A 113,754-nucleotide genomic window follows, 5' to 3' on the forward strand; every position below is an offset into this window, starting at 1 on the left:
CACGTTGTTTGTTTCGTTCAGTTTTCAAAGAACTTGTTCGCCGCTTCAGAAGCGACTTCATCATATTAACATCTTCATTTTTCGATGTCAACTATGTTTTTTAATTTCTTTTTTGTCGTTTTCTGCGTTTCCGCATCAGCGACGTTTATTAATATATCATGTGAAAAAATGAAATGCAACACCTTTTGAAAACTTTTTTGAAACCAACTACATTTCTTTTTTAATATCCTATACTTAAACGAAACATCTCTTTCATTTCTAAGTAATTCCTACATATATTCTATAGAAAGTCACTCTGCCAAAAAGTGTTTCTTTCTATAGAAACGTTTTATTCATATACCATATCATACAAGGAGGAATATACATGGACTACACCGACTTATTAATAAAACTAGGTCTCTCGGCCATTTTAGGATTCGCCATCGGTTTAGAGCGCGAATTAAAACGTAAACCACTCGGTTTAAAAACGTGTTTAGTTATTTCTATAGTTAGTTGCCTCCTGACGATTGTTTCTATTAAAGCAGCTTACAACTTACCACATACCGATCATATGAATATGGATCCACTTCGACTTGCCGCTCAAATTGTATCAGGAATCGGTTTTTTAGGTGCCGGTGTAATTTTACGAAGAGGAAACGATAGTATTGCGGGATTAACGACCGCCGCTATGATTTGGGGTGCTTCTGGCATTGGCATTGCCGTTGGAGCCGGCTTCTATATCGAGGCTATTTTCGGAATGTGTTTCCTTATGATTAGTGTAGAACTTATACCCTTAACGATGAAATTCGTCGGTCCTAGATCATTTCGCCAACGTGATATCGCAGTGAAACTTGTTGTACGAAATATGGACAATATCCCGACCGTAATTGAAGAAATAAAAGAAATGGATATAAAAGTTAAGAACATGAAGCTCAAAACATTGGAAAATGGTTCGCACTATTTACATTTGAAATTGTCTATCGATCAAAAAAGACATACTGCCGATGTTTACTATGCTCTCCAACATCTTGAAAGTGTTCAACAAACTGAAGTTGAAAGTATGTATTAATTATGAAACGAACTCTCTTTTTAATTAGAGAGTTTTTCTTTTTTCTATAATGGTAACAATGAATGTAGTCCTGAAACGTAAGGAGGAATAGGAACTTGAAATCCCGCTCGAATTTAGTAGATACATTTCGTGATTCCATTATTTTTCGTTTAATTTGTTTTATTATTGTACTTACTGCCTTCTCCGGCTTTCTTATACATATATTAGAGCCATCTCACTTCACCACATGGTTCGACGGGGTTTGGTGGTCCATCGTTACCATTTTCACCGTTGGATACGGCGATTTCGCCCCCCATACAACGATAGGAAAACTTATTGGTATGTGCATTATTTTATTAGGAACTGGATTTTGTTCTTATTATATGGTTCTATTCGCTACCGACATGATTAATAAACAATATATGAGAATTAAAGGAGAAGAAGCTGCTACCTCTAATGGTCATATGATTATCGTTGGCTGGAATGAGCGTGCAAAACATGTTGTAAAACAAATGCACATATTACAACCGAGCCTTGATATCGTTTTAATTGATGAAACACTTTCTTTACTTCCAAAGCCATTTCATCATTTAGAATTTATAAAAGGTTGTCCGCATCACGATCAAACTTTATTAAAAGCTAACATTACAACAGCTCACACTATATTAATAACATCAGATAAAGAGAAGAACGAAAGCTTAGCAGATACACAGTCCATTTTAAATATTTTAACTGCAAAAGGACTTAATCCAAACATTCACTGCATCGCTGAACTTCTTACTTCTGAACAAATCCAAAATGCAACGAGAGCTGGCGTATCAGAAATTATAGAAGGAAATAAATTAACGAGCTATGTATTTACCGCTTCTCTTTTATTCCCTTCCATTTCAGGTGTACTATTCTCACTTTACGATGAAATCTCCGATAACAAATTACAACTGATGGAGATTTCCCCGTCCTGCACCGGACAATCCTTTGCAAATTGTAGCTATACTCTTTTAAAGCAAAACATTCTCTTACTGGGTGTAAAGCGCGACGAACAATATATGATCAATCCAGTTCATTCTTTCATTCTCATCGAAAGCGACATACTCATCGTTATTCACCATTAAAAAAATGATTTTCTAGTTCTTGTACCAGTACTTTACCAATACTGATATATTTTCTTTTCACGTCTCCATCGGGATCTTTTGGCTCAGCAAATTGATCAACTCCACTCGTTCCAGCTGTTAAAGAATTAACATTATCATCTAGTTCGTCTTGATATACGTGCGAAAGAATATACGGCGTTTCAAGACGGACTATTACCTCAGGCACATCTAGTTCTCCATCCACCGCTGTAAATGGTATTCGTAAAAATTGATAGCCATCTTCTTCGTCGATTTTATAATCAAAACATCCTTTATCATAATCCCAATTACCACCAATACTATATCCAAGTGGTTTCATAACCTCTTCTAACTTATATAACGCATATGTACGTCCTTCTAAATTTGATTGAATCGGAATCAAGCCCATCCCTCCTAGACTTTTCCTTTAGCATACCCATTCTAGTTTGAATATACCGATGTACTTTTTCGTAAAACAACAAAAAGCGACCGGAGACCCGATCGCTTTTTATTATTTCAAACGCTCTTCTAATTCTGCTTTTAACTCTTCAAATCCTGGTTTTCCAAGTAGAGCAAACATATTTTTCTTGTACGCTTCTACTCCTGGTTGGTCAAATGGATTTACGCCTAATAGGTAGCCGCTCATCGCACATGCTTTTTCGAAGAAGTATACAAGGTAACCGAATGTGTACTCGTTTAGTTCTGGAATGTTTACGATTAAGTTCGGTACTCCGCCATCGCTATGTGCAAGTAATGTACCTTCGTATGCTTTTGTGTTTACGAAGTCTATCGTTTCACCAGCAAGGTAGTTTAATCCATCTAAATCGTTGTCGTCTAATTCGATTTTTAGTTCGTGTGTAGATTTACCTACTTTAAGAACTGTTTCGAATAGGTCACGACGACCTTCTTGAATGTATTGACCTAATGAGTGCAAGTCAGTTGAGAAGTTTGCTGAAGATGGGAAAATACCTTTTTGATCTTTTCCTTCACTTTCACCAAATAACTGTTTCCACCACTCAGAGAAGTAGTGAAGTGCTGGCTCATAGTTAACAAGCATTTCAATTGTTTTTCCTTTATTGTATAGGGCATTACGAACTACTGCGTATTGGTAAGCTGGGTTTTCTTCAAGTTCTGATTTCGCGAAATCATTATGACCAGCAGCTGCACCGTTCATCATCTCTTCAATGTTTAGGCCACTTACTGCGATTGGCAATAAACCTACTGGTGTTAATACAGAGAAACGACCGCCAACATCATCCGGAATAACGAACGTTTCGTAGCCTTCATTATCCGATAATGTTTTTAAAGCACCGCGCGCTTTATCTGTAGTCGCATAAATACGTTTGCGAGATTCTTCTTTTCCATACTTTTCTTCTAATAATTTACGGAAAATACGGAATGCGATTGCAGGTTCTGTTGTTGTACCTGATTTGGAAATAACGTTAATAGAAAAGTCTTTCCCTTCTAGTACGTCCATTAAATCTTTCATATAAGTGGAGCTAATGTTTTGTCCAACAAATAGCACTTGTGGAGTTTTACGTTGTTCTTTAGAAAGCGTGTTATAGAAAGAATGGTTTAACATTTCGATTGCTGCGCGTGCTCCTAGGTAAGAACCACCAATACCTACAACAAGTAAAATGTCAGAGTCGTTTTTAATTTTTTCTGCGCATTTTTGAATGCGAGCAAATTCTTCTTTATCATATTGAAGCGGAAGCTCTACCCACCCAAGGAAATCGTTCCCAGCTCCAGTTTTTTCGTGGATTGCATGATGTGTTACTTTTACTGCATCACGTAAATAAGTTAGTTCATTTTCACCGATGAAGGATAATGCTTTAGAATAGTCGAACGTTACATGTGTACTCATCTTTTTCCCTCCAATTATGTATATGTATTTCTGTATTCACTTTAGCGAAACTAAAGTTGTAAATCAAGCGATTCAATAATTGTAAACGTAACCATTATTTATTTTTTAGAAAAAGTTCATTTTTTGCATAAAAATCCGAATTTTTCAGTATAGATGTATATACATCGTTTTTCGTACATTTTTTATGTATAAAAACAACAAAACTATACCATTCTATAAAGGAGTTAAATTTTCTTATTAACTCCTTGCTTGCTCACGCTTCACATTAAGGGGGGACTTTTCATGAGTACCTTGCAACGTATCGCATTAGTCTTCACTGTAATCGGCGCTGTTAACTGGGGACTGATCGGGTTCTTCCAGTTTGACTTAGTAGCGGCTATTTTCGGTGGACAGAACTCAGCTCTTGCACGTATCATTTACGGCATCGTTGGTATTTCTGGGCTTATCAATCTCGGCTTACTATTTAAACCATCCGAGAATCTTGGTACTCACCCAGAAACACATGAAATTCAATAGTCAGTATGTCTTTTTCGCCTCCGACATACGAATATGATTGCATGCAATCATATTTGCAAATATATATATATCATAAGTCACAGTAAAAGAGGAACGCTCATATGCGTTCCTCTTTTACTTTATTACCTCCGACTCTTCAATCCATTCTGCTAGCTTTTCTCGCAGCGTATTAAATCCGTTCTCAGATGGATTCGGTATAAGAATTCGTCCTTGCTTTCTTTTCGCCGCTTTTAACGATAAACTCATTTTTCTGTGTTCTTCATCAATTGAAAGTACTTTTACTTCTACTGTATCCCCGACCTTTAAAAAGTCGTGAATGTCTTTTACATACCCATTTGTGATTTCAGATATATGCACAAGTCCTTGTGTTTCTGCATCCAAAGCTACAAATGCACCGTAATCTTGAATTCCAGTTACTTTCCCTGTTACAACCACTCCCGTTGTATATTGTTCTGACATGTGAAACACTCCCATACGTTTACCATTTTCTCTACAATTGTAAATAGCAAAGCAGATGTATTTGTTGTTAAATATCCGATTAGTGAGTAAGTATCCTAAGTAAAACACCGAGGATACTCCCACCTTATATTAGTAAATTATACCACTTTGATAGAACTCATTCAAAATTCACGAAAAAATTTCCTGTAATACGTATAATTCTCCAATATTAGGATAGAATACTAACACATGGCTTTCTAGTATTCCCCCCCTTTTATGGACAAAACGTATTGTGTTTTGTCCTTTTTTTATTCTCTATGAACCGTTCCATTCTCTTCATTGCTTCCATAAGTTGCTCAAGCGATGTTGCATATGAACAACGAATAAATCCTTCACCACTCCCGCCAAACACATTTCCAGGAACAACAGCTACTTTTTCTTCTAATAATAATTGTTCTGCAAATTCTGCTGAAGATAGTCCGGTTGAAGCTATAGAAGGGAAGACATAAAATGCCCCGCCTGGCACATGACATGTTAAGCCCATTTCATTGAAAGATGTCGCCATAAAGTTACGACGTTTTTTATAGCTATCTCTCATTCGAATTACTTCATCATTTCTCCCGCGTAATGCTTCAACTGCTGCAAATTGAGACATCGTCGGTGCACACATCATTGAATACTGGTGGATTTTGAGCATTAATTCTGAAAATTGCACAGGGGCTGCAATCATCCCAAGACGCCATCCCGTCATCGCAAATCCTTTTGAAAACCCTGAAATTAAAATTGTATGGTCACGCATATTTTTAATACTCGCGAAACTCGTATATGCTTCGTCGTATACGAGCTCTGCATAAATTTCATCCGATAACACGATTAAATTATACTTCTCAACAATAACTGCTAGCTTTTCTAATTCGGATTTATTTAACATTGCGCCTGTTGGGTTATTGGGAGAACAAAGTAATATTGCCTTTGTTTTCGTTGTAATAACTGCTTCAATTTGATTTGGCTGTACTTTAAATTCATCTTCTAATGAAGTCGCTACTGGAACTGGGACCCCGCCCGCTAACGTAACAAGTGGTGCATACGAAACAAAACTTGGTTCAATAATAAGTATTTCATCATCAGGGTTTACAATAGCACGCATCGCTACATCTAGCGCTTGACTCGCTCCAACTGTAACAATGATTTCATCATTCGGATCATAAGATACTGCAAATTGTTTTTTTAGATACTTTGCTATTTCTTGACGGAGCTCCAATAATCCTGCATTTGCTGTATATGACGTATATCCTTGTTCTAAAGAACGAATACATGCTTGCCTTACATTCCAAGGTGTAACAAAGTCCGGCTCTCCCACTCCAAGTGAAATAACACCTTTCATACTTGCCGCTAAATCAAAAAACTTTCGTATACCGGACGGTTGTAAAGATTCTGCTACTCTAGATAGGTCAAATTGCTTCACGGTGTCACCACAATTCTCTTATCATCATCTGTCTTTTCATAAATAATCCCCTCATGTTTATACTTCTTCAAAATAAAATGAGTTGTCGTTGAAACGACAGATTCAATTGTTGCTAATTTCTCAGAAACAAACATCGCTACTTCTCCCATCGTCTTTCCTTCTAATGTAATAGAAAGGTCATATGTCCCAGACATTAAATAAACGGATTTCACTTCTGAATAGCGATAAATTTGTTCAGCTACTGCATCAAAACCGACACCACGCTTCGGTGTAACTTTCACATCAATCATCGCCGTTAAACCAGTATGTTCTTTCACTTTTGTCCAATCGATATGTGTTACATAGTCCACGATAATCTTTTCACTTTCTAATTTCGTAACCATTTTTTTCGCTTCTTCTACTTCTATATTTAACAACTTCGCTAATGTATCTACAGATAAACGACTATTCTTTTCAAGACAAGCTAATAATTCCAATTCTTTCTCTGTCACCATATAAATCATCCTTCCTTTTAGTTTCTGTCTAAATTATACAAATACTCTTTCCAGTTTGAAAAGAAGATTTTTTTTGAGAATTATGTCAAAATAAAGTGAAACTTTAATCAGCGGAATGCTTTATCCCGCTGATTATTAACCCGCACCAATCGGGCCTTTACGGGCAGCACGGACTCCCACCTAATCTCTTTGTTTCAGCCGTTTTGGGAGGTGGGAGTCTTACTGCCCGCAAATAGCGGGGTAAAGTGAAACTTGAATCAGTGGGAGCTTCATACCCGCTGATTATTGATTATTAGCACACACCAATCCAGGTAAAGAGGAAAGGGGATGGAACCGTGAAACCAAAAGTATATATTGCCGAACCAGTTCCAACATTTGTAGAAAACTATTTATCAGAACACTGTGATTTTGAAAAATGGGATCAAAACGAGAAAGTACCTCGTGATGTTCTATTAAAAAAAATAAAAGATAAAGATGGGTTATTAAATTTCGGATCTACTATAAATGAAGAGTTATTGCAGGCTGCTCCTAATTTAAAAGTAGTAAGTAACATTTCTGTTGGCCATGATAACTTTGATTTAAAAGCGATGGAAAAACAAAATGTTATCGGAACGAATACTCCATATGTGTTAGATGATACAGTAGCCGATCTCGTTTTCGCTCTTATGTTATCTGCTGGTCGCCGTGTTTGCGAACTCAATTCCTATGTAAAAAATGGTGAATGGAACGCTGAAATCGGAAAAGAACACTTCGGACTAGATGTACATCATAGTACGATCGGTATTATCGGAATGGGACGAATTGGAGAAGCTGTCGCAAAGCGAGCGAAATTCGGCTTTGATATGAATGTCCTTTACTATAACCGTCGCCGTAAAGAAAAAGCTGAGCAAAAATTTGATGCTACATATTGTGATTTACAAACTCTAATCAAACAATCTGATTTTATTATTCTCCTTACTCCATTAACAGATGAAACGTATCATCTTATCGGTGAAAAGGAATTTTCACTAATGAAAGAAACAGCAATTTTCATTAATGCTTCTCGCGGGAAAACAGTAGATGAAACTGCATTAATTCATGCGTTAACAGAAAAGAAAATATTTGCAGCCGGCATCGACACATTTACACAAGAGCCGATTCAAAAAGAGAATCCGCTCTTATCATTACAAAACGTTGTAACTTTACCGCACATCGGATCTGCAACATTAAAAACTCGGCAGCAAATGGCAATGACAGCTGCTGAAAATTTAGTAGCAGGATTACAAGGAAAAACACCACCTAATATTGTGCGTGGGTAATTATAAATACGCAAAAGGCAAGATGACGATGTCATCTTGCCTTTTTTTGTTAACATATTTTGTTTCTTGCCTGGAGATGATATGAACAAAAATCAATGGAGTGACAAAAAATGAACCATGAATGCAAATGCCCTTACTTCACTTTTTCCACTCGCGGGACTACTATTCATTACGAATTGTATGAACACAATACTAAAAAAGAGCGACCTACTTTCGTACTCGTTCACGGCTTCCTCTCTTCCTCATTTAGCTATCGACGACTCATTCCTTTACTAACAAAGGAAGGTACAGTAATTGCCCTTGATTTACCACCATTCGGAAAAAGTGATAAATCTCATCTCTTTAAATATTCTTATCACAATTTAGCAGCTATTATTATCGATTTAATCGAACATTTATCTCTCTCGAATATTGTATTAGTTGGTCATTCTATGGGCGGACAAATTTCACTCTTTGTAAACCGACTACGCCCTGAATTAATTTCAAAAACGATTTTACTATGTAGCTCTAGTTATTTAGCACGCGCAAACTTCCCTTTACTGTACTCCTCTTATTTACCGTTCTTCCACTTATACGTGAAGAACTGGATTATTCGAAGGGGCATCGTTCATAATTTAATGAATGTCGTTCATGACCATTCATTAATTGACAATGAAATGATGGAAGGCTATGCTGCTCCTTTTTATGATGATCGTATATTCCCTGCTTTAACTCGAATGATAAGAGACCGTGAAGGTGACTTATCTTCAACTGAATTACAAAAAATCGAAACCCCAGTATTACTCATTTGGGGTGAAAAGGATCGCGTCGTCCCTGTACATGTAGGACACCGTCTCCATAAAGACCTACCTAATTCAACTTTCATTTCTTATGAAAATACAGGCCACTTACTCCCTGAAGAAAAGCCCGATCATGTTTATGAAGAAATTATTGCGTTTGCGACGCAATAAAGTGAAGCTTTAATCCGTGGGAGGTTCTATTCCCACGGGTTATTAGCCTTCACCAATCGGGTTTTTACGGGCAGTTTGATTTCTCGCCTAACCCCTTTGCTTCAACCGAATTTTGAGGCGGGAGTCTTACTGCCCCGTTAAAACGGGATAAAGTGAAGCTTTAATCAATCCGAATGAAAATAAACAAAAAGGCTGTCGTAAATTCCGACAGCCTATAATGAACAACTTCCGCCTTCTTTTAGTACGAGTAACTCTACTGCTAATTTTTCGCATTTTTCAAGTGCAGGTACTTCTTCAAAAGACATAAAGTATATATGTTGAATCTTCTTTGCGATGTATTTCGGATCATCAAACACACTTACGACGTTTACAACATCGCTCGCTTCTGTTTCATAAAACTCCGGTCCCATTTGAAACGGATCCCAATTTTTCACAACCTCAATCATTTTGTCATATGCACCCATCTATTTCCCGCCTTTTCACTTTTTAATGCTTTTCTTTATCGTATCACATCAGCTATTCTATAAGAAGAGTGAGAATTTTCATAACTTAACAGTTTGACAGAAGAAAGGAGCAAACATATGCAACTATTTCATAAAACGGTAAATCGTCGCGGAACACATAGTACAAAATGGGATACATATAAAAATGAAGAGCTCATCCACGCTTGGATTGCCGATATGGATTTTGAAGTACCAAAACCAATTCAAACTGCATTACAAAAACGCATAGAACATCCTATTTTCGGCTATACACTTCCTCCTGAAAATATTGGGGATATCATTTGTAATTGGACGAAAAGCCAATACAATTGGGAAATACAAAAAGAATGGATTGTATTTAGCGCAGGTATCGTTCCAGCTCTTAGTACGAGCATACAAGCTATAACGAAAGAAGGAGAAGCCGTACTCGTACAACCTCCTATTTATCCACCATTTTTTGAAATGGTCAAAACAAATAATAGACAATTATGTGAGAGTCCCTTGTTTAAACAAAATGGCATATATAAGATAGACTTCGAGCATCTAGAAACTCAATTTAAACAAGGTGTAAAACTAATGCTTCTTTGCAGCCCTCACAATCCTATCGGACGCGTTTGGACGAAAGAGGAGCTAACAAAACTCGGTACGCTATGCACGCAATATAATGTAACCGTTGTCGCGGATGAAATTCACGCCGATATTATTTATAAAGGCCATACTCATACACCGTTTGCTTCTTTATCTGAAGAATTAGCAGCCCGCACTATTACTTGTATGGCTCCGAGCAAAACATTTAATATCGCTGGATTACAAGCATCGATCATTATTATTCCGAATGAAAATCTCCGTAATGCCTTTATGTCTATCCAATATAGACAAGGATTCCACGGATTAAATACATTTGCTTATACAGCAATGCAAAGTGCCTATACAGAATGTAATGATTGGCTAAATGAAATTCGATTGTACGCTGAAGATAATGCTCAATTTGCTTGTGAGTATATTCAAAATCACATACCAGCTCTTTCTGTAATTAAACCAGAAGGTAGTTTTTTACTGTGGATTGATTGTTCCCACTTGGATCTTTCTCAAGATGAACGAACAGCATTACTTGAAGAGAAAGGTAAAATCATCGTTGAGCCTGGTGAGAAATACGGAACAGGTGGAGAAGCCCATATCCGAATTAACATTGGCTGTCCTAGATCTGTTTTAGAAGAAATTTTAAACAGACTACACCATACATTCTCATAACAAAAAAGGAGGCTATCCCAAAATGATTTTGGGATAGCCTCCTTTTTTCGGTAAATCGATATAATTCTACTTACTATCATGTGGTTTTACAACAAAATCTATCATTCACGGTAGCTTCTATTTCTTCTTCATATCCGACGCTTTTTTTACGATAACACCGCAAGCAATTCGGCCACCAGATTTACCAGTTGGTTGCGTCATACCATCATCAGCGTTTTCTGTAATAATAATAGACGCTCCATCTTTTCTATGAATCGTCGTTTTTCCTTCTTCAAGCGTTATATGCGGAGCATCGATTTCTGCTTTAATCTTTCCCGAACCGTCTGCCACTACGTTCGGTAAATCACCATTTTCCGCACCTTTCGGATTCAAGAGCCCATGTTTTTTATTATCTGGATTAAAATGATTCCCAGATGATTCGAAACTTGGCGCTTTACATTCTCCGATTTCATGTACATGTATCCCGTGTGGTCCTGGTGTAAAACCTTCCGCTTTAATCGTAATTTTCACTCCACTTGTTTGCTGAGCTACTTTTGCAGTCCCAACTTCATCACCTGAAGCATTATGTAATTTCACATCAATTTCTTTCGGCTTCCCTTGGTCACAACCCGCCATTAGAAATAGTAAACAACAACTGAAAAAAAGCTGTCTTTTCATTCAATTCCCTCCAAAATACTTTCTGCCCTTAGATTGTCCGAGCATAGAGGGAAACATGCAAAAATGAATTACTGTTTCTTTTCAGCTAAAAGCTTTTCTTCTACTTTCTGTAATCGCTCTGCTTCTCGTTTTGATACACGAATAAACATACGCCACGTAGCAACCGCACCGATGATAAATAGAACGCAAACAATACCTGGAATAATATACTCCGTTTTATCTTCAGGAAAATATAAAGGCATCATATAAAACACTCCTTATCAGGAAATTTATGAAAAGAATTAACATCAGAATTTTCTGTTATATCATTTTAAATTATAGTTGAAGCCTGTCATATTCTCAAGGACATTCAAAAATCAACTGTTTTCTTTGACTCCTTCTTCTACTTTCCTTACTATAAACTTGAGGTGAAAAATATGAGAGAAACATTTGAAATTGGTGAAATCGTTACTGGTATTTATAAAACTGGAAAATACATCGGCGAAATTACAAATAGCCGTCCTGGCAGTTACGTTGTAAAAGTATTAGCTGTTTTAAAACATCCAGTGCAAGGTGATTTACATAATGTAAAACAAGCTGACGTACCATTCTTCCATGAAAGACGTGCTTTAGCTTTTCGTGAACAGACGAACATTCCAGAGCAAATGGTGAAGAAATATGAAGGAGAAATTCCAGATTATACAGAGTCACTAAAATTAGCATTAGAAACTCAAATTAATTCATTTTCTGAAGATGATTCACCTTTTGCGGGGCGTAGTCTAAAAACACTTCAGCAATTGAAGCAAGATTACAAACTTTAAAAAACAAAACGACCAAATTACATATTTTGCAATTTGGTCGTTACTGTGTACTCACTTTCTTTAACACTTTCGAAAAATCAACAAGTTCCCCTAATGTTGGAGGTGCTGGTTTGACTAAATACTCTTTATCTTTTTCTACTAATTTAAAAATATTATATGTCGTCATCGCATCATCAAGCGCACAATGATGCTTTCCTGTTCCTGCTTTTCCATACGCCTCAATTGCTTTCCACAGCCCTGTTTGATTTCTCTCTCCAAAAAACTTCTTATACTCAAGCGATAAATCACGACACTGTCCAAAGAATGGAAATTCTACTCCCGCCATTTCGCAGTTATGCTTTAAGACTTTCATATCCATATTTCCCCACGTTACAATTGTCGGTTTACACCTCTTTTCATATTCTGCAAGTTTCTCAACAAGTTCATGAAAAGAAATTCCTTTGTCCACTACTTCCTGTTTAATTCCTAAAAATTTTTTACATCGATCCGTTAAAGATGGAAATGTTTTCGGTCTAATATGCGCTGAATACGTATCTTCCACCTTACAGCCAACAACTGAAACGAGTCCGACCTCAATAATTTCTGGGAAAAAACCTTTTGGCTTTTTTCTATGCTGGGGCATCGTAAACTCAAAGTCTAAAAACAAAAATCGTTGTTCATCCATACGATCCCTTCCTTATCATCTTTGTCATTCCTTTCTATTTGACACTCCTACACGAACAAGCTCGGATGCTGATTCGATTTTAAATATTCAGATTGGATGTATCTTATATATATGTCAAATGCCCACAAATATTTTTAAAAATAAGAAAAAATGACCTATGCAGAAAATATGACAAAATAAACCCTTTCATTTACATCCGCCATTTTTCTACTTTATAATGACTTTATGTGTGTTTCATCTAGTTAATTTTTTGACACACTAAGAAAAGTGAACGAAAGGAGATGAGAGTTTTGCACGAAACAACGCAAGAGCTCGCAAACTGGCAGTATTATTTTGCTATCGCAGTCTTTTTAATTACATATGCCATTATTATTTCTGAAAAAATTAACCGCGCTGTCATCGCACTTCTTGGTGCGGCATTCATGGTAATTGCAGGGGTCGTTGACTTACACAATGCCTTTACGAAACATATTGAATGGGGAACAATTACATTGCTCATCGGTATGATGATACTGGTAAACATTACAAGTAAGTCAGGTGTCTTCCAATACGTTGCCATTAAAGCCGCAAAAGGAGCACAAGGAAATCCAATTAAAATTTTAATTTCACTTTCCTTACTTACCGCGCTTGGCTCCGCATTTTTAGATAACGTTACAACAGTACTTCTTGTTGTTCCAGTTACTTTATCTATTACGCGCATCTTGCAAGTAAATCCTGTTCCATATTTACTTTCTGAAATTATTTTTTCAAATATCGGAGGAACAGCAACATTAATTGGTGATCCGCCAAATATTATGATTGGTTCTGCAAATAAGCATTTAGATTTCAATGCTTTCTTATTCAACTTAGCACCTATCGTAATCATCATTATTGCTGTTACAGCAACAATTCTTTACTTCATGTACCGTAAGCAATTAATTGCTGATTCTGTGCAAATTAAAAAATTAATGAGCTTAGATGAAAAACAATACATTAAAGACCCAGTATTAATGAAGAAATCTTTAACAGTACTTGGCCTTACTATTTTAGGTTTCATGACTCATTCCATTTTCCATATTGATGCAGCTATCATCGCCTTAACTGGCGCTACTGTACTTATGCTAATCGGTGTGAAAGAGCATGAAATTGAAGAGGTATTCGCAAGTGTAGAGTGGGTAACAATCTTCTTCTTCGCGGGACTATTCGTACTCGTTGGAGGACTTATTGATATCGGGCTTATCAAAATGTTAGCTCAAAAAGTAATTGGAATAACAGGCGGAGATATTTCTCAGGCATCTATCCTTGTTCTATGGGTATCTGGTATCGCCTCTGCAACAATCGATAACATTCCATTCGTTGCAACAATGATTCCACTTATTAACGATATGGCAGTTGGGCTAGGTTTATCACCTTCTGACGCACAAATCGACGTACTATGGTGGGCATTAGCATTAGGTGCTTGCTTAGGTGGAAACGGAACATTAATCGGGGCTTCTGCTAACGTAATCGTAGCCGGAATCGCAAGTCGTGAAGGACATAAATTCAGCTACATGGAATTCCTTAAAGTCGGCTTCCCAATTATGATCGTTTCATTAATCATTTCTCACATTTACATTTACTTACGCTATCTTATGTAGTAGAAAAAAGCGCCCTGCTGAGCAGGGCGCTTTTTTCAGCATATCCGAATTATTATGAAACCAAATATATCGACCGCAGGGCAACTTTGATACGCCTACTCGTTATACCTCACCGGCTCATTCCGAATAATGAACAAATGAATCGGCAAGAAAACCGAAAATGTGATTGTATGAATGATCGTAAATAGTATGGAATTCGTTCCGTATCTATCCAAAATAGCGTAGATAAGATAAATAGACAGTACAAGTGATACAGCTGTTGCTAATATATATAGAATTGGTACGAAATTAAAGATGAAGCATCCAACATATATGCCAAATACTTTCCACCCTGCTTCTTCTTTCAAGAAATCTGGTAATTTATCTTTCGCTAAATCACCCCATATCTTACTATTTATAAACGGAATAAAAGCAAGAACACCATCAGTTGCACCATCATTTTTCGCCATCGTATAAAGTGCAAAAGCCGTTAACAAATACGAAATAATTGCCCAAATTATTATAACAAGAATAAACGCAAAACTAAGAGCAAAGAAACCTGCTAGTACGCCTTGATCTTCCATCTTATCCTCTCCTCTCTCTTCTCAACATATTTCATTACATTGCAAGTTATGTTTTAAAATTCACCCAAACTCTTTGTATAATAAGAGAAGAAAGATAATAAGAGAGGAGCCCATAACTATGCATCCATTTGTAAAGGCATTACAAGAGCATTTTACAGCTCATCAAAATCCCGAAAAAGCAGAACCGATGGCACGTTATATGAAAAATCACTTCCCGTTTCTCGGCATTCAAACTCCTGAGAGAAGACAATTGTTGAAAGACGTCATTCAAATACATACTCTCCCAGATAAAAAGGACTTCCAAATTATCATACGTGAGCTTTGGGACTTACCAGAACGTGAATTTCAAGCTGCCGCACTCGATATCATGCAAAAATATAAAAAGCACATAAACGAAACTCATATCCCATTTCTAGAAGAACTTATTGTCACAAAATCTTGGTGGGACTCTGTTGATAGCATCGTCCCTACATTTTTAGGTGCCATCTTTTTAAACCATCCAGAATTAATTTCCGCATATATTCCAAAATGGATTGCATCAGAAAACATATGGTTACAGCGTGCCGCTATTTTATTCCAGCTAAAATATAAACAAAAAATGGATGAAGAACTCCTTTTCTGGATTATCGGACAACTACATTCCTCAAAAGAATTTTTCATTCAAAAAGCAATCGGCTGGGTCCTTCGCGAATATGCAAAAACAAAGCCAGATGTAGTTTGGAAATACGTTCAAACTAACGAGCTTGCTCCATTAAGTAAACGCGAAGCAATTAAGCACATTAAACAAAATTACGGAATAAATAATGAAAAAATAGGCGAGACTCTATCATAGATAGGCACGTCCCTCTATTGTGATTTAAAAAAGAACGTGTTAGAATATGTTCATTATTATTAATATAAGTAGCGATGACGGACTTATAAGTACTTGCACAAAAAGCGATTCAGGGATAGTGAAAGCCTGAAACCGCAAGGAAACGGCAGTCTCGAGCAATACGTGATGAAAGTGGATGTGTGAAATGCACATCAACTAGGGTGGAACCGCGGGTATATACAAGCTCGTCCCTAGGCATGATTGCCTAGAGACGAGCTTTTTTGTATTTAAAAATTTAAAGCGCAAGCGGCTCGCTCAGAATGTGAGGGGGATGGAGCTTCTGACATAGAGGCGCTTTTTGCCTCGGCGGAAGAAGCGAAGCCACCGAACATTTTAGCCGCTGGAGCTGGATATACCTTAAAGCGGAGGTGACTTGCTCAGAACAGGAGGGCATTGGAGCTCCTGACGAAGAGGCGCTTTTTGCCTCACAGGAAGGCGCGAAATGACCGACTGTTCTAGTCACCGGAGCTGGATAATTTTAAAAGCGCAAGCGGCTCGCTCAGAATGTGAGGAGGATGGAGCTTCTGACATAGAGACGATTTTTGCCTCGGCGGAAGAAGCGAAGCCACCGAACATTTTAGCCGCTGGAGCTAGCGGAGATGCCCCGTTTCCAAAGTACCCATCACGTCATCGCAAATACGTTAACTTTCAAAAGGAGGATTTTATTATGTATTCAATGGAACAAGTTGTAAACTTAGCAAAACATCGCGGTTTTGTTTTCCCTGGTTCTGAAATTTACGGTGGTCTTGCAAACACATGGGATTACGGTCCACTTGGAATCGAATTAAAAAATAACGTTAAAAAAGCTTGGTGGAAAAAATTTATTCAAGAATCTCCACACAACGTTGGTTTAGATGCTGCTATTTTAATGAACCCAAAAACTTGGATCGCTTCTGGTCACGTTGGTAACTTTAATGATCCAATGATCGACTGTAAAAAATGTAAAGCTCGTCACCGTGCTGACAAGTTAATTGAAGATGCATTAGACGTAAAAGGCATCGAAATGGTCGTTGACGGTCTTACTTTCGACCAAATGGCTGACTTAATGAAAGAACATGAAGTAAAATGTCCTGATTGCGGTAGCCAAGAATTCACGGAAATCCGTCAGTTCAACTTAATGTTCAAAACATTCCAAGGTGTTACAGAGTCTAGCACAAACGAAATCTTCCTTCGTCCTGAAACAGCACAAGGTATTTTCGTAAACTTTAAAAACGTACAACGCTCTATGCGTAAGAAACTTCCATTTGGTATCGGCCAAATCGGTAAAAGTTTCCGTAACGAAATCACACCTGGTAACTTCACATTCCGTACACGTGAATTCGAACAAATGGAACTTGAATTCTTCTGTAAGCCTGGTGAAGATTTAGAGTGGTTCGCATTCTGGCGTGAAACTTGTAAAAACTGGTTACTTTCACTTGGTATGACTGAAGAAAGCATGCGTCTTCGTGACCACGGTGAAGACGAATTATCTCACTACAGTAACGCAACAACTGATATTGAATTCAGATTCCCATTCGGTTGGGGCGAACTATGGGGCGTTGCATCTCGTACAGACTTCGATTTAAAACGTCACATGGAACACTCTAACGAAGACTTTAACTACATCGATCCACAAACGAATGAGCGTTACGTGCCATACTGCATCGAGCCATCTCTAGGTGCAGACCGTGTAACATTAGCATTCTTATGTGATGCATATGAAGAAGAGCAATTAGAAAACGATTCTCGTACAGTTCTTCGTTTCCACCCTGCTTTAGCACCATATAAAGCAGCAATCTTACCATTATCTAAAAAGCTATCTGAAGGTGCTACTGAAGTATTCGCAGAACTAGCTAAAGACTTCATGGTAGACTTTGATGAAACTGGTTCTATCGGTAAACGTTACCGTCGTCAAGACGAAATCGGTACACCATTCTGTATCACATACGACTTCGACTCTGTTGAAGACAAAGCTGTTACAGTACGTGACCGTGACACTATGGAACAAGTTCGTATGCCAATTAGCGAACTAAAAGGTTTCTTAGAGAAAAAAATCCAGTTCTAATTATAAAGTGAAACTTTAATCAGTGGGGGTTTTGTTCATCCCCCACTGATTATTAGTTGAACCAATCGGGCATTTACGGGCAGTTAATCTCCAACCTGAATTTTGAGGTGGGCGTTTTACTGCCCGTTAATGCGGGATAAAAAAGAGGCAGCTCATAAGAGCCGCCTCTTTTCTATTTTTCACGTTTTTCTTTAATTGCTACTGTACATCTTGATATGCATAGTAAATCATCATTTTCATCAATGATGCGAATATCCCAAACCATTGTCGATTGTCCTCTATGTATCGGTGTTCCGATTGCTGTTACAATTCCATCTTGCTTTGAGCGAATATGATTTGCATTAATTTCTAATCCGAAACAAATACATTTCTCTTGATCAATTAAATTGTATGAACCAACACTTGCCACAGTTTCTGCTAATGCAACAGATGCACCGCCATGTAAAAATCCAAACGGCTGATGCGTACGTTCATCAACAGGCATTGTAGCAACTACTTTATCCTCTGTCATTTCTAATAGCTCTATTCCAAGCGAATCCATTAAAGTTTTTGACATATCGTTTTCCACCTCTCTCACTTTAAATCAAATGTATATTTTTACCTATTTACTTTCAAACTACCTATAACACTTATATAAGGAGGTTTCACCTAAATGAAACAGAAATTTTGTATACTATTGCTTATGTTCTCCTTCCTGACTATTGTACCAAATTGTGCAATAGCAGCCAAAGCATCCAACCTGACAATCAATGTTAAGACTGTAACGCAAAAAGGTAAGAAACCTTATATAGAATATCAAATTAATAGGCCTTCCTTTTACAACTTTTCTAATTCGAAATTTCAAAATAAGCTAAATTCCTATTACAAAAACTCTACTGCTACATTTAAAAGTAAATTAGAAAAAGAGGCGAAGAAATATTATAAAGAAACAGAAGGATCTAGCACACCTTTTCATCCCTACGTTGCAAATGTTGACTATAAAGTAGCTTTAAACAAACCACCTTTCCTAAGTCTATATGTGAATTACTATCAATATACAGGCGGAGCGCACGGACTTTATACGTGGAAGGCAAATACATTTGATTTAAACGAAAAAAAATTATTACACTTAGACGATTTATTTCAGCAAGAGGATAAATATAAAGAAATAATTCGCACAGAGATTGTAAGACAAATTAAACAAAATGAAAGCATTTATTTTCCTGATGCAGCCGAAAAGGTAACGAGCACTAAAAAGTTTCACTACTTTTTAGAACCGGATAATCTTGTAATTTATTTCCCTTTATATGAAATTGCTCCTTATTCAAGCGGAATTCCGCAATTTCGTATTCCATACACATTGCTTAGAGACTATTTAAAGCCTTCTTATCAAAATATTTTGATTGACAACAAGTAAATATTTTCGCTACGATAATGTTAACCTAACTACAACTGGAGGTTAACATTATGAAGAAGCTTCATGTTTTAGATTTAGCATTAGCTGCCATGTTCGTCGCTCTTATGGCTATTGGTGCAAATATTGTATCGTGGGCACCATTCCTACAAATAGCGGGCGTTCCATTATCTATGCAACCATTTTTCGCAATTTTAGCAGGTCTTCTTCTTGGGAGTAGACTTGGGGCATTATCAATGACTGTTTACATGCTTGTTGGAGTAGCGGGTGCGCCAATCTTCGCTAACTTCAAAGCTGGATTCGGGGCACTTTTAGATCCTACTGGTGGTTTTATTATCGCATTTATTATCGTTGCTTACGTATCAGGAAAACTAGTAGAACAAAAAGAACGCCCAACATTCAGCACCTTTGCAATTGCTTCTTTCGTCGGAATCATTTTAACTTATATTATCGGTACTACTTATATGTACGGGGCAGTCAATATTTTCATGGGTGGTAATATGAGTTATAAAGCTGCCTGGATGATTATGATGTGGTTTGCAGTAAAAGATATTGCGTTTACAATTATCGGCGCTATTATCGCACCTCGTATATACTATGCTGTACGTCGTTCGGCTTATCAGCATTCTCATTCGACAATTTCATAATAAACAAGGAGCTGCTCCTATAGGAACAGCTCCTTGTTTATTATATTAAGACTCTTGCTTCATTTGCTCGTCTAAAATTTTCTTCATCATTACTAACATATCATCACGTAATTCTGGGTATTGCAATGCCATTTCAATTGTTGTTTGAACGAATCCTAACTTTTCACCTACGTCGTAGCGTTTTCCTTCGAAGTCGTAAGCAAATACACGTTGAATTTCATTTAAGCTTTGAATTGCATCCGTTAACTGAATTTCGCCACCCGCTCCAACTTGTTGCTGTTCCAAGAACATAAAGATTTCAGGAGTTAAAATGTAACGTCCCATAATCGCTAAGTTTGAAGGCGCAGTACCTTGCGTTGGTTTTTCAACGAAATTACGAACTTGATAACGACGTCCCTCTTGCTCTAACGGATCAATAATTCCATAGCGATGTGTTTCTGCTTCAGGAACAGTTTGTACACCAATAACAGAAGAAAGTGTTTTGTCATACTCGTCCATTAATTGACGTAAACATGGTTTTTCAGCTTGAACGATATCATCGCCTAATAATACTGCAAACGGCTCATCACCAATGAATTTACGCGCGCACCAAACAGCATGTCCTAATCCTTTTGGTTCTTTTTGACGAATGTAATGGATATCTACCATTTTAGAAGAAGCTTGTACTTTTTCAAGTAACTCATACTTTTTCTTCTCTAATAAGTTTTGCTCTAATTCAAATGCGTTATCAAAATGATCTTCGATAGAGCGCTTTCCTTTACCAGTAACGATAATAATATCTTCGATGCCTGATTTTACTGCTTCTTCTACGATGTATTGAATTGTTGGTTTATCTACAATTGGAAGCATTTCTTTTGGCATTGCTTTCGTTGCTGGTAAAAAGCGTGTTCCTAATCCCGCTGCCGGGATAATTGCTTTTCTCACTTTTTTCATGACAAATACCCTCGCTTTTCATTCTAATTCTCTTAGTAAAGTGCAAATTTATAACACTCGCTCGTAATAATCCTCTACATCAAACAAAACTACAAGAAAAGAGGAGGCCGTTCTCCGTTCTCCCCTTTTCCTATCAGTAGCACTCTATTCTATTATAAACGATTCATAATATCTTCTTTAATAGTAAGTAACTTTTGTTCACTATTTTGTAACGAATCATCTTGTACACCAAAATAGAATTTAATTTTCGGCTCTGTCCCAGATGGACGTAAGCAGAACCAAGAACCATCTTTTAATTGATATTTTAACACATTTGATTTCGGTAAGTGAATCTCTTCCTTATTTCCATCTTGTAACGTTGTAATGATGCTTTCCTTATAATCCTCAACTGCAACGACTGTTAAACCAGCTACTTCTTTCGGAGGATTCCCGCGGAATGTTGCCATCATCTTTTGAATCTGTTCGGCACCATCTTTTCCTTTTAACGTTAACGATACAAGATCCTCACGGAAGAACCCATACTTCTTAAATACTTCTAACAGACCATCATATAGCGTTTTACCTTGTGATTTGTAGTACGCAGCTACTTCACATGCAAATAGGACTGATTGCACCGCATCTTTATCACGGCAGAATGGACGGATTAAATAACCATAGCTTTCCTCATAACCAAATTGGAATTCATATTGTCCACTTTCTTCATACTGTCTAATTTTTTCACCGATAAATTTAAATCCAGTTAACGTATCAACTGTATCTAAACCGTATGCTTTTGCGATTGTACGGCCAATTTCAGACGTTACGATTGTTTTTAAAACAACACCGTTTTCTGGAAGCGTTCCGTTTTCCTTCTTTTGTGATAATAAGTAATCAAGCATTAACGCACCTGTTTGGTTACCAGTTAACACTTGGAACTCACCATCATGATTGCGAACTGCTACACCTAGACGGTCTGCATCAGGATCTGTTGCGATTAACACATCAGCGCCTACTTTTTCACCGTCGCGAATTGCATACTCAAACGCTGCATGCTCTTCTGGATTTGGTGATTTTACGGTAGAGAAGTTTGGATCTGGTAACTCTTGCTCTTTTACAACTGTTACATCTGTAAATCCAACTTCTTCTAAACCACGGCGTACCGAAATATTTGACGTTCCATGTAATGGCGTAAAGACGATTTTTAAATCTTTTCCTACTTCTTTCACCATCTCTTTATTAATAATGACATTGTTCAATTCTGCCGCATATGCATCATCTACTTCTTGTCCAATTATATGTAATAAACCGTCAGCTTTTAATTGCTCAACATCAGCAACTTCAACTGTTAATTCATTTTCTACTGCATTTACGTAGCTAATTAACTCATCAGCTTCTTTTGGAGGCAACTGCCCACCATCTTCACCATATACTTTATAACCGTTATATTCGGGCGGATTATGGCTTGCCGTAAGAACGATTCCACTTACTGTATGTAAATGACGAACTGCGAAAGAAAGCACTGGTGTTGGACGTAAGCTTTCAAATACATATGTTGTAATACCTTGCGCACCAAGTGTAGCAGCTACTTCCATTGCGAATTCAGGTGATTTATGACGAGAATCATACGCGACAACAACACCGCGTTTTTTCGCTTCTTCACCTGATTTTTCAATAAACCTAGCCAATCCTTTTGTTGCTTTACGAACTGTATATACATTTAAACGGTTCGTACCAGCACCAAGTTCACCACGCATACCACCTGTGCCGAACTCTAGATTTTTATAAAAGCTATCCTCGATTTTCTTCTCATCTTGCTTCATGTTTTCTAGCTGTTCTTTTAATTCTGTGTCTAATTCTGCATATGAAAGCCAGCGACTAAATTCTTGTTTCCAATTCATACTTCCATCTCCTCTCGCCTGTCGTACCTTCATTATATGAAAAAAACAACCTGCATCTCAATATTTTTTAAAATCTAGCAGAATTTTACTATAAATATTTGTATACACTATGGTTAAATACTCCACCAAAGGGAATGAAGATTATGCAAGAATGGGGCTTGTCAGAAGAGCTCAAAATAAAAACAAAGCAGATGATTGAAATTGCTGAAAAAGAATTATCAAACATGAAGCATGCAATCGATAAAGAAGATGAATGTATTTTATGTAAAATGGAAGATATTCATCATATGTTAACAAATGTACAGACGTTAGCAGCTACATATTATATTCAAGCATATTTATCACCTTATACGGAAAGTTCACATTTCATCACTACAGCTGTCCAACATTTAAGCGCTCGAAAACACGGTGCTCTTATTATCGTGGAACGAAGTGACGCTCTTGATTCTTTCATTCAAACTGGAACGACATTAAACGCACACTTAACCGCTCCACTACTTGAATCAATTTTTTATCCAGGGAACCCTCTTCATGACGGAGCCGTTCTCATTAAAAATAATCATATTGTCTCAGCAGCTAATATTCTTCCATTAACAAAAAGTACAGAAATCAATCCTGAGCTAGGAACACGTCACAGGGCTGCGATTGGCTTATCAGAGAAAAACGATTCACTTATATTAGTTGTCTCTGAGGAAACAGGGCGTACTTCATTCGCTTTAAATGGGACGTTATATACGATTTCTTTATAGGATACCTATAAAATAAAAAAAGCTGTTCCGGAAAGGTTCAGTATGTAATGACCTTTCCAGACAGTTTTTTTGCATTCTTTATTCTTCTCCGAAACGCTCAACAAGTGTTGCAAGTGTACGCACCATTGCACCTGTTGCTCCAGATGGTCCTAAATCATGTGCACCTGTTGTTTCAGATGTTCCAGCGATGTCTAAGTGTACCCATGGTGTTTCTTCTGCAAATTCACCAAGGAATGTCCCAGCCATAACCGCATGTCCTTCACGGCCTGGTGAGTTATTTAAATCAGCAAATTTACTGTTTTTGACACGCTCTTTATCACGTTCAAAAATCGGCAATTGCCAAATTGGCTCATCCGTTTCCATCGAAGCCTCTAACACTTGTTCAAACAATTCTTCATTATTTGTCATTGCGCCTGTTGTATGATTTCCAAGTGCAACAATTACACCGCCTGTTAATGTTGCAACATCAACTAAGTAATTTGCACCAAGTTTCTTCGCATACGTAATACCGTCAGCTAACGCTAGGCGACCTTCTGCATCTGTATTTAATACTTCAATTGTTTTTCCGCTCATAGATGTAATAACATCATCTGGCTTAAATGCTGTACCACTTACAACGTTGTCAGTTGATGGAATAACAGCAATTACATTTTGCTCAGGGCGAAGTTCACCGATGATCTCCATCGCGCCAAGAACAGCTGCAGCGCCGCCCATATCACCTTTCATACCAACCATGCCTTCACGTGGTTTTAAAGAATAACCGCCAGTATCATATGTAATCCCTTTTCCAACAAATCCAATTACATCTTTCCACTCTTCTTTTCCTTTATAAATAAGAGCGATCATTTTTGGCGGTTCAGTAGATCCTTGGTTTACTGCAAGTAATGCACCCATACCAAGCTCTTCCATCTCTTCTTTCTCAAGAACCTTATAATCCATATCGTATTTTTCCGCTAATTCAACTGCATACTCAGCAAGCTTTGTCGCTGTTAATACGTTTGGCGGCATATTTACAAGCGTACGAGCTGAATTCGTTGCACGTCCATGTACGTATCCTACCGTTAATGCTGCTTCAATTTCTTGTGCATCTTCTGCTGTAATAGCAATCAGTTTTTCTAACTCTACTCTTTCTTTTTCATCCGTTTTATATGTTTGTAATCCGTATGTACCAAGGCAATATACTTCCGTTGCAATATGAGCTATATCAATCGCATCTAATTTCTCTGTTACGAAAGAATCAAGTAAGATTGCTGCGTCTTTTACTTTTGCTGATTGTAACGATTTAAAAGCTTTACTAAGAGCTGCACGTAACGTTTCTGTTGTATATGACTCTTTCTTACCTAAACCAACAAAATAATAACGTTTAACATTTGTTTTTCCTAAGCTATGTACTTTTGAAATGGCTTTCTTCTTAGTTGAAAGTTCTTTTTCTTCTAATAAAACTTGTAACTGTCCTTCAAACGCTTTATCCAGTTCTTGTACAAAGCTACTCGTTTTATCTTCTTCAAATAAGGCAACAATTACCGCTTCATGACTTGCTAATTCTTTTTGTACTTGAAACATGTTCAGACCCCCTAAATTTCTCTACGTCCATTATAACTTTATTTTCGATAAAATGCGACAATTCTAAATTCTGTTATTTTATATAAAGATGCTATCTCCTATGGTGAAATAAGACAAGAAAAAAGTCTAGCGTTATTGCCACTAGACTATCTTTGTTTTAAATATTGTCCACGAAACACTTGCATCGTTTCGTCTTGATTTAACATCGTTAACTCTTCTTCCGAAAACTTACCATTTCCTATTTTCACTATATACACATTTACTTTTTTCTTACCCCATTGGCTATAAACATCTTTCACCGTATCATAATATAAATCGAGACGATTTCCTTTTATAGCACCGCCCTTATCAGCTACAACACCATATCCGTAACCTGGCACGAATAGAATTGTCCCAAGCGGGAATACGCGCAAGTCAGCAGCGATTGTGGAATATAAATCCCTTTTTGCTTTAACACCTGAATATGTAATGCCATACTCTGGATGCCCCGGCCTCTTTCCAGTTGACTCTATACCTGATGTATAACCAGTTGCAGTCATTTCTATAACACGATATTTAGACCAGTCATTTGCCTGTTCTAAAGCATTTATCACTTCTTTACTCGGAGCAACTTTTTTCTCGATTTCTGCTGCATGTACTTCTTTTACACTTGTTCCTTCATATGATTTTATAATCTCTAATAAAGAAACTCCTGTGAAAGCCTGCCATGTTACGCATAATGCGAATGCAAGTAAACAAGTCATCATAATGCGAATACAATATCGTTTTAACATTTTTATATTCCACACTCCTTCATCGTTAATCATTCCCTATACGATGAAGGAATATGCAAAAAAATAATCTCCAAATTGATTGGAGATTAAAACATTTGATAGCCACTTTTCCGAAGTTTCTTAATTATGATTCCTGCTAAAGCAGCACCTACTAATCCAGTAGATAGAATAAACACATCTGCGTGTCCTAAATGCGATACACTCGTCCCAAATGAAGAAAATGTTTCTTTTGGCTTTGAAAAATAGTCCCATACACTCGCTTTATTAATAATAAGCATACAAATAATCGGATACACAATAACCATTACCCACGTAGCTCGCAAAATCATGTTGAGTAAAAATCCAATTCCAAAAAATAAAATAAAGAACAACATCATTGAAATAAGTAGTACTGGTATACTCACTTCTTCTCCCTCTCCTTCGCATACGCCGTAAACACATGATAAGCCGTATAACCAAATTGCTCTCCTGGATTTAATGTTTTGTCCATTTCAAAATGCGACTCTGCTCTTCCTTCTAATAAATGTTTGATGAGTACAGAAGTATTTTGATCATCTGCAATATTTTCTGGATGTAAAAAAGCTACTTCCGACAATTCTTTCTCCTGTACGATAATGTCTTCTCCCTCTGGCTCTAGAAGAAAAATAATCATATTATCACTAATTTCATTATGAATAACACCTGAGCGAATACCAATAATCCCCTTTACATGAGCAACAATGCCTGTCTCTTCCAAAATTTCACGTTTCACAGCTTCATCAACAGTCTCGCCTTCATTAACAAAACCAGCAGGTAAAGACCATTGCCCTTTCAATCCACCGTATTTTTTCTTAACGAATAGCCATCTCCCATCTTTTGTAGCTACTAAGCCACTGACAGCTAACCAAACTTTCCCTCGCTTCCCCATAATATAACCTCCTCCACCAAACGGACAGAATATTCTTTCTTTTTTTATATATTATACTATATTTTCAATACGAAAAAAGCAGAAACAGCTCATAGCCGTTTCTGCTTTTTCTACTATATATTAAAAGAACTTCAATTTACCTTTTTTAAGAACTAATAAAGGTCCGCCTAGTAAGAATAAGTAACGATTGTCGATTACTTTCTTCATGAATGAAGCTTTCCAACCTGTTAACTTTTTACCCATAACAACGCCCATTGCATCGTCATGACCTAATGAACATACAGATCCTTTATTATCAAATGCGAACTTTTTCATTTCACCTTTGCCGCGAACTAACACAGTTAAATTGTGTGCAATGTTATAACCTTCTTGAATTGCAATCTGTGCTGTTGGTGGGTATGGACGGTTAATCTCCTCATTGATGATTAACGCTGCGTCACCAACCATGAATACATCTTCATGACCCGGAGCGTGCATGTACTCATCCACTTTAATACGTCCGCGCATTGCTTCAAATCCAGACTCTTCCACAATACCGTTACCACGAACACCTGCAGCCCAAACTACAGTTTCAGATTTAAGAAGTTCAGCATCATCACCGTTTGCAACGATAATACCTTCTTCAGTTGCTTCCTTAATTGCTGTACCGATGCGGAATTCTACACCTTTTTTCTCAAGTTGTTTTACAGCGTACTCTACTAATGCTGGATCGAAACCAGGAAGTGCTGTTGGAGCAGCTTCTACACAGATGATACGTGCTTTTTCACGTGGAACATCGTACTCTTTGCAAAGTTCAGGAATACGGTTTGCAAGCTCACCTACGTACTCGATACCAGTAAATCCAGCACCACCAACAACGATTGTTACTAACTCATCACGTTTTTCAGTCGCATATTGAGCGAACTTTTCTTCCATATGCTCACGAATTTGACGAGTTGCATTAATGTTAGTGATTGAGAATGCATGCTCTTTTAATCCTTTAATTCCGAACGTTTCTGATTCGAAACCAAGACCGATTACTAAGTAATCATACTCTAATTCACCATCTTTTAAGATAATACGTTTTTCAGCAGCTTTAATCTCTACTACTGTATCTTGTACAAAGTTCACTTTATTTGTATCGATAACGTCTTGAATATCTAGACAGATTTTATCATCTTGTAATGTACCAGCTGCACTCTCATGTAACCAAGTTGCTTGGTAGTGATAGCTATTGTTGTTTACTAACGTAATTTCAGCTTCACTTACAGATAATGTTTTTTGCAGACGAACAGTCGTAATCATCCCGCCATAACCTGCACCTAAAACTACGATTTTTGGAGTCTTCACTAAATCACAACCCTTTTCTTTATATAATAGTAATAAAAAATAATACCAAGTACTAAAAACTCTATTTGTCAAGAATGTGGAATTTATCACATTCTATATCATAACAAAACGCAGTCAAAAAATCGTACGAAATTTGTCATAGAAATTTAACATAATACTTCCCTATATTAGTCGGTTTCATTCCATAATTCAAGCACCTAGAGAATTATCGATATTTTAAAATAACATAGCGTTTTCAAGGGTTTTTCAACCTTTTTTTCATGTATTTTCCTTTCGCTATATTTTATACGATTCTAAAACATCTATGCGCAAACTTACTTATTATTCAGTCGTTTTCAGAAGTATTATTAACTGAAATATGCTATCATTTATTTGAAAGTGTCATCATTTGCAGGGTTTTCATGTACATATGAACAATATATGAAATCAATATTAAAATTCCATCATCTATAGGGGGAATGAAAATGACAGAAAATCAAAAAGTTTACGACATAACGATTATTGGTGGTGGCCCAACAGGACTATTCACCGCATTTTATGGCGGAATGAGACAAGCAAGTGTAAAAATTATTGAAAGCTTACCTCAACTTGGAGGGCAATTATCCGCATTATATCCTGAAAAATATATTTATGATGTAGCTGGATTCCCGAAAGTACGCGCACAAGAGTTAGTTGATAACTTAAAAGAGCAAATGAAAAAGTTCGATCCAACTGTTTGCCTAGAAGAAGCTGTTGATACGCTTGAAAAACAAGCTGACGGTATATTTAAACTTGTTACAAATAAACAAACTCACTACTCTAAATCTGTCATTATTACTGCTGGCAATGGCGCTTTCCAACCACGCCGCTTAGAATTAGAAGGCACAGCAAAATACGAAAAGAAAAACTTACATTATTTCGTTGATGATATGAATAAATTTGCTGGAAAACGCGTCGTTGTATTCGGCGGTGGTGACTCAGCAGTAGACTGGACAATGATGTTAGAACCGATTGCGGACAAAGTTACAATTGCTCATCGCCGCGATAAATTCCGTGCACATGAACATAGCGTAGAAAGCTTAATGAATTCCCGTGCAGAAGTAAGCACACCTTACGTTCCAGTTGAACTTATCGGTGATGATACGATTGAACAAGTTGTTCTTCAGCACGTAAAAACAGAAGAAAAAATTATCATCGATGTTGATGACGTAATCGTAAACTACGGCTTCGTTTCTTCACTTGGTCCAATTAAAAATTGGGGCTTAGATATTCAAAAGAACAGCATCCTCGTGAACTCAAAAATGGAAACAAATATTCCTGGCATTTACGCTGCTGGTGACATTTGTACATATGAAGGAAAAGTAAAACTCATTGCTTGTGGCTTTGGTGAAGCACCGACAGCAGTAAACAATGCAAAAGCTTACTTCGATCCAAACGCAAAACTTCAACCAATGCATAGCTCAAGTATGTTTTAATATAGAAATGAAAAGAACTCCTTTTACATGAAAGGAGTTCTTTTCATACTCTCTTCTTTTCCTAACTAAAATACATTCCAATTTGATAAAAAACACTACTTCCTTCCAAAATATGTTACAATAAAAACAGAACGTACGTTTCATTCAATAAAGGGAGGTTTTATTAATGAAAGAACCTATTATCGTAAAAAAAGGAGCTTTCCAAGCAATCGGTGTTTCTATTACAACTACAAACGAAAAAGAAGCATCGACTGAAGGAAGGATTCCAATGCTTTGGAATCGCTACTTCCAAGAACAAATCATGCATCAAATTCCAAATCAACAAACAAAAGAAACATTCGCTTTCTACTCAAACTACGAATCGGATGAAACTGGTACATATCAATTTACTATCGGCATGCCTGTTTCTTCATTAGAAGACGTTCCTGAAAATATGACAACTTTAACAATACCTGCCGCAACGTATGCGGTATTTACAACGAGAAAAGGTCCTGTGTCTGAAGTCGTTTGTGAAACTTGGGAATATATTTGGCAATGGTCGAAAGAAAACAAACGTGCTTTTACAGCAGATTTTGAGCTTTATGACGAAAGTGCAGTAGATCCAAATAACGTACAAGTGGATATTTATATTGCTTTAGCTTAAGAAAAGATGCCCTTTGGCATCTTTTTTTGTCGTGAAATAGCCACTGTGCAAATTCATTATTATTGTCTACAATGAGAAAGTGCAGTATAGAAATATTAGAAACTGTATAAAGTGAAACTATAATCAGTGGGGGTGTTCATCCCCCGTTGATTATTAGCCTTCACCAATCGGGTAGCAGGGCTCCCACCTAACTTCTTTGCTCCAGCCGAATTTTGAGGTGGGAGTTTTACTGCCCGCAAATAGCGGGATAAAAAGATTGTTAATAGGTTTTTTAGTTTAAAATCGGTACATAGAAAGGAAGCACTATGGAGGAACTACAACAAAATAAATCTGCTTTAGAAGGAAGCGGAAAACCGTTATTAAAAAATACGAACTTCCTTTTTCTTTGGGCAGCTACTCTCTTTTCAAGTTTTGCTTTAGCCTTTTTTACTTTTTCACAAACATGGTACATAGCAAAAACATTAAACCTTGAGGCTTCACTCGGTATTGTTTTCGTGGCTCTTAGTGTTCCAAGGCTCATCTTTATGATTATCGGCGGAGCATTAGCTGATAAATTCCCGAAAAAAAATATTATGTTTTACTCTAATATTATTCGCGCTATTCTTGTCGCAACTATTCTCACCTGGTTCATCGTCGGTGATGTAACACTATATACATTTGCTTTGTTCGCTTTGTTCTTCGGACTCGCTGACGCTTTCTTCTGGTCAGCAGATGGATCTATTCTGCCTGAACTTGTAGAAAAAAGCCGTTTAACACAAGCAAACTCACTTACTCAAATGACAAACCAAGGATCGGTCATCTTGGGCCCTGTACTTGGCGGTATTCTCATTAAATTTACGAACTATGAAACGATTTTTTCAATTACAATCCTGCTACTCATTATCGCCGCAATACTCGTTCAAAAAATACAATTTACAGTACCCGAAAAAAATGAAACAGATAAAGGCATGTTTACTTCTATTAAAGAGGGGATTTTATATGTAAAAGAATCACCATTTCTTTCAACTTTCCTCATATGTAGCGCCTTTTTAAACTTATTTTTAATCGGCCCAATGCAAGTGGGCTTCCCGCTCTTCGTCAAAAACGTCCTGCACGGTGATTCACTTCAGTTTAGTTACTTAGAAGCGTCTGTTGGCGGCGGGATGGCGATAGGAGCTGTCATTGTCGGATTAAAAAACATTAACCGCAGACGTGGTCTATTTTGTATTATCATGATGCTACTGTCTGGTATATTCTTCCTAGCCATTAACTTTAGCACCGTACTTTGGCAAGCGTTATTAGCTGGAATGTTTTACGGTATTACAATTGCGATGGCTATCGTTCCACTTATGGCAATGATTCAATCAACAGTAAAAGAAGAGATGATGGGACGCGTTATGAGCTTACTCATGCTTTCATCGATGGGATTCATTCCGCTCTCTTACGCATTTACATCGCTTGCACTTGGAATCGGCATTCCAATTGTAACGGTTATGAAAAGCGGTGCAATCGCTGTTATCGTCTTTGTACTATTTGTAGCAATTCGTGTTCCAGTTGTAAGAAAGTTCGATTAGCTACTTAGAGTCATGTATTATACGCATGACTCTTTTTTAAATGGATCGAATAACGGTATTCCCTTACTTCTCCTTAATGCCGCTCCCCACTCTAATCCAATTTCTAAAAATAAATCTCGCATCGTACTATACAACAGTGCTCCAACATCTTTACGAATTTCTCCGTACTTATACGCTCTCACAACACTTTTTACCCTCCAAATTAAATTTCCACGCGCTTCTTCATCAGCTAATATTCCCTCTAATAAAGCACCTTGTTCTAGTAATCCGCTCTTTTTATAAGCAAGTTCAACCTTACTCCAAAATATATTAATCTTCTTCGGATTACTCGTCATCGGCACCAGCGCGTATATAAAAGGCTTCGGTATATCGTGACGACAATACGTTTCATCAAGCTCATACGTTACTTTTCTTTTCTCTTTTATTGGTGGAATGTTTTTAGAAAAAATTGTTTCCCCCTCATTTTTTTGCTCATTTCCACTACAGCCGTCTGCACAATCACCACTTTCACATGCGGACATTTTCATACGGTCATCCATGCGGTCAATCGCAGATTTAAGAAATACATATAAGTTTGCACTATATCCGCCGCGCTTATATCTTTCTTTTGTCGCAACACGCTTTATAATTCCAAGCTCCTCTATCTTCGCAATCGAGCGACGTACCGTCCGAATACTCTTTCCAATATTCGTCGCAATTGTCTCCATTAACGGACAAGCAACACCAACTGTTTCGTTCTTCTCATTAACCGCATATTTTCCTAAAAAATGAATAACTAAAGAATCAGTCTTATTTAGTTGAAACTGATAACATTTAAAAACTTGTTTTTGATATGCATTAAACTCCTCTTTACTTCGAAATTCACTATATGGTTTCATTAAGTTATATAAGCTTCCCATTTTTATCACCTCATCTATAGGTAAAGGGCAGGAAGAGAAATTGGCGTGATATTTAATATTTTTTATTGGAGATGAAAATATGATTGTAATTAGCGCTTGTTTAGGCGGCATTGCTTGTCGGTATGACGGCAACGATAATCTCGTTTCAAAAATAGAAGAGTTATTACAAAGGGAAGACACCATCCTCGTTTGTCCCGAAGTATTGGGCGGTTTACCGACACCTCGTCCTTCGGCTGAAATTATCGGCGGTAATGGTGATGACGTTTTAGATGGAAAAGCAAAAGTGATGACGAAAGAAGGCCAAGATGTCACGGAGGCTTTCGTGCGTGGTGCTTATAAAGCATTAGAACAAATAAAAGATTTAAACCCAGAATATATAATTTTAAAAGAACGCAGTCCATCTTGTGGTAGTTCCACTATTTACACAGGGGAATTTAACGGCAATAAACAAACTGGTTACGGGGTAACAACAGCTTTATTTAAAAGAAATGGATTTAAAGTAATTTCAGAAAAAGATTTTGAGAATAAGAAAAGGAATTGACTACGTTCGTCAATTCCTTTTCTTAACTACTTATTTCACACCTAATTTTTCTTTCACTTTCGCAGGAAGCTCGTCCTTTTTCACTTCTTCCCAAGCAGTTACACCTTTTTTATCTGAGTGGAATACACGTAAGAATGCTTCTTTACGAAGATTTTTCGCAGCGGTAAATTCTAATTCTTTCTCTTTACCTTCTTTATCAAAACCAGTTAGTTTATATTGGTAATCTTTATATGGCGCACCATCATTAGATTTACCATTGTACTCTTTTCCATCAACTGTAATTTGAACGTAATACTCATCTTTCCCCATACGGTTTAAATCACAGCCAACTAAAAGGCTTGCAAATACAACTAAAATACTAAAAAGTGCAATATATCTTTTCATTTCCTTCACCTCATGTGTTTTTCTTATATTGTTATCTTAAAGCCTAAGCTTGAAAGAAGAAATTCAAAAACATGACATGAACATTACATTTTTGTAAGATAATAAATTAAAACTTTAATCAGTGTTTTTTCATTGAAAACGTTATTGGTACTCATCTAGCCTAGTCATGACAATCTATTAACGCCAATAACGTCTTCCACGCCAATTTTTCCACTTGTCACGAATCTTATCACGTAATTTCCTTATACCGCTTATTACACCCTCTATTACGCACTCTATTATGATATCTATTACAAGGTAACTTACAAATCTAATTATAGGTTTAATCATATATCTCCCTACGAATTCAAAAATATCGTCAATCTTGCGTCCCCTCCCGTAATTAATTTACTATCGCTGTAATCCATCTTCTACTACCTGCGCAACAGTTCCATTTGGTTCGAAGATTACGCGTAATGTTCCTTCGCCGCCATACCCGGTATAGCCGTATACTGAATACGATTTATATTTCTCAATCATACGTGGCTGTCCAATCGCAGCTTTCACCTGATTTGCGGGCATACCTTTTTTGATTTTCAAATAGTGATTATAGTCTACTTCGGCCGAATCGTTATTTACATCTTTATACCACGGTACGCGGTCGTTTTTTTCTTCATATTCCTTTACAGGCTCTTCACTGCGTTTCGTAGATACCTGATTCTCTTTATCCGCATCCCTTATAGCAGTACGTTCAATATTCACAACATAGCCATACGTATTTAATTCAACCATAATTTCATATGTACCATCCGTATCCTTTTCAGTATAAAATACACGTTTTTCCTTGTTATTGTAGTGTTTTATATTCTCACCACCGTAGTCAATCTCGTTAAGAATATCCGTATATGTCATGCCTTCCTCAATCTTTTCGGCTTCGTCACGAGAAATATAACGCTTCTGTGACGATGTAGCGTCCTCATATTTAATGCTGTCACGTTTGCTCGTAGTCATAGGCGTTTCCTTCTGTTCTTTTAATACTTCCGCTTCCGATTTCACTTGTTGCTTTGCTCCCGCTTTTGTTAACACGTCTGTATCGTTAGAACAAGCTACAAATATTGAAGCCGTAACCAACGTCATCCCTAATAACAGTACTTTCTTAAATGACTTCATTGTAATTCCTCCGGCAGTTTTTAATTTCTAGTAATTAGCGTATTTTAATTACTATGGAACTAGTCAGTTCTATACAATTTGATATGTCCTTCCCCTTCATGCATCCTCTTTAACCTTCTTCTTGCATATATTCACTATCTTTGTCCTGCTCTTTTTCTTTTTAAAGGCAAAAGAAAAGACCTTCTAACGATTTGATTTCATCGCTAAGAAGGTCTTTATATGCAACCTACCCATTCAATTTCCATTTAGCATAACGGAATGAAAAAACTTAGCAATCTTCCGGCTTACCAGCATTCGACGCTGTACGGAAAGATGATCCACATCCACATGATGCAATCGCATTTGGATTGTCGATTGTGAATCCGCCGCCAAGCATAGATTGTTTATAGTCAACTTTCACTCCCTTTACAATCGGAGCACTTTCTTTATCGATAACAAATTCAACACCGAAAAACTCAAGAACTGTGTCGTCTTCCTTTGGTTCTACTTCAAATCCTAAGCCGTAAGAAAGACCACTACATCCGCCGCCATGTACAGCAAGGCGCACGTATTTCTCTCCATCTTCAGCATCTTTTAACATATCTTTAATTTGAAAAGCTGCTTGTTCTGTTACTTCAATCATGAAATACACCATCCTTTCTGTTCTCATTCTATTATACATCTTTACGCTTCTATCTTGTACTCATACACTCCGCGGCAAATTATTTCCGCAGGTCCTTTCATTAATACATTTCCTTCTTCTGTCCATGCGATCATTAAGTCGCCGCCTGCTAAGTGAACTGTAATTTCTTTATCGTGTTCCATTTTTCCATTTAAAATTGCCGCAACGACAGCTGCGCATGCTCCTGTCCCGCAAGCTTGTGTTACACCAGATCCACGTTCCCAAACGCGGAAATTCATCTCTTCATCATTCAAAATCTCGATGAATTCAACATTCACTCGCTCTGGGAACATTTCATGTGTCTCAAGAACCGGTCCTAACGTTGTAAGAGGCGCTTTTTCTACATCATCAACAAAAATAACTGCATGCGGATTCCCCATTGAAACAGCTGTAAATGCATAACGGTGATTATTGTATAAGAAGTTTTCACGAATAAATGGCGTTTCTCCTTCACCAAGCATCGGTATCTCTTCACGTGTTAAACGAGGTGCCCCCATGTCAATTTTCGCTAATGTAACTTTGTCATCTTCTACCGTTACTTCTGCCGTAACAATACCAGCTAACGTTTCAATTGTGAAAACTTTACCTTCTACTAGTTTATGCTCATACGCATATTTCGCTACGCAGCGTAAACCATTTCCACAGCTCTTTCCCTCTGAACCATCGTTATTAAACATGCGCATTTTTACTGGTGCCACGTCAGAAGGACAAATTAAAATCATTCCATCTGCACCAATACCAGTATTAATATTTGAAACCTTTTCGGCTACAAGAGCTAAATCTTCTTCTCTAATTTGTTCCTCAAACATATTTACATATATATAACTATTTCCAAGACCATGCATTTTTGTAAAAGAAAATTGGCTCATTTTTATTCACTCCAAAAATAATTTATTATTTCAAGTATAAAATGCATGCTTTTAGAACACAATATGAATGTCCCCCCTTTCTCATATTTGACAGTATTTTGGCAATAAGCCGTTCTTACACAAATCGCGTAAGAAAAAAGCCCTTCTAAAAGGGCCTTTTTTTTCGAAATAAACACTCCTAATAAATGAAAAAAGAAAAACGTTGCCTGTTTGCAACGCTTTAAAACATTGGATTTTCATCCATATAATCATATACATTATTTACAAGTTCTTCTACTGTTGCACCTTGTACAACTTCACCATTTACAAGTGCAAATGGACCTTCAAAACAGATGCCACAATATCCTAAACAACCATATTCCATTACGTCTAAATTAGGATCTTTTTCTAATTTTTCTAAAGCTGCTTGCGAACCGCTTGCAAGGTTACCTACACAAAATTCGATTAATGGTTTAATCAAAACTCTCCCCCCTGTATCTCTAAACAAATTACCATTTACTTTAGCTGGTATGTGCATACCTAATTTGCGAAACGGATAAGTAACCCTCTCTACTTGTTACCATTTCACTTTATTTATAAGAAGAAAACTAAGCTGTTTCTTGTTGTTTTCGTTATATATTCTAAACTATTTAGTTACTTCACTATTTCACTTCCAATAGATAGTCTTCTTTATATAACATACTACTCATAATGAAATAGTAAATAATAACTAAAAAATAAAAACAGTTTACTTTACTTTTCTTCTTATTGTACAACAGAGTATTCATTCATGCATTGTTATTTGTTCACAAATTCGATATAATTTGATTGTGTAAAGTCAAAATATTTTATTAATATAAAGTTGTATGATTAGGGGATATTTCAACAGAAAAGGGGTAATCCATCATGAAACACCTCGTACTACTAGGTGGTGGCTACGGTGGAATGAGAATTCTGCAGCGGCTACTTCCAAGCAACCAACTTCCAGATGATGTACAAGTGACATTAATCGACAAAGTACCATATCATTGCTTTAAAACTGAATATTATGCATTAGTTGCGGGTACAATTTCAGAAACGCATATTCGTATACCGTTTCCTGAGCACCCACGTCTCAATATTCAATACGGCTCAGTAACAAATATTGACCTCGAAACGAAAGCCGTTCATCTCGATGGCGGTGAAACGATTCAATATGATGATTTAATTATCGGACTTGGCTGTGAAGATAAATATCATAACGTTCCTGGGGCGAAGGAATATACACATAGCCTACAGTCAATTGAACAAACACGTAAGACATATGAACAATTAAATAGCTTAGAACCAAATGCAACAGTAGCTGTCGTTGGGGCTGGTTTAAGCGGCGTTGAAGTGGCAAGTGAACTTCGTGAGAGCCGTTCAGATTTAAAAATCTATTTATTTGATAGAAAAGATAGAATTTTATTCCCATATCCAGAGAAATTAAGTAGATACGTAGAAGAATGGTTTGTAAAACATAAAGTTACCATTATACGAAACTCTAACATTACAAAAGTGGAACCAAACATTGTATACAACCATGATGAACCACTTGAATGTGATGCAATCGTATGGACAGCTGGTATTCAAGCAAATGAAGTTGTTCGAAACCTTCCAGTTGAACAAGATGGTAGCGGACGGGTTGTTTTAACGAAATATCACAATATTCCGAACAACGAGCACGTTTATGTCGTAGGAGATTGTGCAGCACTTCCACACGCACCATCTGCTCAACTTGCTGAAGGTCAAGGAGAACAAATTGTCCAAATATTATTAAAACGTTGGAATAATGAACCACTTCCTGATGAACTGCCTGTTATTAAATTAAAAGGTGTTCTCGGTTCTCTCGGCAAAAAACACGGATTTGGTTTACTAGCAAACCAACCATTAATGGGACGTGTACCGAGATTATTAAAATCCGGTCTTCTTTGGATGTACAAATATCATAACGGTTAATACTTTAAAGACTGTCTACTATGTAGGCAGGCTTTTTCTATTCATTTTTTAAAAAATAACTTTCGCAATATAGATTCACAAAATTTTTCTATTTTAATATTAAAAACTATTGATTAAAAGTGTATGCTATATGTAATAGTTATTTTATTTAGGACCGAATGCGTTCGGTCTTATTTTTTATGCCATAAATACTACACATAATAGGAGGCATTTCATTTCACTTATGAACTTAACAAAACTAAATAATCGAATAGAAGTGAAAAAGAAAGAATTAATTCACCTCGTTGAAAAATATGGATTTGCTCACGATAAAGTCATTTCTCTTAGTCAAGACTTAGATCGTTTACTAAACTTATTAACAAAGCTAAATACTTCCGTCTCAAGACGTTCTAATCCTACAAACAAAGAAAAGAGATGTTCCTTCTAAATAGATTTTTTCTATTTTTCTCTCTTTTTGATACGATATAACTAGAATCAGAAAGGAGCAATTTATGTTTATATTAAAAGACATCATATATAAAGATATTCTACACATTCCTTATTTACAGATTCAAAAAGAAAAAATAACTTGTATTATTGGTGAAAGTGGTAGTGGTAAAAGCACATTACTGCGTATGCTAAACGATTTACAATCGCCAACATCTGGCACAATTGAATATAACGGAAAATCTATTTTAGATTATCCTCCCGTTCAATTACGCCGTGAAGTTGTCATGCTCGGACAAACTCCGCCTATTTTTGATGGAACAATTAAAGATAATTTATTAATGGGACTTCGATTTTCTGAAAAGCCATTTCCAAATGACGATGCCTTGCGGAACGCATTAACGACTGTTAGCCTAGATAAAAAATTAGAAGATAACGCCTCTTCTTTATCAGGTGGCGAAAAACAAAGACTTGCTTTCGCTCGCATTATACTAATGGATCCGCCCGTCTATTTATTAGATGAACCAACTTCGGCACTAGATGGTGATACAGAACGCCGCGTTATGAAACAATTCACTATACTTGCAAGAGAAAAGAAAAAAACAGTTATCTTCATTACACACTCACAGCAACTTCCGGAAGAAATTGCAGACGATATCATTGAAATTAGTAAAACAAACGGTGCAACTAGAAAGGAAGTGCTATCAATTGAAGGGCGTTATTGAACTACAAATTTGGCAACTTGCAGCTGCATATATTTTCATCCTTATTTTAATCGGGCTTGTGAAATTAAAAGGAATACCGCGTGAAAAACAAATTACAATTGCTACATTACGTATGACGATTCAGCTTGTACTAGTCGCATATGTTCTTACATACATATTTGAAAATAGTAATCCGTTTTATACAATAGCTCTCATTACTTCTATTACTACATTTGCGATTTTCAACATTTATAAACGAATAAACCTTCCTATGTCAAAAGAATTAAAAAGAGTTGCTGCCATTTCCATGATTGCTGGATCAATTGGCCCTCTTCTACTATTTATCTTTGTCATTATCGGGCACGATCCTTGGTATGCTCCGCAGTATATCGTTCCTATTGCCGGTATGCTAATCGGTAATGCTATGACAGGTATTTGCCTCGGGGCAAACACCTTTTTAAACAGTATGAAATCACAAAGAGACCATATTGAAGGTGCACTTATGCTTGGGGCAACTCCAAAACAAGTAGCCGCCCCGCTTATACGAGATGCTTTCGATTCTGCTATTTTACCAACAATTAATTCTATGGTCGGAATGGGGATTATAAGTCTTCCCGGCATGATGACAGGACAAATTTTATCCGGTGTATCACCATTTACAGCTATTCAATATCAAATCGCCATTATACTCGGTATTTCCGGAAGCACTGCCTTTGCTGTTATTATCTTCTTACAGCTTGGATATAAAACATTCTTTAATAAGCGGTGTCAGTTGAAAGAGGTTGAAGTACAATCATAAAAAAGACGCTCTGCAAGTTACTTACAGAGCGTCTTTTTTCTTTGCTAACCTTACGCCTTCTTAACGAACTGTGATTTTAACTTCATAGCTCCGAAACCGTCGATTTTGCAATCAATATCGTGATCTCCCTCAACTAGACGGATACTCTTTACTTTCGTACCAATCTTTACAACTGAAGAAGTTCCTTTTACTTTTAAATCTTTAATTACAGTAACAGCATCGCCATCTTGAAGAACGTTTCCGTTCGCATCTTTTACAACTTTTGTACCGTCATTACTTTCAGCTTCTGCTTCTTTGCCCCACTCATGTGCACATTCTGGGCATACGAAAAGAACGCCATCCTCATACGTATATTCTGAATTACATTTTGGACAATTTGGTAAAGTAGCCATAAATCTATTTCCTCCGTTCATTATTTATACGTAAAAATCACTTCTGATGTTTACATCTCGATAAATAAAATTTGTATAGCATTTCTTTATACTGCCATAGTCTCACGTTATTGACAAGCCTACCTCAAATTCTCATTTTTTATTATATTTTATAAAATTTCAATTAGTATGGCGTTTTTTATGTCTTCCCCAATAAACAAAAGAAGAACCTTCACAAGGTCCTTCTTTTCAAAATTAACGAGTTCTCTCTAGAAACCCCAACTATTTTCTTCAATGTAAATTTGATACTCTTCTAATTCTTCTTCACTTAACTTCTTATTGTTTTCATATACTTCTTGCCACTCAAAATAATCTTCACTGAAATAAACAGCAAATTTAATTTTTATATTTTTCTTCTCTGCATAATCATAACCAGTAAACTCTACTACGTCATAATCCTTTTCTTTCTTTACAAACTTCCAAGTTGGATTATCATTCATAACCTCTAAAGTAAATCCTTCATCACTTGAACGAACAACATTTTTTATATTCGGTTCAGTTGGTAAAAGGGAAAGTCCGAACGTGGCTACACCAAATACTATCCCTACTATAACTTGTAAACCAATCATACCAACAAAACTAGCGCCACCCTTTGATTGTAAGTAATACGACTTCTCATAATCAGGCGTATCTTCTGCCTTATGTAAAATACGAACAGCGTGCTTATAATATAAACGGTTTCCTTGCCATCCAGTAAATATCATAACTCCTAAATGAAGAACTAAATTGAAAGATAAATAAATTCCATCTGAAATATCTATAAAAGGAGGTACAACTATACTAGGTACCGTCAATAATGTAAGTATAATAAACAACTTATACATTTTTCGATAAGCTAGCCAAAAATACGGGAAGAAAAATCCTACCCAATTCCATGTATTCCCTTGTGCTGGATTTTCTACTTTTCCCCATTTAAAATCATAATAAGCTGTATTCTTTTGAACAACTTTATGTAACTCTTGCGGAGAAATCGCTTCTTGTAAAACTGTGTCCTTCACGTACATCATCCTTCTCTTATTTCTATATAACTTTATTGTATATCTATAAAAAGAAGGAATCTAACAAAAAATAGTTATATTTCATAAAAATGAACGAAAATCGAATACATTCCGACAATTACCCATTCTATATTCCATTTTACTATTAAATATATTAAAATACTTATATATAAGACATTTAATACACTATGTTAAAGATCTTGTATATTCGCAAAAAAGGATGTCCCAAAATCATTTTGACACACCCTCCTAGCTTTTTATTATTTCAAACATATTTCTCCTTACACCACTATTCCAAATTTCCCTTCACTTTCTCAATAACATCTTCTATACGCTTAGCTATACATTCCGGCTCCCAATCTCCCTCACCGTGCATAGCCGTATAAACTGGACAATTCTCATCATTACTATCTACAAAGATTGGATCCCCAAGATATGAATCTATCCCAATTACAATCCATCCTTCTTGCCAACCTCCCTCTTCATTCCCGACTAAGCTTTGCCCTTCTTCATCAAAGCTATAACCAAGTTGTCCTTCTTCTATTTCTTCACTATTAAATAATTCGATTGTCATCGGTTCAAATTCACACTCTAACTCAATTTCATTATCCTCAGCGCGATCTACATGTGCTAACAATTGTTTAATTTTATTGTGGTTAATCATGATATCTTCCCTCTCTATTGCGCAATATTTTAATTAACTATAATATACAAAATAAAGTTTATAAAACTATTATTTGAGGTGACCAAATATGAAGACTACACTTTGGGCAGACGATGACTATTTAAAATTAGCACCTATTAACGACGAACTAATAAAAAAAGCAGAAGAAGTACTGAACGTAAAGCTCCCAGAATCGTACATAAATCTTCTAAAAGAACAAAATGGAGGAACTCTTCAATTAGATGCTCACCCTACTTCAGAGCCAAATTCTTGGGCAGACGATCACGTTAATGTTTCCGGTTTATATGGCATTTCTTTAGATGAAAATAAATCTAGTATTTTAGATAGCCATTATTTAATTCAGGAATGGGACATGCCTGAGAATATCGTACTTTTATCTGGGGACGGACATACGTGGATTGCATTAGACTATCGAAATGTTGTTGAAAATCCTCCAGTTATATTTATCGATAATGAGTTTGAGGAAATTATTGAATTAGCACCTAACTTTGAAAGTTTCTTACAAAACTTAACTACGTACGATTATGATGAAGAGTAAACCTCTCTCTCAAAAGAAGCAAGATTTCATTACAAAATTACACGCTACTTTAAAACCACTCGGTTTTAAGAAAAAAAGACACTCATTTTTCAAAGCTGAAAACGGATTTTATAAGCTTATCAATATACAAAAAAGCCAGTTTGGAGATGACTTCTATATAAATATAGATGTTCATCCAATCGGTCTCCCGCAACTTATTACGGACCAATTACAAGTAAAAGAAAACATTTCAATATTTGATTACATTCTACGAACGAGAATAGACCCTATACATATGAAACAGAACCAGTTATTACATAATGTTTCACATGAAACTATCCATATTCCGGATTACCTTTCTACTATTTTCGACTGGTTTCAAACGTGGGCTTCATATAAAAATTTAATAAAGACAACTATACATTCCATTACTTCCGTAATAGCTGTCGTTCCAATATTACAAGAAAAAGCATTTTTGCTTCTTACCTGTTTTTCTTTCTACAAATTAAAACAGCACAATGTAATTTCACATTGTGCTTTCTACTAGTGCTTTATATTCTTCTTGTAGCTTTTTAAATTGTTCTTCATACTTTTGCATCTTTACGGTATCCGTTTTCGAATTCAGGAATGGCCTTCTTCTTCCGGTCACCATTATATTTTTCCCGTCTATTGCATCGTTCATATATACATAAGGTTTAAAAAACTCACATTCCGTATATGGCAATGCTACAGATAATTTTGCATACTCTTCCACCTTAAATTGATTAGATAAGCTTAACTCCCTCAAATTTTTTAATTGTATTAAAGGTTCTAACGAATCATCTTTAACCTTTAAGTTCATAAGAGTAAGCTTTTTCAAATGCTGTAATTCAGCAAGCGGCTTTAAAGTTTGTACTTTCATCGCTGTATTTATCCCGCCGCCCATATAGAAGGTATTGAGTTGTGGACACTTACCTAAAGCACTTAAATCTTCTAGCTTAGAAAAATCATCAATTAGTAAAGATTTGAGTTGTTTATTATACTCGATATCCCATAACGTCTTCGCTTTTGTATTCCAGCATATATATAACTGTTGTAAATTAGATAATTTCTGAAGACTACTTAAATCCTCGACCCTCATTTCGTAAACGTATAATATATCGGGACGAACATACGTAAGAATATGCTCAAACTGCTTTTGATTTACTGCGAACACCCATAACTTCTTAACTTGTAAAGATGCTAGTCGTTCTATATTTTTTGTTTTCCCCTCAATCGCTAGCTCTTCTAAATCGCCAGCTATACTTACTAAATCTTTCGTAATATTCGGCTGCTCACCAATCGGAAACATTTTATCCTCCCCTACAACTCCCAAGTAATATTCATTTCTTCAAACGACTCTTTACTCACTTCCAACCCTTCGCTATCATTTGTTCCAATCATCGCTACCTCTTCTTTAGACAACATAATTTCCTCGTTTGGATTTTGGATTTTTCTCTCATACACTAATTGTAAAAGCTCTATTTGTTCCTCTGTCAGTTCATACTCTTCTTCCAATCTTTCAATTGCTGATTTCGTATCAAGTAGTGGGATTTCTAATAAGAATCCACCGTGTTCTTCCATCTCTTCAAATGAATCGATTGAATATGCACCGTTATCATCAATCCAAAATGCTGTTGTAATGAAAGGAACTGTTTCGCCTTCTACTTCTTCTAATACGTATTGAAGTGCTTCTTCTTTAGCAATGTCTACTACTTTCGAAGGTGCCCCTTCAAAATAATTTGCCGCATCAATCCACTCTTCCATTCTCTCGCTATTTACATCTTGAAGACATACGATCGTGTACTTCGGATGAAAAGTAATTGTCCCTCGTCCGCCTTGACTATCTTGCACACTATAGTTAAAACCATCCCACGAACTTTCAGGTGAGAAATCTGGATAATGCGCCACACTAATTGCACTCGCAATCGAATTAAAAATGCATCCTTTCCATAGTTGTTCTTTACTTATATGAAAGTTATATTTACTCATTCTCTTCCCCCGTATATATATGTTTTTTAATATTATCTTTCGACTTCTCATTCCTTGTAAAGTACTTTTTCATTATCTAAAAATAGTAAAAGCACCCTTCATACAAAGGATGCTTTTACTATTCACCTACCACTTTCGCCTACACTCCTCAATCACACTAAGCAAATACCTCTTCGTCATATCAGCCCGTCTCCAACTAGAGATTTTTCGCTTTTCCTTTGGATTATGCCGCATTCGCTCTACTTCTCTTAATAAAGGCTCCCACTTATGAGAGTAAAGTTCCAACATGTATTGCAATCCTCTATCTTTTGAAACAATTGTTTTATGATCTAACGTATATAAAATGCGTCCCATCGTAACGACAGCTGATTCTACCCATTCTTCTATGAAAAATAAATAGGGACGCTTCGCTTTTTCAAGCCAGTAATGTTCTACGTTATATTTCATTGTATTTACTACATCGTCCCATTTTATTTGAAAGGGAAGGTCTTCTACTTCTCTCCCGATAACTGTAATACCTTGGTTTTTCAATGTCCACCATGTGACTGCATTAATGTCCCAATAACCACTATCCGCTTTCCCCTCTGCACAATACACGTACTCATTTATTTCATGATTGTATTTCCCTAAGTCAGCAAGAGGAATATACATACCGTCCATTCTTTTACCTAACGTACTTTTCCTAATTTTTTTATGCAGTTCTATAATTTGTTTTTTTTCAGCTTCATTCACGGAATCACTTATTACCGTAACAAAGTCAACATCGCTCGTTTCTATATGAAATGCTCCTAGCGCGATTGATCCGTAAATATATACCCCGACTATTTTTTCATCCGAAAAAATTTCTTTTAATTCTACTATGTACTGCTCCATTAACTGTTTTACTTCTTCTGGTAAAGCATGTTTTATTCCATTCTCCACATCTATCCCTCCATATAAAAAAGCCTTCGCAAATTCGCAAAGGCTTCCTGATTTATAAATATTTCTCGATTTCTTCGTAAACATCCTTCAAACGAGGATTTCCTTCTCCAACAATTTCTCCATTTACAAGAACGACTGGATAAAATAAATCTTCCTCCACTACTCGCTCTGCGAATACTTTTTTATCTTCATCTTCTTGTTCTTCTTGAAAATCAATATACTCAAACTTAAATTTATTTTCTTGTCCTTCATATTTACGACCAATCGCCGCTTGTAACCACTCAAACGTTTCTGTTGAAGATGGCATTCCAACGCAGCTCGCACAAATTACTTTCGTCCCATACACTTGCACATTAACCATTTCTTCTCCCCCACTTCTCGTTCTAACAGCATATTCAGATATCTTATTGCATAAGCACATCATTTTACAAATTTATTCTATACCCCTATACTGAAAAAACACGTTGTAAACATGATATAATATTTCGACAATAAAACAAGAAGAGAAAAAATAGATTTTCCCCTCTATCTTGATTATAATAAAACTGATGAAAGGAGTCGATAAAAATGGAAAACCCACATATGCAAGAACAAGTATTAGAAGTATTAGATAAATTACGTCCATTCTTACTTCGCGATGGCGGAGACGTTGAATTAGTAGACATTGAAGAAGGTATCGTAAAACTACGCCTTATGGGTGCATGCGGAAGCTGCCCAAGTTCTACAATCACACTAAAAGCTGGTATCGAACGCGCACTACTTGAAGAAGTACCAGGCGTTATTGAAGTAGAACAAGTATTTTAATCTAAAAGCGGAAGCGGCTCGTTCAAAGCTACTTCTAAGAAAAGAGACCAAATTTGGTCTCTTTTTTTGTACGCAAACAAGAAATACTCCCCTATACTATTAACATCATAAAACAAAATTGGAAATCCTTCTCAAAAAATGCGATAATTAATATATAGTGAATCGTTCACACATATAAAGCGAAAAACATAGGGGGACGACGTATGCCAAAAATAGGGAGTACTTTTGTAACAATTCAAGAATTAGAACAGAAAAAAGAATATTTATTAAGTCTTTCACCCGTTATACCGACATGGAATACGAGCTATCAATTTTTATTTAAAGAAATACAACAAGAATTATTAAAAAAGGTAAATGAAAAAATTGAAAGACACCACATTATTTTAACTATATGTACAGATCAAAAAGTAGGAGCATAGCTTCTTATTATATAAAGATAGACACAGGTATCTTAAAAGTATAAAAAAAAGACCTCAATTGGTCTCTTTTTTATACTTTTAAGATAGCCAATCTAATTTCCTAATGCCTAACTTATCAACAGGTAAACGAAATGACTCGTAAAAATGATTCATAAATTGCTCAGTGCGCTTCACATCATGTAAAATGATTTCTAAACGAGCTCTATATATACCTTTTTGTTCTTCGTTTCCTGTTTGATAATATCGTTCAACCGTTTCAAAGTAGTGAAGCGGGAACAGAAGCCTTGCGAATAATAAGCGCCAACCAAATGAAGAGAGCGAATAATTACGTTCATAATCTGTAATGAATTGAACTACCGTTTGCTCCCAATCTTTCTTTTTTTCTATCATCATATAGCGAATACATTCTGCTATATCCCTACTTGGGTGATCATATACCCAATCAAAAGGAAGTTTTAAGCGCTTCGTTTGATGCCATAATAGAGGTGTAAATCGTTCTTGGCAAATTGTTGCTGCGTCAGTTATTTGTGGTGTATCGTCCATTTCTGTATCGACAACATATTGAATTGCATTTTCTGCAACTCCTAAGTAATATGGGAAGGATTCAATAAACAATTGATCGAATACGTCTGAAGGATGGTTCATCACTTGCGATTGCCAAAACCTTTCTAATTGGTCGAGCCTTTTTTCCCATAATGCTTTCCATTCGCCAATGCGGCTTAATTGCTCAACTTCTTCTGGAAAGAATGCGCCACGTTTATGGAATATAGAAAGCTCACTTCCTAATGATGTAGCATGTCGCTCTAACATACGCATACCTTTTAATAAGCAGTAATTTTTTTCTTCTATCTCACTTACATGGTAGCCGTGTATAGTCGGAACGAAAGTCGCAACAGTTATATCCCCTTGCTGGTTCATATAATCACTGAGCTTTTTCATCTCTACAAGTACTTCTTCCTCCATTTCTCCAATTGGAACAAGTACATAAATTTTGTTGCGAATCCAAAAGCTTTTATAGGGGCCAAGGGGGATTAATTCTTTAACATTCATGTGATAATGCTCATAAATATGCTGAATCATCGCAGTCGCCACCTATGGTTTTTCTTTATATATATGAGCTTGTGCTCGCCTTTCATTCCTATGCACATGATAAAGCAACGAAACGTATACAAATACTAAAAAGAAAAAAAGGTGATAAACATGAAAGACTCAAATCAACTACAAGAAAGAGCATTACACCTATTACAAGAACGCGGTGTAACAATTGACGATATTGCTGATCTTGTTCATTTTCTTCAAAAGAAATACCATGCAAATTTAGAGATGTCAGAATGTCGCTATAACGTTGAGCGTGTACTATCAAAACGAGAAGTACAAAACGCACTTATTACAGGCATTGAACTTGATGTCCTCGCTGAAAAAGGACTATTAAGTCAACCGTTACAAGATATCGTAAAACGCGATGAAGGACTATATGGAATCGATGAAGTCATCGCACTTTCAATCGTTAACGTGTACGGTTCTATCGGTTTCACGAACTTTGGATATATCGATAAATTAAAGCCAGGTATTTTAGAATACTTAAATGATAAATCAACTGGAAAGGTGCACACATTCCTTGATGATATCGTTGGCGGAATCGCTGCCGCTGCTTCAAGCCGTTTAGCGCACCGTGCTGAGCATTCGGAGTAACGTATCTAGGCCGTCAGTTTTATACTGACGGCCTTTCATATTCCATAAGCATGAACTCTCTTCCACGGCTCAAAAAAAGAGGTCCTACTTGAAATCCAATGTTTTTATATAGCCTAATCGCTCTCTTATTGAATGTCGCTACACTCAGTCGAAACATTTTCGAATTCAATTCCTCAGTAGCAAATGCTATTCCCGCTTGAAAAAATATTTCCCCCATCCCTTTCCCTGTTAAATCCGGCTTCATTCCAAGTCCGATATCTACTACATCTTCTCCCCTATATAAATTAGCATCTCTTCCACCTGGCACTTGTGCATTTTCTCCAAAACAAAAATAGCCGATGAATTCTCCCTTCGCATTACAACAACCGTAATACGTCCCATCTAGCAACTCTTCTATTACTTCAGCATCTCCTGAAAAGCTATATAACGTATAGGGCTCTTCATACTTCCACGTATTTATTTCTTTCGCTTCTTCCTCTGTTAACTTATGTATATCCATTCATCTCGCTCCTTATCAAATACTCTACTAATCTATATGTATTTACTCATTCATTTTCCATGATTGATTCTCCTCTACTTGTAATATGCATGATTGCATACGCACACCCATTTAAAAAATGCTAAAATTTATTTGAATCGCTGTTGTTACACTTCTTGATTAAGAAAGACCGTTAACCGGAAAATTAACGTCTTATCAAATTCAAGCAATTGGCACATGTTGTCATCATGAAAGATACTCGAAAGAGTGTCTTTTTTTTATACCCGAGCAGGACCTGCTCATTTACAAAATTAATGCATAAATTAATATAACTCTTAAACACATTATTCCCTTTCTATATGTTGCGGCGTTCGTTGCGACAGATTCGGATAATAAAAAGCACTCCAGCCAGAGTGCTTTTTACTTTCAAACAAGGAGGTTACATATATGGATAGTACTCTCGTATTTAACTTTGGTATCGGTATTGTTATCATTTTATTCGTCTTCTTTGTACTTTGTATGAGCGGGATATAGAAAGGCTATTTTTAGCGTCTTTATTTTAGAAATAAAAAACAGGCAACCTCTTCCGGTTACCTGCATTTCATTACATCTTCTCAATCCACTCCGTCAAGTTATGCACAACTTGCGTCGGTTGTACTTCATATTCTGTTAACTTCTCCACAGTTGTTACTCCAGTGTGGACAAGAAGGGTATGCATACTAGCATTTATCCCCGCTAAAATATCTGTATCGTAGTTATCCCCAACCATTAAAGCCTCATCTTTTCCTATGCCAAGCACTTTTAACGCTTGTTCCATAATGATTGATTCTGGTTTACCAATAAAGATTGGGTCCACACCTGTTGATACTGCAACAACTGATGTTAATGAACCGTTACCTGGTAATAACCCGCGCTCAGTCGGAATTGCGATATCCCCATTTGTTGAAATAAACGTTGCACCGTTACGCACAGCAAGACATGCTTTTGCTAATTTTTCATATGTGATATCTCGATCTAAACCAACAATGACGAAATCAGGATTTTCATCCACAAGTTCAAATCCTTTTTCCACAAGAGCAGCGTGTAAGCCTTCTTCACCAATCATATAGACAGTTGCATCTTGTTTGCGCTCATAAATAAAGTTCGCTGTAGCCATGCTCGTTGTGAATACTTGCTCCGCTTTCGCTGGAATATCGAAACGAACAAGTTTTTCTGCAACTTGTTCTGGTTTACGAGTTGAGTTATTTGTAACGAATAAATATGGAATACCGCGCTCTCCTAATGTTTTTACGAAATCGCTTGCTTCTTCAATTTGTTCTTCTCCGCGATACATCGTACCGTCTAAGTCAATTAAATAACCTTTATACATCTATTTGTCTCTCCTTCTATGCTAACGTTCTCATCTATCATACCACTCTTATATTAACCCCTTTTTCAAAAGAAAAAAACGCTTTACCCTAAAGCGTCCCATAACGTTCATTTTTTCTCTTTTATTTGGTACGAACAATTACAATCTCCCACACACATGTTCGTTAACGTCTTCACATTTGCACCTGTAAATAACCGCTTGTACATATCTTTTTCATCTTCACACACTTGCGGGAATTTCTCCGCTATTTCCTTTAACGGACAGTTTTGCTTTTCAAGTATGAAAGAGCGTTCCCCATCTCTCTTTACTTGAACCATATAACCATTTTTCTCTTGCATAGCAGCTATTTCCTGTACTTTATACGCTAAATTACTTTGATTACTTATCTTCTTTTGCAACTGCTCTTCCATTCGTTTCGTTCTCGCTTGTAAAACGTAACGAAGTATTTTTTCATCGCCCATTCGAGCTAAATCATCTAGTATTTCAATAGCAAACTGCTTATATTCTTTCGGGAATGTATCTTCTCCCTTTTGACTTAATCCATACAAATATGTTGGTCGTCCAACATGCTGCCTTAGCATCTTTGAATAAATTAGCTCATCTTTCTCAAGATTACTTAAATGCCTTCGGATTGCCATTTCCGTAATCTCTAAAGCTTCAGCTAATTCTGCTACAGTATGCTCGCCCTTTACCTTCAACAATTGTACAATCTCTTCTTTCGTCGTACGTGCTTGCCCCATAACTCGCCCTTCTCCCTTTTCTCATATACAATATAAGATCCCCAAAGGAATCTCCGGGGATCTTATAAGCACAATTATTCTGGTACAAATGCAGATACAGGCCCTAATTCCTTTTCTAAATAACTGTGAATATTCGCTGGGTATTTCTCTACCACGGCGATATGTTTTTGAATCGTCTTATATAATTCATCATGATTCATGTGAATATAATCTTGCGTAAGCATTTTTCGAAGAAGAATAATTTCTTTAATATGCGCTCCCTCTTCTCCACTTATAACTCTCTCGTCCATTAAAATATCAATAATATCTTCGTAACTTCCTGGATCGCGCATAATAAATCCATCAATCATCGCATTTCCTACATCTAATATACAATCGATAATAAGATGGGCTATGCGCTCTAATGCATAAAATTCAAACTCGGTTTCATATGTCTTTTTCTCTTGAAATGTATTTGTTGCTCGTTCTAAACATACTAGCATTTGTTCTATTTTCTTTCTGTCTACGAAGTACATGAATGTCACCTACCTGGAAATTAAAGCATTTACATTTTAATTGTAACGCTTTCTTCTGAAAAAATCGACAATTTTTCGAATTCACCTTTTCCTCGTTATTTGTTATAGTTATATTTGTATGATTTTTGAAATTGGAGGAATGCAACCTTGGAACGTGAACTCGCACTAGAAATTGTCCGTGTAACAGAAGCAGCAGCCTTAGCATCCGCACAGTGGATGGGCCGCGGAAAGAAAAACGAAGCAGATGATGCAGCAACTACAGCTATGCGTGATATGTTCGATTCAGTACACATGGCAGGTACAGTTGTAATCGGTGAAGGAGAACTTGATGAAGCACCGATGTTGTATATTGGTGAAGAACTAGGAACAGGTAACGGTCCAGAAGTAGATATCGCCGTTGACCCACTAGAAGGTACAAACATCGTTGCGAAAGGCCTTGCAAATGCAATGGCAGTTATCGCAATCGCAGATAAAGGAAACCTTCTTCATGCTCCGGATATGTACATGGAAAAAATCGCGGTTGGTCCAAAAGCAGCTGGTAAAATTAGCTTAGATGATCCAATTGAAAAAACAATTGAAATTGTAGCAGAAGCAAACAATAAAAAAATTCGTGACCTAACGGTTATCATCCAAGAACGTGAACGTCATCAAGATATTATTGACCGTGTTCGTGCAAAAGGTGCACGCGTAAAACTATTTGGTGATGGAGATGTTGGTGCATCAATCGCTACAGCTTTACCTGGAACAGGTATCGACTTATTCGTAGGTGTAGGCGGAGCTCCAGAAGGCGTTATTTCTGCAGCAGCATTAAAATGCCTTGAAGGTGAAATGCAAGCGCGCTTAGTTCCAATGAACGAAGAAGAAGAAGCTCGTTGCCGTGAAATGGGATTAGAAGATCCTCGTCAACTTCTTATGTTAGATGACTTAGTATCTGGTGATGACGCAATCTTCTCAGCAACAGGTGTATCTGCTGGTGAATTATTAGACGGCGTGAAATTCCTTGGCGGAGATTTAGCTGAAACATATTCTATCGTTATGCGTTACAAAACAAGAACGGTACGATTCATTAAAACGCATCATCATTTAGATCATAAACCACACTTAAACTTAGATATTTAATAAAGGAGCCATGTGTATGGAAGAACGTTTCTTTCTGTACGACGATACAGTCGCTACAAAAACTCGTTTCGTTAGCTTTATGGGGGAAAATGAGCGTCATGATTTAGCGCTTCTATACTCCGATCGTCATTACGGTAAAACGATAGTCCTTGATATGCAGAGCAACAAATTTGCTCTCATCGGTCCTGACGATTTAAACGAACCAGGCTACTTAGAGCACGCATTTTCGATGTCTGAAGAAAATGCAGAAGAATTACGCTCATTTTTATTTGAACTTATATAATTTATCTGGTGCACCAGCTATGTTAGCTGGTGTTTTTTTATTGTTATTATTCAGAATTTTCCAACCTCTATGTTATAATTAAGAATAGATAGAAGGAACGTCAAAGTATATGTAGTTTCTTCGGGCTTATTCCTGTTGTAATTTTCCATAAATAAGTAATTACGATAATAAACACATTCATTTGTTTTTAAATATACTCCAACACTTAGTCCTAAAAATAAAAAAGTGGCATCAAATCGTTTGAGAGAAGAAGCTCCTCATCGTATGCAGTTGCAAAGTTTATGGACACGTTCTTATTTTGTTTTTATTGCTAGAAATGTATCAAATGAACGATGATGGAAATCAAAAAATAAGGGGATGAAATGTATGTCACAGACCCTAACAGTGAAAGTGAAATTGATTCCAACAAAAGAACAAATCCGTTTATTGGAACAAAGTAGCCACGAATATATTAAAGTTATAAATACACTTGTATCAGAAATGATTGAAGCAAAGAAAAGTACGAAGAAAAGCACAAAAGATATTGAAGCGAATATCCCAAGTGCGGTGAAGAATCAAGCGATTAAAGACGCGAAAAGTTTGTTTGCTACAAAAGTAAAGAAAAGCAATTATAAAATTATTCCGATTCTAAAGAGGCCTGTTTGCGTATGGAACAATCAAAATTATTCATTTGATTACAATTATATTTCAGTCCCTTTGATGATACATGGAAAGTCAACTCGTTTAAAGATACGCGCTTTATTAATCGATAAAAACAATCGCAATTTGGATTTGTTAAAGCATAAGTTAGGTACACTTCGTATCATAAAGAAATCGAATAAGTGGATGGCCCAAATATCTGTCACACTTCCTACAAATGAAAGAGTAGGAACAAAAGTTTTAGGGATAGACCTAGGCCTCAAAGTCCCTGCGGTAGCAATCACAGATGATGATAAGGTTCGCTTCTTTGGAAATGGTAGACACAACAAATATAAGAAGCGTAAGTTTCGTAGTGTCCGTAAGAAGTTAGGAAAAGACAAAAAATTGAATGCCATTCGACGATTAGATGATAAAGAGCAGAGATGGATGCAAGATAAAGACCACAAAATAAGTCGTGAAATCATTGATTTTGCGGTGGATAATCATATTTCTGTCATTCGATTAGAACAACTAACGAATATAAGACAGACGGCAAGAACAAGCCGTAAAAACGAAAAAAACCTGCACACTTGGTCATTCTATCGTTTGTCACAATTTATTTCGTATAAAGCAATGCTAGCTGGTATTCAGGTTGAATATGTGAATCCAGCTTATACAAGTCAAAGTTGTCCCAAATGTTCTGAAAAGAACAAGGCGCGGGATAGAAAATACAAGTGTCAATGTGGATTTGAGACACATCGCGATATCGTTGGAGCGATGAATATTCGCTACGCAACTGTGATTGATGGTAATAGTCAATCAGCCTAAGCACCTATATGGTCTGGTTTAGGAGGGGCAATGAGATGCCCTCATCTTGAAGGCTGTTCAAAACAGAAATGGACTGCGAACGCTTAGTCATTCAAGAATCCCACCCGTGACTCCGTAAGGATTCGGGCTTGCGACTTTAGTCGTGGGAGTCTCAAGTTCCTTTGCCACTAATATAAGAGGTGAAGGAAAATGCAAAAAGTACAACTTTCTTGGAGTTTATATGAAAATCAGCAAAATACAATCGAAAAGTATTGTAAAAATTGTAGACGCACTCCCCTATTTACTGACACGAATATTCGCAGACATAATGCAAACGGAAAGAACATATATCGATTTGCAATTTATAAATGTCCGAAAGATCATACGTGGAATCAAAAACTTCATATTTATAAATCATTTACTGATCACGTCGAAACTGTCGATATGACTCAGCAAGAACAAACGGAAACAAGTACTACCATTTCCATTACACAATACAAAGAAAGTGGTATAGCCGAAATAACGATCGTATTAGACATAGTTTTCGGTTCCCACAGGATTGATAAAGTGTTATCCACATATATTTCAGATTGGAGCCGCACTATCATTGTGGATAAAATTAAAAATGGGCATATCCAATTGAACGGACAACAAATGAAACCAAACAAGACGCTTTCTGAAGGTGATTACATTTCAATTTGTTTGTAAGGAGGACTCCCATGTTAAAGGTGAAAAAAGGTACGATTGACTTATTGAATGACTTAGATGTAATGTATACAGCATGCAAAGAAGCACTCTTACAGAACCAAATTTATCAATGGGATGATTCTTATCCAACGCGAGAACACATTTCCTATCATTTAGAACAAGACGAATTATATTGTCTATTCCAAGACCAAGTACTTGTCGGCGCTGTTGTCTTAAACGAAGCAGAGTCTCCAGAATACAAACTAATTGACTGGTCAGAAACAGAAGGACACTTTCTTATCGTCCACTCTTTTGTCATCCATCCGCTCGCGCAAGGCAAAGGATATAGTAAAGTACTATTATCTTTTTGGGAAAGCGAAGCAAGGCAGGAAGGTTGCAAAGGAATACGCCTAGATTGCTTTGCAGGTAATCCCGTTTCATTAAGCTTATATGAAAAAAACAATTATATTTGCCGAGGTGCTGTTTATTTCAAAAGTAAACAGCCTCCTCATAATTGGTATAACTGCTATGAAAAAATCCTCTTACAATCGTAAGAGGATTTTTTCATTTCTTCACTTTTCGTAATACAAAGTGTGCACAACCGAAGTTACAGTACTCGTATAAATACTCCGATAAAGTACTAATTTTTGTATCATATGTCGAACGTTGATTACTATCATCAAAGAATCCACGCAATCTAAGTTGCTCGTAACCCCAGTCTCCAACGATATAATCATATTTATTTAAAATTTCTGCATAGCGCTCTTTAAGTGCTTCTTCACTAAAACCGTCACGAAAGTTTTTAATTACTTCGTACTGAACATTATTAACGCTCACCGTAGTATGAATCTCTTGCTTTTGCTCCATTATGAACTTCCTCTCTAAGCATTCTTCTTTTTATCGTATCACAAAGCATAACAACCAACAATTTCAAATACAAAAAATTGAAAATTAGTGCATGCTATGGAGAAGGAGGTGATACATCGTGAAAAAGCAAATTATACTCTCTCTTCTCACTCTTTCCTTATTTGCAGGCTGCCAATCAACTAATAAAGCCGAAATGGAGCGTGAAGAAGGAAGTCGTGTTCTTGTTTCCAACAAAAACGACATGTATCATACGGAAAACACAAATACACGATTAACAAGAGTCGGTTATTCTTCTAAACAGAAGCATGAAGTATCTAACAAACAAGTAGGCGCTATTAACCGTGAGAAAGTCGCCGAAATGATTACGAGCATGACAGTCAAACTTCCTGACGTCACCAATGCCGCTACACTCGTTACCGACGACGAAGTGTTCGTTGTATACCGTGCAAACACAACGGATCCGAAACTCGTAACAGATCAAGTATATAAAACAGCTCTGTCCATCGTCCCTCGCTATTATAAAGCATATGTATCAACAAACCAAAAGTTGATTTCTCAAATTCAAGGTCTCCAATCAGGTAGCTTAAACGATAAAGAATATGAACAAAGTCTTGATATGTTAAAACGTGAAATGAGCGATAATCCTCATTTGAACAATACGGGAGATCAAACTTTAAATAATATGATTAAAAAATAAAAAGGTGGAGAAAACCTCCACCTTTTTACTATTTGGGGTCCCGCCACATTGCTATCAAGTTAAGAAATACATTCTTCCTCAAAATGAAAAAAATGAACTAAATTCCCACGGACAACTATGAAAGGATGAAATTTCCGTTTTGGGGATACTTCAAAATCTTAGGTTGATGGGTATGGGATAGAGTCAGGAAAATGCGCATTTACAACGATAAGCATTTTGATACAAGTCTTATGAGACATTATGAAGTCTAATTTAAAGGTGATTTGATTATGTACCAATAGGCTTTACTCTATTGAGATTGTGAAGTTTCCTACTTAAACTAACGGGGCAGGTTAGTTTAAGTAGGAAACTTCATAACAAGGGGTGATTTTTTGGAGAAAAATATTGGGGATGTAGATTTTTTTAAACAAGTAGGAAAAAGACTTTGCAACTAATAAAATAATAAGGTTTACTTCAGTAAAATAAGGTATAGTATATTTGTTGAATAGATTCTCTTTAAAGACAAGAAAAGTAGGTGAACAAAGTGGGAAAATATCAATTGGATTACAAAGGTCAGGCAGCTGTGACAAAGTTTCATGAAAAACAGACGCCAGCCAAATTTGATAAAAAGCAGCAACTTGAAAAATTGCGTGCGGAGTATTTGAAAAAGAAGCAAAAACAAACAGATAAATAATATGTTACGTTTTCGATTATGTTTTTTCGAATTTTCTGTATATAACATGAACAAACACAAGAAAATAGGTACGTTATTCATCGGTCAAATATATACAGGCTATTTTTTCAAACCTCTTACTTATGCAACTAACGCATGCGTTAGTTCATTAAGAATAACTAAAAAAGTCGATTCCTGGTCTTATCCCTGTCAAGTAGACAGTATTAAAAAGACTAAGCAGCCATCGAGATTCGATATTCTATCGGAGCTCGATGGTTGAGTCGTTTTTGGAACCGTTTATAGTTATAAAAGTAAATATATTCTTCAATTGCTTGTATTAAATCTTCTTCTGTTTTAAAATGATTCAAATACAACATCTCCGATTTAAAATGGGAGAAAAATGACTCGATACAGGCATTATCATGGCAGTTTCCTTTGCGAGAGTGGCTGCCAATGATACCTAAATCTAAAAGTCGTTTGTTGTAGGCATGAGATGTGTACTGGAATCCCTGATCTGAATGGAGAATGGTTCCACGCACATCTCTTTTTTGTGCCAACATTTCAATTGTATCTAATACAAGTTCATTATCATTGCGCTTGGATATTTTCCAAGAAACAACTTCGTTATTATAAATATCTTGGACAACAGAAAGATACCGAAATCCCTCTTGGAATCGTAGGTACGTAATATCTGTAACAAGTGCTTCATTTTGTTGACGATTTTTAAATTCACGGTTTAAAACATTCGGAAAAACATTGGAATAGTTCCCTTTAAAGAAGCGACGCTTCTTCCGAATAATAGACTGAATGTTGAGCTCACTCATTAAGCGATATACCTTTTTGTGATTTATAAAATAACCTTTTTCTTGTAAAGCGATTTTCATACGTGGATAACCATATTCCTTGTGCTTTACGTGAATAGATTGTATTACCTTTTTTAATCGTTGATCGGACTCTAGTCGCATGTTTTTTATGCTTTTTGTATGAATCCACTTATAGTAACTTGAACGATGTACACCCGCAAATTTAGTAAGCCATAGAACTGGATATTTTCTCTTTAATGATTCAATGATACGATATCTCTCTTTATATTTTGGTACGCCCCCATTTACAGATTTGGATACTGCTTTTTTAAATATTCAACCTGAGCCTTATAGTAGTCACGTTCCTCTTCAATGGTGTTGAAATGAACACGTTTGCCTTTTAAAGGGTTTGGTATCCCTTTCATTCCACTATTTTTCCCACGAGCATCTGTAATTTCACCACATTCTTTATATTTTTTTACCCAATTTTTAAGTTGTGTAGAGCTTTTAATCTGATATTTCTCCGTTATCATATCGTAGCTTCCTTCTCCGTTTAAATAACTTTGAACAGCTGATAACTTTACTTCTTCCGAGTATGTATTAAATGTTGTACCTTTTTTTGCCATGAAAAATCCCCTCCAAGTAATAGTGTAACATCCATGTTTATACATGGTCTTTTTAACACTGTCTACCTAAAGGGGATAATATCATCCTTGAGATGGAAATCGGCTTTTTTAATAAGTGACATTTCCTTAGCGGTGTAAATCCGCATAAACCTCCATCGCATCACACATAAACTGCGCTAAACCTTCACCAAACTTATCAATATTTTTCGTAAAGCGCTCATCAGCAACATACATTTGACCGAGTCCCTTAAAGGCCTCTAATGAATATTCACCGAAGTTTTGCAAGTAATCGTACCATACCCCGATTGCGGATTGTGCCTCTTTAGAATCCGGTGCTCCATTTCGAAGTGTTGCTAGCTTTCTGTAAATATTATTAAACTCCTCCTGTTTCTCTGTAGACATACCCTTCGCTGTTTTATTCGCTTTATCTACAGCCTCATCTCCCCATCGTTCACGTGCTTCTTCTTCATACGGATTATGACTAAAATCAAATCCTTCAAATTTCTCTTTATTCGTCATCTCAATCTCTCCTTTTGTATGCTGAATTGTTTTATTAATCGTCGCTATCACTTTATCCAATCTAGCCCGCTTTTCAAGAAGCATTTTCTTATGAAGCTGTAATGCCTCTTCACGGTCGAATGAAGGACTCATGATAATCTCCTTAATCTTCTTTAAAGGGAAGCCAAGCTCTTTAAAAAATAAAATTTGCTGCAACGTTTCTAAATTTTCATTGGAATACAGACGATATCCAGATTCTGTCGTCTCGTCTGGGGTTAGCAACCCAATTTCATCGTAATGATGCAGTGTGCGCACACTAATTCCAACTAAATTAGCTACTTCTTTTACCCTCATTGTCATGCATATCTCCCCCTTAATACATACGATAAAGTATGACGCAACGTTAGAGTCAATAAAAATTTCATTTTGTTTTTGAAAGATTCATCTCTCCACATTCTCCTACATTTCATGCATAATATATATGTACATACATTAGAAAGCGGTGAAAGTATGGTTTCAAATACTGTAATTGCCAGTATCATAATTCAACTCGTTGTTTCGGTTCTGGTCCCAATTATTGTACTCGTTTATTTCCGTAAGAAATATAATATTAATTGGAAAATAGTTGGCGTTGGTATCCTTATCTTTATCGGGTTTACCCAAATTCTCGAAACACCATTCCAATTATTCATGCGTGGTAATCCAACAATAGGTCCAATTTTAGAAAACCCATTTATTTTCGCAATATATGGTGGGTTGACTGCTGGTATTTTTGAAGAACTAGGTCGTTTCGTTGCCTTTTACTACTTACTGAAAAAATATCGAGATTATAAGGACGGTCTTGCGTACGGAATTGGACACGGCGGTATTGAATCGATTTTAGTCGGCGGATTCGCTGGGCTTCAAACTCTTACCTTTGCAACATCTATTAACAATGGTAGCTTCGCTCAAATGGTTGAACAATACCCACAGTTGAGCCATATCAAGGACTTGTTAATAGAGCAACCTGCCTACTTATACTTACTCGGTAGCTTAGAAAGAATTATGGCACTCGTTCTGCAAATTGCTTTTACAATGCTTGTTGTATACGCAGTAAAACAAAAGAAATACATTTTCCTCGTATACGCTATACTATTCCACGCACTTGTAGACTTTTTCGCAGTACTTTACCAAACAAAAATGATTAACATCTTTGTCGCAGAAGGAATTACTCTTCTCTTCGCGATTGGTGGTTTCATTCTTATTCGTAAAATGAAAGAGAAATTAGTGAGTACAGCAGAGTAAAAAATAAACCACCAAAATTGGTGGTTTATTTTTTATGTGGATTTTCGTAACAGTGATAACTTCGGCCACCTCGAAGTTCCTTCTTTGTTTCTGCATCTATAACGATATATTTATGCAACTCATCTACTTCATCTTGAGAAAAGGATCCAAAAAAATAAACTTGGCGATCAGGATGAATAAACGAATCTTGAAGCACCACTCTACTTCGACAGCCGACAGCTGTTTTTTGTCGGAAGGTAAATTCTGCATCTTGTACTTCTTTAAATAAGATTTTTTTACGAACGCTATATGTTGCATTTTTGTATTCCTTATAAACCTTCTTATCTAACTGTTCATAAAATAGATCTTCATTCACAAACGATTTATTTTGATTGCTCGGATATTCTAATTCTTGATTGGATTGTGCATATGCTGTGGACAATTGTATGAGAAAACAAACACTGAATACAATACATATCATTTTTTTCATAATTGCACCTCAAATTTTGATTTATCCACATTACTTTTCCACAGACTTAGATCACTATGCCCTTTCCAAGAAAAAGGAATTTTTTCCACATTTGTCGAAGTATATATCGTCAACTTGAAAGATGGGGATGAAATATGAAGAAAATTATTGTAATCAGGCATTGTTCAGCAACTGGACAAGAGCGTAATGCCGAATTAACAAACATAGGAAGAGACCAATCAAACACCGTTGCTACATTCCTCATGGAAAATCATCTACAAATAGATCATATTATTTCAAGCCCATTTGTCCGCGCTATCGATTCTATTCGGCCATATGCCCTCCAAGCCAATTTATCTATTCAAGAAGATGAACGGTTAGCAGAACGCATATTAAGCACTGTTTCAATGGATGATTGGCTTCAAAAACTAGAATACACTTTTACCAATATAGATATTGCCTTTTCGGGCGGAGAGTCAACAAAACAAGCGATGGATCGCGCCATCTCACTTATTCAGGAAGTTTTAAAACTAGAGCATGAAACAACATTACTTGTTACACATGGCAACTTACTCACATTAATTTTAAAGCACTTTGATCATACTATTGGCTTTGACACATGGAAAACTTTAACGAATCCTGATATTTATGAAATTACACTTGATGAACAATCTATCATAAAACGATTATGGGAAGCGCCATCCAAGTAATATCCCTTTCCAATACATTCAGTTGACACTGCGAGAAGATATGCTAGGGCTGCAGTAAAACATAGAGAGGGGTATCATTCAATATGTACGAAGACGTACTTTCTTTACTACATAAAACAAATGCTTCTTATGAAAAGTTTGAACATGAGCCAGTACTTGACTATGAGACTGATCGCATCGTTCGTGAAAGACTCGGCTTACAAGGTACGCCAAGTAAAAGCCTATTTTTAAAATCAAAATCCGGGGCGTATTACGTATTCTTTACGTTAGAGGGAACTCGCCTCAACCGAGGAGAGATGAAAGAAATAACAGGAGAAAGCTTATCTCTCTGTTCTCCTGATGAGCTAAGAGAAGAGACTGGTTGCATGCCAGGATGTGTAGCTCCTTTCGGTTATTCACAAGATGTAACGATTATTGTGGACAGTTCAATTTATACTTACAAGAAAGTTTTAATCACACCTGGTGTACCTGAATTTACAATTGAATTATCCACAGAAGAATTAAAAAGAATTTTATCAACATGTCAAAATACAGTTTTAGAGTATAAGAAAAAGGAGAGCTAATATTAGCTCTCCTTTTTCTTTATTTCGCTTCTGCTGTTTTTTCTTTTGCAGAACGTACTTGCTCGTCCGCATGGTAAGAAGAACGCACAAGTGGGCCAGCTTCACAGTGGCTAAATCCTTTGCTAAGTGCAATTTCTTTAAGCTCTGCAAATTCTGCTGGTGGGTAATATTTAATAACTGGTAAATGCTTCTTAGATGGTTGTAGGTATTGTCCAAGAGTTAAAATATCCACATTGTTTGCACGTAAGTCATCCATTGCTTCAATTAAATCTTCTCTCGTTTCACCTAAGCCCAGCATAATGCTCGATTTAGTTGGAATATCAGGCTGCATTTCTTTTGCTCGACGTAAAAACTCTAATGAACGGTCATATTTTGCTCTAGCGCGAACTCGGTTAGATAATCGACGTACTGTTTCAATGTTATGGTTCAAAATATCTGGTTTTGCATCCATTAACATTTTTAAGTTTTCTTCTACCCCACCCATATCAGATGGTAATACTTCGATTGACGTGAATGGATTTTCACGACGTACAGCGCGTACTGTTTCAGCAAAAACAGCTGCTCCGCCGTCCTTTAAATCATCACGTGCAACCGCTGTTATAACAACGTGCTTTAAGCCCATTTGTACTACAGAATCTGCTACGCGTTCTGGCTCTTGTAAATCAAGCTCAGTTGGTAAGCCTGTTTTAACCGCACAAAAACGACAAGCACGTGTACAAACCGCACCTAAGATCATAAATGTTGCTGTTTTCCTTACAGCCCAGCATTCATGAATATTCGGACATTTCGCCTCTTCACAAACTGTATGAAGATTCTTAGAACGCATCATTTTCTTTAAGCCTGTATAGTTTTCATTCGTGTTTAACTTAATTTTCAACCATTCGGGCTTGCGCTTATACTCTGTTTGTTTTGTCATGGTTATCAACTCCGCACAATATGAAATAGTTTACCGTGTTCGCTTCTTTCAATGTAACATATCTATTCTAACGTATGAAAGCGATTTGCTCAAATGAAGATTCTAAGATTTTTTCCAATCGTTCCCTATAATGAAATACTCCGTATATCCCACACTAAAAAGAGTGATGTTGTGAAAGGAGTCTATTTCATGCTTCGAAAAATTTCTCTTTTGCTTTCGATTTGCTTTCTTCTCCACCAAAACATCGCTTACGGTGAAGATAATCAGCAAAGCATATATGAAAAGCGCATGGCACTATATAAAGAAACTGAGCAATCTTCTGGTATTCCGTGGTATTACTTAGCCGCAATGGATCAATACGAAAGAAACATACGGAGCGTAAGAAAAGATATTCCGAAAAAACCAGATGCCATCATTTCCCTTTATTTCAAACCTGAAATATGGGCTGGACCTGTTAATAGTACCGATACTCTCCCCCATACAATTTCTTTATTTGGCGGAATGGGTTTAGATGGTGACAAAGATGGATTTGCAAATGTAAATAACGACCGTGATCTTCTGCATACAGCAGCAACTATTTTAAAGAAACAAGGAACGTCAGAAGACCGTATTAACATTATGCTTTGGGAATATTATAGACGTGCAAAAACAGTTGAATTGATTACAGAATACGCCCGAATTTATAAACATTATGGACGCATTAATTTAGAAGGCAATGCTTTCCCTCTCCCGATTCGCAGTGACCATAGCTATCGTAGTACTTTCGGTGCTGGTAGAAGCTTTGGCGGCAGGAGGATTCATGAAGGAACCGATATTTTTGCTGGATATGGCGTACCAGTACGATCAACTTGCTATGGCGTTATTGAAACAAAAGGATGGAATCGTCTTGGTGGATGGCGCATTGGTATTCGTGACCTTCATAATAATTACCACTATTACGCTCATTTAGGCGGGTTCTCTAAAGAAATACAGCTCGGACAAATTGTCGAACCAGGAAAAGTAATCGGATTTGTCGGTAGTACTGGTTATGGTCCTCCTGGTACAGCTGGAAAGTTCCCGCCTCACTTACATTTCGGCATGTATAAAGACAATGGCTATACCGAATGGGCTTTCGATCCATACATGCATTTAAGCCTTTGGGAACGAAAAGAACGAGCAAATACAAAACGATAACCGTAGCGAATTGCTACGGTTATTTTTTATATTCGCTAACTATCCGTTTTCTTTTTATCTGGTACAACAACTCCGCCACTTCCGTAATAAGTAGGTACTTCACCTTGAACGATGCGCGTCGCAATCGGAATGTTTTGCTTCACTTTAATTTCTTTCGTGCGTAACGGAATCATAACTTGTAACGTCACTTCCACTTCCATAATAATTTTGATCGCTGTATTATTAATTCCTTGCGGCTCAACTAGCTGTTTAATATCCGTATTCACATGACCAATTGGCGTAAAATTAATCGGAATATCTGGTCCTATATTACCAAGAAGCGCATTATCAGTTATGCGCCCAAAAGGAACTGACATAGATACCCCATTCTCTTCAAAAATACCAAGTGCTTTCGTATCCCCTTTTTCTACTTGTTGTAAATATTTCTCTATGTATGCAGTAGTCGATGTTAATATTTCATTTACTTGTTTTGTATTTAAATCAATTGTAGATACTTTCCCGTTCTTATCCGTTTGTACTTTCATTAATGAATCTACATCAAACCCTTCATTAATTCGGTCTTTTACCGCTTTCGTCATAACTGCTGTTGCCATTTTATGCGTCTCTGTTTCCCCATACTTAATTAACGTTGGCTGAATACTTTTATTTACAATCCATAACCCTTGAACTACCATTACGATAAAAATGATAAACGAAATAAGCAGTATATACCGAAAGGAAATCGGTCCCCTTCGAAACCGTGAATTTTTCGAACGAAATATGCTCATAAGAAAACCCTCCTTCTTATATATTTCTATGCAAGAAGGAGGGACGATATATGCTTATCTCATTTTTAATAGTGCATCTTTTCCGATTGTGCCTACCGGAATGCCTAAAGCTTCGGCTTCAATCGTTACTGATTCCAGCGGTGCTTCAAGAAGTTGTTCAATCGTTCTTACACCAACCGCACGGCCAGCAATAATTCCTCGATCACCTAACTTCTCATTTAGAAGACCTACATCTAAAGCACCGCACATAATATATCCTTTATCGCTCATTACAGCTAGCAAATTTGTCTTCGGAAGTTTTACGCTAACAGCAATGAACGTATAGTTATCAATTATAATTGGCTCTACATTAACCATAGTTCACACTCCTCTCTTTCTTATCTTTATGACAAGAGAAAAATGAGTGTTACAGGTTAACTAGCCTATAGTTTGACTGAAGATGTATAAGTTATCAACATGTCTGTTAGTACATCTCTAAGTAATTCCGGCATATAATATTGTTTGTCAGAAAGTGTGGATAGCTCTGGGTATAAGTATCCGAATGTAAACATATCAATCGTTCCTACCGTATATATCCGGTCTAATTCCAGCGATTCGCCATTAATCAATACATCTTCTAGTAAAATTTTATTCCCTGGAATCGTATCTGGAATCACTTCCAGCCCATCGTAAATCATTTTCCCCATTACTTTTCCGCGAAATCCGAATCCTTTCACCTCAAGATTCTCCATATTCGGGCGGCGCGCTTTCAAAATAACTTCTCTTAACGTTTTCCCTGGTACTTTTAACAGACATGGATTAATTGGATGTGGACAAATTCGATGAATATCTCCGCGCGTCACAACACCTTCATTTAATCCCTCAAGCAGTACACCAGCATTCACCATCCCAACATCCGCATTACACCACTCTTTAAGCGCACTTGCCAACATATGAGAAAACGTCGTCTCCTTAAACCAATCAACCGGCAATGATTCTTTTAAATGAACGACAGGCTCAGCCATTATCTGTTTACTTTCTTCCTTTAGCATTTCAATTGTGGATAACGGCTCGCTATAAGCACCTAACCGTTCTGTCTTAATCGCTCTACCGTCTTTTTTCACCAGTCTCTTCGTCTCTTTATCCACAGTAAGCTGAACATGTCCAACGTAATGTCCCCACTTTTCACAACAGCAAAGCAAAGTATTATCCACAAGAACGCCACGCTCAAATAAATGATGCGTATGTGCCCCTAAAATAACATCTATATCATAATGCTCCGCCATATACTCATCCATACTTTTTCCAAGATGAGAAAGCACAACCGTAATGTGAGCTGTATCCTTAACTTCTTCTAAAATAGATTCTAAATGGATGATTGGATCTTCAATATGCCAATCGAGCATTTCATAAAACTCTGGATAAGCTACCGTTAATCCAATAAAGGCAATCGTAATCCCATCTGTCGTTGTATGTAATTTATAAGGCTGCGCCCACGCTGGACGTACACCTTCTTTTTCAAATAAATTCGCTACGAGCACCTCAAACCCAGCATCATCATATAGACGATTCAAATGCTCTTTCGCCAATGTAATTCCTTCATTATTTCCGATCGTTACATAATCATATAACGCCTCATTTAAAAGCTTCGTATTCCCAAGTCCATTTGTCGCTTCCGAAATACTATGAAAACGATCCACATGATCGCCAATATCCACAGTTAAAACAGTCTCTCCCGCTTCCTGTCTTCGCTTTTTCTCCCCTAGTACAAACCGAGAAATTTGCGGCCAATTTTCAAAATGACTATGTATATCGTTTGTATGATAAAGGTGGATGATCGTTTCTTTATTTATATTCAGAGAAAAAACCTCCTCTCAGTTCCTTACTGCCATTTACGCTACACGTACGCAATAATCCTGTAAATACTTTTCGTCTTTTCTTGCTATTCTACATTGTACTCGCATTATAAGAAAAAGCAAAAGATTGCCCTTTTTATATGGAAACTTTTCCTAGTGTGTGAAAGGATTCTAAATCGTGGAACGGGGGAGTTTTGGAGATTTGTCAAAAAGTTTAACAGAGTTTTTTATGGTTATTTTTCTGAGTGGTTTAGCGAGCAATTTGGTGGATTCTCCAGTGGATTTGTCAATATCTTTGTCATACCACTAGTCGGTCTCTTTTCCTACAAAATGTTGAGGGGGTATATGAGGAATTTCTTTTGTCTTACTTTGTCGATAAGTCGATATTCCTTGTCGAAACGCCGATATATTGAAATAATCGCTGATATATTCCGAGTTGTGGTCGATATATTTGAATAATCGCCGATAAATTTTATTGAACACCCACATGGGTATCCACTAACGGCAATTGCACACAACATAAAAAAGCGCCCTGCATAGCAGGGCACTTCCTTCATATATTATCCAGTTCCAGCGGCTAGAATGTTCGGTGGCTTCACTTCTTCCTATGAGGCAAAAAGCGCCTCTACGTCAGAAGCTCCATCCCCCTCACATTCTGAACGAGCCGCCTCCACTTTTAAATATGTCCAGCTTCGCCTCCTAGACCCTCATGTCTAAGAACCTTCCGCACCAGAAGATAAAAAGCATCTTCTGTGCGAAAGAACCTTAGCCAACGAGTCTGAACAGTCGGCTCCGCATTTCTATTTAACCAATAGAACCTTCCATCTCAAACTTGATTAGGCGGTTCATTTCAACTGCGTATTCCATTGGAAGTTCGCGAGTGAATGGCTCGATGAAGCCCATTACGATCATTTCTGTAGCTTCTTGCTCAGAAATACCGCGGCTCATTAGGTAGAATAATTGTTCTTCTGATACTTTAGATACTTTCGCTTCGTGCTCAAGTGAAACGTAATCGTTTTTGATTTCGTTATAAGGAATTGTATCAGATGTAGATTGGTTATCCATGATTAACGTGTCACACTCGATGTTAGAACGAGAGTTTTTCGCTTTTGGTCCGAATTGTACGATACCACGGTAAGTTACTTTACCACCATGCTTCGCAATCGATTTAGAAACGATTGTTGAAGATGTGTTTGGTGCTAAGTGAATCATTTTCGCACCAGCATCTTGGTGTTGGCCTTTACCAGCAATCGCGATAGATAATGTTAAACCACGAGCGCCTTCGCCTTTTAAGATAACTGCTGGGTATTTCATCGTTAATTTAGATCCGATGTTACCGTCAATCCATTCCATCGTTGCGTTTTCTTCACAAACCGCACGTTTTGTAACTAGGTTGTATACGTTGTTCGCCCAGTTTTGGATTGTTGTATAACGGCAATATGCATCTTTCTTAATGATGATTTCTACTACCGCACTATGAAGTGAGTTAGTTGTGTAAACAGGTGCTGTACAACCTTCTACGTAGTGTACGTGTGCGCCTTCGTCTACGATGATAAGCGTACGCTCGAATTGTCCCATATTTTCAGAGTTAATACGGAAATACGCTTGAAGTGGTGTATCAACTTTAATACCTTTTGGAACGTAGATGAATGATCCACCAGACCAAACTGCAGAGTTTAATGCAGAGAATTTGTTGTCTGTTGGTGGGATTGTTTTTCCGAAATGCTCGCGGAAAATATCTTCGTTCTCTTTTAATGCGCTATCTGTATCTTTGAATACGACTCCTAGAGCTTCTAGGTCTTCTTTCATGTTGTGGTATACAACTTCAGATTCGTACTGTGCAGATACACCAGCTAAATATTTTTGCTCAGCTTCAGGAATACCTAATTTATCAAATGTCGCTTTAATTTCCTCAGGTACTTCATCCCAAGACTTCTCAGATTTCTCAGATGGTTTTACGTAGTACGTAATTTCATCGAAATCTAAGTCATTTAAGTCGCCGCCCCATTGTGGCATTGGCATTTCATAGAACTTATCCAGTGATTTTAAACGGAAGTCTAACATCCACTGTGGTTCTTCTTTCATACGTGAAATCTCTTCAACGATCTCTTTTGTTAAACCGCGTCCAGCACGGAAAATCGAAACGTCTTTATCCTTGAAACCATATTTATAATCGCCGATATCTGGCAGTTGCTTCGCCATGTTGGTGTGTCCCTCCTTATATAACCTCGTTTTTAGGAACCTTTAACATTACTTATCTTCGTTTAAGCCCTTTTCTAACGCTTTCCACGCTAATGTTGCACATTTAATACGTGCCGGGAACTTGCATACGCCTTGTAATGCTTCAATATCTCCTAAATCAATGCTGTCATCGTACTCTTTTCCTAGCATCATGTCAGAGAAAATTTTAGAAAGCTTAAGAGCCTCTTCAATTTTCTTTCCTTTTACTGCTTGTGTCATCATTGAAGCTGAAGACATTGAAATTGAACATCCTTCGCCTTCAAACTTCGCTTCTTGTACAATACCCTCTTCTACTTTCATCGTAAGTTGAATACGATCGCCGCAAGTTGGATTGTTCAAGTTAACGGTAACACTATCTTCTAACACGCCATGGTTACGAGGATTTTTGTAATGATCCATAATAACTTGACGATATAACGTATCTAAATTATTAAATGACATTTGTGAAATACTCCTTTGTCTTGATTAGCGATTCAACAAATGTATCAATTTCTTCTTTTGTATTATATAAATAGAAGCTTGCACGTGCTGTAGAAGAAGCTTTCAGCCACTTCATAAGCGGTTGTGCACAGTGATGTCCTGCGCGAACCGCAATGCCTTCTACATCTAATACAGTTGCTACATCGTGAGGATGTACGTCATCAATATTAAATGTAACTAGACCAGCGCGATGCTTTGGACCATAAATTGTAACGCCATCTACTTCTGATAGTCTCTCTAAAGCGTATTGCGCTAATTCATGTTCATGCTTTTCAATATTATGAAGACCGATTTCTTCTAGGAAATCAATTGCCGCACCAAGTCCGATTGCATTACCGATAATCGGTGTACCTGCTTCGAACTTCCACGGAAGCTCTTTCCAAGTAGACTCTTGTAAGTCTACGAAATCAATCATTTCACCACCAAATTCAATTGGTTCCATATTGTTTAGCAATTCTTTCTTACCATATAATACGCCGACACCTGTTGGTCCGCACATCTTATGAGCAGATAATGCGTAGAAATCACAGTTTAAATCTTGTACATCCACTTTCATATGAGGTGCACTTTGTGCTCCATCAACGATCATGATTGCACCGTTTTCGTGTGCGATTGCTCCGATTTCTTTTACAGGGTTAATCGTTCCAAGTACGTTAGAAACGTGCATAATAGAAACGATTTTTGTATTCGGTGTAACTGTTTGACGAACATCTTCTAGAGAAATTGTACCGTCTAGTTGAAGCGGAAGGTATTTTAAAGTTGCACCAGTTTTCTTCGCAACTTGTTGCCACGGAATGATGTTACTATGGTGCTCCATGTAAGAGATGACGATTTCATCGCCTTCTTTTACATTATCAAGACCATAGCTAGCTGCTACTGTATTTAATGCAGTTGTCGTTCCGCGCGTGAAAATAATCTCTTCCATTGATTTCGCATTAATAAACTTGCGAACTTTCTCACGTGCACCTTCATACGCGTCGGTAGCTTTCGTACCGAGCGTATGAACACCGCGATGCACGTTAGAATTATATTCTTTATAATAACGTTCTAACGTTTCAATGACTTGAATTGGTTTTTGAGAAGTTGCTGCACTATCGAAATAAACAAGTTGTTTGCCGTTAACTTTTTGATCAAGAATTGGAAACTGTTTGCGTATTTCATGAATATTCATTAGCGAACTTTCCTTTCAATTACCTCAACAAGCTGTGCTTTTACTCCTTCAATTGGAAGCTCATTTACTACAGGTGCTAAGAATCCATGGATGACTAAACGTTCTGCTTCGCGTTTTGGAATCCCACGGCTCATCAAGTAGTATAATTGGTATGGATCTACGCGGCCTACTGAAGCTGCGTGACCTGCCATTACATCATCTTCATCGATTAAAAGAATTGGGTTTGCATCACCGCGAGCTTTCTCGTCTAACATAAGAACGCGAGAAGATTGTTGTGCATTTGATTTAGATGCACCATGTTCAATCTTACCAATTCCATTAAAGATAGATGTTGCACTATCTTTTTGTACTCCGTGTTTTAAAATCCAACCTTCAGAGTGTTTACCGAAGTGAACAACTTTAGTTGTAAAGTTTTGTGTTTGGTTACCACGGCCAATTGTTACTGTTTTTGTATCAGCATATGATCCGTCGCCCATTAAGTTCGTAACGTTCTCTGAGATTGTATTTCCGTCATTCATAAGGCCTAGAGCCCAATCAATACGGCCGTCGCGTCCAACAATACCACGGCGGTTAACGTAAGTTGTTACGTCTTTTGCTAATAGATCAACCGCACCGAATTTCACTTGTGCGCCTTGTTCCACGATTACTTCTGCTACGATATTTGCAATACCTTTAGCATTTTCATTTGCAACGTAGTTTTCTACATATGTTGCAGTACTGTTCGCATCAGCTACGAATAATACGTGGTTATATACGTTAGCTTCTTCGCCGTCTACTAAGAATACAGCTTGAAGTGGAGTTTCAAGAACAACGTTTTTCGGAACATATACGAATGCACCGCCGTTGATTAATGCAGCATGAAGTGCAGTTAGACGATGCTCGTCTACTTTCACGCCGTCTTTCATTAAGTACTTTTGTACTAGTTCAGCATGCTCTGTTGCAGCTGTTACGATGTCTGTAAAAATAACACCTTTTTCTTTCGCTTCGTCTGCTAAAGAAACGAACGCAGTTGTACCAGTACGTTGCACTAATACGCTGTTATTTTCATCGATTAAGTTTTTCACTGCTTCTGGAAGCTCTGTTAAAGAACTTACAGGCTCTTGCTTAGCAGCGTCGCCTTTTCCGATAAAGTCCCATTTTTCAATTTTCGTTTTATCAGGCGTTGGCATTGGAAGTTCAGTTGCTTGTGCAAGAGCTTGTAAGCGGAACTCAGTCAACCAAGCAGCTTCGTTTACTTCGCTTGCGCGCTGACGGATTGTTTCTTGATCGAAAGGTAATGTACCGATTGTCATGTTTATGCTCCTCTCTTACGCTTCTTGCTCTGCTGTTTCGTCTTCAATACCTAATTCTTTTTTAATCCAGTCATAACCTTCAGCTTCTAGACGTTGTGCAAGCTCAGGGCCACCAGATTTAACGATACGACCGTTCATCATAACGTGAACGAAGTCTGGAGTGATGTAGTTTAATAAACGTTGGTAATGCGTAATCATTAGGCAACCGAAATCTTCGCCGCGCATTTGGTTAATACCTTTAGATACAACTTTTAATGCATCGATATCAAGACCTGAGTCGATTTCATCTAAGATTGCAATTTTTGGCTCGATCATCATTAATTGAAGAATCTCATTACGTTTTTTCTCACCGCCAGAGAAACCTTCGTTTAAGTAACGTTGTGCCATTTCTGGATCCATTTCTAGGAATTCCATGTTTTTATCTAATGTACGGATAAATTTCATAAGAGAAATTTCATCGCCTTCTTCACGACGTGCATTAATTGCAGAACGTAAGAAGTCAGCGTTTGTTACTCCGCTAATTTCACTTGGATATTGCATTGCTAAGAATAGACCTGCTAGTGCGCGCTCGTCTACTTCCATTTCTAATACATCTTCACCGTCGATGATGATGCTACCTTCTGTTACTTCATACTTTGGGTGACCCATAATTGCAGAAGATAAAGTTGATTTACCTGTTCCGTTAGGTCCCATAATTGCGTGGATTTCTCCACCTTTTACTTCAAGGTTTACACCTTTTAAAATTTCTTTACCGTCAATTGATACGTGTAAGTCTTTAACCGTTAATGTAGAACCAGCCATCTCAATACCTCCATTAATCCTCTATATACATTTTAAAAATTCCTAAAACGTTCATATTCTCATTTTATTCTCATTCTAATCTTATAGCAAATAAAATGATATCGCAAACACTAAGAAAATGTAACAATTTTTTCACAAATGTATATAAGTATTTCCTTTACATCCTCTTATGATACACCTTTCTTCTTATATATATAAAGAAAAAAGGACTGGGTTATTCCCAGCCCTTTCCAGCACCTATTCGTTCACAGGAAGTACAGCACCTTTATATTCTTTGTTAATAAAATCTTGAATTTCTTTTGAATGTAGCACTTCTACTAGCTCTTTAATTTCTTTTTTCTTCTCGTCACCTTTACGAACTGCGATAATATTTGCGTAAGGAGAGTCTGATCCTTCAATTGCGATTGCATCCTTTGTTGGATTTAATTTCGTATCAATTGCGTAGTTTGAATTAATAAATAAAGCATCACCTTCATTGTTTTCGTACAGCTTCGGTGAAAGTCCAGGTTCTACATCTGTTTTAAACTTTAAATTTTTCGGGTTTTCTACAACATCTTTTACTGTCGCTTTAACAACATCTACACCGTCTTTTAATTTAATAACGCCGCCTTTTTGTAACAACGCTAACATACGACCACGCTCAGCTACGTTATTACTCATAATAACCGTTCCTCCATCTGGAAGCTCTTTTAAGCTTTTATATTTCTTAGAATAAATGCCCATTGGCTCTAAATGAATTTTTCCTGCATTTACAATTTTGTATCCTTTTTCTTGAATCTCTTTATCTAAATAAGGGATATGTTGAAAATAATTTGCATCGATTTCTTTATCAGCTAATGCCTTATTTGGTAAAACATAATCCTGGAATTTTTTTATCTCTAACTTAATGCCCTTTTTCTCTAATATTGGCTGTGCCTTTTCTAAAATAACAGCGTGCGGTATATTAGAAGCGCCAACGACAAGCTTATTCTCATCTTTCCCGCCACAAGCGGCTAATGTAAATACAGACAGTGCTGTAACAACTGACAGTATAATCTTTTTCATATGATGTCCCCTTCTCCCCTATAGTTATGTAGTTAGAAAAAAGAGCCGGCATACACCAGCCCTCCTTCAAACGATTATTCTTTTACAGGAACAACTGCCCCTTTATATTCTTTATTAATAAAATCTTCAATTTCTTTAGAATGTAATACTTCTACAAGAGCTTTAATCTCTTTTTTATCTTTATCGCCTTTACGAACTGCTACGATGTTAGCATATGGAGAATCACTGCCTTCAATTGCAATCGCGTCTTTTTCTGGGTTTAATTTCGCATCAATTGCATAGTTAGAATTAATTAGAACTGCATCGCCTTCTTTATTGTTATACACTTGTGGTAATAAACCAGGCTCAATATCCGTTTTGAACTTTAAATTTTTCGGATTATCTGCAATATCTTTTGGAGTTGCTTTAACTGGCTCTACTCCGTCTTTAATTTTTAAAATGCCTTCTTTTTGTAAAATTGCTAAACCACGACCATGATCAGTAACAGAATTACTCATAATAATTGTCGCCCCGTTTGGAAGTTCTTTTAAGCTCTTATATTTTTGAGAATACACACCAATCGGTTCTAAATGAATTTTTCCTGCTATTTCAAAATCATATTTCTTATCTTTAATCTCTTTTTCTAAATACGGAATGTGCTGGAAGTAGTTTGCATCTAATTCCTTATCCGCTAACGATTTATTTGGTAATACGTAGTCTTGGAATTTTTTAATTTCTAGCTCAATTCCTTTTTTCTCAAGTAACGGTTTTGCCTTTTCTAAAATTTCAGCGTGCGGTACGTTAGAAGCACCAACAACAAGTTTCTTTTCATCTTTATCTTTCCCACCACAAGCAGCTAACCCCAGAATTGAAGTTGAAATAAGTGCTGTAAGTAATAATTTTTTCATTTGAAATATCCCCCTGTTTTCATTATCTTTTATCTATTCGAGTCGTTACACTATCACCAATCCACTGAATTAAAAATACAACGAGTAATACACAAATTGTCGCAACGATTGTTACATCATTATTTCCTCTCTGGAACCCCTCTAAATAAGCAAGTGTTCCAAGGCCACCAGCACCAACAACTCCTGCCATTGCCGTATAGCCTACTAAAGCAATTGTCGTTACCGTAATACCAGATACTAAAGCTGGTAACGCTTCTGGAATTAATACTTTCAAAATGATTGTGCTTGTTTTTGCTCCCATTGCTTTTGAAGCTTCAATTACACCTTTATCAATTTCACGAAGTGCGATTTCAACCATTCTCGCGTAAAATGGTGCCGCTCCAATAATTAAAGCTGGCAGCGCTGCACTCGCTCCGAGAATTGTTCCAAGAAGAATCTTTGTGAATGGGATTAATAAAATAATTAAAATGATGAACGGTATAGAACGGAAAATGTTTACGAACGCTCCAATCACCGTATTAATCGCTTTATTTTCCCATAAATTATCTTTTGCTGTCATAAAGAGTAATAGTCCTAAAATAAGTCCTAAAACAAATGTGGCAAGCGCTGCGATTGCCGTCATATATAACGTTTCACCAGTTGCTTCTAACATTTGATTCCAATCAACATTTGCGATTAACTTATCCATGTGCAATCACCTCCAGCTCTACTTGATCTTGATGAATCCCTTCTATTGCTTGCTGGATCGCTGTTTCTTCACCATTTAAATGAACGACTAAACTTCCGTAAGAGCCGTTATTCGTTTGCGCGATATTTCCTTGCAAAATGCTAACTTCTATATCACCGCGCTGCATTAACCTTTGAAGTACCGGTCTTTCTACCGCTTCACCGACAAACTGCAAACGAATTACTTTTCCATCTGGATACTTTTCTATTAAACTTTCAATCGTTTCATTCGTATCTTCAGAATCAGTTAACTGCTGTACAAATCGTTTTGTAATGTCTTGCTGTGGATTACGGAATACGTCAAGTACTGGACCCGTTTCTACGATCTTCCCTTTCTCCATTACAGCAACACGATTACAAATTTTGCGAATAACGTGCATCTCATGTGTAATCAATACAATGGTTAAGCCGAGACGCTTATTAATATCTAATAATAAATCTAAAATTTGATCCGTTGTTTCTGGATCAAGAGCTGACGTTGCTTCATCACATAAAAGTACTTGTGGATTATTTGCTAACGCTCTTGCTATCCCGACGCGCTGCTTTTGTCCACCACTTAGCTGAGATGGGTACGCGTCTCCTCTTCCCTCTAATCCAACAAGATGAATTAACTCATCGACACGTTTTCTTCTCTCCGCCTTATCGACACCTGCAATTTCAAGTGGGAATGCGATATTTTCACGCACAGTTCGTGACCAAAGTAAGTTGAAATGCTGAAAAATCATTCCGATTTCTTGTCTTGCCTTACGAAGTTCATTTCCAGTAATCGCTGAAATCACACGATTCGCAATTGTAATTTGGCCAGAAGTTGGTTTCTCTAACTGATTAAATAATCTGATTAACGAACTTTTCCCAGCGCCACTATATCCAATAACACCAAATATTTCCCCCTTCTCTACTTGTAAGTTGGCGTTATCTACAGCAGTGACATCACCGCTTTTTGCCTTATATATCTTCTTTACATTCTCTAATAGAATCATGGTGTATCACCCCTTTTTTGTTTAAAAAGCGTAAGCGGCTCGTTTAGAATGTGAAGTGGATGGAGCTTCTGACGTAGAGGCGCTTTTTGCCTCATAGGAAGAAGCGAAGCCATCGAACATTCTAGCCGCTGGAGATTTCATAAAAACTTTGGATAGACTCCGCATTTTTTTATTTTTGATGCGTGTAGTCCATCGTTATAGCTCCTCTTATTATTTGAATGTCCTCCGCATTCAAACAACAAAAAACCTTTCCGCTTCTAGAGAAGCAGAAAGGTTTTTATGCGTATATAACAACATTATCCCTCTCTCTCATCTCTCAAAGCATTTGCTTTGCAGGAATTGGCACCATTTCAACATAAGTTGACGGTTGCCGGGCTTCACAGGGCACAGTCCCTCCACCTCTCTTAATAAGAGAAATCAGATTAAATTTTCGTCTGATTTAAAATTTATGAAATTGTCTATATTTTATGAATTGAATTGTATCAATATCCACACGCTGTGTCAACAGAAATTTTCGTAAAAAAAGAAACTTCAGAATTTTAAGCTCCGACTGACATCGGTTTACATATATGAAACATCGATTCGACTAATAACATCGTTCGATACGTTCCAGAATATTGTACCCGTCCATCACTCATTAACGTTTGCAACCTCATATTTCCAGTCACTAATTTTTGTACATCCTCTTCCTCTAAACAAACGATTTGTTCCGTTCCTCTCGCCTCTTTCAAAAGTTCTATATAATCTCTTGAAATTTGTAACGAACAGCATTCATCTCCAAAACGAAAATTAACAGTTCTTTCTCCTTGCCTTAAAAGCGGTTCTAAATGATATTGCCCATTAGCGTAATTTACAAATGATTGAAGCAAAGAATATAATTTCATCCTAAATCACATCCCTCATATCACTTTCTATTACATACCATTCCCTCTTATTAAAGAGCAATCCTGTTACTTTCGCTCGACAAATACTGTATCTATCACGCATGTCGACATATTTCCCAAGAAATATGTCGAGGCGGCAAAAACTTTGCCGCCTACTTTAATTCCGTATATAAATATTCAACCGAATGAAATGCATATATTTTCTTCATCAGTGTCCCATTTTCAAAAACAAGTAAACACGGTACACTTTCTATCCCATATTCTTTCGCTAAATGCGGGGCATAATTTAAATCTAACATCCCAATTTTCAAATCTTCAATCGTCATCTCGACGACCGTTAACATCTTCTTTGCTAACTGGCATGTTCCACACATTGGTGTATACACATATAACACTGTTTTTTCTTCATTTCCTATTAGGGCTGTAGCTTCGGCACCTGTCCAATCAATCACTTCTATCATTCCTTACCGTAAATATTCTGTATAAACGTCAATGTCAGCTCCCCATAATACATTTGCTAAATGTGAAGAAGGTGCAGTCGCCACCTCGCGATACGAGCGATCAATATAAATATGCTCTGCTTGCGGAAATTCTTTTCGGAATTGTTTCCTTAACTTTTCTCCTGCATCATCAGCATCCACTAGCACATATACGTCCTTATCAAAAAATTGATCAATGAGCTCATCCATTTTCGACAAACCAATTGTACCATTTGTACAAACAATTTCCACTGGTTCACGAATAATAGATTCAATCTTTCTTCTATCCGATTTACCTTCTACAATAATGACTTTTTCCACATAAATCATATGTCATCACCCGATCACCATATACTATACAACCTTTAACTTAGTATATAGTATATTCGTTATTTTCATGTTGTTTCCTGTTTATTTTTGCAAAAGAAAAGCAGAAGCGGCTCGTTCAGAACAAGAGGGCATTGGAACTCCTGAACTAGAGGCGCTCTTTGCCTCAAGTGAAGGAGTGGAGTGAAATGACCGACTGTTCTAGCCGCTGGAGGTGGACAAAAGAAAAGCAGAAGCGGCTCGCTCAGATTGTGAGGGGGATGGAGCTTCTGACGTAGAGGCGCTTTTTGCCTCTCAGGAAGACGCGAAGCCACCGAACAATCTAGCCGCTGGAGCTGGATCATAACGAAAAGCAGAACCGACTGTTTAGCCCTGTTGGCTAAGGTTCTTTCGTACAGAAGAGGCCTTTTGTCTTCTCGTACGGAAGGTTCTTAGACATGAAGGGCTAGGAGGTGGCTAAATCGGCATAAATCCTCAACGAAAAACGTTCTCCTACATAATAATTAATATATATGTTTTTAAATTCATTATGTACACAACATAAAAAAGGACAGCACAAAGGCTGTCCTTTTTCTTCGACTATAATTAGTCTTGGTTTGTCATTTCTGCATATTTTTCTGCAGTTAATAACTTCTCAACTTGGCTTGCATCAGAAAGTTCAACTTTAACCATCCATGCACCCTCGTATGGAGATTCGTTAACTAGTTCTGGTTGGTCACTTAATTCTTCGTTTACTGCTACAACTTTACCACTTACAGGTGCGTATAATTCAGAAACTGTTTTAACAGATTCTACGCTTCCGAATGGCTCGTCAGCTTGGATTGTTGCACCTACTTCAGGAAGTTCAACGAATACGATATCGCCTAACTCACCTTGTGCAAAATGAGTAATACCGATAACAACCGCATTACCTTCTGTTTTTACCCATTCGTGTTCTTCAGAGTAACGTAAATTATTTGGAATGCTCATGACTGTACCTCCAGTGAATGTATTAATTATGTAAAAATACCTTATTGGTACTTTTTCCACACACTTTCAAACTGCTCTTCGTTAAAACCAAGTGTTACACTCGTTCCATCTGTTACAATTGGACGTTTAATTAACATGCCATCAGATGCTAAAAGCTCGTACATTTCGTCTTCGCTTGCATCCTTTAACTTATCTTTTAAGCCAAGTTCGCGGTAACGCGTTCCACTTGTATTAAAGAATTTTTTTAATGGTAATTCACTTTTCTCATGTAAATTACGTAAATCTTCTTTTGACGGTGGATTTTCAACAATATGAATCATCTCATATGCTACATCGTTTGCCTCAAACCATTTCTTTGCTTTTTGACATGTGCCACACTTTGGATATGAATAAAATGTTACTGTCATAAATTCACCTACTTTTTTACTAACCTTTACCTTTATCATATAGAAAACATTTTATTATTTCAAACGATTATTCGCTAAACTTTTACTTATTTCGTGATAATTTTTAATAATCCTGCTAATTTTTCTTATTTTTCCGCCATTTATTAAGAAAAAATAAATATATAATTTTTTAAAAACTTTTTTCTCATTCCACGCCGAACATATATCTTAAACAAACGTTTATTTAATTTCATATTTTTCTACCTCAACCTTTGGAATACGTAAATTCTTTTATACCGAACATATACCTTAAACAAACGTTTGATTAATTTCATGTTTTTCTACCTCAACCTTTGGAATACATGAATTCTTCCATACCGAACATACCTCTTAAACAAACGTTTGATTAATTTCATGTTTTCTATATCACCGTTGGAAAACATGATTTTCTATACCGAACATATATCTTAAACAAACGTTTACCCCGCTATTTGCGGGCAGTAAGACTCCCACCTCGAAATTCGGCGAATGCGAGGAAGTTAGGTGGGAGATAACTGCCCGTAAAAGCCCGATTGGTGAAGGCTAATAATCAGTGGGGGATGGACAAAACCCCCACTGATTAAAGTTTCACTTTATTTAAAAAATAAGAAGCCCTTTTACAGGCTCCTTCATCATCGACTTAAATAGTCCGAAATGGTTTGAAATACTACTATATACATATTATGAATATTTTGATTGGAAACCGTATCATTATATAATCCTATACCCCAATATTGTCCTTCGGGTCTTCCCATATTCACAAAACCTTGCGTATACATCATTGCCCTATCCCTTGGAGCATTGTCAAAATCTAAATCTTTTTCAGTAAAAATCAAATACGGTCTATCTTGTAAACCAATAAAAAACACCGGCTTCTTTAACGATAAAAATAAGTCCGTATACTGTTCCTTTGATGCTTCTTGAAAATATTCTTTCATGACGAGAAAACCATCAACTTTTGCTGATTTCTCCTGCATCTCTTCTAACTTCACGTTTTCAAACTTTATATTTCTAAATGTATCTTTCGGCTTTTCACCAACAACTCCAATTACGAGCGCTCTCCCGTTATATTCTAATGTATCTCCTTCATTATCCTTGGCACATCCAGTACCCACTAGGCATAACAATATAAAAAATAAGAAATAAAGTGAACGCTTCATATAGCACCCTCCTCCTCTTTTAAGTCAAGTGACAAAAATGTAAGGTGAATTCAAGAAAATGTAAGTGAAATCGATAGCCCAATTGGATTTTCTATATTATAATCAATTGAATTTATTTACATTACTAAAACATAGGAGATTATCATGAAGAAATTTAAACTTTCATCTCTTCTTCCGTTAAGTTATATACTTCTACTCGTACTCGTAAGTCCCCTTTACGATGTATTAAATAAATCTACTGTTCACGCAGTAGATGTCACAACTGTAGTAGATGATTGGATTCCATTTGTGAAAGCATTTATTATTCCTTACTTACTTTGGTTTCCATACTTATACGGTGCACTTATTTATTACTGTTTTGCTGATCGAAAGCAATATTATGTCACTTTAAGTAGTGTAATTCTTGGAAAGCTCGCTTGTTTTTCGATTTATTTTTTTTGGCAGACAACTGTACCACGCCCAACCGTCGTTGGAACAGATGTATTTTCCGAACTAGTCCGCTATATTTATAGTATTGATCAACCAGTAAACTGTTTCCCAAGCATTCATGTCCTTACGACATTTGTCATTATGTTAGCTGCCTTTAAGCGTAGAGAACAGCATGCTTTGGAATATTACATCCTTACTTTCTTCGGTACGCTTATTATTTTATCAACATTATTTACGAAGCAACATGCCTTTGTAGATGCCGTTTCTGGAATGACGCTTGCAAGCGTACTATACTTCGGTGTTCGGCTATTATTAGCAAAAGAAACAGTACGCGTTCCAGTAAAACAAAATCATAAAGTGAAACTATAATCAGTGTGGGGGGGTAGCCCGACTCCCATCCTAACTTCTTTGCTCCAGCCGAATTTTGAGGTGGGAGTTTTACTGCCCGGCAAATAGCGGGATAAAATGTAAAAAAGCAGACTGTGGCTTCAGTCTGCTTTTCCCTATATTAAGGAGATTTTCAAATTAAGATTGCGGTACAGTCATATCACCAGAATGAATACGACCTGCTTTTTTAAGAGCAATGTAAAGTATATAAGAAACCGCTACTGGGATGATGATATAAGTGATTATCATCGCTGGGACAACCTCCCACCCTTGGCTGGAAATTAAATTAATTGGTGCGATAAGAGAACTTAATCCAAGACCTGCAATTTCTTTTCCTGCTTCCAGTTGGAAAATCAGTGCTGATACTGGGCCCACTATAGCACTGGCGACAACAGTTGGGACGAGAATCATTGGATTTTTAGTAATGTTCGGCAACTGTACTTTGGGAGTACAAAGTGCCTGAGCTAATATGCCACCTAAATTATTTTCTTTCGCTGAAATAACAGAGAATCCGATAAACTGAGCAACACACCCTGCAAGTGCTGCACCGCCTGCAACACCATCTAAGCTAAGTGCTATCGCTAAAGCAGCTGATGAAGCTGGAGAGATAAGTAATAGTCCCCAAACTACAGCAATCACGATAGAAGCGATGAATGGGCTACCAGCTGAACTATCTTTAATGAATGCTCCAACTGTATTTAAAACTGGGCTAATATTTTGAGCTAACCAAATACCGACTAAACCAGAACCTAATATTGCTGCAAATGGAACGAGCATCATATCTAAAGCAGTTTTTCCACTTAATCGTTTACCAATATAAACTGCTAAAGTCGCTGTTAATAATGCACCGATTGGTTCACCTGTTTTAATGATGAGACCAGCTTCAGTAATTGAAATTGAACCAGCTCCAATTGCTCCAGCTACCATCGCTGAGAAAATTACGAGTCCGTTTGCACCGAGCATAAAAGCAATCCCGGCTCCAATTGCTGGTGCCATAAGTGATTTTGCAACAACTCCGATTGTAATAAGTAATGGGATATCAACAATTCTTCCTATATTTTCGATCAGTAAACCAATTCCAAGGGATACGAAAATACCCTGTGCGATTCCGGCTGAAGCTTTAAACACACGAGACATTATATATTCCTTCATTTGTTTCACCTTCTCCTATAATTTAGTAACCAATTGTTTTCATATAATCGCGTAAAACATCGTTTGATTTTGCAAAGCGGCTTTCTTCATCTTCTGATAAGTTTAGTTCTACCACTTCTCTTATACCGTCTCTAGTAATAATTGCTGGTACTCCTGTACAAATATCGTATTCGCCATATTCACCATCTAAAATAGCTGAAACAGCGATAACACGATGATCATCATTGAAAATTGAGCGAGCAATATAAGCTAGAGAATTTCCGATTCCGTAATAAGTAGTTCCTTTACGCTTATAAATTTCCCATCCCGCTTTTGCAGTCTTCTCAACAATTTCATCTAAATCGATTTCACCAAATCGTTCTTTTTGTTCCTCTAAAATTTGCAGAATTGGCTTTCCACCAACCGTTAAGTGAGACCAAGCAACCATTTGAGAATCACCATGTTCTCCTAATGAATACCCATGAATACTACGAGGATCTACATGTAACATTTCAGATAAAATTGTTCTTAAGCGAGAAGAATCTAGTGATGTACCTGTACCAATCACACGATTTCTAGGTAATCCAGATAGCTTCCACACTTGATATGTAATAATGTCAACTGGGTTCGATGCGAGTAAGAAAATGCCATCAAATCCACTTTCCATTACGCCGCCAACAATACCTTCCATAATCTTAGCGCTTGCTCCTAAAGTGTCTAAACGACTTTGTCCAGGCTTCGGCGCTGGTCCTGCTGTAATAATGACAATGTCCATATCTTTGCAGTCTTCATAACTTCCTGCATATACTTTTGTTCTTGTATTTGTAAAGTTAATGCAATGTGATAAGTCCATCGCTTCCCCAACTGCACGTTCATGATTTATATCAATTAACAATAGCTCTTCGCAAATCCCTTGGTTTACAATGGAATACGCACAGCTTGATCCAACTAATCCAGTACCGATAATTGCAATTTTTCTTGTGTTTCTATTCATAGCAATCTCTCCTAATCGATCATGTAGTCTATTTCTTTCGTTCTTTACACTCCTAATTATAGAGGTTCCTACGATAGAAACCATGGATACTTTGTGAAATATTGAACAAAGTTTTTGTCCTTTTTGTGAATTGTTATATTACATTTTCGTCATATTTGTTACAACCGGAAAAATATTTTTTATGTATTTATTGACATATACAAACCAAAAAAACGAGCGAATCCATTCGCTCGTTTTTTTCATCACACTATTCCGCACTTAATTGACTTTTCAATTGCTGTACAATCATTGGATTAGCAGGCGCTGCCGGCTTATAATAACTTTTTTGCTTTGCGTATTCATACATATTACGTTGACGGGATTCATCTTGATTACGAATTTGAATTAACGTTTGATGTAACTGTTCATTATCAGACTGAGAAATATAATTTGCATAACTTGTTAAACTTGAGTTTAACCCTGCTAAATAATCATTTACCATATCTTTTTCATTCATTTCTCTCTTCCTCCTATCCTAGAAAAGTCATTAATTGTTGTTTCGTATTTCGTGCATCTTGTGCATCCTTTTGTAACATTTGTTTCAGTTCTGGATCTGTACAAGCCTGTGCATACTGGTCCAATTTGTTAATAATCGTCGCATGACCACCAATTAAATGACGTAAATTTTCTACTTCAAGCTCTGTTAAGTTTTGCATGGAATACTCCTACCTTTCTTTGTTCATTCACCATTTATTATTTGATTCTTTTTAAATCATATTCATAAAAAAAAGACATCTAGAAATACCACTAGAATGTCTTACAAACACTCAAAAAAATTATGATCCTAATCCAAGCCAAGACCCTTTCATATTTATGTTTTTCAACTTCGTATTAGCGATATATACATTTCTAAAGCCTTCAAAATAATATCATTTAATGAGAAAGAGCCTCTAAATCATTAGAGACTCTTTCTCATTAAATTCCTTTCCGCTTCTTCAATCGCTAGTTTCATGCGTAGCAAAGGGTCTTTAATCATCTTTCCATGCCCTGTCGCCAATATAGATGGTTTATATTCCAGCAATTTCTGAGCGCTTGCCAAGGCAGTTTCTGCATCCCAAGTCCCAAACACAGGAAACGGAAAGAGCCACTTTATTTGTCCTGCAACGGCCACTCCTCCCCTCGTTTGAAACACATCTCCAACAACTAGCGCATCATTTCTCGTATCTAAAAACGCCATTGAACCTGGTGTATGACCTGGAGTCGCAATCGCTAAAAGAGAACCAATTCTACCTCCTTCTTGAAGAAGAATATCTGGAATCGTCTTTATCTTTTTGGACACACCCACTTTTATCGGCGTGTTTCGTTCTCCATTTTGCAGCGCCATATTTCCTTCAAGTAAACGAGCATCTCTATTAGAAATATAGACCGGAATATCCGGCAATTCTTTCTTTATAATATCAAGCGCTCCTATGTGGTCATCATGAGCATGAGTAATAATAATATTCGTAATCGGTTTACCAATTTTTCGAGCCGATTCTAAAATCTTCTTTCCACAAAATGATAAAGCAGCATCAATTAAAGTTAATCCAGCATCCTCCTCAACAAAATAACAGTTGATTGGAAATAGATGCGGGAAAAATGCTATTTGATGAACTGTTTCTGCTTTTATTAACTTCATCCCCTTTACCTCCATTAAAAAAAGCCGTTTACAAATACATATGTAAAACAGCCCTTTTCAAGAATCCATCAATAAAGTGAAACTTTAATCAGTGGGGGTTTTGTTCATCCCCCACTGATTATTAGCCTTCACCAATCGGGCGTTTACGGGCAGCCCGACTCCCACCTAACTTCTTTGCTCCAGCCGAATTTTGAGGTGGGAGTCTTACTGCCCGCAAATAGCGGGACAAAAAACCAGCAGCCAACAAGGCCACTGGTTCTCTCTCATCTATTAAACTGTATAACGCTCATCTTCTAAAATTTTTGCAGCGATTTCACGTTTCTTCGGAATTACGTTAAGTGGTGTGTGGCGAGTTAATTTGCGTAATGATGATAACATCATGCGCAGCATGTCGCCGTTTTCAACTGCGATAAGTGTTTCTTTTGCATCTGCTTCGATTTCGTTGAATGCTTCTTGGCAGAATACTTCAGTGTATAACACTTTTTGTTTATTCTTTTCAAGACCAGTTGTTTTAATTGCTTTTTCTGTACGAAGAAGAGCTGATTCCATTGCATAAAGGTTGCTTACGATGTCAGCGATATTCACAAGAATTTCTTGCTCTTTATCTAATGCTTTACCGTACTTTTGAGCTGCTAATCCAGCTACCATTAAACCGATTTTCTTCGCGTTCTTTACTAAATATTTTTGAAGTGCTAATGGCTCATCGCCTACTTCTTCTGGCATCATCATCATTAACTCTTCTTGTAATTTTTGTGCTTTTTGAAGAAGTGGTAATTCACCTTTCATCGCTTTGCGTAAGAACGTACCTGGTACGATTAGGCGGTTAATTTCGTTCGTTCCTTCGAAAATACGGTTAATACGAGAATCGCGGTACATTCTTTCAATCTCGTACTCTGCCATAAATCCGTAACCACCGTGAATTTGAACACCTTCATCTACTGTATAATCTAACACTTCAGAACCGAATACTTTATTTAAAGAGCACTCGATTGCATATTCAGCGATAGAAGCTGCTACTGCTTTACCGTCTTTTACTTCTTCTTCAGATAATGTGCTCATGCGGCTTTCAAATAAACCTACTGTACGATATACAGAGCTTTCAGCTGCATATGTTTTCGCTGCCATATTCGCAAGTTTCTCTTGAATTAATGGGAAACGAGCAATTGGTTGTTTGAATTGTTGACGTTGATTTGCATATTGTGCTGAAATTTCTACTGCACGTTTCGCAGATCCAACTGTACCAACACCTAATTTATAACGACCGATATTTAAAATGTTGAACGCGATAATATGACCTTTACCGATTTCACCAAGTAGGTTTTCTTTCGGTACCAATGCATCTTCTAAAATTAACGTACGAGTTGAAGAACATTTAATACCCATTTTCTTTTCTTCTGGGCCTGTAGATACGCCAGCATACTCTTTCTCTACGATAAATGCTGAGAAGTGCTCGCCGTCTACTTTTGCATATACAACAAATACGTCAGCGAATGCAGAGTTTGTAATCCATTGTTTTTCACCGTTTAATACGTAATGTGTACCTTCTGCATTTAAACGTGCCGTTGTTTTTGCACCTAATGCATCAGATCCTGAACCTGGCTCAGTTAATGCATATGCAGCTAATTTTTCACCAGTTGCAAGTAGTGGTAAATATTTTTTCTTTTGCTCTTCGTTACCGAATAGTACAATTGGTAACGATCCGATACCAACGTGAGCACCGTGAGTGATTGCAAAACCACCAGCGCGCGAGAATTTCTCTGCGATTAACGCTGAGCTTACTTTATCAAGACCAATTCCGCCGTACTCTTCTGGTACGTCAGCACCTAATAAACCAAGTTCACCAGCTTCTTTTAAAAGACGCACAGAACGATCAAACTCGTGTTGCTCTAAATATTCAAGCTCCGGAAGAACTTCATTTACGATAAAGTCCTCTGTTGTTTTTGCAATCATTTTATGCTCAGATGAAAAGTCTTCTGGCGTAAACACTTGATCAATCGTAATCTCATCAACTAAAAAGCTACCGCCTTTAACCGCACTTCCTACTGTTTTTTCCATGAAAATTTCCTCCTTTATATTTTCATAAGCCGCTTTTCTCATTTTGAAAGAAGCTGGCTCTCACGTTTATTTTTTATACCCCTTTGTTGCTTCCATTCTTTGCTTTAGCGCCCTCCTGTTCTGAGCAAGCCACCTGCACTTTTTTTGTAATCTAGTTCCGGTGGCTAAAACAGTCGGTCGTTTCATCCCTTCCTGTGAGGCAAAAAGCGCCTCTTCGTCAGGGCTTCCAACGCCCTCCTATTCTGAGCAAGCCACCTGCACTTTTTTTATAATCTAGTTCCAGCGGCTAGAATGTTCGGTGGCTTCGCTTCTTCCTGCGAGGCAGAAAGCGCCTCTTCGTCTGAAGCTCCATCCCCCTCACATTCTGAGCGAGCCGCTTACACTTTTTTTATAATCTAGTTCCGGTGGCTAAAACAGTCGGTCGTTTCACCCCTTCCTGTGAGGCAAAAAGCGCCTCTTCGTCAGGGCTTCCAACGCCCTCCTGTTCTAAGCAAGCCACCTGCACTTTTTTTTATAATAATTCAAATACTCCCGCTGCTCCCATTCCGCCGCCGATACACATTGTTACGATACCGAATTGTTGGTTGCGGCGTTTCATTTCGTGAATAAGGGATAGTGTTAGTTTTGCTCCTGTACAGCCAAGTGGATGTCCAAGTGCGATTGCACCGCCGTTTACGTTCACCTTTTCTTCATCTAAACCAAGTTCACGAATAACTTGGATAGATTGAGAAGCGAATGCTTCATTTAGTTCGAATAGACCGATATCAGATAGCTCTAAACCAGCTAATTTTAACGCTTTCGGAATTGCAGCAATTGGACCGATACCCATTATTTCTGGTGGTACACCAGCTACTGCAAATGAACGGAATTTCGCAAGTGGCTTCATACCATCGCTCACTGCTTTTTCACGATCCATTAATAGTACAGATGCTGCTCCGTCACTCAATTGTGAAGAGTTACCAGCCGTTACAGAACCGCGAACGTTAAATGCTGGACGTAATTTACCTAAAATGTCTAGCGTCGTCTCTGCTCTTACACCTTCGTCTTGTGCGAAAATGATTGTTTCTTCTTGCAGTTTGTTGTTTGATCCAACAGTACGTAATGTTACATCTACAGATACTGTTTCATCAGCAAAGTTCCCTGCAGCTAATGCTTTTGCAGCACGTTGATGACTTCTTACCGCGAATGCATCTTGCTCTTCACGAGAAATTCCATATTTCACAGCAACTTGCTCTGCTGTATGTCCCATACCCATATAATATTCTGGAGCAGCTTCTACAAGGCGACTGTTCGGACGAACAACGTGCCCCATCATTGGAACTAAACTCATTGATTCCGCTCCGCCTGATAGTACAGCTTCAGAGTGCCCAAGCATAATGCGCTCTGCTCCGTAAGCGATACTTTGTAAACCTGAAGAACAGTAACGGTTAATTGTAATAGCTGGAACATCGTAAGAAAGTCCTGCTAGCCCGCCGATATTACGAGCCATATTTAAACCTTGTTCTGCTTCTGGCATCGCACAACCGAAAATTAAATCGTCGATTGGCCCTTCATAATTCGCACGCTTTAACGTTTCCTTTACTACTAACGCCCCTAGATCGTCAGGACGAACTGTTTTTAATGAACCCCTCTTTGCTTTTCCAATTGGTGTTCTTGCTCCCGCAACAATGACAGCTTCTCTCATGAACGATATCTCCCCTCGTTATTAGTTACGTAATGGCTTTCCTTTTACAAGCATGTGCTGCATTCTTGCTTGTGATTTCATCTCACTTACTAAGCTAATAAATGCTTCACGTTCTACATCTAATAAATACTGCTCATCAACTTCTGTTCCGTACGGTACTTTTCCGCCCGCAATGACATATGCAAGTTTCTTCGCAATGTGAAGATCATGTTCAGAAATGTAACCTGATAAATGCATTGCTTCTGCACCAAGTACAAGCGTTGCATAGCCTGTTTCACCAACAACTGGTATCTTTTTACGAATCGGTGCTTTATAACCCGTTTCATATAAAGAAAGTGCCTTTTGTTTCGCATCATATAGTAAGTGATCACCATTCACACTAATACCGTCTTTATCGCCTAAGAAATTGTTCGATACAGCTTCTTGCGCTGATGTAGAAACTTTCGCCATCGCTACGGATTCAAATACTTTATTCGCAACTTTTTGCAAGTCGAATTCTACACCATTTGCCATTTTGTTTAAGTGTTTAATGTATAGCTCTTTGTTACCGCCTCCGCCAGGGATTAAGCCAACACCTACTTCTACTAAGCCCATATATGTTTCGCTAGAAGCTTGAATGCTCGCTGCTGGTAAACAAACCTCTGTACCACCGCCAAGCGTCATACCATATGGAGCTGCTACAACTGGTTTAGAAGAGTACTTAATTTTCGTCATTGCATCTTGGAAGTTTTTCACAACCCACTCAATTTCAAAGTAGTTATCGTCTTGTGCTTCCATTAAAATCATTGCAAGGTTCGCACCAACGCAGAAGTTCTTCGATTGGTTTCCGATAACAAGACCTTTATAATTTTTCTCTACTTCATCAACAGCGTAGTTAATCATTTGTGTAATATCCATACCGATTGCATTGCTCTTCGAATGGAATTCTAAGCAAAGGATACCATCGCCTAAATCAATTAAGCTCGCTCCGCTATTTTTCTTTAACACACCGTTTTTCGCTTTTAATTGCTTAAGCGAAATTGCTTTTTTGTTACGTTCGATTAGCTTATATTCACCATTATCGTAATAGTAGCTATCGCCATTATCATGTTTATAGAAAGTAGCAAAACCTTTCTCTACCATTTCTTTCACCCAAGCAGGAACAACTGCGCCGTTTTCTTCCATCTTTTGAACGGACTTTTCAACGCCGATTGCATCCCAAATTTCAAATGGACCTTGCTCCCAGCCGAAGCCCCATTTCATCGCTTGGTCAATTGCAACGATATCGTCAGCAATTTCTTTATGAAGTTTTGCAGAGTATAAAAGAGTTGGTGTGATAATGTTCCATAGTAACTCTCCTGCACGATCTTTCGCGTATACAAGCGCTTTCAATTTATTCGCTAATCCTTTTTCTTGCTTACTTAACTCTACGGATGCAGCTTTTAATTTTTTGCGCGCTTCATATTCCATCGTTTCTGGATTCAATTCTAAAATTTCTTTCCCTTGTTTTAAGAAGAAGCCTTGACCCGTTTTACTTCCAAGCCATTTTTTATCAAGCATGTCATGCATGAAGGCTGGTACTTTAAATACATCACGCTCTTCTTCTTGTACATTTTCATATACGTTATTTGCAACGTGTACAAATGTATCTAAACCAACAACATCTAATGTACGGAACGTTGCGCTCTTTGGACGACCAATTAATGGACCTGTTACAGAGTCAACTTCTCCAATGCTATAGCCACGCTTAATCATTTCTTGAAGCGTTACAAGCAAGCCATACGTACCGATGCGGTTTCCAATAAAGTTTGGTGTGTCTTTTGCGATAACAACGCCTTTTCCAAGAACGTCTTCGCCAAATAGTTTCATGAAGCTTAATACTTGTGGATCAGTTTTTTTCGTCGGTATTACCTCTAGAAGTTTTAAATATCGTGGTGGGTTAAAAAAGTGTGTTCCTAAGAAGTGTTTCTGGAAGTCGTCTGAACGACCTTCTGCCATTTTTTCAACGGAAATGCCTGATGTATTTGAGCTCACAATTGAGCCTGATTTACGAACAGCATCTACTTTTTCAAATAGTTTCTTCTTTATATCTAAGTTTTCAACTACTACTTCAATAATCCAATCTACATCAGCAAGACGCTCAAGATCATCTTCAAAGTTACCTGCTTCAATCAGTGCTAGATTTCCTTTCACTGTCAGAGGAGCTGGTTTTTGCTTTACTAGTTTTTGCAAAGCCGTGTTACTAAAACGATTTCTCACACTTTTATGTTCTAATGTAAGTCCCTTCGCTTCTTCTTCCTTCGTAAGCGCCGGTGGTACAATATCAAGCAATAATGTCGGAATACCAATATTAGCTAAGTGTGCCGCAATCCCTGAACCCATTACGCCTGAACCTAGAACAGCAGCCTTTTTAATTTGGAACATCCATTTCTCCCCCTATTCTTGAATGAATGCTCATTCAATTTTTCGACATAAGTCGCAATCAATGAGTGAGCCTCTACTAATAAATATATGATACAGTTTGAATTTTCGCAATATATTTATTGATAAAATTTTCTGAAATAAATAAATTTCTTTCATTTGGCTATGCTATACATGTGTATTTTCTTCATTAAAATGCACTTTTCCTTTTTTATAATCTGACGAAACTGGAGGAATATATATGGCAAAACTTAAGAAGAACCCTTCAAAAGCTGGAATTAGCGCAGCAAGTGTAACAGGAAATGCAGGTCCGCATAATCACGGTGTTGAAAAAGGGCGTCAAGGTAATAACCAACAATATAAGAAGCATAATATGGGCGAAAAATAACGCTATATTTTTGGGCAGAGAACGTGGCATAATGATTAATGGCTGCTTTTTCTGCCCAATTTATTTGTACATATGGAAAACAAAAGAGGGAACGACGATGAAACGAACAGTAATTATGATTGTAATGATCGCCACACTATTTACAGGGATGATTTTCTTCTCTTATGCTCACAGACAACAAGCTGTAAAAGCAGATCAACCTAGTATTACTGGGCAATACGGGATTACAATCGATGCAGACACAGGTGAAACTTTGTATGGAAAACGGGAAGATGAGCGCTCTTATCCGGCTAGTATAGGGAAAATGATGACTACCTTACTCTTACTAGAGAATGTGAAAGAATATGAAGAAATTACGGTTACAGAGAATGCGATTAAAACGGAAAGTCAAAGTAAGAAGATTAAGCTTCGCGCGGGTGAAAAGTTAAAACGTGATGAGGCATTAAAACTTATGCTTATTATTAGTGCAGACCCAATTGCTGAGTCAATCGCTGAACATATTGCGGGATCAAAAGAAGAGTTTGTGAAAATGATGAATGCTAGAGCGAAGGAACTTGGTACAAAACATGCGACTTTCAAAAATGCAAGTGGTGCTGATGCACTTGGAAATAAAGTATCACCTTATGACATTGCTATTATTACGAAAGAAGCATTAAAGTATCCAATTGTTTTAGATTATATGAATTCAACCCATACTACTCTACACACTTCAGAGCGCTCTCCAAAAATTGCAAACTATGGACGAGAAGAACTATATGACGATCCATATGCGATTGGAAGTAAAAGCGGTTTATCAGCACTCGGAAAATACACAGTCGTAACAGTTGATGAAAAAGACGGTAAACGCGTCATTAACGTCGTGTTATCTTCTACTCGTACACAGCTATACCCTGACACGAAGAAAATGGCGAACTACGCATTTCAGCAATTAAAATAACCAAGGAGTATTTTCTCCTTGGTTATTTTTTAATCATACCTTTTAATACGAACGCAACGTTTGCTGGACGTTCTGCTAGACGACGCATGAAATAGCCATACCAGTCGTTTCCATAAGGTACGTAAACGCGCATTTTGTAGCCTTCTTTTACTAGCTCAAGTTGACGCTCTGTACGAATACCAAATAACATTTGGAATTCAAATTGATCCCTTGGAATGTTATGTTCTTCGGCAAGTTTTTTTGTATATTCAATAATCGCTTCGTCATGTGAAGCAATTGCAGTGTAATTTCCATTTAATAAGTGCATTTTAATAATTTTTTTATAATTATCATCTACATCTTTCTTTTCCGGGAACGCTACTTCTTCAGGTTCTTTATAGGCCCCTTTTACAAGACGTAAATTAGGATTATAAGCGTTTAAATCTTCCATATCCTTTTCTGTACGATATAAGTAAGCTTGAATAACAGTACCAATATTATCGTATTCAGATTTTAATTGTTTAAAGATATCAATTGTTTTTCCGCAGCGCGTATAGTCTTCCATATCAATTGTAATAAACACACCATTTTCTTTTCCAGCTTCTAAAATACGGCGCATATTGTTCATTACGATTTCATCAGAGATATCTAATCCCATAGAAGTCATCTTTAAAGAAAGCTGCGAATTAAGACCTTCTCTTCCAATTGCACGAATCGCTTCAATCGATTCGCTAGCCATTTCATTTGCTTCCGCTTCGTTATCAACGAATTCACCTAAATAATCGATTGTTACACAAAGACCTTGCTTATTTAATGCTTTAATTGCAGCTGTCGCTAATTCAATCGTTTCCCCTGCGACGAAGCGACCTGCACCAAAGCGTAAACCGTACTTTTTAGCCAGTTTTGTTAGCGCTTTATTTTTAGATAAGAAAAGAAACGAATTTCGCATTAATTGTTCCATGTAATTCACCCCTACGACTATAATTTATCTGTTTTTTACCCCTCTTCGGAATTATATCATTGTTTAAAATTATTTGATACAAATAATTATTTAGATAATTTATAAAATACTATCAAAACATTTAAAACTCTATATTCTCGTTTGTAAATATGAAGAAAATATTTTTCGACATTCAGAAAAAACGGGTTTACTAGGGAAAAAATGAGCATGCCGAAAATATTCGACATGCTCACAAAACCATTTATATTTCATGTAAATTATATAAGGATATTAATAACAAAAACTTGAGGTAACATTATCTCAAGCCTTCTTACTTCTCATTTCGCTTCTCATCATTCAGCTTTTTAATATTCGTAATTAACTGTACCATCTCTTCTTTTGCATCTGGATACGTCTCATTCCAATGTTTCACTAAAGCTGGCATCGTCTTAGCCATATAAGAATAAAGTGCCCATTTCTGTACCTGCTCTTTTCGCTCTTCGTTGCTCTCTCCAAGTAATAGTTCCGTGTATTTCTCTAGCAAGCCATCAAACTGCTCATTAAACTTTTCACTCATCTTATTTTCCTCCTATATGAAAAAAGCAGCGAAGATCGCTGCTTTTTCTTATAATTTTGATTGAACAGAGTTTAATTTCTTCTCCATCGTACTTACTTTATCACGGCGATCATCGATACGAATTGTTGTCGCAACGCGCTGTGCACCTTTCGTGTATGGAACTTCATGCATTTGTTGAATGACTTCTAAAATGACAGGAAGATCTCCTTCAATTACTGTATTCATCGGTGTTAATTGATACTTCACGCGATCAGCATTTTTCTCTAGTACCTTTTGTACTTCTGCTACATATTCACTAACACTTGGATTACCTGTTCCTACTGGAATAATCGATACATCAACAATTGCCATAATAATCTTCCTCCTATTACTGCTTCTTATATATCCATTGTCTATTTTACCGAAATCCTCATCATTTTACTAATACGTTACTCTTCTACTTTAAACTGCTCAACCAATCTTTCTAAGTCCTGCATATTCCCTGTCAAACTTTCCATCGTATGAGCTACTTTTTCTAAATGATTCACTTGTGACTCAGTTGCTGCATTTACCTCTTCAGAAACAGCCGCACTCTCTTGACTCGTACTAGCAATTGTTTGCATAACTTCTGTAATTTCTTCTTGCTCGTGACCTATGTTATTTACCTCTTCTACAATTTTTTCAACTGAGGTACTAATAGTATTTACAACTGATATAATTGTGCGGAATTCTGTCTCCGCCTCTGTCGTAACTTTATTTTGTATATCCGCAATGTCTTTCAATTTACTTACAACTTCTACAACTCGTTTTACTTCTAACTGCACATCGCTAATCATTATTGCAATCTCACCCGTTGCCTCTTTTGATTGTTCAGCTAATTTCCGAACCTCTTCCGCAACAACAGCAAAGCCCTTACCTTGCTCACCTGCACGTGCTGCTTCAATTGAAGCATTTAAAGCCAGTAAATTCGTTTGATCCGAAAGACCTTTTATAAGTTCTACCACATTTTGAATCGATCCAACCCTTTGCTCTAACTTACCGGATGCTTCTTCCGTATGAACAACGATAGAAGATGATTGTTCTCTTGTACGAACTAAATTTCGCATCGTATTTAATCCTTGCTTAGATGCCTCTTCAGCTTTGCCAGCCACTCCTTTTATTTCACCAACGGAGTTATTCATTTGTTCCACTGACTGCGCCATATTCTCGAGCTGTTCTGAAACTTCATCTACACTATTAGCAAGAGTAGACGCGCCTCCGCTCACATCATCCATTGCACCTGAAACTTCTCTACTAGCTGCTACAGTTTCATTCGTTAAATAATGCAGATTGTGAGTCGATTGCTGTACTGTCGATACACTATTTTTAATTTCACTTACCATTTCATTCATTTGCTCAACCATATCATTAAAGTGAGTCGTAAGCGTACCAACCTCATCTTTACTTGTCACCTTCATTTGTAGTGTTAAATCACCTTCCGCTACTTTTTGAACGTGATTTTTTAATAGTTGTAATGGCCTTGCTAATCTTCTTGAGAACAAGTAGGAAGCTATGATTCCAACTAACAAGCTAATACATGCCATTATAATGACTGTATTTCTTGTTTCTATTAGTAAGTTATCAATGGACTCTTTCGGATATACAATCCCGATTTTCCATTTCATCTTATCAAACAATTGACTATAGGCTACTACATCTTTTCCACCTAATGTCGCCGCCGCAAATTTCGTTTCATCTTTATTTAAACTTTTAACAAGTGGTTCTTTCGAAACATCTTTTCCTACTTTCTCCGGGTACACAATGGCAATATTTTTATCATTTATAACAAACATTTCTCCGCCATTATTATATTGAATATTATGGAGTAGCTTTTGAATCGTTCCTAGTGATACATCCATTGCTACAACACCTAACACAGAACCATCTTGTCCGACAATGGCTTTTGAAACTCCAATACTTAACTTACCCGTCGCGATTTCATATTGTGGTTCTCCCCAAATAGTCGATTCTGTAGCTGCTTCTGACGCTTTATACCAAGGGCGACTCGTCGGATCATATCCTTCTGGAACTGTCCCACCATCTGCAAGATTTGCACTCAACGTTTTTTTATCTTTCGTCCCAATGTAGACATCTAAAATATCAGGATGATTCTTTTTAAACCTTGAAAATTCCTTTAAAATAAAACTCTCCTCTTCTGGAGTAACCCCATCTTGTAGCATGTTTTGAATATCATCATGAGATCCATAATGACCCATATCTTCTTCAATTCGCTGCATAAATGCAGTTAACTGCTCTGTCACAAGATCCATCGTATTTTCAGAATACTGGTCTAAGGAGTGTGTTTCTTTCTCTTTTTGCAATTGATACACAGCTGTACCTAATATTACAAACATCATAGAAATAAGTACCGAAAATACTACTGCAATTTTTAAACGTAAACTTCTCAACATATTCCCTCAAGCATCCCCTTCTCGGTAAAATTTAATCGTATTAATCAATATATTAAGTATAATAGATAAATCGGAAAGCTCAATCCATATAGTTTTAAAAATTGAAATTTATTCTCATTTCAATCAACTTACTTGTTATCTCAACACTTGTGTAAAAACAAATAGTTCATTATCCTTAACATATAATCTCATTCGTTCGGAGGGAACTATGCTACAAAAATTCGGTTTCTCACAATATGAAAGCCAAGCTTATGAAGTTGTCGTATCAAGCAATGACCCATTAGATGCAACAACTATCGTTAAACATTCAGGTGTTCCAAAAGCAAAAATATACGAAGTGTTAGCACGACTCATTGATAAAGGGATGGTAATGGATTCTGTTTCTGAAAAGAAAAAATTGTATACAGCATTACCACTCAAGCTAGCAATTGAAAAGTTAACGACAGAATTCCAATCTAATATTCAAGAACTTGAAAATAATATTTCTAAAAAGTCATTTACAGATGACCGCGTTTGGAGTTTAAAAATGCAGTCTTCTATTAAAGTACAAAGTAGGCAACTTATAGAAGATGCCAAAGAATCCATACGCATCTCCGCATGGAATGATACCCTTTTAGAATATCTTCCTTTACTAGAACAAAAAGCAAAACAAGGCGTCCAAGTCGAGTCCCTCATAGTTGGAAAAGTGGAAACAGACTTAGAAAACATGCATTTTTTAATCCCAGCTCAAGAACCTAACGCATTAGAGCGTTACTTACTACTCATCGTTGACGATCGTGAAATTTTATTTGCTGGTGTAGAGCAAGAATCATGGCAAGCAATGAAAACAATGTCACAACCTTTCGTAAAGTTCTTTACGGAGTTCTTCTATCATGACGTTGCACTTGCGAAGATTACAGAGAAGCACCATGATCTCTTTATGGAAGATGAGGAAATTAAGGAATTGTTGATGAAGTTGAGGTATTAACAAATCCCAAAATTGATTCTACCATTTGAATAGATAATATAATTTCCCATACAAAAAAAGCTGTACCAAACGGAGTTTTACATACTCATTTGGTACAGCTCTTTTTTTACGCTTTCGCTAATTCAATTTTATGTAGTTGTTTTTTCGGATGGTTTTGATTTGTAAAGTTTACACCCAAACGAATAGACCATTTTACGATTTTTTTTGTTCCTTTATCTCCATCAACAGCTCAATAATCTTCTCATTTTGCTCCACTTGTTTCTCAGAATTTTGATAGATGAAACGAATCCATCTAAATACAAAAACAATCACAAATAACGGAAGTACTGTGAATATAAAACCAATAATTGAATAATCCATATACTATCACCTCGCTATATACTTCCTTCTTCATTTCTCTACTAACCCCTGCAATTTTTTACACAAAAAAGGAACCTATCAAACGATAGATTCTTCTTTCGTAAGCTGATTCGAGCGTCCTCTCGTAATAGAGAAAATCGCACAAAGTAGCGCCAATATAATAAAAACGCCACCTACCCAAGCGTTATATATAACAGATGATTTTTCAATAACAACTCCGCCCACTGTTGAACCAAGTGCAATTCCTAAATGAAGTGCAGAGTTATTTAAACCTTGCTGAATACCAGCTGATTCTGGTGCAATTTCAATTAAATAGTTTTGCTGCGCTGGTGAAATCGCCCAGCTCAGCATACTCCAAAGCCCCATCATAATGATGAAGAGCGGGAATGAGAATGTCATCATCGGCAATATAAAGATTGCACATGCAAATACGATAATGATGGAAATAATACTTTTCTTCGATCCCCATTTATCAGCAAGCCAGCCGCCAAGGCCACCTCCAAGTACCGCTGCAATTCCGAAAATAAAGTAAAACACACTAATCCAATTTGCTTCAACATGCATCACATCTTTTAAAAACGGCGTTAAATATGCGTATAGCGTTAAATGACCTGTTAAAAATAAAAATGATGTTAACTGTGCACTTACAATTTTTTTATCCTTTAACGTAGCAATTTGTTCTCTTATTGATAATACTGATGCCGGGGGTACTTTCGTTAAGAATAATGAAATACAAGCAATCGCCATAACAGTTAATATTGAAATTAATACAAATGGTGCACGCCATCCATATGCATTTCCGAGCACAAGACCTAGCGGTACTCCAAGTACGAGTGATCCACTAATCCCCATGAAAATGATTCCAATTGCACGCGCACGGAAATGCGGTTCTACTACACTAGAAGCAAGTGTTACCGATAGTGCAATAATAAGCGATCCACTCGCTGCACAAATCACTCTCGAGAACATTAACATCCCGTAATTCACACTAAATGCCGAAACGATATTTCCAATTAAGAAAATTGATAATGCCACAACATACAATTCCTTTCTTTCAAACTTGCCTGTTAATGCTAATAAAACTGGTCCTGATAGAGCGAATACTACTGAAAATATTGTAATAAGCTGACCCGCTGCACTAATCGACACACCTAAATCATTGGCAACTAAATCAAGCGTTCCTCCTATAATTAGCTCAACCGTTCCGACTACAAAAGCCGCAATAGCTAAAATATATACACGAAAATTCAAGTCTTTCCCCACACTTTCTCTTTTGGTTACTACTATTATAGTAACCAAAAGAGAAAGTGGACGCAAGTACAATTTTTTTACAGCAAAAAAGGCAGGCGTATTATACGCCTGCCCTTCAATCATTAAACTCCAGTTTCTTTCTTCTTATTTAAGTACCAATACACCGGAAGTCCTGTAAATACCATTCCAATCGATAAGAAACAACTTACCGGATCGTTAATAATCGCACTTCCAAGTACAAACAATGACCCTAAAATCGCAACGATTGGTACAATCGGGAATAACGGTACACTATATGCACGCTCTTTATCCTTGTTACGTCTTCGTAAAATGAAGACACCAATAAACGTCATTACGTAGAAAATATAAATAATGAATACGGAAATCTCAGATAGCTTATTCGGATCACTAATAAGCATTAAAATAATTCCTAAAATGATTTCAACAGTAATCGCATTTGCTGGTGTTTTAAATCTCGAATTTTCTTTTGCAATAAACTTAGAAAACGGAAGGTGTCCACGCTCTGCCATCGACATCGGAATACGCGGGAACGTTAAAATCTTTCCATTTAAACAGCCGAAAATAGAAATGATAATACCGATACTAATAATCTTCCCGCCATATTCTCCAAGTAACATGCCTGCAGCTGTCGCTGTTGCATTTTCTCCAAGGTCCACAATTTTCGTTGCTGGTAATACATTTAATAACGCTAAGTTAATTAATACGTAAGCAGCAGTTACAATTAAAATACCAACTGTCATTGCCTTTGGTAATAACTTTGTTGGGTTCTTCATTTCTCCGCCAATAGAAGCGAGTAAAATCCAACCATCATAAGCAAATAAAGTTGCTAAAATTGCCATCCCGATACTTTGATTTTCTGATATCGGTACAACTACGTTGAAGATATCACTATTCCCTTTCCAAAACCCTAGCACAACAATTAATATAATCGGAATCATCTTCCCAACTGTCGTAACCGTTTGGACGATGCCCCCATATTTTGTTCCCAAACTATTTATAACGCCTAGGAACACAACTGTTCCAATTGCGATTGGTAAATTCCAGACTTTATCTAAATAGAAAAAATTAATCATTAAAGAACTAAAATACAAACCTAACGTTCCAATAATAGCTGGTCCATAAACAATTGTTTGCATCCAGCCAGATAAATACCCCCAAAAACTTCCGTAAATCTCCTCTAAATACGTATACAACCCACCATTTTTCGGAATTTGCGCTCCAATTTCGGCTACTGTCAAACCACTTGCTAACGTCAACAGACCGCCAATTACCCAAGCAAAAATAGCCATATTAGAACTCCCTGAGTAATCTAATACGCTCCCTGGCTTCATAAACACACCAGACCCAATAATAGTTCCTACTACGATAGAAAGTGCTACTGTTAAACCAATTTTGTTTTTCTCATCATGATGCATGCTGCGTATCCTCCTTCCAATTCTAGTGTGATGCAAAAATGAAATAAAAAAACACTCCTCCCTAAAAAAGGGACGAGTGTTGTATTCGTGGTTCCACCCTTGTTTCAATTCGTAAAGTGACACACTTCACCAATTTCTCAAGTCTAAATAACGGTTTTTGCCGGCAAGCAATTACTAGATATCCGTTCACTGCTGCAGTTCAGAGGTGGTAATCGATTTTCCCGTATTAGGAAGCTCACAGCCAAAGGCCTCCCTCTCTGAGAATCGTAAAAAATTGATCATATCCTCATCATCACTTCTTGATGTCGAATTTTGTAGTTATTTCCCATTATATTGAATTGTTAGAAAAAATCAATATATTTTTTTATATAACATAAGAAATATTTCTCTCCTTATATTATAACAGAAGTTACCATTTTTCTCTAATTCCCTAAAAATGGTATAATCCATATAGGAGGTGTACTAATAATGATTGCTATTTTTTGTATCATCGCTACGGTTCTTTCTTTTATATTCGCTATCATGTATCGATATAAGTATCCTGGTTATAGCATTTTAGCGGTAACTATTATACCAGCCGCTTCCTTCTATATATTAGGTAAATACCAATATACTGAAGTGTTTGTCGGTTTTGCAATCTTCTACTGCATCTTTGGATACATACTAACAATGAAAAAGATTTCAATGAATCATTAAAAGGGACCGATTTCTGCTTACAGAAATCGGTCCTCGCATGCATCATATCCCTCGGTTGCCCACGCGAAAGATACGACATAGTTCAATTATTTATCTTCATTTTTCATAAAAAATTCATCCCGCATTAACGGGCAGTAAAACTCCCACCTCAAAATTCAGCAAATACAGGGTTGAAGGTGGAAGATTAACTGCCCGTAAAAGCCCGATTGGTGAAGGCTAATAATCAGTGGAAATGCACCACTGATTAAAGTTTCACTTTATGATTTGGAAGATCAACATTTAGTTCCGCTAATTGTTTCTTTTCATTTTCTAGAATCGCTTTCGCTTTTTCTTTTGTCGCTTCATCTAATCCCGTAAAGATGTCTTCATGCTTCTCTTTCTCTGGGAGGTTTACGCCTAACTCTTTCAACTTCTCTTTCACTTGCTCACGTGTTAATGTTCCAGACTTCCCTTGCTCTAAAATCGACTTCGCTTTTTCTTTTGTCGCCTCATCTAAGTTTGTAAACATATCACCATGCTTACCTTTCTCTGGGAGGTTTACGCCTAATTCTTTCAACTTCTCTTTCACTTGCTCACGTGTTAATGTTCCAGACTTCCCTTGCTCTAAAATTGACTTCGCTTTTTCTTTCGCCTGATCATCTAATCCTGCAAACATTTCTTTGTGCTTACCCTTCTCTGGGGATTTCACACCTAGTTTTGTTAATTCCTCTTTTGCTTGCTCACGAGTTAATGCTCCAGACTTCTCTTGCTCTAAAATTGACTTCGCTTTTTCTTTCGCCTGATCATCTAATCCTGCAAACATGTCCTTGTGCTTACCCTTCTCTGGGAATTTCACACCTAGTTCCTCTAACTGTTTCTTTGTATCGTCCATAATCGTTTTTACTTTTTGTTTTGTAGCCTCATCTAAATTCTTCTTTGCAGTTCCTTTTGTAACTTGCTCAGCTGCTGGAGTATTAGTTGCCGCAAACGCTGGTATGCAGGCTCCTCCTATAATTCCAAATGATAAAGCACCTGCAATTGCTACATACCCAACTGTTTTTTTCTTCATAGGAAATTTCCTCCTTCATATTTCTAAAGCATGTACACGTTCGTATACAATGCCAATAGTAATGTTGATTTCTTAAAATTTCCTTAACGACTTAACAAAAAAACACCGCTCATCACGAGCGGCGTTTTTTCTAAGCTTTTTGTAATTGTAATTCTTCACGTTCCATTATTTTTCTTAATACAATTGTTTGTGTCATTGTAAATAAATTACCTGTAATCCAATACAGCACAAGTCCTGACGGTGCGGCAATACCCATAAACAAAATCATTGCTGGCATCATAATTTGCTGTATTTTCAGCATTTGTACTTGCTCTCCAGGCGTTATATTTGATTGGAACACTTTCATTTGAATAAATGTTGTTAACGCTGCGATAATCGGTAATATATGATATGGATCTGCATGTCCTAGGTTCACCCATAAAAATGAAGATGTACGAATCTCTTCAGTTCGGCTAATCGCATAATACAAAGCAGAGAAAATCGGCATTTGTATAAAGATTGGCCAGCATCCAGCTAACGGATTCCAACCGCCTGATTTCATTAGTTCTGACATTTCTTTTTGATACTGCTTTTGTTTTTCAAGATCTTTACCCACATCACCGTATTTCTGTTTCAGCTTCTGTAATTCAGGTTGCATTTTTTTCATTTTCGCTTGGCTACGATATTGCGAAACAGCTAATGGAATCATCGCTGAACGAACAACAAGCGTAATGATAATGATTGCAATCCCGAAGCTAGCTCCAGGTATATGATGAGCAACAAATTGAATCATAAATGAGATTGGATATACGAAATAATGGTTCCAAATTCCCGTACTATGTGAATCAATTGTACCTGCATTACTGCAGCCAGATAAAACAAAAACAAGTAATAATGATAAACTAATGAGCCTAGCTCGGTATGATTTTAACATGTTCATTCCTCCAATGTTTCGTAATTAATTAGCGAAACATTGGTGTATACGGACCTACCTCGTCACTCTCTCCACTCGATTCTTGTCTGCGGACAGAACGAATCATTCCATATTTATAAAAAATAGAAAATAGCGGTACATTTCTTGTACCCTCTTCACATGTATCAACTAGTTTAAAAGCTCTCTGTCTACCGCTCGATGCTTGCTGACGCACAAAGCGAGACACGTTAGCAAGAAAAAAGACTTCTAATACACAAAGCGCTGTCGTTACAAACGATATATATAGAATTGCATCCTGCAATAAAAATTCCATCGCTTCACATCCTTAATAAAGTCATTTTAGCACATTCCACAAACATTCTCTATTTCCTTTTATTTTCAAAAAAGAATTTTGCATATTTTCTCAAAAAATTATACTAGAAAACTAATGTATTCGCTTTCTTTAGTATATTCACACGTATCTTTGAATAGGTTTAATTTGTTAGAAATTTATAAAATTTTTTTATTATAATAAAACTATTGCCAGTTTTTGAAAAAAGCTTTATTCTCTTCTTGTAATCAAAAATGAATATGGAGATGAAACATACTATGGGTCAACTAGGAGACGCCGATTACGTTCCCGACACCGCCTTTTTATCCTTCCCAGCAGCTAAAACATTTCACTTAGAATTTATGATACAGTTAGTTGTTATTTTTATAGCTTCTATTTTGTATGCAATTTCTATGAATATGTTTTTTATCCCGCATAATATGATTAGCGGTGGGTTCGCTGGTGTAGGGATGATTATCGGTTATTTAATGCACTACAATATCGGAGCACTTATCTTTTTACTAAACATTCCGCTTCTTATTTTAAGTCACTTTTACTTAGGTAAGAAGACAACCTTTTTAACGGCATACTTTGTAGCTGTATCATCTTTAGCGATGAACATTATCCCAGTACACCAAGTTTCAGACGATATTTTACTGTCTTCTGTATTCGGTGGTGTCATCTGCGGTGCTGCCTCAGGAATCATATTCCGATTTGCTTCTTCAACAGGTGGTTTTGATGTTGTTGGATTGATTGTAGCGAAACATCGCGATGTTTCAATTGGAGCAATCATCTTTGGATTCAACTTACTCTTACTTGTTGCAGCAGGATTTATTTTCGGATGGGATATTACGCTTTATACGTTAATTAGTCGGTTTGTAGTCAGCAAAGTAATTGATGCCGTGCATACAAAACATATTAAATTAACGATAATGACAATTACAGAAAAAGGTGAGGAAATAAAAAGCTCACTATTACATCACGGCATACGTGGCGTAACAATGGTAGATGCTGTCGGCGGCTATACAAACCATAAGAAAAAAATGATTTACACTGTCGTAACTCGCTACGAGTTGGGCGAAATGAAACGTATTATCCGCCAAGTGGATAATAAAGCATTTATGAACATTACTGAAACAGTTGAAATTGTCGGCCGTTTCAAACGTATATAAAAAAGCGCAAGGAACTACAATTCCTTGCGCTTTTTAATTTTTACACTTATTACAAAATCAGATAATTCTATAATTGTGCCCCTAAATGTGTTATAATGAAAGCAGACTTACAAAAAAGAGTATATAGACTTGGAAGTTTCTCTTATTTTTATAAGCAAAAAGAAACGAGCAGTCGGGTATATTTCAGACACCATACACGTAACGGTTTTCCAAAAGCCGTTCATCTTAGTTATTCTTCACTGATCTTTTTATAAAAAGATACGTACAACTAAAATTCACTTCAATATACTATACCTACCTTTTTGACTTCCAAATCATCTTATTACATAAGGAGATGAACATATGAATCAATATATACGATACACACTAGCTGTCCTATTTGCCATCGTCGGCGGTGCAATCTGTTTCTGGACAAACACTGAGCTTGGAGAGAATATCATTTTTAATGGAATCGAAACCCTTGTAAGCGCTTCAATTTTAGGCGGATACATTTTCTTCCTCTTCAATCCAGAAGAAAATGCTCAAAAAACAATGTTATTAACAATGATCGGAATCGTTGGCGGATGTATTTCCTACTCAATGACAAACTATACATTACCACTTCAATTAAGCTCAGCTTTCTTCCACGGTCTATGGACTTGGTTTATCGCATTCTGCCTAGCAGACGTATTCAACCTATTACAAGACCACGAAGAAGAAAATGGTCAACAAATTGAAAGCAACTCTTAAGCTGGAAGATACTCTTCCAGCTTTTTTGTTTGCTATTCTCTCTGTGCATACCCCGGTTAGTACTTTCAGGAATATATCAGCGATTTTTCAAATATATCGACCGTTTCTACACTTATATCGGCGGTTTTTTCATTATATCGACGGTTCGACACAGTATATCGATTTACCGACATCCTTCGACATCCCAAAAGCACAACATACCCTATCCCCCAAGCAACTTACTACCGAACTCCACGATTAAAAAGATAACTAAAAGAATCGCAAGTATCTTTAATGCTACATACGTCACTTTAAAAACAGCATAAATGAGCAAGACTAGCAAAATAATCGTTAAGATTTCCATATATAATTCCTCCAAGCTTTGTTCTTCTTACCTCATTTTACTCGCCCCAAGCTTTTTACGGAACGGCATAAGATTACATATAGAAAAGAGGATACCTCACCCATCGTAAGATACCCTCTTCTTCAACTGCTCAAACCATTCTCTCTCCAGTTTTAAATATCCCAATTCACTCTTCTCAGCGGTCTTCAACTCTTTATCTGCTTTCTTCATATAAATATGGAATGCTTCTATGTCTTGCTCTAAATATTTGATAATTCCTTGCGTACGGTAATACCCATGTAAGTCCAGCCTTGTAATTGCCTTTGCATGATTTTTCGCTTCTTGCAAGTAAAGATTTTCCTGCTGATAAAGTACTCTATATAAAAGATACCAACTATGAAAACTACCAACAAAATACTTATTTTCTTTTGTCACAGGTAACTGCACAATTTTCTCTACATGCACTATCGCTTTTTCCATTCCCTCTTGATCAGCTCGGGCATAAAATACGAGCATAAGTCCGCTCATTATTTCTCTTATACTTTTATCCTCTTTTATTTTTTCTTCACTAATTTCTACTAATCTCTCATCCCAATCTTTCGGCCGTTTGTAGCTTAATAATTCACCCGATACTTGAATATTATATAAATGCCCTCTAGCCCTTTCATCATCTTTAATTAAAATGAGAAATTGCATGCCATCACTCAGGAATGTTCCTTTTATCGGCACTATTGTAACGGCAAAAATCGTAAAGTGTAAAACGGAAAAATATAAAAGATATTGATAATAACTAACCATGTATATGTAACCTGAAGTAATACCGAATAGTACACTTGTAATCGGTCCACCTAAAGTCATCCACGCCCATTTTTTTGAAAGGTTCGGTGTCTCTATAGAAGGTGGCACTAGCATCGCCACGCCTCCAAAGTACCCCCATAATTTATTTTCTCGAATTCGTATTTTTCCTTTCTCATTTTGCACAGTAATAGGTCCTACTACCATAAATTTAAACTTTAAACCGCCTATTAAACCGAATATTACGTGTCCTAACTCATGAATGGCTATCACTAACAATGAAACTCCAACTACTGCCCATATGTTCAACATTGTTTCTAATTTTCCAGTTCGTATTACTCCGTATAAAATGGACAAAACTAGCGCCGCCGTCATGGAACCAGCTGGCCTTCTTAAAATATCCACCTTTTTCTCCCCTTAATAAATCATTTTTCTCTGCATTTCGTACATGAATTTTCCGAGATGCAATATCCAAATAAATGAGATTAAGCCAATTAATACAAAATCGATATCACTAGCCGCTGTATATATAACGGCAGCCCACCATACATATGCCAATATTGTATTCGTAAATTCATATGCTTTATATCCAGCCTCATGCACAATGTGCTTTAATCCTTCATCTGCGTTTTTCGTCCACATTTTCATAGATTCCATATATGTTACACCTTGTTCAGGATATAGCTTATTATAACGATTTTTTGTTATGAGCCCGATAACCACTACAATAGTTAAACAGACAATAGAAGCTACTAAATTCCACACTGCAAATGACACATTTGTATCCTGTAACAGTGCACGTCTACATGTAATAACTGCATATACAAACCATGCCTGCGTAACTATATCACCTACACGTAAATATATACTTATAATGCCTAATTTTCTGCCTTGTACGCTCTCTTCTTCATCGCGTGCCTCCGCTAACATACGTGTATTCTTCCAAGTGTAGTACATCATTAAGATTCCAAAAATAGTACATACACCTATAAATGTATTAGATGATAATTTTCTCGGTTCATTCGAGAGTAAATTTAAAGCTATATAAGATGTTAAAAAGCCACCCATCATACTTAATGCTATTTTCCCCACAAAATCAAATTGTTTTTTTCGTTTACTCTTCATCTTCATCGTCCTCTTCCCCCTCCACCAACATAAATATCTCCTCCACCGGCGCTCCAAAAATTTGTGCGATTTTTAGCGATAACACAATAGATGGTGCATAATCTCCGCGCTCAATTAAACTAATGGTTTGCCGTGATGAGCCAATCGCTTTCCCTAAATCCCCTTGTGATAAACGATGCTTTGCTCGAAATTCCCTCACTCGATTTTGAAGCTTCATGTCTTCCCTCTTTTTCATTTATTTAATTAAAATTGTAAATAATATCCTTTATTTTGTCAATTATTATTGTCATTTTGACTTATATACATGTCAAAAATAAATCTATATTCTCCTAAATATATAACTTAGATAATAAATTTTAATAATCACATACGGAAAAAAATAGGAACGTATTATATACCAGCCACCGGTTACGGTATCGATGGAAAAATAAAAGCAAACTGGAAAATACAATAAAGAAGGCAGTGCTTTTGCACTGCCTACCTAAAATCTGACATAGAATGGATTCCATATTAACTTGCGTTTTGTAAAAATACTCGTTTTAGTTGCTTGCGGAAACGAATGCTTAACGTAATTGCTACAATGACGATGGCTCCGAAAATGATTTTTCCGATATTATCTCCCAGTAATCCAAAAATATCCTGTAAGTTGCCACCTAACCAGTAACCGCCGATTAAGAAGAACGATACCCAGAATAAAGCACCTGAATAAATTGTAATTGCAAAGCGGCGAAACGGTAAGTTAATGATACCTGCAAAGTATCCTGTAAAATGACGTACACCAGGAATGAAGAAGCCAATAAAGATAAGGAAATATCCATATTTATCGAACCACATTCTCGTTAAATCAATTTTTCTTTGTGTTAAAAATACGTACTTCCCGTATTTTTGAACAAAAGGCATACCAAGCTTATTACCTAAAAAGTATTGAATCGTCATTCCTACACTTGTCCCAATAAAGGATAGGATAATTAAAATAGGTAAACTTAGATCACCCTTCTGTGCTAAAAACCCCGCATATGCTAATGTTGGCTCTCCCGGAAACGGAAGTGCAATATATTCTAACAGCAGGCCTACAAGTACTACATAATACCCGTATTGCTGAAATAATTCATGAACCCATTCCATGTCATCTCCCCTTTCATTCACGTGCAACTTGTTACTATTATTGTATAAAAAAATTGTCGAAATAACTATCACAATAGCTTACATTTTTATTACATTTTTGTAAGGCTCATTCTAAAGTTTTTTGTTCTCTATTTACTTATATCTATTAGCATTTAAAAACAAGCTAACAACTATATATCACGCGAAGGAAATCCATTAATATACATTTTTCATCCAGTTTTTAACACTCGAAAACCACCTTATTTTGTTCTCTATAAAAAACCACCACAAACTCATATGAACTTCATATTAGCTTCATATACGTATTGTAAGATTATATCGGAATTTGTTGAAAAATTTAGCTAATATATGACTAAACATTAAACTGAATAAATATAAGTCGCTTTTCGAAATTGAAAAAAGGGTGAATAAGAAATGGAAGCTTATAAAATGCACGATTTTATTAATACGAATGTTGAATCTCATCAAAATGAAACCGTTTTTAATTTACAAATATGTGAAACAAATGAATTTGACGTAAGTTTAACAAAATCTACAACGCTGTCTTTTATCGTTTCAAAAAAGAACATTAAGATCGTCACGAGAAAATGGGTTAATTCAAATCAAGAAAGCATGATTGGCAAAAGCTACATCATTCCAACGAAAGCTTTTCACTATTTCTTACCGATTATTTCTGAAACTGAAGATGAACTAAATATTCGAGTTCAAAGTTTTGGACTACATGGTGAGCTTTTATTAAATGAAAGATTACTTATTGATAAAAACAACAAATGTAATACAAAGATTACTACCTTCTTTGAAACATTAGATGAAAATGTCAATCAAGCATTACGAGGATTACAAATTCATTGTATGTAAGACTACTACAATAAGTAAAAGGAGAATATAATGAAAAAACTATTATTAAGTGCGCTATTATCATTAGGATTTTTAACTCTTCCATTCACTACTGCAGAAGCAGCTACGACGAAAGATCAGCTTATCGTAAACACAAAAATAAATAAAATGGATTATTATCAAGATGGAAAATTCATAAAAAGTTTCACTGTCGCTACTGGAAAAGCAGCAACACCAACACCTAAGGGTACTTTTCAAATCGTAAATAAAATTAAAAACCGTCCTTACTATACAGGAAAAATTAAAGGCGGCGATCCACGTAATCCACTTGGGGACCGCTGGCTCGGATTAAATATGGCAGGAACTTACGGAACAACGTATGCGATTCATGGAACTAACAATAATCAAGCAATCGGGAAAGCAACAACACTTGGTTGTATTCGTATGTTTAACAATGATATTCACTGGTTATTTGAGCGCGTTCAGCAGCAAGCTACTGTCACTGTAAATTAGCCTAAGAACAAGATTTATGTGTAGCCAAGAATTTTATGTCTTGGCTTATTTTATTTATTCATTTACAGTAGCAAAATAACTGTATTTACATATATAATAAAAATAGATTGCATTCAACATCATCGTAACATTGATAAACATGGATATTAAAATTATACAGTTATAATATTTTATAAATTTTACAATACATACTATAATAGAACTACTGTAATTCTGAACTATTCAGTGACACTAAACAATCCCCCTTGCTACTTTCATTACCATTTTATAGCGGGGGCTTATTATATGTATAAACAATCTGAGTCATCCAAAAAATGATGAATTCGAATATTGCAGTAAAAAGCGTTATTTAGGAGGTGTTACTATGACGCATATACTGGTGATTGAAGACAACCCAGATATACAAGAACTTATTCGTGAATTTCTAATGGCACAAAACTTTACTGTTGATGTAGTTGGTGCTGGAACAGAAGGCATTCTTCTTTTCCAAAAAAATTCATACGATCTTGTCCTCCTCGATGTAATGTTACCAGATATAGATGGCTATAGTATTTGTAAAATTATGCGAGGACAATCTGATGTACCAATCATTATGTTAACAGGCTTACATAATGAAGAAAGTGAAATTAAAGGATTTGAGTTAGGTATTGATGACTATATTACAAAACCGTTCCATTACACCGTATTTATAAAACGTGTAGAAGCTGTATTAAGAAGGGCAGCAACAAAGGAAGCAGAAGCTGCAACTATACTACAATTCCATGAATTGATGTTAAATTCTACAGCATATGCCGCTTATGTTCATGGTAATCAAATTGAATTGACTACAAAAGAATTTGAAATTATATATACTTTACTGCAAAATCGGGGAAAAGTACTATCAAGAAGTGATTTGTTGAATAAGGTATGGGGCTATGAACATTATGGTGATGTGAGGGTTATAGATACACATATTAAAAACTTACGAAAAAAATTAGAAATTCCTTATATTAAAACGGTGAAAGGCATTGGCTACAAAATCGAATCGTAGCAAAGACAACATCACCAAAAATATATTCATCAAAACCTTATTATTTTGTATTCTGTTATCACTTTGTCTTTATCAAATTATTTATTTTCTAGCCTCAAATTACGATAAAGATCGTTTGAAAGCTTCTGGAACGCAAACTGCGGAACAAGCGGAATCAGACAAACAAAACGACCAAAGTAAAACAAAGCAAAATAAAGCTGTGTCAGAGAGTAGCATCTCTAATTTTCAATCTTCTCAAATAGACATGAAAACACTCTCTACAGCCATCAATCATCTTTTGCAGCCTAGCCAAACTGCAAAAGCAAAAGAACATGCACAAAATATTCCGGGGAAAAGTAACACAACGTCTTCACTTACAGAAGCGGAAAAGCAAGTTACTAACAATGATGCCTTACATACACAAAATGCAGCAAGTAAAGCAAATGATACACATGATAATCCAAAGTTAACAGATGTGTTGCAGCAGTTAGCTCCACATATTGGGGCGACAATGCTTGCATTATCTCTGCTTGGATCTTTAATCTACGCAAAAATAATCGCCAAACCTTTCCGATATATGAGCGATGCTTTAAAAGATATTATGAATCTTGATTTCTCAGATAAAAAAGCACTGAACAAAAATACAGATCAAACAGATTTTAATTTGCAAGTAGCTGCCTCACAAGTACCTACTATTGTGAAAAATTTACATGAAAGCAATCAAGATTTAAGAAATGAACTCAAGAAGGAACAACAGTTAGAACAATCTCGTAAAGAATTTATGTCTATGATATCCCATGAATTAAAAACACCAATCGCAGCCGTTATGGGACAACTCGATGGCATGATTCACGGAATTGGCGCTTATAAAGATAGAGATAAATATTTAAAACGTTCATATGAGATGATGCAAGATATTAACATATTAACGGAAAAAGTGTCAGAATTATCCAAAATACAAAACCCTCAATTTAAACCAAATTTAAAAGTTATCTCATTAACTAATATTATTGAGGACGTTATAAAGAAAGTAGATTATTTTGTATCTGTAAAACAATTAAATGTTCAATCTAACATTAAACAAGATGTACAAATTTTAGCTGATCCTAAATTTATGCAAACTGCTATTTTTAACATTATTTCAAATGCAATTCATTATACAATTGACCATCAGCATGTATATATAAAACTTTATGAAAAGCCAAACGGTTACGCATTAGAAGTATTAAATACAGGTTCTCAAATTGATGAAGATAAACTTGCCCATTTATTTGAACCATTCTATCGCGCAAATCCTGACAAACATGGCTTAGTACAAGGTAGTGGTCTTGGGTTATATATTGTAAAACAAATATTAGATAAACATCAGTTTCCTTATGGAATACAAAACACACCTCAAGGTGTAAAATGCTCCATTGTATTCCCAAAAGCAATGTAAAACCTACTCTAATTTCATACCCCAAATTCATACTTCGTATGAATGGCGGAATTTTGTAGAGTATCTTACTCTGTTTCGTTCGCCCGTTATCCTTATTTGGATAGCGGGCGTTTTTTATTATTTAAAAGGAGGATTTTTATGGAGAAGTTTAAGTATTCACTACTCGTTTTACTCGGTGCTTGTAGCTACGGCGTACTTTCAACTATTTTTAAACTCGGATTCATCGACGGATTTTCATCACACCAACTACTAGGAGGACAATATGTCTTCGGATGGATTGGACTACTTTTACTCGTTCTTTTCTTTTCACGTCATAAAGTATCAAAAAAACAATTCTTTTCGTTACTAACAGTCGGCACAACAATGAGTATGACAGGTATTTTCTATGCTATTTCTGTAGAAGAACTGCCAGCCTCTATCGCTGTCGTTTTACTCTTTCAGTTCACTTGGATTGGTGTAGTCATCGAAGCGATTGCCAACCGAACATTCCCAAGCCGTGAGAAAGTTATATCTATTATTATTTTATTTACTGGTACATTGTTTGCTGGTGGAGTATTTGAAGGTCTTGGACAAAACTTTTCTACGAAAGGTATTATCTTCGGACT

General features: G+C 36.7%; 131 protein-coding genes, 2 pseudogenes, 1 riboswitch and 1 other annotated feature (1 of these 135 only partly in view). Of the genes and pseudogenes, 51 read left to right on the forward strand and 82 right to left on the reverse strand.

The window, feature by feature from the left end; genetic code table 11:
• The first annotated feature begins 364 nt into the window (after positions 1-364).
• Both MKX77_RS23925 and MKX77_RS23930 read left to right on the forward strand, forming a co-directional pair.
• On the forward strand, positions 365-1,048 hold the full coding sequence (locus MKX77_RS23925) for an MgtC/SapB family protein (protein WP_215554582.1): 684 nt from the start codon (positions 365-367) through the stop codon (positions 1,046-1,048).
• A 95-nt stretch (positions 1,049-1,143) separates the two neighbouring features.
• Positions 1,144-2,139, forward strand: coding sequence for a potassium channel family protein (locus MKX77_RS23930; protein ID WP_341307997.1), 996 nt, complete (start codon positions 1,144-1,146; stop codon positions 2,137-2,139).
• On the opposite strand, the gene MKX77_RS23935 is transcribed toward MKX77_RS23930, so the two are convergent.
• Together MKX77_RS23935 and MKX77_RS23940 are read right to left on the reverse strand one after the other, a co-directional pair.
• The gene (locus tag MKX77_RS23935) at positions 2,126-2,539 is read right to left on the reverse strand and encodes a YugN-like family protein (RefSeq protein WP_341307998.1); all 414 of its coding nucleotides are present in this window, start codon (positions 2,537-2,539) and stop codon (positions 2,126-2,128) included. The genes MKX77_RS23930 and MKX77_RS23935 overlap by 14 nt on opposite strands.
• A 108-nt stretch (positions 2,540-2,647) precedes the next feature.
• Positions 2,648-4,000 carry a glucose-6-phosphate isomerase gene (locus MKX77_RS23940; protein ID WP_215554585.1) on the reverse strand — a complete coding sequence of 451 codons (1,353 nt, stop codon included), beginning with the start codon at positions 3,998-4,000 and terminating at the stop codon, positions 2,648-2,650.
• Positions 4,001-4,282: 282 nt separating this feature from the next.
• On the opposite strand from MKX77_RS23940, the gene MKX77_RS23945 reads away from it, so the two are divergent.
• Positions 4,283-4,516: a DUF378 domain-containing protein gene (locus tag MKX77_RS23945; protein ID WP_002034535.1), complete on the forward strand. Its 234-nt coding sequence runs from the start codon at positions 4,283-4,285 to the stop codon at positions 4,514-4,516.
• A 114-nt stretch (positions 4,517-4,630) separates the two neighbouring features.
• Here the strand turns inward: MKX77_RS23945 and yugI are convergent, their stop codons facing one another.
• The 3 genes from yugI to MKX77_RS23960 form a co-directional block, all read right to left on the reverse strand.
• Entirely contained in the window at positions 4,631-4,975 is a 345-nt protein-coding gene (gene yugI / locus MKX77_RS23950; RefSeq protein WP_002015848.1) for a S1 domain-containing post-transcriptional regulator GSP13, read from the reverse strand.
• Between the two features lie 253 nt (positions 4,976-5,228).
• The gene (locus MKX77_RS23955; RefSeq protein ID WP_341307999.1) at positions 5,229-6,419 is read right to left on the reverse strand and encodes an aminotransferase; all 1,191 of its coding nucleotides are present in this window, start codon (positions 6,417-6,419) and stop codon (positions 5,229-5,231) included.
• Positions 6,416-6,913 carry an Lrp/AsnC family transcriptional regulator gene (locus MKX77_RS23960; RefSeq protein WP_016106498.1) on the reverse strand — a complete coding sequence of 166 codons (498 nt, stop codon included), beginning with the start codon at positions 6,911-6,913 and terminating at the stop codon, positions 6,416-6,418. Before MKX77_RS23960 ends, MKX77_RS23955 begins: the two co-directional genes overlap by 4 nt.
• Positions 6,914-7,218: 305 nt before the next feature.
• Here MKX77_RS23960 and MKX77_RS23965 point away from each other — a divergent pair, with 305 nt between their 5' ends.
• Positions 7,219-8,211, forward strand: coding sequence for a 2-hydroxyacid dehydrogenase (locus MKX77_RS23965; RefSeq protein ID WP_341308246.1), 993 nt, complete (start codon positions 7,219-7,221; stop codon positions 8,209-8,211).
• A gap of 110 nt (positions 8,212-8,321) precedes the next feature.
• The gene (locus MKX77_RS23970; RefSeq protein ID WP_341308000.1) at positions 8,322-9,161 is read left to right on the forward strand and encodes an alpha/beta fold hydrolase; all 840 of its coding nucleotides are present in this window, start codon (positions 8,322-8,324) and stop codon (positions 9,159-9,161) included.
• A 212-nt stretch (positions 9,162-9,373) separates the two neighbouring features.
• On the opposite strand, the gene MKX77_RS23975 is transcribed toward MKX77_RS23970, so the two are convergent.
• Positions 9,374-9,625: a YugE family protein gene (locus MKX77_RS23975; RefSeq protein ID WP_002015854.1), complete on the reverse strand. Its 252-nt coding sequence runs from the start codon at positions 9,623-9,625 to the stop codon at positions 9,374-9,376.
• Between the two features lie 117 nt (positions 9,626-9,742).
• On the opposite strand from MKX77_RS23975, the gene MKX77_RS23980 reads away from it, so the two are divergent.
• The gene (locus MKX77_RS23980; RefSeq protein WP_341308001.1) at positions 9,743-10,894 is read left to right on the forward strand and encodes a MalY/PatB family protein; all 1,152 of its coding nucleotides are present in this window, start codon (positions 9,743-9,745) and stop codon (positions 10,892-10,894) included.
• Between the two features lie 117 nt (positions 10,895-11,011).
• Here MKX77_RS23980 and MKX77_RS23985 read toward each other — a convergent pair whose 3' ends face one another.
• Positions 11,012-11,551, reverse strand: a complete 540-nt coding sequence (locus tag MKX77_RS23985) for a superoxide dismutase family protein (RefSeq protein ID WP_341308002.1) — start codon at positions 11,549-11,551, stop codon at positions 11,012-11,014.
• 68 nt (positions 11,552-11,619) lie between these two features.
• On the reverse strand, positions 11,620-11,796 hold the full coding sequence (locus MKX77_RS23990; RefSeq protein ID WP_000982763.1) for a hypothetical protein: 177 nt from the start codon (positions 11,794-11,796) through the stop codon (positions 11,620-11,622).
• A 171-nt stretch (positions 11,797-11,967) separates the two neighbouring features.
• On the opposite strand from MKX77_RS23990, the gene MKX77_RS23995 reads away from it, so the two are divergent.
• Positions 11,968-12,351 (forward strand): kinase-associated lipoprotein B, encoded by a 384-nt coding sequence (locus tag MKX77_RS23995; RefSeq protein ID WP_341308003.1) that lies wholly within the window; start codon positions 11,968-11,970, stop codon positions 12,349-12,351.
• Positions 12,352-12,391: 40 nt separating this feature from the next.
• Here the strand turns inward: MKX77_RS23995 and kapD are convergent, their stop codons facing one another.
• Positions 12,392-13,015 carry a 3'-5' exonuclease KapD gene (gene kapD, locus MKX77_RS24000; RefSeq protein WP_341308004.1) on the reverse strand — a complete coding sequence of 208 codons (624 nt, stop codon included), beginning with the start codon at positions 13,013-13,015 and terminating at the stop codon, positions 12,392-12,394.
• Positions 13,016-13,305: 290 nt separating this feature from the next.
• Between kapD and MKX77_RS24005 the strand changes: the two genes are divergently transcribed.
• The gene (locus tag MKX77_RS24005; RefSeq protein WP_341308005.1) at positions 13,306-14,631 is read left to right on the forward strand and encodes an ArsB/NhaD family transporter; all 1,326 of its coding nucleotides are present in this window, start codon (positions 13,306-13,308) and stop codon (positions 14,629-14,631) included.
• A gap of 95 nt (positions 14,632-14,726) precedes the next feature.
• Here the strand turns inward: MKX77_RS24005 and MKX77_RS24010 are convergent, their stop codons facing one another.
• Positions 14,727-15,194: a hypothetical protein gene (locus tag MKX77_RS24010; RefSeq protein WP_002015861.1), complete on the reverse strand. Its 468-nt coding sequence runs from the start codon at positions 15,192-15,194 to the stop codon at positions 14,727-14,729.
• 118 nt (positions 15,195-15,312) lie between these two features.
• On the opposite strand from MKX77_RS24010, the gene MKX77_RS24015 reads away from it, so the two are divergent.
• Positions 15,313-16,026: a DNA alkylation repair protein gene (locus MKX77_RS24015; RefSeq protein WP_341308006.1), complete on the forward strand. Its 714-nt coding sequence runs from the start codon at positions 15,313-15,315 to the stop codon at positions 16,024-16,026.
• Between the two features lie 706 nt (positions 16,027-16,732).
• Positions 16,733-18,109 (forward strand): glycine--tRNA ligase, encoded by a 1,377-nt coding sequence (locus MKX77_RS24020; RefSeq protein WP_002034552.1) that lies wholly within the window; start codon positions 16,733-16,735, stop codon positions 18,107-18,109.
• 172 nt (positions 18,110-18,281) lie between these two features.
• On the opposite strand, the gene MKX77_RS24025 is transcribed toward MKX77_RS24020, so the two are convergent.
• Positions 18,282-18,665: a hotdog fold thioesterase gene (locus MKX77_RS24025; protein ID WP_002145111.1), complete on the reverse strand. Its 384-nt coding sequence runs from the start codon at positions 18,663-18,665 to the stop codon at positions 18,282-18,284.
• Positions 18,666-18,761: 96 nt separating this feature from the next.
• On the opposite strand from MKX77_RS24025, the gene MKX77_RS24030 reads away from it, so the two are divergent.
• Positions 18,762-19,505 carry a DUF3298 and DUF4163 domain-containing protein gene (locus tag MKX77_RS24030; RefSeq protein ID WP_341308007.1) on the forward strand — a complete coding sequence of 248 codons (744 nt, stop codon included), beginning with the start codon at positions 18,762-18,764 and terminating at the stop codon, positions 19,503-19,505.
• Between the two features lie 50 nt (positions 19,506-19,555).
• The gene (locus MKX77_RS24035; protein WP_002160036.1) at positions 19,556-20,149 is read left to right on the forward strand and encodes a biotin transporter BioY; all 594 of its coding nucleotides are present in this window, start codon (positions 19,556-19,558) and stop codon (positions 20,147-20,149) included.
• Positions 20,150-20,194: 45 nt separating this feature from the next.
• Here the strand turns inward: MKX77_RS24035 and galU are convergent, their stop codons facing one another.
• Positions 20,195-21,082 carry a UTP--glucose-1-phosphate uridylyltransferase GalU gene (gene galU / locus MKX77_RS24040; RefSeq protein WP_215554596.1) on the reverse strand — a complete coding sequence of 296 codons (888 nt, stop codon included), beginning with the start codon at positions 21,080-21,082 and terminating at the stop codon, positions 20,195-20,197.
• 152 nt (positions 21,083-21,234) lie between these two features.
• Positions 21,235-22,959, reverse strand: coding sequence for a phospho-sugar mutase (locus tag MKX77_RS24045; protein ID WP_341308008.1), 1,725 nt, complete (start codon positions 22,957-22,959; stop codon positions 21,235-21,237).
• A gap of 143 nt (positions 22,960-23,102) precedes the next feature.
• Between MKX77_RS24045 and cdaS the strand changes: the two genes are divergently transcribed.
• Positions 23,103-23,708: a sporulation-specific diadenylate cyclase CdaS gene (gene cdaS, locus MKX77_RS24050; protein ID WP_078173468.1), complete on the forward strand. Its 606-nt coding sequence runs from the start codon at positions 23,103-23,105 to the stop codon at positions 23,706-23,708.
• Between the two features lie 78 nt (positions 23,709-23,786).
• Here the strand turns inward: cdaS and MKX77_RS24055 are convergent, their stop codons facing one another.
• From MKX77_RS24055 to MKX77_RS24075, 5 genes are all read right to left on the reverse strand, one after another.
• Positions 23,787-25,271: a leucyl aminopeptidase gene (locus tag MKX77_RS24055; protein ID WP_341308009.1), complete on the reverse strand. Its 1,485-nt coding sequence runs from the start codon at positions 25,269-25,271 to the stop codon at positions 23,787-23,789.
• A 146-nt stretch (positions 25,272-25,417) separates the two neighbouring features.
• The gene (locus MKX77_RS24060) at positions 25,418-26,044 is read right to left on the reverse strand and encodes a 3D domain-containing protein (RefSeq protein ID WP_002089307.1); all 627 of its coding nucleotides are present in this window, start codon (positions 26,042-26,044) and stop codon (positions 25,418-25,420) included.
• Positions 26,045-26,130: 86 nt separating this feature from the next.
• Positions 26,131-26,448 carry a YuiB family protein gene (locus tag MKX77_RS24065; RefSeq protein ID WP_002089308.1) on the reverse strand — a complete coding sequence of 106 codons (318 nt, stop codon included), beginning with the start codon at positions 26,446-26,448 and terminating at the stop codon, positions 26,131-26,133.
• Complete coding sequence (locus tag MKX77_RS24070; protein ID WP_341308010.1) at positions 26,445-26,951, reverse strand: NUDIX hydrolase; 507 nt, start codon at positions 26,949-26,951, stop codon at positions 26,445-26,447. Before MKX77_RS24070 ends, MKX77_RS24065 begins: the two co-directional genes overlap by 4 nt.
• 120 nt (positions 26,952-27,071) lie before the next feature.
• Entirely contained in the window at positions 27,072-28,280 is a 1,209-nt protein-coding gene (locus MKX77_RS24075; RefSeq protein WP_002067919.1) for an NAD(P)/FAD-dependent oxidoreductase, read from the reverse strand.
• Between the two features lie 464 nt (positions 28,281-28,744).
• Here MKX77_RS24075 and MKX77_RS24080 point away from each other — a divergent pair, with 464 nt between their 5' ends.
• From MKX77_RS24080 to MKX77_RS24090, 3 genes are all read left to right on the forward strand, one after another.
• Positions 28,745-29,734: an NAD(P)/FAD-dependent oxidoreductase gene (locus MKX77_RS24080; protein WP_061690105.1), complete on the forward strand. Its 990-nt coding sequence runs from the start codon at positions 28,745-28,747 to the stop codon at positions 29,732-29,734.
• Between the two features lie 166 nt (positions 29,735-29,900).
• Positions 29,901-30,377, forward strand: coding sequence for a GyrI-like domain-containing protein (locus MKX77_RS24085; protein WP_341308011.1), 477 nt, complete (start codon positions 29,901-29,903; stop codon positions 30,375-30,377).
• A gap of 305 nt (positions 30,378-30,682) precedes the next feature.
• Positions 30,683-31,930 carry an MFS transporter gene (locus MKX77_RS24090; protein ID WP_201032012.1) on the forward strand — a complete coding sequence of 416 codons (1,248 nt, stop codon included), beginning with the start codon at positions 30,683-30,685 and terminating at the stop codon, positions 31,928-31,930.
• Positions 31,931-31,947: 17 nt separating this feature from the next.
• Here MKX77_RS24090 and MKX77_RS24095 read toward each other — a convergent pair whose 3' ends face one another.
• Positions 31,948-32,829 (reverse strand): helix-turn-helix domain-containing protein, encoded by an 882-nt coding sequence (locus tag MKX77_RS24095; RefSeq protein ID WP_341308012.1) that lies wholly within the window; start codon positions 32,827-32,829, stop codon positions 31,948-31,950.
• A 79-nt stretch (positions 32,830-32,908) separates the two neighbouring features.
• Here MKX77_RS24095 and MKX77_RS24100 point away from each other — a divergent pair, with 79 nt between their 5' ends.
• Positions 32,909-33,370, forward strand: a complete 462-nt coding sequence (locus MKX77_RS24100) for a DUF523 domain-containing protein (protein WP_215554603.1) — start codon at positions 32,909-32,911, stop codon at positions 33,368-33,370.
• A 30-nt stretch (positions 33,371-33,400) separates the two neighbouring features.
• On the opposite strand, the gene MKX77_RS24105 is transcribed toward MKX77_RS24100, so the two are convergent.
• From MKX77_RS24105 to MKX77_RS24125, 5 genes are all read right to left on the reverse strand, one after another.
• On the reverse strand, positions 33,401-33,754 hold the full coding sequence (locus MKX77_RS24105; protein WP_215554604.1) for a YxeA family protein: 354 nt from the start codon (positions 33,752-33,754) through the stop codon (positions 33,401-33,403).
• A 390-nt stretch (positions 33,755-34,144) separates the two neighbouring features.
• Positions 34,145-34,903 carry a hypothetical protein gene (locus tag MKX77_RS24110; RefSeq protein ID WP_341308013.1) on the reverse strand — a complete coding sequence of 253 codons (759 nt, stop codon included), beginning with the start codon at positions 34,901-34,903 and terminating at the stop codon, positions 34,145-34,147.
• A 268-nt stretch (positions 34,904-35,171) separates the two neighbouring features.
• Positions 35,172-35,525 (reverse strand): HesB/IscA family protein, encoded by a 354-nt coding sequence (locus MKX77_RS24115; RefSeq protein WP_002034566.1) that lies wholly within the window; start codon positions 35,523-35,525, stop codon positions 35,172-35,174.
• Between the two features lie 41 nt (positions 35,526-35,566).
• Entirely contained in the window at positions 35,567-36,433 is an 867-nt protein-coding gene (dapF, locus tag MKX77_RS24120; protein WP_002145090.1) for a diaminopimelate epimerase, read from the reverse strand.
• Between the two features lie 220 nt (positions 36,434-36,653).
• A complete protein-coding gene (locus MKX77_RS24125; RefSeq protein ID WP_002015892.1) occupies positions 36,654-36,893 on the reverse strand; it encodes a YuzB family protein in 240 nt (79 codons plus the stop codon).
• 425 nt (positions 36,894-37,318) lie between these two features.
• On the opposite strand from MKX77_RS24125, the gene MKX77_RS24130 reads away from it, so the two are divergent.
• The 4 genes from MKX77_RS24130 (at position 37,319) to MKX77_RS24145 (ending at position 40,318) form a co-directional block, all read left to right on the forward strand.
• On the forward strand, positions 37,319-38,389 hold the full coding sequence (locus tag MKX77_RS24130) for an NAD(P)/FAD-dependent oxidoreductase (protein ID WP_215554607.1): 1,071 nt from the start codon (positions 37,319-37,321) through the stop codon (positions 38,387-38,389).
• Positions 38,390-38,612: 223 nt separating this feature from the next.
• Positions 38,613-38,816: an aspartyl-phosphate phosphatase Spo0E family protein gene (locus tag MKX77_RS24135; protein ID WP_215554608.1), complete on the forward strand. Its 204-nt coding sequence runs from the start codon at positions 38,613-38,615 to the stop codon at positions 38,814-38,816.
• Positions 38,817-38,880: 64 nt separating this feature from the next.
• Positions 38,881-39,540, forward strand: a complete 660-nt coding sequence (locus tag MKX77_RS24140; protein WP_341308014.1) for an ABC transporter ATP-binding protein — start codon at positions 38,881-38,883, stop codon at positions 39,538-39,540.
• On the forward strand, positions 39,524-40,318 hold the full coding sequence (locus MKX77_RS24145) for an ABC transporter permease (RefSeq protein WP_341308015.1): 795 nt from the start codon (positions 39,524-39,526) through the stop codon (positions 40,316-40,318). The genes MKX77_RS24140 and MKX77_RS24145 overlap by 17 nt, the downstream gene beginning before the upstream one ends.
• Positions 40,319-40,368: 50 nt before the next feature.
• Here MKX77_RS24145 and phnA read toward each other — a convergent pair whose 3' ends face one another.
• The 3 genes from phnA to MKX77_RS24160 form a co-directional block, all read right to left on the reverse strand.
• Positions 40,369-40,710 carry an alkylphosphonate utilization operon protein PhnA gene (gene phnA, locus MKX77_RS24150; RefSeq protein WP_212935071.1) on the reverse strand — a complete coding sequence of 114 codons (342 nt, stop codon included), beginning with the start codon at positions 40,708-40,710 and terminating at the stop codon, positions 40,369-40,371.
• 248 nt (positions 40,711-40,958) lie between these two features.
• Positions 40,959-41,753 (reverse strand): DUF2628 domain-containing protein, encoded by a 795-nt coding sequence (locus tag MKX77_RS24155; RefSeq protein WP_215554610.1) that lies wholly within the window; start codon positions 41,751-41,753, stop codon positions 40,959-40,961.
• Positions 41,754-42,036: 283 nt separating this feature from the next.
• A complete protein-coding gene (locus MKX77_RS24160) occupies positions 42,037-42,411 on the reverse strand; it encodes a hypothetical protein (RefSeq protein ID WP_215554611.1) in 375 nt (124 codons plus the stop codon).
• An 88-nt stretch (positions 42,412-42,499) separates the two neighbouring features.
• Here MKX77_RS24160 and MKX77_RS24165 point away from each other — a divergent pair, with 88 nt between their 5' ends.
• Together MKX77_RS24165 and MKX77_RS24170 are read left to right on the forward strand one after the other, a co-directional pair.
• Positions 42,500-42,970: an SMI1/KNR4 family protein gene (locus MKX77_RS24165; protein WP_341308016.1), complete on the forward strand. Its 471-nt coding sequence runs from the start codon at positions 42,500-42,502 to the stop codon at positions 42,968-42,970.
• Positions 42,957-43,481: pseudogene (locus tag MKX77_RS24170) on the forward strand (DUF4304 domain-containing protein); the annotation flags it as partial. The gene MKX77_RS24165 and the pseudogene MKX77_RS24170, both read left to right, overlap by 14 nt.
• Here MKX77_RS24170 and MKX77_RS24175 read toward each other — a convergent pair.
• The 4 genes from MKX77_RS24175 to MKX77_RS24190 form a co-directional block, all read right to left on the reverse strand.
• The gene (locus tag MKX77_RS24175; RefSeq protein ID WP_341308017.1) at positions 43,476-44,279 is read right to left on the reverse strand and encodes a leucine-rich repeat domain-containing protein; all 804 of its coding nucleotides are present in this window, start codon (positions 44,277-44,279) and stop codon (positions 43,476-43,478) included. The pseudogene MKX77_RS24170 and the gene MKX77_RS24175 sit on opposite strands and share 6 nt — an antisense overlap.
• 11 nt (positions 44,280-44,290) lie before the next feature.
• Positions 44,291-44,959: a hypothetical protein gene (locus MKX77_RS24180; RefSeq protein WP_341308018.1), complete on the reverse strand. Its 669-nt coding sequence runs from the start codon at positions 44,957-44,959 to the stop codon at positions 44,291-44,293.
• 126 nt (positions 44,960-45,085) lie between these two features.
• On the reverse strand, positions 45,086-45,880 hold the full coding sequence (locus MKX77_RS24185; RefSeq protein ID WP_341308019.1) for a nucleotidyltransferase domain-containing protein: 795 nt from the start codon (positions 45,878-45,880) through the stop codon (positions 45,086-45,088).
• A 52-nt stretch (positions 45,881-45,932) separates the two neighbouring features.
• A complete protein-coding gene (locus tag MKX77_RS24190; protein ID WP_002068102.1) occupies positions 45,933-46,241 on the reverse strand; it encodes a YuzD family protein in 309 nt (102 codons plus the stop codon).
• Between the two features lie 206 nt (positions 46,242-46,447).
• Between MKX77_RS24190 and MKX77_RS24195 the strand changes: the two genes are divergently transcribed.
• Positions 46,448-46,684, forward strand: coding sequence for a NifU family protein (locus MKX77_RS24195; protein WP_000431159.1), 237 nt, complete (start codon positions 46,448-46,450; stop codon positions 46,682-46,684).
• A 203-nt stretch (positions 46,685-46,887) separates the two neighbouring features.
• Positions 46,888-47,103, forward strand: a complete 216-nt coding sequence (locus tag MKX77_RS24200; protein WP_002068096.1) for a hypothetical protein — start codon at positions 46,888-46,890, stop codon at positions 47,101-47,103.
• A gap of 78 nt (positions 47,104-47,181) precedes the next feature.
• On the opposite strand, the gene yutH is transcribed toward MKX77_RS24200, so the two are convergent.
• A complete protein-coding gene (yutH, locus tag MKX77_RS24205; RefSeq protein ID WP_341308020.1) occupies positions 47,182-48,183 on the reverse strand; it encodes a spore coat putative kinase YutH in 1,002 nt (333 codons plus the stop codon).
• Positions 48,184-48,303: 120 nt separating this feature from the next.
• Between yutH and MKX77_RS24210 the strand changes: the two genes are divergently transcribed.
• Positions 48,304-48,795: a phosphatidylglycerophosphatase A family protein gene (locus MKX77_RS24210; RefSeq protein WP_341308021.1), complete on the forward strand. Its 492-nt coding sequence runs from the start codon at positions 48,304-48,306 to the stop codon at positions 48,793-48,795.
• Positions 48,796-48,814: 19 nt separating this feature from the next.
• Here the strand turns inward: MKX77_RS24210 and MKX77_RS24215 are convergent, their stop codons facing one another.
• The 4 genes from MKX77_RS24215 to MKX77_RS24230 all read right to left on the reverse strand — a co-directional run bounded on the left by MKX77_RS24215 (position 48,815) and on the right by MKX77_RS24230 (position 51,897).
• Positions 48,815-49,294 carry a GNAT family N-acetyltransferase gene (locus MKX77_RS24215; RefSeq protein WP_341308022.1) on the reverse strand — a complete coding sequence of 160 codons (480 nt, stop codon included), beginning with the start codon at positions 49,292-49,294 and terminating at the stop codon, positions 48,815-48,817.
• A 583-nt stretch (positions 49,295-49,877) separates the two neighbouring features.
• Positions 49,878-50,642 carry a TIGR01457 family HAD-type hydrolase gene (locus MKX77_RS24220; RefSeq protein ID WP_341308023.1) on the reverse strand — a complete coding sequence of 255 codons (765 nt, stop codon included), beginning with the start codon at positions 50,640-50,642 and terminating at the stop codon, positions 49,878-49,880.
• Between the two features lie 107 nt (positions 50,643-50,749).
• Positions 50,750-51,382, reverse strand: a complete 633-nt coding sequence (locus tag MKX77_RS24225; protein ID WP_341308024.1) for a helix-turn-helix transcriptional regulator — start codon at positions 51,380-51,382, stop codon at positions 50,750-50,752.
• Positions 51,383-51,456: 74 nt separating this feature from the next.
• Complete coding sequence (locus tag MKX77_RS24230) at positions 51,457-51,897, reverse strand: DUF86 domain-containing protein (RefSeq protein ID WP_341308025.1); 441 nt, start codon at positions 51,895-51,897, stop codon at positions 51,457-51,459.
• Positions 51,898-52,044: 147 nt separating this feature from the next.
• Here MKX77_RS24230 and glpX point away from each other — a divergent pair, with 147 nt between their 5' ends.
• The 6 genes and pseudogenes from glpX (at position 52,045) to MKX77_RS24260 (ending at position 55,965) form a co-directional block, all read left to right on the forward strand.
• A complete protein-coding gene (glpX, locus tag MKX77_RS24235; RefSeq protein WP_215554620.1) occupies positions 52,045-53,016 on the forward strand; it encodes a class II fructose-bisphosphatase in 972 nt (323 codons plus the stop codon).
• Between the two features lie 16 nt (positions 53,017-53,032).
• Complete coding sequence (locus MKX77_RS24240; RefSeq protein ID WP_215554621.1) at positions 53,033-53,299, forward strand: DUF3055 domain-containing protein; 267 nt, start codon at positions 53,033-53,035, stop codon at positions 53,297-53,299.
• Positions 53,300-53,462: 163 nt separating this feature from the next.
• Positions 53,463-53,635: pseudogene (locus MKX77_RS24245) on the forward strand (transposase); the annotation flags it as partial.
• A 30-nt stretch (positions 53,636-53,665) separates the two neighbouring features.
• Positions 53,666-54,745: an RNA-guided endonuclease InsQ/TnpB family protein gene (locus MKX77_RS24250; protein WP_078173457.1), complete on the forward strand. Its 1,080-nt coding sequence runs from the start codon at positions 53,666-53,668 to the stop codon at positions 54,743-54,745.
• A 189-nt stretch (positions 54,746-54,934) separates the two neighbouring features.
• Positions 54,935-55,432 (forward strand): cytoplasmic protein, encoded by a 498-nt coding sequence (locus MKX77_RS24255; RefSeq protein ID WP_341308026.1) that lies wholly within the window; start codon positions 54,935-54,937, stop codon positions 55,430-55,432.
• A gap of 11 nt (positions 55,433-55,443) precedes the next feature.
• Positions 55,444-55,965 carry a GNAT family N-acetyltransferase gene (locus MKX77_RS24260; protein ID WP_341308027.1) on the forward strand — a complete coding sequence of 174 codons (522 nt, stop codon included), beginning with the start codon at positions 55,444-55,446 and terminating at the stop codon, positions 55,963-55,965.
• A 10-nt stretch (positions 55,966-55,975) separates the two neighbouring features.
• Here MKX77_RS24260 and MKX77_RS24265 read toward each other — a convergent pair whose 3' ends face one another.
• Positions 55,976-56,278, reverse strand: coding sequence for a YutD family protein (locus tag MKX77_RS24265; protein WP_002015914.1), 303 nt, complete (start codon positions 56,276-56,278; stop codon positions 55,976-55,978).
• Positions 56,279-56,396: 118 nt separating this feature from the next.
• Between MKX77_RS24265 and MKX77_RS24270 the strand changes: the two genes are divergently transcribed.
• Both MKX77_RS24270 and MKX77_RS24275 read left to right on the forward strand, forming a co-directional pair.
• Positions 56,397-56,975, forward strand: coding sequence for a YhcN/YlaJ family sporulation lipoprotein (locus tag MKX77_RS24270; RefSeq protein ID WP_341026028.1), 579 nt, complete (start codon positions 56,397-56,399; stop codon positions 56,973-56,975).
• 523 nt (positions 56,976-57,498) lie between these two features.
• Positions 57,499-57,648 (forward strand): hypothetical protein, encoded by a 150-nt coding sequence (locus MKX77_RS24275; protein WP_215554625.1) that lies wholly within the window; start codon positions 57,499-57,501, stop codon positions 57,646-57,648.
• Between the two features lie 212 nt (positions 57,649-57,860).
• On the opposite strand, the gene MKX77_RS24280 is transcribed toward MKX77_RS24275, so the two are convergent.
• Positions 57,861-59,056 (reverse strand): IS3 family transposase gene (locus MKX77_RS24280; protein ID WP_341306816.1). Its coding sequence is split into 2 segments (ribosomal slippage): positions 57,861-58,750 and positions 58,750-59,056, totalling 1,197 coding nucleotides; the frame shifts between segments, so codons are not numbered across the junction.
• Positions 59,057-59,182: 126 nt separating this feature from the next.
• Positions 59,183-59,914 (reverse strand): MerR family transcriptional regulator, encoded by a 732-nt coding sequence (locus MKX77_RS24285; RefSeq protein WP_341308028.1) that lies wholly within the window; start codon positions 59,912-59,914, stop codon positions 59,183-59,185.
• Between the two features lie 108 nt (positions 59,915-60,022).
• Between MKX77_RS24285 and MKX77_RS24290 the strand changes: the two genes are divergently transcribed.
• Entirely contained in the window at positions 60,023-60,838 is an 816-nt protein-coding gene (locus MKX77_RS24290) for a YhfC family intramembrane metalloprotease (protein WP_341308029.1), read from the forward strand.
• A gap of 25 nt (positions 60,839-60,863) precedes the next feature.
• Here the strand turns inward: MKX77_RS24290 and MKX77_RS24295 are convergent, their stop codons facing one another.
• Entirely contained in the window at positions 60,864-61,307 is a 444-nt protein-coding gene (locus MKX77_RS24295) for a hypothetical protein (protein ID WP_215580011.1), read from the reverse strand.
• Positions 61,308-61,441: 134 nt separating this feature from the next.
• Between MKX77_RS24295 and MKX77_RS24300 the strand changes: the two genes are divergently transcribed.
• Both MKX77_RS24300 and MKX77_RS24305 read left to right on the forward strand, forming a co-directional pair.
• On the forward strand, positions 61,442-61,996 hold the full coding sequence (locus tag MKX77_RS24300; protein ID WP_341308030.1) for a histidine phosphatase family protein: 555 nt from the start codon (positions 61,442-61,444) through the stop codon (positions 61,994-61,996).
• 83 nt (positions 61,997-62,079) lie between these two features.
• Positions 62,080-62,559 carry a YbaK/EbsC family protein gene (locus tag MKX77_RS24305; RefSeq protein ID WP_105585504.1) on the forward strand — a complete coding sequence of 160 codons (480 nt, stop codon included), beginning with the start codon at positions 62,080-62,082 and terminating at the stop codon, positions 62,557-62,559.
• Between the two features lie 19 nt (positions 62,560-62,578).
• Here the strand turns inward: MKX77_RS24305 and lipA are convergent, their stop codons facing one another.
• Entirely contained in the window at positions 62,579-63,475 is an 897-nt protein-coding gene (gene lipA / locus MKX77_RS24310; RefSeq protein ID WP_002034580.1) for a lipoyl synthase, read from the reverse strand.
• A gap of 189 nt (positions 63,476-63,664) precedes the next feature.
• Here lipA and MKX77_RS24315 point away from each other — a divergent pair, with 189 nt between their 5' ends.
• Positions 63,665-64,648 (forward strand): M23 family metallopeptidase, encoded by a 984-nt coding sequence (locus tag MKX77_RS24315; protein WP_341308031.1) that lies wholly within the window; start codon positions 63,665-63,667, stop codon positions 64,646-64,648.
• A gap of 35 nt (positions 64,649-64,683) precedes the next feature.
• Here the strand turns inward: MKX77_RS24315 and yunB are convergent, their stop codons facing one another.
• From yunB to MKX77_RS24390, 15 genes are all read right to left on the reverse strand, one after another.
• Complete coding sequence (yunB, locus tag MKX77_RS24320) at positions 64,684-65,415, reverse strand: sporulation protein YunB (RefSeq protein WP_002112657.1); 732 nt, start codon at positions 65,413-65,415, stop codon at positions 64,684-64,686.
• A gap of 54 nt (positions 65,416-65,469) precedes the next feature.
• Positions 65,470-65,772: a YunC family protein gene (locus MKX77_RS24325; RefSeq protein WP_002112658.1), complete on the reverse strand. Its 303-nt coding sequence runs from the start codon at positions 65,770-65,772 to the stop codon at positions 65,470-65,472.
• Between the two features lie 65 nt (positions 65,773-65,837).
• Positions 65,838-67,253: a bifunctional metallophosphatase/5'-nucleotidase gene (locus MKX77_RS24330; protein ID WP_341308247.1), complete on the reverse strand. Its 1,416-nt coding sequence runs from the start codon at positions 67,251-67,253 to the stop codon at positions 65,838-65,840.
• 801 nt (positions 67,254-68,054) lie between these two features.
• Positions 68,055-69,452 carry a Fe-S cluster assembly protein SufB gene (gene sufB / locus MKX77_RS24335; protein ID WP_215554631.1) on the reverse strand — a complete coding sequence of 466 codons (1,398 nt, stop codon included), beginning with the start codon at positions 69,450-69,452 and terminating at the stop codon, positions 68,055-68,057.
• Positions 69,453-69,500: 48 nt separating this feature from the next.
• A complete protein-coding gene (gene sufU / locus MKX77_RS24340) occupies positions 69,501-69,932 on the reverse strand; it encodes a Fe-S cluster assembly sulfur transfer protein SufU (protein WP_002089369.1) in 432 nt (143 codons plus the stop codon).
• On the reverse strand, positions 69,922-71,142 hold the full coding sequence (gene sufS / locus MKX77_RS24345; protein WP_204209664.1) for a cysteine desulfurase SufS: 1,221 nt from the start codon (positions 71,140-71,142) through the stop codon (positions 69,922-69,924). Before sufS ends, sufU begins: the two co-directional genes overlap by 11 nt.
• Positions 71,142-72,434: a Fe-S cluster assembly protein SufD gene (sufD, locus tag MKX77_RS24350; RefSeq protein WP_002089372.1), complete on the reverse strand. Its 1,293-nt coding sequence runs from the start codon at positions 72,432-72,434 to the stop codon at positions 71,142-71,144. Before sufD ends, sufS begins: the two co-directional genes overlap by 1 nt.
• 15 nt (positions 72,435-72,449) lie before the next feature.
• The gene (gene sufC / locus MKX77_RS24355; RefSeq protein WP_341308032.1) at positions 72,450-73,235 is read right to left on the reverse strand and encodes a Fe-S cluster assembly ATPase SufC; all 786 of its coding nucleotides are present in this window, start codon (positions 73,233-73,235) and stop codon (positions 72,450-72,452) included.
• A 237-nt stretch (positions 73,236-73,472) separates the two neighbouring features.
• On the reverse strand, positions 73,473-74,279 hold the full coding sequence (metQ, locus tag MKX77_RS24360) for a methionine ABC transporter substrate-binding lipoprotein MetQ (protein ID WP_341308033.1): 807 nt from the start codon (positions 74,277-74,279) through the stop codon (positions 73,473-73,475).
• Between the two features lie 74 nt (positions 74,280-74,353).
• Positions 74,354-75,166: a methionine ABC transporter substrate-binding lipoprotein MetQ gene (gene metQ / locus MKX77_RS24365; protein ID WP_098777480.1), complete on the reverse strand. Its 813-nt coding sequence runs from the start codon at positions 75,164-75,166 to the stop codon at positions 74,354-74,356.
• A 22-nt stretch (positions 75,167-75,188) separates the two neighbouring features.
• Complete coding sequence (locus MKX77_RS24370; protein WP_144505374.1) at positions 75,189-75,854, reverse strand: methionine ABC transporter permease; 666 nt, start codon at positions 75,852-75,854, stop codon at positions 75,189-75,191.
• Entirely contained in the window at positions 75,847-76,872 is a 1,026-nt protein-coding gene (locus MKX77_RS24375; protein ID WP_341308034.1) for a methionine ABC transporter ATP-binding protein, read from the reverse strand. The genes MKX77_RS24370 and MKX77_RS24375 overlap by 8 nt, the downstream gene beginning before the upstream one ends.
• A gap of 306 nt (positions 76,873-77,178) precedes the next feature.
• Positions 77,179-77,286: riboswitch (SAM riboswitch) on the reverse strand.
• 125 nt (positions 77,287-77,411) lie between these two features.
• Complete coding sequence (locus MKX77_RS24380) at positions 77,412-77,756, reverse strand: hypothetical protein (RefSeq protein WP_002068015.1); 345 nt, start codon at positions 77,754-77,756, stop codon at positions 77,412-77,414.
• Between the two features lie 152 nt (positions 77,757-77,908).
• Positions 77,909-78,217 carry a thioredoxin family protein gene (locus MKX77_RS24385; RefSeq protein ID WP_081257354.1) on the reverse strand — a complete coding sequence of 103 codons (309 nt, stop codon included), beginning with the start codon at positions 78,215-78,217 and terminating at the stop codon, positions 77,909-77,911.
• Positions 78,218-78,220: 3 nt separating this feature from the next.
• Positions 78,221-78,565: a toprim domain-containing protein gene (locus MKX77_RS24390; protein ID WP_000640865.1), complete on the reverse strand. Its 345-nt coding sequence runs from the start codon at positions 78,563-78,565 to the stop codon at positions 78,221-78,223.
• Positions 78,566-78,776: 211 nt separating this feature from the next.
• Here MKX77_RS24390 and MKX77_RS24395 point away from each other — a divergent pair, with 211 nt between their 5' ends.
• Complete coding sequence (locus MKX77_RS24395; RefSeq protein ID WP_341308035.1) at positions 78,777-78,908, forward strand: hypothetical protein; 132 nt, start codon at positions 78,777-78,779, stop codon at positions 78,906-78,908.
• Positions 78,909-79,147: 239 nt separating this feature from the next.
• Here MKX77_RS24395 and gcvH read toward each other — a convergent pair whose 3' ends face one another.
• The 3 genes from gcvH to MKX77_RS24410 all read right to left on the reverse strand — a co-directional run bounded on the left by gcvH (position 79,148) and on the right by MKX77_RS24410 (position 81,116).
• A complete protein-coding gene (gene gcvH / locus MKX77_RS24400; RefSeq protein WP_000026895.1) occupies positions 79,148-79,531 on the reverse strand; it encodes a glycine cleavage system protein GcvH in 384 nt (127 codons plus the stop codon).
• 41 nt (positions 79,532-79,572) lie between these two features.
• On the reverse strand, positions 79,573-79,938 hold the full coding sequence (locus tag MKX77_RS24405; protein ID WP_002089384.1) for an arsenate reductase family protein: 366 nt from the start codon (positions 79,936-79,938) through the stop codon (positions 79,573-79,575).
• 650 nt (positions 79,939-80,588) lie between these two features.
• Positions 80,589-81,116, reverse strand: a complete 528-nt coding sequence (locus tag MKX77_RS24410) for a hypothetical protein (RefSeq protein WP_215554636.1) — start codon at positions 81,114-81,116, stop codon at positions 80,589-80,591.
• 144 nt (positions 81,117-81,260) lie between these two features.
• Here MKX77_RS24410 and MKX77_RS24415 point away from each other — a divergent pair, with 144 nt between their 5' ends.
• Entirely contained in the window at positions 81,261-81,914 is a 654-nt protein-coding gene (locus tag MKX77_RS24415) for a phosphatase PAP2 family protein (protein ID WP_215554637.1), read from the forward strand.
• Positions 81,915-82,070: 156 nt separating this feature from the next.
• Here MKX77_RS24415 and MKX77_RS24420 read toward each other — a convergent pair whose 3' ends face one another.
• From MKX77_RS24420 to MKX77_RS24455, 8 genes are all read right to left on the reverse strand, one after another.
• Positions 82,071-83,084, reverse strand: coding sequence for a PTS transporter subunit IIC (locus MKX77_RS24420; RefSeq protein WP_002112681.1), 1,014 nt, complete (start codon positions 83,082-83,084; stop codon positions 82,071-82,073).
• A gap of 22 nt (positions 83,085-83,106) precedes the next feature.
• Positions 83,107-84,057: an L-lactate dehydrogenase gene (locus tag MKX77_RS24425; RefSeq protein ID WP_445819120.1), complete on the reverse strand. Its 951-nt coding sequence runs from the start codon at positions 84,055-84,057 to the stop codon at positions 83,107-83,109.
• A gap of 247 nt (positions 84,058-84,304) precedes the next feature.
• Complete coding sequence (locus MKX77_RS24430; RefSeq protein WP_002034620.1) at positions 84,305-84,553, reverse strand: spore coat protein; 249 nt, start codon at positions 84,551-84,553, stop codon at positions 84,305-84,307.
• A 13-nt stretch (positions 84,554-84,566) separates the two neighbouring features.
• Positions 84,567-84,752, reverse strand: coding sequence for a hypothetical protein (locus MKX77_RS24435; RefSeq protein ID WP_002112687.1), 186 nt, complete (start codon positions 84,750-84,752; stop codon positions 84,567-84,569).
• Between the two features lie 242 nt (positions 84,753-84,994).
• The gene (locus MKX77_RS24440) at positions 84,995-85,714 is read right to left on the reverse strand and encodes an MBL fold metallo-hydrolase (protein WP_341308036.1); all 720 of its coding nucleotides are present in this window, start codon (positions 85,712-85,714) and stop codon (positions 84,995-84,997) included.
• Positions 85,715-85,984: 270 nt separating this feature from the next.
• Positions 85,985-87,769, reverse strand: a complete 1,785-nt coding sequence (locus MKX77_RS24445; RefSeq protein WP_002159983.1) for an acyl-CoA dehydrogenase family protein — start codon at positions 87,767-87,769, stop codon at positions 85,985-85,987.
• Positions 87,770-88,280: 511 nt separating this feature from the next.
• Positions 88,281-89,453 carry an acetyl-CoA C-acetyltransferase gene (locus MKX77_RS24450; RefSeq protein WP_215554639.1) on the reverse strand — a complete coding sequence of 391 codons (1,173 nt, stop codon included), beginning with the start codon at positions 89,451-89,453 and terminating at the stop codon, positions 88,281-88,283.
• Between the two features lie 21 nt (positions 89,454-89,474).
• Positions 89,475-91,856: a 3-hydroxyacyl-CoA dehydrogenase/enoyl-CoA hydratase family protein gene (locus tag MKX77_RS24455; protein ID WP_341308037.1), complete on the reverse strand. Its 2,382-nt coding sequence runs from the start codon at positions 91,854-91,856 to the stop codon at positions 89,475-89,477.
• 238 nt (positions 91,857-92,094) lie between these two features.
• Between MKX77_RS24455 and MKX77_RS24460 the strand changes: the two genes are divergently transcribed.
• Positions 92,095-92,241, forward strand: coding sequence for a YuzL family protein (locus tag MKX77_RS24460; RefSeq protein WP_001096344.1), 147 nt, complete (start codon positions 92,095-92,097; stop codon positions 92,239-92,241).
• 97 nt (positions 92,242-92,338) lie between these two features.
• Positions 92,339-93,178: a D-alanyl-D-alanine carboxypeptidase family protein gene (locus MKX77_RS24465; RefSeq protein WP_341308038.1), complete on the forward strand. Its 840-nt coding sequence runs from the start codon at positions 92,339-92,341 to the stop codon at positions 93,176-93,178.
• A gap of 22 nt (positions 93,179-93,200) precedes the next feature.
• Here MKX77_RS24465 and MKX77_RS24470 read toward each other — a convergent pair whose 3' ends face one another.
• The 4 genes from MKX77_RS24470 to MKX77_RS24485 form a co-directional block, all read right to left on the reverse strand.
• The gene (locus tag MKX77_RS24470) at positions 93,201-94,118 is read right to left on the reverse strand and encodes a proline dehydrogenase family protein (RefSeq protein WP_002112697.1); all 918 of its coding nucleotides are present in this window, start codon (positions 94,116-94,118) and stop codon (positions 93,201-93,203) included.
• A gap of 310 nt (positions 94,119-94,428) precedes the next feature.
• The gene (locus tag MKX77_RS24475) at positions 94,429-94,674 is read right to left on the reverse strand and encodes a YusU family protein (RefSeq protein ID WP_001290599.1); all 246 of its coding nucleotides are present in this window, start codon (positions 94,672-94,674) and stop codon (positions 94,429-94,431) included.
• A 48-nt stretch (positions 94,675-94,722) separates the two neighbouring features.
• Positions 94,723-95,025: an MTH1187 family thiamine-binding protein gene (locus MKX77_RS24480; protein ID WP_002089423.1), complete on the reverse strand. Its 303-nt coding sequence runs from the start codon at positions 95,023-95,025 to the stop codon at positions 94,723-94,725.
• Between the two features lie 77 nt (positions 95,026-95,102).
• Entirely contained in the window at positions 95,103-97,103 is a 2,001-nt protein-coding gene (locus tag MKX77_RS24485) for a methyl-accepting chemotaxis protein (protein ID WP_341308039.1), read from the reverse strand.
• Between the two features lie 208 nt (positions 97,104-97,311).
• Here MKX77_RS24485 and MKX77_RS24490 point away from each other — a divergent pair, with 208 nt between their 5' ends.
• The gene (locus tag MKX77_RS24490) at positions 97,312-98,070 is read left to right on the forward strand and encodes a TrmB family transcriptional regulator (RefSeq protein ID WP_341308040.1); all 759 of its coding nucleotides are present in this window, start codon (positions 97,312-97,314) and stop codon (positions 98,068-98,070) included.
• Between the two features lie 192 nt (positions 98,071-98,262).
• On the opposite strand, the gene MKX77_RS24495 is transcribed toward MKX77_RS24490, so the two are convergent.
• The 3 genes from MKX77_RS24495 to MKX77_RS24505 form a co-directional block, all read right to left on the reverse strand.
• A complete protein-coding gene (locus tag MKX77_RS24495; RefSeq protein WP_215554642.1) occupies positions 98,263-98,430 on the reverse strand; it encodes a hypothetical protein in 168 nt (55 codons plus the stop codon).
• A 78-nt stretch (positions 98,431-98,508) separates the two neighbouring features.
• Positions 98,509-99,804: an MFS transporter gene (locus tag MKX77_RS24500; RefSeq protein ID WP_341308041.1), complete on the reverse strand. Its 1,296-nt coding sequence runs from the start codon at positions 99,802-99,804 to the stop codon at positions 98,509-98,511.
• Positions 99,804-101,117 (reverse strand): APC family permease, encoded by a 1,314-nt coding sequence (locus tag MKX77_RS24505; RefSeq protein WP_215554644.1) that lies wholly within the window; start codon positions 101,115-101,117, stop codon positions 99,804-99,806. The genes MKX77_RS24500 and MKX77_RS24505 overlap by 1 nt, the downstream gene beginning before the upstream one ends.
• 65 nt (positions 101,118-101,182) lie before the next feature.
• Positions 101,183-101,419 (reverse strand) — a binding site (T-box leader).
• A 166-nt stretch (positions 101,420-101,585) separates the two neighbouring features.
• Between MKX77_RS24505 and MKX77_RS24510 the strand changes: the two genes are divergently transcribed.
• Positions 101,586-101,813 (forward strand): hypothetical protein, encoded by a 228-nt coding sequence (locus MKX77_RS24510; protein WP_341308042.1) that lies wholly within the window; start codon positions 101,586-101,588, stop codon positions 101,811-101,813.
• Positions 101,814-102,057: 244 nt separating this feature from the next.
• On the opposite strand, the gene MKX77_RS24515 is transcribed toward MKX77_RS24510, so the two are convergent.
• The 3 genes from MKX77_RS24515 to MKX77_RS24525 all read right to left on the reverse strand — a co-directional run bounded on the left by MKX77_RS24515 (position 102,058) and on the right by MKX77_RS24525 (position 104,087).
• Entirely contained in the window at positions 102,058-102,861 is an 804-nt protein-coding gene (locus tag MKX77_RS24515) for a hypothetical protein (RefSeq protein ID WP_341308043.1), read from the reverse strand.
• A 130-nt stretch (positions 102,862-102,991) separates the two neighbouring features.
• Positions 102,992-103,774: a membrane protein insertase YidC gene (locus tag MKX77_RS24520; RefSeq protein ID WP_002145018.1), complete on the reverse strand. Its 783-nt coding sequence runs from the start codon at positions 103,772-103,774 to the stop codon at positions 102,992-102,994.
• A 28-nt stretch (positions 103,775-103,802) separates the two neighbouring features.
• The gene (locus MKX77_RS24525; RefSeq protein WP_002015967.1) at positions 103,803-104,087 is read right to left on the reverse strand and encodes a hypothetical protein; all 285 of its coding nucleotides are present in this window, start codon (positions 104,085-104,087) and stop codon (positions 103,803-103,805) included.
• Positions 104,088-104,362: 275 nt separating this feature from the next.
• On the opposite strand from MKX77_RS24525, the gene MKX77_RS24530 reads away from it, so the two are divergent.
• Both MKX77_RS24530 and MKX77_RS24535 read left to right on the forward strand, forming a co-directional pair.
• Positions 104,363-105,256: a YitT family protein gene (locus MKX77_RS24530; protein WP_215554646.1), complete on the forward strand. Its 894-nt coding sequence runs from the start codon at positions 104,363-104,365 to the stop codon at positions 105,254-105,256.
• A gap of 342 nt (positions 105,257-105,598) precedes the next feature.
• The gene (locus MKX77_RS24535) at positions 105,599-105,985 is read left to right on the forward strand and encodes a DUF3938 domain-containing protein (RefSeq protein WP_002112709.1); all 387 of its coding nucleotides are present in this window, start codon (positions 105,599-105,601) and stop codon (positions 105,983-105,985) included.
• Positions 105,986-106,187: 202 nt separating this feature from the next.
• On the opposite strand, the gene MKX77_RS24540 is transcribed toward MKX77_RS24535, so the two are convergent.
• From MKX77_RS24540 to MKX77_RS24560, 5 genes are all read right to left on the reverse strand, one after another.
• Positions 106,188-106,328: a DUF3985 family protein gene (locus MKX77_RS24540; RefSeq protein WP_341308044.1), complete on the reverse strand. Its 141-nt coding sequence runs from the start codon at positions 106,326-106,328 to the stop codon at positions 106,188-106,190.
• A 96-nt stretch (positions 106,329-106,424) separates the two neighbouring features.
• Positions 106,425-107,477 (reverse strand): hypothetical protein, encoded by a 1,053-nt coding sequence (locus MKX77_RS24545; RefSeq protein WP_341308249.1) that lies wholly within the window; start codon positions 107,475-107,477, stop codon positions 106,425-106,427.
• A 42-nt stretch (positions 107,478-107,519) separates the two neighbouring features.
• Positions 107,520-108,227: a DUF3169 family protein gene (locus MKX77_RS24550; RefSeq protein ID WP_033713416.1), complete on the reverse strand. Its 708-nt coding sequence runs from the start codon at positions 108,225-108,227 to the stop codon at positions 107,520-107,522.
• Positions 108,217-108,462 carry a helix-turn-helix transcriptional regulator gene (locus MKX77_RS24555; RefSeq protein ID WP_002067963.1) on the reverse strand — a complete coding sequence of 82 codons (246 nt, stop codon included), beginning with the start codon at positions 108,460-108,462 and terminating at the stop codon, positions 108,217-108,219. Before MKX77_RS24555 ends, MKX77_RS24550 begins: the two co-directional genes overlap by 11 nt.
• 275 nt (positions 108,463-108,737) lie before the next feature.
• The gene (locus MKX77_RS24560; protein WP_341308045.1) at positions 108,738-109,352 is read right to left on the reverse strand and encodes a DedA family protein; all 615 of its coding nucleotides are present in this window, start codon (positions 109,350-109,352) and stop codon (positions 108,738-108,740) included.
• 414 nt (positions 109,353-109,766) lie between these two features.
• Between MKX77_RS24560 and MKX77_RS24565 the strand changes: the two genes are divergently transcribed.
• The 5 genes from MKX77_RS24565 to MKX77_RS24585 form a co-directional block, all read left to right on the forward strand.
• On the forward strand, positions 109,767-110,210 hold the full coding sequence (locus MKX77_RS24565; protein WP_002034632.1) for a DUF3978 family protein: 444 nt from the start codon (positions 109,767-109,769) through the stop codon (positions 110,208-110,210).
• Positions 110,211-110,240: 30 nt separating this feature from the next.
• Positions 110,241-110,702, forward strand: a complete 462-nt coding sequence (locus tag MKX77_RS24570; RefSeq protein WP_002015973.1) for a L,D-transpeptidase — start codon at positions 110,241-110,243, stop codon at positions 110,700-110,702.
• Positions 110,703-111,066: 364 nt separating this feature from the next.
• Complete coding sequence (locus MKX77_RS24575; RefSeq protein WP_000148832.1) at positions 111,067-111,732, forward strand: response regulator transcription factor; 666 nt, start codon at positions 111,067-111,069, stop codon at positions 111,730-111,732.
• Positions 111,710-113,149 carry a sensor histidine kinase gene (locus MKX77_RS24580; RefSeq protein ID WP_341308046.1) on the forward strand — a complete coding sequence of 480 codons (1,440 nt, stop codon included), beginning with the start codon at positions 111,710-111,712 and terminating at the stop codon, positions 113,147-113,149. Before MKX77_RS24575 ends, MKX77_RS24580 begins: the two co-directional genes overlap by 23 nt.
• A 138-nt stretch (positions 113,150-113,287) precedes the next feature.
• Positions 113,288-113,754, forward strand: the 5' portion of a protein-coding gene (locus MKX77_RS24585; RefSeq protein WP_341308047.1) for an EamA family transporter. 436 nt of this gene lie beyond the right edge of the window; the window shows 467 of its 903 coding nt (coding positions 1-467); the start codon lies at positions 113,288-113,290; its stop codon lies off the right edge, out of view.

Source organism: Bacillus sp. FSL R9-9410 (assembly GCF_038050385.1).
Taxonomy (GTDB): Bacteria; Bacillota; Bacilli; order Bacillales; family Bacillaceae_G; genus Bacillus_A; species Bacillus_A cereus_U.

Bases quoted from the DNA above. Each gene is read 5' to 3' on its own strand.
- MKX77_RS24455 (WP_341308037.1), bottom strand. From the start codon at position 91,856: ATGTTCCAAATTAAAAAGGCTGCTGTTCTAGGTTCAGGCGTAATGGGT.
- MKX77_RS24035 (WP_002160036.1), top strand. From the start codon at position 19,556: ATGAAGAAGCTTCATGTTTTAGATTTAGCATTAGCTGCCATGTTCGTC.
- MKX77_RS24550 (WP_033713416.1), bottom strand. From the start codon at position 108,227: ATGAAGAGTAAACGAAAAAAACAATTTGATTTTGTGGGGAAAATAGCA.
- MKX77_RS24180 (WP_341308018.1), bottom strand. From the start codon at position 44,959: ATGAGTAAATATAACTTTCATATAAGTAAAGAACAACTATGGAAAGGA.
- MKX77_RS24520 (WP_002145018.1), bottom strand. From the start codon at position 103,774: ATGTTAAAATCATACCGAGCTAGGCTCATTAGTTTATCATTATTACTT.
- MKX77_RS24490 (WP_341308040.1), top strand. From the start codon at position 97,312: ATGCTACAAAAATTCGGTTTCTCACAATATGAAAGCCAAGCTTATGAA.
- dapF (WP_002145090.1), bottom strand. From the start codon at position 36,433: ATGAGCCAATTTTCTTTTACAAAAATGCATGGTCTTGGAAATAGTTAT.
- galU (WP_215554596.1), bottom strand. From the start codon at position 21,082: ATGAAAAAAGTGAGAAAAGCAATTATCCCGGCAGCGGGATTAGGAACA.
- MKX77_RS24560 (WP_341308045.1), bottom strand. From the start codon at position 109,352: ATGGAATGGGTTCATGAATTATTTCAGCAATACGGGTATTATGTAGTA.
- MKX77_RS24175 (WP_341308017.1), bottom strand. From the start codon at position 44,279: ATGTTTCCGATTGGTGAGCAGCCGAATATTACGAAAGATTTAGTAAGT.
- MKX77_RS24250 (WP_078173457.1), top strand. From the start codon at position 53,666: ATGTCACAGACCCTAACAGTGAAAGTGAAATTGATTCCAACAAAAGAA.
- MKX77_RS24160 (WP_215554611.1), bottom strand. From the start codon at position 42,411: ATGATTAACCACAATAAAATTAAACAATTGTTAGCACATGTAGATCGC.
- MKX77_RS24460 (WP_001096344.1), top strand. From the start codon at position 92,095: ATGGCAAAACTTAAGAAGAACCCTTCAAAAGCTGGAATTAGCGCAGCA.
- yugI (WP_002015848.1), bottom strand. From the start codon at position 4,975: ATGTCAGAACAATATACAACGGGAGTGGTTGTAACAGGGAAAGTAACT.
- MKX77_RS24450 (WP_215554639.1), bottom strand. From the start codon at position 89,453: ATGAGAGAAGCTGTCATTGTTGCGGGAGCAAGAACACCAATTGGAAAA.
- MKX77_RS24470 (WP_002112697.1), bottom strand. From the start codon at position 94,118: ATGGAACAATTAATGCGAAATTCGTTTCTTTTCTTATCTAAAAATAAA.
- MKX77_RS24370 (WP_144505374.1), bottom strand. From the start codon at position 75,854: ATGGATAAGTTAATCGCAAATGTTGATTGGAATCAAATGTTAGAAGCA.
- MKX77_RS24295 (WP_215580011.1), bottom strand. From the start codon at position 61,307: ATGAAAAAAATGATATGTATTGTATTCAGTGTTTGTTTTCTCATACAA.
- yutH (WP_341308020.1), bottom strand. From the start codon at position 48,183: ATGATTCAGCATATTTATGAGCATTATCACATGAATGTTAAAGAATTA.
- MKX77_RS24210 (WP_341308021.1), top strand. From the start codon at position 48,304: ATGAAAGACTCAAATCAACTACAAGAAAGAGCATTACACCTATTACAA.
- cdaS (WP_078173468.1), top strand. From the start codon at position 23,103: ATGCAAGAATGGGGCTTGTCAGAAGAGCTCAAAATAAAAACAAAGCAG.
- MKX77_RS24260 (WP_341308027.1), top strand. From the start codon at position 55,444: ATGTTAAAGGTGAAAAAAGGTACGATTGACTTATTGAATGACTTAGAT.
- MKX77_RS24070 (WP_341308010.1), bottom strand. From the start codon at position 26,951: ATGGGGAAGCGAGGGAAAGTTTGGTTAGCTGTCAGTGGCTTAGTAGCT.
- MKX77_RS24045 (WP_341308008.1), bottom strand. From the start codon at position 22,959: ATGAATTGGAAACAAGAATTTAGTCGCTGGCTTTCATATGCAGAATTA.
- MKX77_RS24025 (WP_002145111.1), bottom strand. From the start codon at position 18,665: ATGTCAAAAACTTTAATGGATTCGCTTGGAATAGAGCTATTAGAAATG.
- MKX77_RS24100 (WP_215554603.1), top strand. From the start codon at position 32,909: ATGATTGTAATTAGCGCTTGTTTAGGCGGCATTGCTTGTCGGTATGAC.
- MKX77_RS24240 (WP_215554621.1), top strand. From the start codon at position 53,033: ATGGAAGAACGTTTCTTTCTGTACGACGATACAGTCGCTACAAAAACT.
- sufS (WP_204209664.1), bottom strand. From the start codon at position 71,142: ATGAATATTCATGAAATACGCAAACAGTTTCCAATTCTTGATCAAAAA.
- MKX77_RS23925 (WP_215554582.1), top strand. From the start codon at position 365: ATGGACTACACCGACTTATTAATAAAACTAGGTCTCTCGGCCATTTTA.
- metQ (WP_098777480.1), bottom strand. From the start codon at position 75,166: ATGAAAAAATTATTACTTACAGCACTTATTTCAACTTCAATTCTGGGG.
- MKX77_RS23940 (WP_215554585.1), bottom strand. From the start codon at position 4,000: ATGAGTACACATGTAACGTTCGACTATTCTAAAGCATTATCCTTCATC.
- MKX77_RS24405 (WP_002089384.1), bottom strand. From the start codon at position 79,938: ATGACAGTAACATTTTATTCATATCCAAAGTGTGGCACATGTCAAAAA.
- MKX77_RS24165 (WP_341308016.1), top strand. From the start codon at position 42,500: ATGAAGACTACACTTTGGGCAGACGATGACTATTTAAAATTAGCACCT.
- MKX77_RS24055 (WP_341308009.1), bottom strand. From the start codon at position 25,271: ATGTTTCAAGTACAAAAAGAATTAGCAAGTCATGAAGCGGTAATTGTT.
- MKX77_RS24140 (WP_341308014.1), top strand. From the start codon at position 38,881: ATGTTTATATTAAAAGACATCATATATAAAGATATTCTACACATTCCT.
- MKX77_RS24315 (WP_341308031.1), top strand. From the start codon at position 63,665: ATGCTTCGAAAAATTTCTCTTTTGCTTTCGATTTGCTTTCTTCTCCAC.
- gcvH (WP_000026895.1), bottom strand. From the start codon at position 79,531: ATGAGCATTCCAAATAATTTACGTTACTCTGAAGAACACGAATGGGTA.
- MKX77_RS23980 (WP_341308001.1), top strand. From the start codon at position 9,743: ATGCAACTATTTCATAAAACGGTAAATCGTCGCGGAACACATAGTACA.
- yunB (WP_002112657.1), bottom strand. From the start codon at position 65,415: ATGAGCATATTTCGTTCGAAAAATTCACGGTTTCGAAGGGGACCGATT.
- MKX77_RS24135 (WP_215554608.1), top strand. From the start codon at position 38,613: ATGAACTTAACAAAACTAAATAATCGAATAGAAGTGAAAAAGAAAGAA.
- MKX77_RS24095 (WP_341308012.1), bottom strand. From the start codon at position 32,829: ATGGGAAGCTTATATAACTTAATGAAACCATATAGTGAATTTCGAAGT.
- MKX77_RS24255 (WP_341308026.1), top strand. From the start codon at position 54,935: ATGCAAAAAGTACAACTTTCTTGGAGTTTATATGAAAATCAGCAAAAT.
- MKX77_RS24085 (WP_341308011.1), top strand. From the start codon at position 29,901: ATGAAAGAACCTATTATCGTAAAAAAAGGAGCTTTCCAAGCAATCGGT.
- kapD (WP_341308004.1), bottom strand. From the start codon at position 13,015: ATGGATGAACAACGATTTTTGTTTTTAGACTTTGAGTTTACGATGCCC.
- MKX77_RS23970 (WP_341308000.1), top strand. From the start codon at position 8,322: ATGAACCATGAATGCAAATGCCCTTACTTCACTTTTTCCACTCGCGGG.
- MKX77_RS24485 (WP_341308039.1), bottom strand. From the start codon at position 97,103: ATGTTGAGAAGTTTACGTTTAAAAATTGCAGTAGTATTTTCGGTACTT.
- MKX77_RS24530 (WP_215554646.1), top strand. From the start codon at position 104,363: ATGGGTCAACTAGGAGACGCCGATTACGTTCCCGACACCGCCTTTTTA.
- MKX77_RS24225 (WP_341308024.1), bottom strand. From the start codon at position 51,382: ATGGGGCAAGCACGTACGACGAAAGAAGAGATTGTACAATTGTTGAAG.
- MKX77_RS23990 (WP_000982763.1), bottom strand. From the start codon at position 11,796: ATGATGCCTTTATATTTTCCTGAAGATAAAACGGAGTATATTATTCCA.
- MKX77_RS24265 (WP_002015914.1), bottom strand. From the start codon at position 56,278: ATGGAGCAAAAGCAAGAGATTCATACTACGGTGAGCGTTAATAATGTT.
- sufC (WP_341308032.1), bottom strand. From the start codon at position 73,235: ATGGCTGGTTCTACATTAACGGTTAAAGACTTACACGTATCAATTGAC.
- sufD (WP_002089372.1), bottom strand. From the start codon at position 72,434: ATGACAATCGGTACATTACCTTTCGATCAAGAAACAATCCGTCAGCGC.
- MKX77_RS24430 (WP_002034620.1), bottom strand. From the start codon at position 84,553: ATGAATGAAAAAGATATGGTAAATGATTATTTAGCAGGGTTAAACTCA.
- MKX77_RS24020 (WP_002034552.1), top strand. From the start codon at position 16,733: ATGTATTCAATGGAACAAGTTGTAAACTTAGCAAAACATCGCGGTTTT.
- MKX77_RS24525 (WP_002015967.1), bottom strand. From the start codon at position 104,087: ATGGAATTTTTATTGCAGGATGCAATTCTATATATATCGTTTGTAACG.
- MKX77_RS23945 (WP_002034535.1), top strand. From the start codon at position 4,283: ATGAGTACCTTGCAACGTATCGCATTAGTCTTCACTGTAATCGGCGCT.
- MKX77_RS24545 (WP_341308249.1), bottom strand. From the start codon at position 107,477: ATGACGGCGGCGCTAGTTTTGTCCATTTTATACGGAGTAATACGAACT.
- MKX77_RS24425 (WP_445819120.1), bottom strand. From the start codon at position 84,057: ATGAATAGAAACACAAGAAAAATTGCAATTATCGGTACTGGATTAGTT.
- MKX77_RS23975 (WP_002015854.1), bottom strand. From the start codon at position 9,625: ATGGGTGCATATGACAAAATGATTGAGGTTGTGAAAAATTGGGATCCG.
- MKX77_RS24080 (WP_061690105.1), top strand. From the start codon at position 28,745: ATGACAGAAAATCAAAAAGTTTACGACATAACGATTATTGGTGGTGGC.
- lipA (WP_002034580.1), bottom strand. From the start codon at position 63,475: ATGACAAAACAAACAGAGTATAAGCGCAAGCCCGAATGGTTGAAAATT.
- MKX77_RS24420 (WP_002112681.1), bottom strand. From the start codon at position 83,084: ATGAAGGAATATATAATGTCTCGTGTGTTTAAAGCTTCAGCCGGAATC.
- MKX77_RS24535 (WP_002112709.1), top strand. From the start codon at position 105,599: ATGAATCAATATATACGATACACACTAGCTGTCCTATTTGCCATCGTC.
- MKX77_RS24060 (WP_002089307.1), bottom strand. From the start codon at position 26,044: ATGTTAAAACGATATTGTATTCGCATTATGATGACTTGTTTACTTGCA.
- MKX77_RS23995 (WP_341308003.1), top strand. From the start codon at position 11,968: ATGAGAGAAACATTTGAAATTGGTGAAATCGTTACTGGTATTTATAAA.
- MKX77_RS24410 (WP_215554636.1), bottom strand. From the start codon at position 81,116: ATGAAGCGTTCACTTTATTTCTTATTTTTTATATTGTTATGCCTAGTG.
- MKX77_RS24555 (WP_002067963.1), bottom strand. From the start codon at position 108,462: ATGAAAAAGAGGGAAGACATGAAGCTTCAAAATCGAGTGAGGGAATTT.
- MKX77_RS24090 (WP_201032012.1), top strand. From the start codon at position 30,683: ATGGAGGAACTACAACAAAATAAATCTGCTTTAGAAGGAAGCGGAAAA.
- MKX77_RS24575 (WP_000148832.1), top strand. From the start codon at position 111,067: ATGACGCATATACTGGTGATTGAAGACAACCCAGATATACAAGAACTT.
- MKX77_RS24540 (WP_341308044.1), bottom strand. From the start codon at position 106,328: ATGGAAATCTTAACGATTATTTTGCTAGTCTTGCTCATTTATGCTGTT.
- MKX77_RS24220 (WP_341308023.1), bottom strand. From the start codon at position 50,642: ATGTATAAAGGTTATTTAATTGACTTAGACGGTACGATGTATCGCGGA.
- MKX77_RS24230 (WP_341308025.1), bottom strand. From the start codon at position 51,897: ATGTACTTCGTAGACAGAAAGAAAATAGAACAAATGCTAGTATGTTTA.
- MKX77_RS24015 (WP_341308006.1), top strand. From the start codon at position 15,313: ATGCATCCATTTGTAAAGGCATTACAAGAGCATTTTACAGCTCATCAA.
- MKX77_RS24110 (WP_341308013.1), bottom strand. From the start codon at position 34,903: ATGAAGTCATTTAAGAAAGTACTGTTATTAGGGATGACGTTGGTTACG.
- MKX77_RS24200 (WP_002068096.1), top strand. From the start codon at position 46,888: ATGCCAAAAATAGGGAGTACTTTTGTAACAATTCAAGAATTAGAACAG.
- MKX77_RS24300 (WP_341308030.1), top strand. From the start codon at position 61,442: ATGAAGAAAATTATTGTAATCAGGCATTGTTCAGCAACTGGACAAGAG.
- sufU (WP_002089369.1), bottom strand. From the start codon at position 69,932: ATGTCATTTAATAATTTAGATACGTTATATCGTCAAGTTATTATGGAT.
- MKX77_RS23985 (WP_341308002.1), bottom strand. From the start codon at position 11,551: ATGAAAAGACAGCTTTTTTTCAGTTGTTGTTTACTATTTCTAATGGCG.
- MKX77_RS24500 (WP_341308041.1), bottom strand. From the start codon at position 99,804: ATGATTGAAGGGCAGGCGTATAATACGCCTGCCTTTTTTGCTGTAAAA.
- MKX77_RS24435 (WP_002112687.1), bottom strand. From the start codon at position 84,752: ATGCAAAACTTAACAGAGCTTGAAGTAGAAAATTTACGTCATTTAATT.
- MKX77_RS24565 (WP_002034632.1), top strand. From the start codon at position 109,767: ATGGAAGCTTATAAAATGCACGATTTTATTAATACGAATGTTGAATCT.
- MKX77_RS24465 (WP_341308038.1), top strand. From the start codon at position 92,339: ATGAAACGAACAGTAATTATGATTGTAATGATCGCCACACTATTTACA.
- phnA (WP_212935071.1), bottom strand. From the start codon at position 40,710: ATGGCTACTTTACCAAATTGTCCAAAATGTAATTCAGAATATACGTAT.
- MKX77_RS24570 (WP_002015973.1), top strand. From the start codon at position 110,241: ATGAAAAAACTATTATTAAGTGCGCTATTATCATTAGGATTTTTAACT.
- MKX77_RS23960 (WP_016106498.1), bottom strand. From the start codon at position 6,913: ATGGTGACAGAGAAAGAATTGGAATTATTAGCTTGTCTTGAAAAGAAT.
- MKX77_RS24475 (WP_001290599.1), bottom strand. From the start codon at position 94,674: ATGAGTGAAAAGTTTAATGAGCAGTTTGATGGCTTGCTAGAGAAATAC.
- MKX77_RS24105 (WP_215554604.1), bottom strand. From the start codon at position 33,754: ATGAAAAGATATATTGCACTTTTTAGTATTTTAGTTGTATTTGCAAGC.
- MKX77_RS24195 (WP_000431159.1), top strand. From the start codon at position 46,448: ATGGAAAACCCACATATGCAAGAACAAGTATTAGAAGTATTAGATAAA.
- MKX77_RS24030 (WP_341308007.1), top strand. From the start codon at position 18,762: ATGAAACAGAAATTTTGTATACTATTGCTTATGTTCTCCTTCCTGACT.
- sufB (WP_215554631.1), bottom strand. From the start codon at position 69,452: ATGGCGAAGCAACTGCCAGATATCGGCGATTATAAATATGGTTTCAAG.
- MKX77_RS24130 (WP_215554607.1), top strand. From the start codon at position 37,319: ATGAAACACCTCGTACTACTAGGTGGTGGCTACGGTGGAATGAGAATT.
- MKX77_RS24390 (WP_000640865.1), bottom strand. From the start codon at position 78,565: ATGATTTATGTGGAAAAAGTCATTATTGTAGAAGGTAAATCGGATAGA.
- MKX77_RS24190 (WP_002068102.1), bottom strand. From the start codon at position 46,241: ATGGTTAATGTGCAAGTGTATGGGACGAAAGTAATTTGTGCGAGCTGC.
- MKX77_RS24215 (WP_341308022.1), bottom strand. From the start codon at position 49,294: ATGGATATACATAAGTTAACAGAGGAAGAAGCGAAAGAAATAAATACG.
- metQ (WP_341308033.1), bottom strand. From the start codon at position 74,279: ATGAAAAAGATTATACTGTCAGTTGTTACAGCACTGTCTGTATTTACA.
- MKX77_RS24495 (WP_215554642.1), bottom strand. From the start codon at position 98,430: ATGGATTATTCAATTATTGGTTTTATATTCACAGTACTTCCGTTATTT.
- MKX77_RS24380 (WP_002068015.1), bottom strand. From the start codon at position 77,756: ATGAAATTATATTCTTTGCTTCAATCATTTGTAAATTACGCTAATGGG.
- MKX77_RS24510 (WP_341308042.1), top strand. From the start codon at position 101,586: ATGATTGCTATTTTTTGTATCATCGCTACGGTTCTTTCTTTTATATTC.
- MKX77_RS24325 (WP_002112658.1), bottom strand. From the start codon at position 65,772: ATGGTTAATGTAGAGCCAATTATAATTGATAACTATACGTTCATTGCT.
- MKX77_RS24445 (WP_002159983.1), bottom strand. From the start codon at position 87,769: ATGGAAAAAACAGTAGGAAGTGCGGTTAAAGGCGGTAGCTTTTTAGTT.
- MKX77_RS24285 (WP_341308028.1), bottom strand. From the start codon at position 59,914: ATGACAATGAGGGTAAAAGAAGTAGCTAATTTAGTTGGAATTAGTGTG.
- MKX77_RS24155 (WP_215554610.1), bottom strand. From the start codon at position 41,753: ATGTACGTGAAGGACACAGTTTTACAAGAAGCGATTTCTCCGCAAGAG.
- MKX77_RS24115 (WP_002034566.1), bottom strand. From the start codon at position 35,525: ATGATTGAAGTAACAGAACAAGCAGCTTTTCAAATTAAAGATATGTTA.
- MKX77_RS24385 (WP_081257354.1), bottom strand. From the start codon at position 78,217: ATGATAGAAGTGATTGATTGGACAGGTGCCGAAGCTACAGCCCTAATA.
- MKX77_RS24305 (WP_105585504.1), top strand. From the start codon at position 62,080: ATGTACGAAGACGTACTTTCTTTACTACATAAAACAAATGCTTCTTAT.
- MKX77_RS24375 (WP_341308034.1), bottom strand. From the start codon at position 76,872: ATGATTCTATTAGAGAATGTAAAGAAGATATATAAGGCAAAAAGCGGT.
- MKX77_RS24505 (WP_215554644.1), bottom strand. From the start codon at position 101,117: ATGCATCATGATGAGAAAAACAAAATTGGTTTAACAGTAGCACTTTCT.
- MKX77_RS24515 (WP_341308043.1), bottom strand. From the start codon at position 102,861: ATGAAGAAAAAAACAGTTGGGTATGTAGCAATTGCAGGTGCTTTATCA.
- MKX77_RS24010 (WP_002015861.1), bottom strand. From the start codon at position 15,194: ATGGAAGATCAAGGCGTACTAGCAGGTTTCTTTGCTCTTAGTTTTGCG.
- MKX77_RS24480 (WP_002089423.1), bottom strand. From the start codon at position 95,025: ATGGCAATTGTTGATGTATCGATTATTCCAGTAGGAACAGGTAATCCA.
- MKX77_RS24290 (WP_341308029.1), top strand. From the start codon at position 60,023: ATGCATAATATATATGTACATACATTAGAAAGCGGTGAAAGTATGGTT.
- MKX77_RS24440 (WP_341308036.1), bottom strand. From the start codon at position 85,714: ATGAAGTTAATAAAAGCAGAAACAGTTCATCAAATAGCATTTTTCCCG.
- MKX77_RS24415 (WP_215554637.1), top strand. From the start codon at position 81,261: ATGAAGAAATTTAAACTTTCATCTCTTCTTCCGTTAAGTTATATACTT.